103 protein-coding genes and 1 pseudogene (1 of these 104 running past the window's edge) are annotated in these 83,896 nt (G+C 57.3%); 47 read left to right on the top strand and 57 right to left on the bottom strand.

The genetic code is table 11. The features are described 5' to 3' along the window. Positions 1-170: 170 nt before the first annotated feature. Together GOV89_RS18920 and parC are read right to left on the bottom strand one after the other, a co-directional pair. Positions 171-761 carry a hypothetical protein gene (locus GOV89_RS18920; protein ID WP_171180722.1) on the bottom strand — a complete coding sequence of 197 codons (591 nt, stop codon included), beginning with the start codon at positions 759-761 and terminating at the stop codon, positions 171-173. A gap of 97 nt (positions 762-858) precedes the next feature. Beyond that, positions 859-3,207, bottom strand: a complete 2,349-nt coding sequence (gene parC / locus GOV89_RS18915; RefSeq protein WP_171238817.1) for a DNA topoisomerase IV subunit A — start codon at positions 3,205-3,207, stop codon at positions 859-861. Positions 3,208-3,413: 206 nt separating this feature from the next. Between parC and GOV89_RS18910 the strand changes: the two genes are divergently transcribed. From GOV89_RS18910 to GOV89_RS18885, 6 genes are all read left to right on the top strand, one after another. Continuing rightward, positions 3,414-4,058: an SH3 domain-containing protein gene (locus tag GOV89_RS18910; protein ID WP_245223292.1), complete on the top strand. Its 645-nt coding sequence runs from the start codon at positions 3,414-3,416 to the stop codon at positions 4,056-4,058. A gap of 69 nt (positions 4,059-4,127) precedes the next feature. Then, complete coding sequence (locus GOV89_RS18905) at positions 4,128-4,955, top strand: SDR family NAD(P)-dependent oxidoreductase (RefSeq protein WP_171180726.1); 828 nt, start codon at positions 4,128-4,130, stop codon at positions 4,953-4,955. 77 nt (positions 4,956-5,032) lie between these two features. Continuing rightward, positions 5,033-5,236 carry a twin transmembrane helix small protein gene (locus tag GOV89_RS18900; RefSeq protein WP_171180728.1) on the top strand — a complete coding sequence of 68 codons (204 nt, stop codon included), beginning with the start codon at positions 5,033-5,035 and terminating at the stop codon, positions 5,234-5,236. Further along, a complete protein-coding gene (locus GOV89_RS18895) occupies positions 5,237-5,809 on the top strand; it encodes a cob(I)yrinic acid a,c-diamide adenosyltransferase (RefSeq protein WP_171180731.1) in 573 nt (190 codons plus the stop codon). Between the two features lie 240 nt (positions 5,810-6,049). Continuing rightward, a complete protein-coding gene (locus tag GOV89_RS18890) occupies positions 6,050-6,808 on the top strand; it encodes an electron transfer flavoprotein subunit beta/FixA family protein (protein ID WP_171180733.1) in 759 nt (252 codons plus the stop codon). Continuing rightward, the gene (locus GOV89_RS18885) at positions 6,808-7,737 is read left to right on the top strand and encodes an electron transfer flavoprotein subunit alpha/FixB family protein (RefSeq protein ID WP_171238816.1); all 930 of its coding nucleotides are present in this window, start codon (positions 6,808-6,810) and stop codon (positions 7,735-7,737) included. Before GOV89_RS18890 ends, GOV89_RS18885 begins: the two co-directional genes overlap by 1 nt. A gap of 59 nt (positions 7,738-7,796) precedes the next feature. On the opposite strand, the gene GOV89_RS18880 is transcribed toward GOV89_RS18885, so the two are convergent. Further along, positions 7,797-8,600 (bottom strand): DUF6473 family protein, encoded by an 804-nt coding sequence (locus tag GOV89_RS18880; RefSeq protein ID WP_256368558.1) that lies wholly within the window; start codon positions 8,598-8,600, stop codon positions 7,797-7,799. 163 nt (positions 8,601-8,763) lie between these two features. Between GOV89_RS18880 and GOV89_RS18875 the strand changes: the two genes are divergently transcribed. After that, complete coding sequence (locus tag GOV89_RS18875; protein WP_171180737.1) at positions 8,764-9,639, top strand: 3-hydroxybutyryl-CoA dehydrogenase; 876 nt, start codon at positions 8,764-8,766, stop codon at positions 9,637-9,639. A gap of 75 nt (positions 9,640-9,714) precedes the next feature. On the opposite strand, the gene GOV89_RS18870 is transcribed toward GOV89_RS18875, so the two are convergent. The 7 genes from GOV89_RS18870 to GOV89_RS18840 are packed head-to-tail and all read right to left on the bottom strand — an operon-like array spanning position 9,715 to position 15,134. Then, positions 9,715-10,614 (bottom strand): lysophospholipid acyltransferase family protein, encoded by a 900-nt coding sequence (locus tag GOV89_RS18870; RefSeq protein ID WP_171238815.1) that lies wholly within the window; start codon positions 10,612-10,614, stop codon positions 9,715-9,717. A 38-nt stretch (positions 10,615-10,652) separates the two neighbouring features. Next, positions 10,653-10,922 carry an HPr family phosphocarrier protein gene (locus GOV89_RS18865; RefSeq protein ID WP_171096062.1) on the bottom strand — a complete coding sequence of 90 codons (270 nt, stop codon included), beginning with the start codon at positions 10,920-10,922 and terminating at the stop codon, positions 10,653-10,655. Positions 10,923-10,938: 16 nt separating this feature from the next. Next, positions 10,939-11,331: a PTS sugar transporter subunit IIA gene (locus tag GOV89_RS18860; RefSeq protein ID WP_171180741.1), complete on the bottom strand. Its 393-nt coding sequence runs from the start codon at positions 11,329-11,331 to the stop codon at positions 10,939-10,941. Further along, a complete protein-coding gene (rapZ, locus tag GOV89_RS18855) occupies positions 11,328-12,209 on the bottom strand; it encodes an RNase adapter RapZ (RefSeq protein WP_245223293.1) in 882 nt (293 codons plus the stop codon). Before rapZ ends, GOV89_RS18860 begins: the two co-directional genes overlap by 4 nt. Then, positions 12,206-12,676, bottom strand: coding sequence for an HPr kinase/phosphorylase (locus GOV89_RS18850; RefSeq protein WP_171180744.1), 471 nt, complete (start codon positions 12,674-12,676; stop codon positions 12,206-12,208). Before GOV89_RS18850 ends, rapZ begins: the two co-directional genes overlap by 4 nt. A 3-nt stretch (positions 12,677-12,679) precedes the next feature. Next, positions 12,680-14,398, bottom strand: a complete 1,719-nt coding sequence (locus GOV89_RS18845; RefSeq protein WP_171180746.1) for a sensor histidine kinase — start codon at positions 14,396-14,398, stop codon at positions 12,680-12,682. A 31-nt stretch (positions 14,399-14,429) separates the two neighbouring features. Further along, positions 14,430-15,134 carry a response regulator transcription factor gene (locus tag GOV89_RS18840; RefSeq protein WP_171180748.1) on the bottom strand — a complete coding sequence of 235 codons (705 nt, stop codon included), beginning with the start codon at positions 15,132-15,134 and terminating at the stop codon, positions 14,430-14,432. Between the two features lie 343 nt (positions 15,135-15,477). On the opposite strand from GOV89_RS18840, the gene GOV89_RS18835 reads away from it, so the two are divergent. From GOV89_RS18835 to GOV89_RS18825, 3 genes are all read left to right on the top strand, one after another. Next, the gene (locus GOV89_RS18835) at positions 15,478-17,076 is read left to right on the top strand and encodes a phosphoenolpyruvate carboxykinase (RefSeq protein ID WP_171180750.1); all 1,599 of its coding nucleotides are present in this window, start codon (positions 15,478-15,480) and stop codon (positions 17,074-17,076) included. A gap of 313 nt (positions 17,077-17,389) precedes the next feature. After that, the gene (locus tag GOV89_RS18830; protein ID WP_254451550.1) at positions 17,390-17,728 is read left to right on the top strand and encodes a hypothetical protein; all 339 of its coding nucleotides are present in this window, start codon (positions 17,390-17,392) and stop codon (positions 17,726-17,728) included. 12 nt (positions 17,729-17,740) lie between these two features. Further along, a complete protein-coding gene (locus tag GOV89_RS18825; RefSeq protein WP_245223296.1) occupies positions 17,741-18,307 on the top strand; it encodes a hypothetical protein in 567 nt (188 codons plus the stop codon). A 4-nt stretch (positions 18,308-18,311) separates the two neighbouring features. Here GOV89_RS18825 and GOV89_RS18820 read toward each other — a convergent pair. Further along, positions 18,312-19,076 (bottom strand): annotated as a pseudogene (locus GOV89_RS18820) (TSUP family transporter). A gap of 144 nt (positions 19,077-19,220) precedes the next feature. Between GOV89_RS18820 and GOV89_RS18815 the strand changes: the two are divergent. The 3 genes from GOV89_RS18815 to GOV89_RS18805 all read left to right on the top strand — a co-directional run bounded on the left by GOV89_RS18815 (position 19,221) and on the right by GOV89_RS18805 (position 22,126). Then, entirely contained in the window at positions 19,221-20,912 is a 1,692-nt protein-coding gene (locus GOV89_RS18815) for an acyl-CoA dehydrogenase family protein (RefSeq protein ID WP_171180752.1), read from the top strand. 230 nt (positions 20,913-21,142) lie between these two features. Next, on the top strand, positions 21,143-21,697 hold the full coding sequence (locus GOV89_RS18810; RefSeq protein ID WP_171236150.1) for a hypothetical protein: 555 nt from the start codon (positions 21,143-21,145) through the stop codon (positions 21,695-21,697). Between the two features lie 36 nt (positions 21,698-21,733). Beyond that, positions 21,734-22,126, top strand: coding sequence for an META domain-containing protein (locus GOV89_RS18805; protein ID WP_171180756.1), 393 nt, complete (start codon positions 21,734-21,736; stop codon positions 22,124-22,126). Here GOV89_RS18805 and recO read toward each other — a convergent pair. Further along, positions 22,110-22,835, bottom strand: coding sequence for a DNA repair protein RecO (recO, locus tag GOV89_RS18800; protein ID WP_171180758.1), 726 nt, complete (start codon positions 22,833-22,835; stop codon positions 22,110-22,112). The genes GOV89_RS18805 and recO overlap by 17 nt on opposite strands. Before the next feature lie 195 nt (positions 22,836-23,030). Between recO and GOV89_RS18795 the strand changes: the two genes are divergently transcribed. Both GOV89_RS18795 and GOV89_RS18790 read left to right on the top strand, forming a co-directional pair. Next, positions 23,031-23,282: a hypothetical protein gene (locus tag GOV89_RS18795; RefSeq protein ID WP_171180760.1), complete on the top strand. Its 252-nt coding sequence runs from the start codon at positions 23,031-23,033 to the stop codon at positions 23,280-23,282. Positions 23,283-23,544: 262 nt separating this feature from the next. Next, on the top strand, positions 23,545-23,934 hold the full coding sequence (locus tag GOV89_RS18790) for a VOC family protein (RefSeq protein WP_171180762.1): 390 nt from the start codon (positions 23,545-23,547) through the stop codon (positions 23,932-23,934). A gap of 59 nt (positions 23,935-23,993) precedes the next feature. On the opposite strand, the gene GOV89_RS18785 is transcribed toward GOV89_RS18790, so the two are convergent. The 3 genes from GOV89_RS18785 to era all read right to left on the bottom strand — a co-directional run bounded on the left by GOV89_RS18785 (position 23,994) and on the right by era (position 25,665). Further along, positions 23,994-24,317, bottom strand: coding sequence for a SemiSWEET transporter (locus GOV89_RS18785; RefSeq protein ID WP_171180764.1), 324 nt, complete (start codon positions 24,315-24,317; stop codon positions 23,994-23,996). Positions 24,318-24,430: 113 nt separating this feature from the next. After that, a complete protein-coding gene (locus tag GOV89_RS18780; RefSeq protein WP_171180765.1) occupies positions 24,431-24,760 on the bottom strand; it encodes a DUF1491 family protein in 330 nt (109 codons plus the stop codon). Continuing rightward, the gene (gene era, locus GOV89_RS18775) at positions 24,757-25,665 is read right to left on the bottom strand and encodes a GTPase Era (RefSeq protein ID WP_171238814.1); all 909 of its coding nucleotides are present in this window, start codon (positions 25,663-25,665) and stop codon (positions 24,757-24,759) included. The genes GOV89_RS18780 and era overlap by 4 nt, the downstream gene beginning before the upstream one ends. A 160-nt stretch (positions 25,666-25,825) precedes the next feature. Here era and GOV89_RS18770 point away from each other — a divergent pair, with 160 nt between their 5' ends. Then, on the top strand, positions 25,826-27,208 hold the full coding sequence (locus tag GOV89_RS18770) for a multicopper oxidase family protein (protein ID WP_171238813.1): 1,383 nt from the start codon (positions 25,826-25,828) through the stop codon (positions 27,206-27,208). Positions 27,209-27,210: 2 nt separating this feature from the next. Here the strand turns inward: GOV89_RS18770 and GOV89_RS18765 are convergent, their stop codons facing one another. From GOV89_RS18765 to folK, 10 genes are all read right to left on the bottom strand, one after another. Further along, positions 27,211-27,729, bottom strand: coding sequence for a GNAT family N-acetyltransferase (locus GOV89_RS18765; RefSeq protein WP_171238812.1), 519 nt, complete (start codon positions 27,727-27,729; stop codon positions 27,211-27,213). A gap of 4 nt (positions 27,730-27,733) precedes the next feature. Continuing rightward, on the bottom strand, positions 27,734-28,426 hold the full coding sequence (gene rnc / locus GOV89_RS18760; RefSeq protein ID WP_171238811.1) for a ribonuclease III: 693 nt from the start codon (positions 28,424-28,426) through the stop codon (positions 27,734-27,736). Continuing rightward, positions 28,423-29,262 (bottom strand): signal peptidase I, encoded by an 840-nt coding sequence (lepB, locus tag GOV89_RS18755; protein ID WP_171238810.1) that lies wholly within the window; start codon positions 29,260-29,262, stop codon positions 28,423-28,425. Before lepB ends, rnc begins: the two co-directional genes overlap by 4 nt. 60 nt (positions 29,263-29,322) lie before the next feature. Continuing rightward, entirely contained in the window at positions 29,323-29,742 is a 420-nt protein-coding gene (gene acpS / locus GOV89_RS18750; RefSeq protein WP_171236156.1) for a holo-ACP synthase, read from the bottom strand. Next, a complete protein-coding gene (locus GOV89_RS18745) occupies positions 29,739-30,362 on the bottom strand; it encodes a LysE family translocator (protein WP_171236157.1) in 624 nt (207 codons plus the stop codon). Before GOV89_RS18745 ends, acpS begins: the two co-directional genes overlap by 4 nt. Then, the gene (locus GOV89_RS18740; RefSeq protein WP_171238809.1) at positions 30,359-31,105 is read right to left on the bottom strand and encodes a pyridoxine 5'-phosphate synthase; all 747 of its coding nucleotides are present in this window, start codon (positions 31,103-31,105) and stop codon (positions 30,359-30,361) included. The genes GOV89_RS18745 and GOV89_RS18740 overlap by 4 nt, the downstream gene beginning before the upstream one ends. Next, on the bottom strand, positions 31,098-31,796 hold the full coding sequence (locus tag GOV89_RS18735) for a DUF2062 domain-containing protein (protein WP_171180784.1): 699 nt from the start codon (positions 31,794-31,796) through the stop codon (positions 31,098-31,100). The genes GOV89_RS18740 and GOV89_RS18735 overlap by 8 nt, the downstream gene beginning before the upstream one ends. 16 nt (positions 31,797-31,812) lie before the next feature. Further along, positions 31,813-33,945, bottom strand: a complete 2,133-nt coding sequence (locus GOV89_RS18730; protein WP_171238808.1) for a bifunctional (p)ppGpp synthetase/guanosine-3',5'-bis(diphosphate) 3'-pyrophosphohydrolase — start codon at positions 33,943-33,945, stop codon at positions 31,813-31,815. Between the two features lie 26 nt (positions 33,946-33,971). Continuing rightward, positions 33,972-34,325 (bottom strand): DNA-directed RNA polymerase subunit omega, encoded by a 354-nt coding sequence (rpoZ, locus tag GOV89_RS18725; RefSeq protein WP_171180788.1) that lies wholly within the window; start codon positions 34,323-34,325, stop codon positions 33,972-33,974. 94 nt (positions 34,326-34,419) lie between these two features. Next, positions 34,420-34,989: a 2-amino-4-hydroxy-6-hydroxymethyldihydropteridine diphosphokinase gene (gene folK, locus GOV89_RS18720; RefSeq protein WP_171238807.1), complete on the bottom strand. Its 570-nt coding sequence runs from the start codon at positions 34,987-34,989 to the stop codon at positions 34,420-34,422. A 138-nt stretch (positions 34,990-35,127) separates the two neighbouring features. Here folK and GOV89_RS18715 point away from each other — a divergent pair, with 138 nt between their 5' ends. From GOV89_RS18715 to GOV89_RS18685, 7 genes are all read left to right on the top strand, one after another. Further along, the gene (locus GOV89_RS18715; RefSeq protein WP_050605228.1) at positions 35,128-35,703 is read left to right on the top strand and encodes an NYN domain-containing protein; all 576 of its coding nucleotides are present in this window, start codon (positions 35,128-35,130) and stop codon (positions 35,701-35,703) included. 188 nt (positions 35,704-35,891) lie between these two features. Next, positions 35,892-36,842, top strand: a complete 951-nt coding sequence (ispH, locus tag GOV89_RS18710; protein ID WP_171238806.1) for a 4-hydroxy-3-methylbut-2-enyl diphosphate reductase — start codon at positions 35,892-35,894, stop codon at positions 36,840-36,842. Then, positions 36,839-37,291 (top strand): DUF3429 domain-containing protein, encoded by a 453-nt coding sequence (locus GOV89_RS18705; RefSeq protein WP_171238805.1) that lies wholly within the window; start codon positions 36,839-36,841, stop codon positions 37,289-37,291. Before ispH ends, GOV89_RS18705 begins: the two co-directional genes overlap by 4 nt. Next, positions 37,288-37,875 (top strand): class I SAM-dependent methyltransferase, encoded by a 588-nt coding sequence (locus GOV89_RS18700; RefSeq protein WP_171238804.1) that lies wholly within the window; start codon positions 37,288-37,290, stop codon positions 37,873-37,875. Before GOV89_RS18705 ends, GOV89_RS18700 begins: the two co-directional genes overlap by 4 nt. Further along, a complete protein-coding gene (rnhA, locus tag GOV89_RS18695; protein ID WP_171238803.1) occupies positions 37,868-38,335 on the top strand; it encodes a ribonuclease HI in 468 nt (155 codons plus the stop codon). The genes GOV89_RS18700 and rnhA overlap by 8 nt, the downstream gene beginning before the upstream one ends. Beyond that, complete coding sequence (locus tag GOV89_RS18690; protein ID WP_171180802.1) at positions 38,332-38,955, top strand: trimeric intracellular cation channel family protein; 624 nt, start codon at positions 38,332-38,334, stop codon at positions 38,953-38,955. Before rnhA ends, GOV89_RS18690 begins: the two co-directional genes overlap by 4 nt. A 65-nt stretch (positions 38,956-39,020) precedes the next feature. Further along, a complete protein-coding gene (locus GOV89_RS18685) occupies positions 39,021-39,623 on the top strand; it encodes an alpha/beta hydrolase (RefSeq protein WP_371810652.1) in 603 nt (200 codons plus the stop codon). A gap of 1 nt (position 39,624) precedes the next feature. On the opposite strand, the gene speB is transcribed toward GOV89_RS18685, so the two are convergent. The 6 genes from speB to def (GOV89_RS18655) are packed head-to-tail and all read right to left on the bottom strand — an operon-like array spanning position 39,625 to position 42,914. Then, positions 39,625-40,446: an agmatinase gene (gene speB / locus GOV89_RS18680; protein ID WP_171238802.1), complete on the bottom strand. Its 822-nt coding sequence runs from the start codon at positions 40,444-40,446 to the stop codon at positions 39,625-39,627. 60 nt (positions 40,447-40,506) lie between these two features. Beyond that, positions 40,507-40,743, bottom strand: coding sequence for a GlsB/YeaQ/YmgE family stress response membrane protein (locus tag GOV89_RS18675; RefSeq protein ID WP_171180806.1), 237 nt, complete (start codon positions 40,741-40,743; stop codon positions 40,507-40,509). Between the two features lies 1 nt (position 40,744). Continuing rightward, complete coding sequence (locus GOV89_RS18670) at positions 40,745-40,981, bottom strand: hypothetical protein (RefSeq protein WP_171180808.1); 237 nt, start codon at positions 40,979-40,981, stop codon at positions 40,745-40,747. 6 nt (positions 40,982-40,987) lie between these two features. Continuing rightward, positions 40,988-41,902 (bottom strand): methionyl-tRNA formyltransferase, encoded by a 915-nt coding sequence (gene fmt / locus GOV89_RS18665; RefSeq protein WP_171238801.1) that lies wholly within the window; start codon positions 41,900-41,902, stop codon positions 40,988-40,990. Positions 41,903-41,904: 2 nt separating this feature from the next. Then, entirely contained in the window at positions 41,905-42,399 is a 495-nt protein-coding gene (def, locus tag GOV89_RS18660; protein ID WP_171238800.1) for a peptide deformylase, read from the bottom strand. After that, the gene (def, locus tag GOV89_RS18655; protein WP_171096140.1) at positions 42,396-42,914 is read right to left on the bottom strand and encodes a peptide deformylase; all 519 of its coding nucleotides are present in this window, start codon (positions 42,912-42,914) and stop codon (positions 42,396-42,398) included. The genes def (GOV89_RS18660) and def (GOV89_RS18655) overlap by 4 nt, the downstream gene beginning before the upstream one ends. A gap of 94 nt (positions 42,915-43,008) precedes the next feature. Between def (GOV89_RS18655) and GOV89_RS18650 the strand changes: the two genes are divergently transcribed. Continuing rightward, on the top strand, positions 43,009-44,181 hold the full coding sequence (locus tag GOV89_RS18650; protein WP_171238799.1) for a MalY/PatB family protein: 1,173 nt from the start codon (positions 43,009-43,011) through the stop codon (positions 44,179-44,181). A 244-nt stretch (positions 44,182-44,425) separates the two neighbouring features. Here GOV89_RS18650 and GOV89_RS18645 read toward each other — a convergent pair whose 3' ends face one another. Further along, on the bottom strand, positions 44,426-44,779 hold the full coding sequence (locus GOV89_RS18645) for a hypothetical protein (protein WP_171236170.1): 354 nt from the start codon (positions 44,777-44,779) through the stop codon (positions 44,426-44,428). A 212-nt stretch (positions 44,780-44,991) separates the two neighbouring features. Here GOV89_RS18645 and GOV89_RS18640 point away from each other — a divergent pair, with 212 nt between their 5' ends. Then, positions 44,992-45,981, top strand: a complete 990-nt coding sequence (locus GOV89_RS18640) for a glutathione S-transferase family protein (RefSeq protein ID WP_171238798.1) — start codon at positions 44,992-44,994, stop codon at positions 45,979-45,981. On the opposite strand, the gene GOV89_RS18635 is transcribed toward GOV89_RS18640, so the two are convergent. Next, the gene (locus GOV89_RS18635; protein WP_171180820.1) at positions 45,963-46,325 is read right to left on the bottom strand and encodes a response regulator transcription factor; all 363 of its coding nucleotides are present in this window, start codon (positions 46,323-46,325) and stop codon (positions 45,963-45,965) included. The two genes, GOV89_RS18640 and GOV89_RS18635, sit on opposite strands and share 19 nt — an antisense overlap. A 185-nt stretch (positions 46,326-46,510) precedes the next feature. Here GOV89_RS18635 and GOV89_RS18630 point away from each other — a divergent pair, with 185 nt between their 5' ends. From GOV89_RS18630 to GOV89_RS18620, 3 genes are read left to right on the top strand one after another with little or no spacing between them, the layout of a single operon-like run. Beyond that, the gene (locus GOV89_RS18630) at positions 46,511-47,476 is read left to right on the top strand and encodes a threonine-phosphate decarboxylase (RefSeq protein WP_171238797.1); all 966 of its coding nucleotides are present in this window, start codon (positions 46,511-46,513) and stop codon (positions 47,474-47,476) included. Beyond that, a complete protein-coding gene (gene cbiB, locus GOV89_RS18625; RefSeq protein WP_171180822.1) occupies positions 47,473-48,393 on the top strand; it encodes an adenosylcobinamide-phosphate synthase CbiB in 921 nt (306 codons plus the stop codon). Before GOV89_RS18630 ends, cbiB begins: the two co-directional genes overlap by 4 nt. Before the next feature lie 11 nt (positions 48,394-48,404). Continuing rightward, positions 48,405-49,568 carry a lytic murein transglycosylase gene (locus GOV89_RS18620; protein WP_171180981.1) on the top strand — a complete coding sequence of 388 codons (1,164 nt, stop codon included), beginning with the start codon at positions 48,405-48,407 and terminating at the stop codon, positions 49,566-49,568. A 15-nt stretch (positions 49,569-49,583) separates the two neighbouring features. Here GOV89_RS18620 and GOV89_RS18615 read toward each other — a convergent pair whose 3' ends face one another. The 5 genes from GOV89_RS18615 to GOV89_RS18595 all read right to left on the bottom strand — a co-directional run bounded on the left by GOV89_RS18615 (position 49,584) and on the right by GOV89_RS18595 (position 55,791). Beyond that, complete coding sequence (locus GOV89_RS18615; RefSeq protein ID WP_171180982.1) at positions 49,584-49,922, bottom strand: acyl-CoA thioesterase; 339 nt, start codon at positions 49,920-49,922, stop codon at positions 49,584-49,586. 223 nt (positions 49,923-50,145) lie between these two features. After that, positions 50,146-50,388, bottom strand: coding sequence for a hypothetical protein (locus GOV89_RS18610; RefSeq protein ID WP_371810651.1), 243 nt, complete (start codon positions 50,386-50,388; stop codon positions 50,146-50,148). A 161-nt stretch (positions 50,389-50,549) separates the two neighbouring features. After that, positions 50,550-54,005 (bottom strand): chromosome segregation SMC family protein, encoded by a 3,456-nt coding sequence (locus tag GOV89_RS18605; RefSeq protein ID WP_171238796.1) that lies wholly within the window; start codon positions 54,003-54,005, stop codon positions 50,550-50,552. 140 nt (positions 54,006-54,145) lie between these two features. Then, on the bottom strand, positions 54,146-54,553 hold the full coding sequence (locus GOV89_RS18600) for a hypothetical protein (RefSeq protein WP_171180829.1): 408 nt from the start codon (positions 54,551-54,553) through the stop codon (positions 54,146-54,148). 44 nt (positions 54,554-54,597) lie between these two features. Beyond that, positions 54,598-55,791: a PLP-dependent aminotransferase family protein gene (locus tag GOV89_RS18595; protein ID WP_171180831.1), complete on the bottom strand. Its 1,194-nt coding sequence runs from the start codon at positions 55,789-55,791 to the stop codon at positions 54,598-54,600. 149 nt (positions 55,792-55,940) lie between these two features. Here GOV89_RS18595 and GOV89_RS18590 point away from each other — a divergent pair, with 149 nt between their 5' ends. Further along, entirely contained in the window at positions 55,941-56,711 is a 771-nt protein-coding gene (locus GOV89_RS18590; protein ID WP_171180832.1) for a FadR/GntR family transcriptional regulator, read from the top strand. Positions 56,712-56,751: 40 nt separating this feature from the next. Here GOV89_RS18590 and GOV89_RS18585 read toward each other — a convergent pair whose 3' ends face one another. The 6 genes from GOV89_RS18585 to GOV89_RS18560 form a co-directional block, all read right to left on the bottom strand. Next, a complete protein-coding gene (locus GOV89_RS18585) occupies positions 56,752-57,606 on the bottom strand; it encodes a hypothetical protein (RefSeq protein ID WP_171236179.1) in 855 nt (284 codons plus the stop codon). Positions 57,607-57,782: 176 nt separating this feature from the next. Then, complete coding sequence (locus GOV89_RS18580) at positions 57,783-58,343, bottom strand: F0F1 ATP synthase subunit B (protein ID WP_171238795.1); 561 nt, start codon at positions 58,341-58,343, stop codon at positions 57,783-57,785. A 5-nt stretch (positions 58,344-58,348) separates the two neighbouring features. Further along, positions 58,349-58,900: a F0F1 ATP synthase subunit B' gene (locus GOV89_RS18575; protein WP_171096175.1), complete on the bottom strand. Its 552-nt coding sequence runs from the start codon at positions 58,898-58,900 to the stop codon at positions 58,349-58,351. Positions 58,901-58,986: 86 nt separating this feature from the next. After that, positions 58,987-59,211, bottom strand: a complete 225-nt coding sequence (locus GOV89_RS18570; RefSeq protein ID WP_005981269.1) for a F0F1 ATP synthase subunit C — start codon at positions 59,209-59,211, stop codon at positions 58,987-58,989. A gap of 49 nt (positions 59,212-59,260) precedes the next feature. Beyond that, positions 59,261-60,019, bottom strand: coding sequence for a F0F1 ATP synthase subunit A (locus tag GOV89_RS18565; RefSeq protein ID WP_171180836.1), 759 nt, complete (start codon positions 60,017-60,019; stop codon positions 59,261-59,263). A 2-nt stretch (positions 60,020-60,021) separates the two neighbouring features. Further along, entirely contained in the window at positions 60,022-60,354 is a 333-nt protein-coding gene (locus GOV89_RS18560; protein ID WP_171180838.1) for an AtpZ/AtpI family protein, read from the bottom strand. Positions 60,355-60,966: 612 nt separating this feature from the next. Between GOV89_RS18560 and GOV89_RS18555 the strand changes: the two genes are divergently transcribed. After that, on the top strand, positions 60,967-61,302 hold the full coding sequence (locus GOV89_RS18555) for a metalloregulator ArsR/SmtB family transcription factor (protein ID WP_171180839.1): 336 nt from the start codon (positions 60,967-60,969) through the stop codon (positions 61,300-61,302). Here GOV89_RS18555 and GOV89_RS18550 read toward each other — a convergent pair. The 3 genes from GOV89_RS18550 to GOV89_RS18540 all read right to left on the bottom strand — a co-directional run bounded on the left by GOV89_RS18550 (position 61,299) and on the right by GOV89_RS18540 (position 63,626). Continuing rightward, a complete protein-coding gene (locus GOV89_RS18550) occupies positions 61,299-61,712 on the bottom strand; it encodes a universal stress protein (protein ID WP_171180842.1) in 414 nt (137 codons plus the stop codon). The genes GOV89_RS18555 and GOV89_RS18550 overlap by 4 nt on opposite strands. Positions 61,713-61,836: 124 nt before the next feature. After that, a complete protein-coding gene (locus tag GOV89_RS18545; RefSeq protein ID WP_171180844.1) occupies positions 61,837-62,751 on the bottom strand; it encodes a DMT family transporter in 915 nt (304 codons plus the stop codon). Next, positions 62,748-63,626 (bottom strand): LysR family transcriptional regulator, encoded by an 879-nt coding sequence (locus GOV89_RS18540; protein WP_171180846.1) that lies wholly within the window; start codon positions 63,624-63,626, stop codon positions 62,748-62,750. Before GOV89_RS18540 ends, GOV89_RS18545 begins: the two co-directional genes overlap by 4 nt. 119 nt (positions 63,627-63,745) lie before the next feature. On the opposite strand from GOV89_RS18540, the gene GOV89_RS18535 reads away from it, so the two are divergent. Both GOV89_RS18535 and GOV89_RS18530 read left to right on the top strand, forming a co-directional pair. Beyond that, positions 63,746-64,327, top strand: a complete 582-nt coding sequence (locus GOV89_RS18535) for an FMN-dependent NADH-azoreductase (RefSeq protein WP_171180848.1) — start codon at positions 63,746-63,748, stop codon at positions 64,325-64,327. Positions 64,328-64,399: 72 nt separating this feature from the next. Continuing rightward, positions 64,400-65,143, top strand: coding sequence for an aspartate/glutamate racemase family protein (locus GOV89_RS18530; protein WP_171238794.1), 744 nt, complete (start codon positions 64,400-64,402; stop codon positions 65,141-65,143). A 51-nt stretch (positions 65,144-65,194) separates the two neighbouring features. Here the strand turns inward: GOV89_RS18530 and GOV89_RS18525 are convergent, their stop codons facing one another. Next, positions 65,195-65,725: a prolyl-tRNA synthetase associated domain-containing protein gene (locus GOV89_RS18525; RefSeq protein WP_171180851.1), complete on the bottom strand. Its 531-nt coding sequence runs from the start codon at positions 65,723-65,725 to the stop codon at positions 65,195-65,197. Between the two features lie 184 nt (positions 65,726-65,909). Here GOV89_RS18525 and GOV89_RS18520 point away from each other — a divergent pair, with 184 nt between their 5' ends. Next, the gene (locus GOV89_RS18520; RefSeq protein ID WP_171180853.1) at positions 65,910-66,431 is read left to right on the top strand and encodes a hypothetical protein; all 522 of its coding nucleotides are present in this window, start codon (positions 65,910-65,912) and stop codon (positions 66,429-66,431) included. On the opposite strand, the gene GOV89_RS18515 is transcribed toward GOV89_RS18520, so the two are convergent. After that, complete coding sequence (locus tag GOV89_RS18515) at positions 66,428-67,315, bottom strand: sulfotransferase domain-containing protein (RefSeq protein ID WP_171180855.1); 888 nt, start codon at positions 67,313-67,315, stop codon at positions 66,428-66,430. The genes GOV89_RS18520 and GOV89_RS18515 overlap by 4 nt on opposite strands. 252 nt (positions 67,316-67,567) lie before the next feature. On the opposite strand from GOV89_RS18515, the gene ffh reads away from it, so the two are divergent. From ffh to GOV89_RS18465, 10 genes are all read left to right on the top strand, one after another. Further along, positions 67,568-69,076 carry a signal recognition particle protein gene (ffh, locus tag GOV89_RS18510; protein WP_171180857.1) on the top strand — a complete coding sequence of 503 codons (1,509 nt, stop codon included), beginning with the start codon at positions 67,568-67,570 and terminating at the stop codon, positions 69,074-69,076. Beyond that, positions 69,077-69,685, top strand: a complete 609-nt coding sequence (locus tag GOV89_RS18505; RefSeq protein WP_171180859.1) for a GNAT family N-acetyltransferase — start codon at positions 69,077-69,079, stop codon at positions 69,683-69,685. Beyond that, the gene (locus tag GOV89_RS18500; protein WP_171238793.1) at positions 69,682-70,221 is read left to right on the top strand and encodes a GNAT family N-acetyltransferase; all 540 of its coding nucleotides are present in this window, start codon (positions 69,682-69,684) and stop codon (positions 70,219-70,221) included. The genes GOV89_RS18505 and GOV89_RS18500 overlap by 4 nt, the downstream gene beginning before the upstream one ends. Continuing rightward, positions 70,218-70,514, top strand: coding sequence for a chorismate mutase (locus GOV89_RS18495; RefSeq protein WP_050605269.1), 297 nt, complete (start codon positions 70,218-70,220; stop codon positions 70,512-70,514). Before GOV89_RS18500 ends, GOV89_RS18495 begins: the two co-directional genes overlap by 4 nt. A gap of 67 nt (positions 70,515-70,581) precedes the next feature. After that, positions 70,582-70,971 (top strand): 30S ribosomal protein S16, encoded by a 390-nt coding sequence (gene rpsP, locus GOV89_RS18490; protein ID WP_170388164.1) that lies wholly within the window; start codon positions 70,582-70,584, stop codon positions 70,969-70,971. Positions 70,972-70,983: 12 nt separating this feature from the next. Then, a complete protein-coding gene (bluB, locus tag GOV89_RS18485) occupies positions 70,984-71,619 on the top strand; it encodes a 5,6-dimethylbenzimidazole synthase (RefSeq protein ID WP_171238792.1) in 636 nt (211 codons plus the stop codon). 148 nt (positions 71,620-71,767) lie between these two features. Beyond that, entirely contained in the window at positions 71,768-72,271 is a 504-nt protein-coding gene (gene rimM, locus GOV89_RS18480) for a ribosome maturation factor RimM (protein ID WP_171180872.1), read from the top strand. Beyond that, the gene (locus GOV89_RS18475; protein WP_171180873.1) at positions 72,271-73,086 is read left to right on the top strand and encodes a hypothetical protein; all 816 of its coding nucleotides are present in this window, start codon (positions 72,271-72,273) and stop codon (positions 73,084-73,086) included. Before rimM ends, GOV89_RS18475 begins: the two co-directional genes overlap by 1 nt. Continuing rightward, positions 73,083-73,892: a tRNA (guanosine(37)-N1)-methyltransferase TrmD gene (gene trmD / locus GOV89_RS18470; protein WP_171180875.1), complete on the top strand. Its 810-nt coding sequence runs from the start codon at positions 73,083-73,085 to the stop codon at positions 73,890-73,892. Before GOV89_RS18475 ends, trmD begins: the two co-directional genes overlap by 4 nt. Positions 73,893-74,026: 134 nt before the next feature. Next, positions 74,027-74,452 carry a hypothetical protein gene (locus GOV89_RS18465; RefSeq protein ID WP_171238791.1) on the top strand — a complete coding sequence of 142 codons (426 nt, stop codon included), beginning with the start codon at positions 74,027-74,029 and terminating at the stop codon, positions 74,450-74,452. On the opposite strand, the gene GOV89_RS18460 is transcribed toward GOV89_RS18465, so the two are convergent. After that, the gene (locus GOV89_RS18460; protein WP_171180879.1) at positions 74,449-75,249 is read right to left on the bottom strand and encodes a GH25 family lysozyme; all 801 of its coding nucleotides are present in this window, start codon (positions 75,247-75,249) and stop codon (positions 74,449-74,451) included. The two genes, GOV89_RS18465 and GOV89_RS18460, sit on opposite strands and share 4 nt — an antisense overlap. Positions 75,250-75,630: 381 nt before the next feature. Between GOV89_RS18460 and rplS the strand changes: the two genes are divergently transcribed. Together rplS and rpmE are read left to right on the top strand one after the other, a co-directional pair. Beyond that, positions 75,631-76,014, top strand: coding sequence for a 50S ribosomal protein L19 (gene rplS / locus GOV89_RS18455; RefSeq protein ID WP_170575547.1), 384 nt, complete (start codon positions 75,631-75,633; stop codon positions 76,012-76,014). 11 nt (positions 76,015-76,025) lie between these two features. Continuing rightward, positions 76,026-76,247: a 50S ribosomal protein L31 gene (gene rpmE / locus GOV89_RS18450; protein WP_050605278.1), complete on the top strand. Its 222-nt coding sequence runs from the start codon at positions 76,026-76,028 to the stop codon at positions 76,245-76,247. 72 nt (positions 76,248-76,319) lie between these two features. Here the strand turns inward: rpmE and GOV89_RS18445 are convergent, their stop codons facing one another. Both GOV89_RS18445 and GOV89_RS18440 read right to left on the bottom strand, forming a co-directional pair. Next, complete coding sequence (locus GOV89_RS18445; RefSeq protein ID WP_050605279.1) at positions 76,320-76,691, bottom strand: VOC family protein; 372 nt, start codon at positions 76,689-76,691, stop codon at positions 76,320-76,322. A gap of 93 nt (positions 76,692-76,784) precedes the next feature. Further along, positions 76,785-77,672: an AEC family transporter gene (locus GOV89_RS18440; RefSeq protein WP_171180881.1), complete on the bottom strand. Its 888-nt coding sequence runs from the start codon at positions 77,670-77,672 to the stop codon at positions 76,785-76,787. Between the two features lie 218 nt (positions 77,673-77,890). Here GOV89_RS18440 and GOV89_RS18435 point away from each other — a divergent pair, with 218 nt between their 5' ends. Further along, positions 77,891-78,700, top strand: a complete 810-nt coding sequence (locus GOV89_RS18435) for a division plane positioning ATPase MipZ (RefSeq protein WP_171236198.1) — start codon at positions 77,891-77,893, stop codon at positions 78,698-78,700. An 89-nt stretch (positions 78,701-78,789) separates the two neighbouring features. On the opposite strand, the gene GOV89_RS18430 is transcribed toward GOV89_RS18435, so the two are convergent. From GOV89_RS18430 to GOV89_RS18410, 5 genes are all read right to left on the bottom strand, one after another. Next, positions 78,790-79,116, bottom strand: a complete 327-nt coding sequence (locus GOV89_RS18430; RefSeq protein WP_171238790.1) for a potassium channel family protein — start codon at positions 79,114-79,116, stop codon at positions 78,790-78,792. A 31-nt stretch (positions 79,117-79,147) separates the two neighbouring features. After that, complete coding sequence (locus GOV89_RS18425) at positions 79,148-80,374, bottom strand: HlyD family secretion protein (RefSeq protein ID WP_171180887.1); 1,227 nt, start codon at positions 80,372-80,374, stop codon at positions 79,148-79,150. Further along, positions 80,367-80,777 carry a hypothetical protein gene (locus GOV89_RS18420; protein ID WP_171180889.1) on the bottom strand — a complete coding sequence of 137 codons (411 nt, stop codon included), beginning with the start codon at positions 80,775-80,777 and terminating at the stop codon, positions 80,367-80,369. The genes GOV89_RS18425 and GOV89_RS18420 overlap by 8 nt, the downstream gene beginning before the upstream one ends. A 136-nt stretch (positions 80,778-80,913) precedes the next feature. After that, on the bottom strand, positions 80,914-82,164 hold the full coding sequence (locus GOV89_RS18415) for an adenylate/guanylate cyclase domain-containing protein (RefSeq protein WP_171180891.1): 1,251 nt from the start codon (positions 82,162-82,164) through the stop codon (positions 80,914-80,916). 60 nt (positions 82,165-82,224) lie between these two features. Continuing rightward, a complete protein-coding gene (locus tag GOV89_RS18410; protein WP_171180893.1) occupies positions 82,225-82,677 on the bottom strand; it encodes a MarR family winged helix-turn-helix transcriptional regulator in 453 nt (150 codons plus the stop codon). Between the two features lie 56 nt (positions 82,678-82,733). On the opposite strand from GOV89_RS18410, the gene hmgA reads away from it, so the two are divergent. Next, positions 82,734-83,896, top strand: the 5' portion of a protein-coding gene (gene hmgA / locus GOV89_RS18405; protein ID WP_171180895.1) for a homogentisate 1,2-dioxygenase. It continues 193 nt past the right edge of the window; the window shows 1,163 of its 1,356 coding nt (coding positions 1-1,163); it begins with the start codon at positions 82,734-82,736; the stop codon falls past the right edge of the window.

Here is an 83,896-nt window from a genome sequence, read left to right as displayed (position 1 = left end):
CAATCGTGCCGATGTTGACGTGCGGTTTTGTACGCTCAAACTTTTCCTTTGCCATTCCTCAGGCGCCCTTTTGCGATTTGGGGGACCCTTGGTCCCGTGGTTACATCTGCGCGCGCGAGATATTTGGTTCACGGGGGAAAATCAAGCACATCCTGAGGGAAATGCGGCAATCACGCAGGATTTTGCGTGACCTCGGTGGATTCCAGCGGTTGGATCAGGCTCGGACGCTTGTCGAACCAGCCATTCTCTTCATGTTCTTCGGCCAACCATTCTTCGACTCGGTCCGCGACCTTCAGGGCTAGACCGCTCATCTGTTCTTCTTTGGTTCGGGTATTGCCAGAGCCGGTAAGGGCACTTTCACCGGTCGTGTCTTCCAGCACTTGAAACTGTTTCCCCTTGGCCAGAAACTCTTTTTTCTTAACGTCATACACGTTGACCAGCACGATCGCGGTGCTTTTGGGATTGTAAATCACAGGTATCCCAGGGGGTGCCAGCATATACCCCTCAAGGCTGATGCCGATGTCATATTCCTGCGCGCCTTCGTAACGGCCCAATCGAATATCAACCGCGTTCTGAATGGCTTTGGTCCATTCATCTGGTGTGGCGTCGCGCGACACCGGACCCTGCACGGCTTTGTCCGCAAAGGCATAGTTTACGCGCAGTTTGAATTCCCCCAACGACTCAGGCGGTTCATAAACCTGGGTCTGCGTACATGCGCCCATCAGGGCCAATCCGGTAATCAGGGTCAGAATTCGCAACATGTGTCTCTTCTCGATAGGCCTGTTTTACGGGATGTAGCGCACCAACACGGCCTGTGCAAAGTCGTATCAGCAGAAATTGATCGCAGTGGCAGCAGAGTCACGAAAACTTATAGTCCCGAGGGAAGCCGTAAGGTGGTTTTTTCCCAACGCTCGCGCGCTTGGCCAACCATTGGGACATGTCCGCCTCGTGTCGGGTCTTCTCACCGCCCATGGACCATTTCAGCCCTTCTTCCCAGTTGAAGGTGGTGATGTCCGACAACCCGCCATCCAGTTCCAGCGTGCCCTGCCGTCCACGCGCCATGTTGTACTTCTGCAGGCGCACACCCTTGCCACGGGTCATTTCAGGCAGTTCTTCTGTCGGGAAAACCAAGAACTTACCGTTCTGGGATACAACGGCCACGTGGTCGCCATCGACCGGCTTACAGATCATCGCCGTCTCGTCGCCTTTGACGTTCAGCACCTGTTTTCCGTTGCGGGTCTGGGCCAGCACGTCATCTTCGGGAACCATAAACCCATTGCCTGCATCCGAGGCCACCAGCAATTTACGCCCCGGCTTGTGGATTAGGATGTCGATGATCTGGGCCTCGTTCGGCAGGTCAACCATCAGGCGCAGCGGCTCGCCCATTCCCCGTCCACCGGGCAGATTGGCCGCACTGACAGTGTAGAATCGCCCATTCGAAGCAAACACCAGTAGGCGATCCGTAGTTTCCGCGTGGAAAATGAAACGCGGGCCGTCGCCATCTTTAAACTTCAGCTCTCGTTTCAGGTCGATATGGCCGGTCATGGCGCGAATCCAGCCCATCTGAGAGCAGACGACCGTGATCGGCTCCTTATCGATCATTGCCTCAAGCGGAACTTCTTCGACTTGTCCGGCCTCGGCGAACTGCGTGCGACGCGCGCCGCCGTCGTAGTCTTTGCCGAAGGTCTTCTTCGTCTCTTTCAACTGCTCGGCTATTTTCGCCCATTGCAGGGCCGGATCGGCCAGCAGGTCTTCGAGATTGGCGCGCTCCAGCATCAACTCGTCACGTTCGCGGACCAACTCCATCTCTTCCAGACGGCGCAAGCTGCGCAGGCGCATGTTCAGAATGGCGTCGACCTGAACCTCGGACAGTTCGCCCTCACCCGGCTTGGGCGTGACGTAATCAGACTCGTCGGTGGCACGAACGTGGTCGATGCCCCAATCCTCGCGCATCAGCGCGGCTTTGGGGTCGTCGTCATAGCGGATGATGTCGATCACACGATCAAGGTTCAGGAAGGCGACGATAAAGCCCTCCAAGACCTCCAACCGATGGTCGATCTTCGCCATACGGTGACGCGAGCGTCGGATCAGCACCTCTTGCCGGTGATCGAGGAAGGCGCGCAGCACTTCCTTCATCGAACAGACCTTGGGTGTTACCCCATCGATCAGCACGTTCATGTTCAGGCTGAACCGCACTTCAAGGTCCGAGTTGCGATAGAGCATGCCCATCAGCACCTCGGGGTCCACGTTCTTGGAGCGCGGCTCAAGGATCAGTCGGATGTCATCGGCGGATTCGTCGCGCACATCGGCGAGAATCGGGATTTTCTTGGTCTGGATCAGCTCTGCGATCTTTTCGATCAGCTTGGATTTCTGAACCTGATACGGAATTTCAGTGACAATGATCTGCCACTGGCCACGGCCCAAATCTTCGACCTCGTATTTACAACGCAGACGGAACGAACCGCGCCCAGTGCGGTAAGCTTGCGCGATATTCTCGGGCGGCTCAACAATCACGCCTCCGGTCGGGAAGTCCGGTCCAGGCACGTAATTCAGCAACGTATCGTCGCGAGCATCCGGCGTCTTGATCAGATGCAGGCAGGCATCGCACAGCTCGGCAATATTGTGCGGCGGAATGTTCGTTGCCATACCCACAGCGATACCGCTGGCACCATTGGCCAAAAGGTTGGGGAATTGCGCAGGCAACACCACCGGCTCGGTCAGCGTGCCGTCATAGTTGTCGCGGAAATCGACAGCGTCCTCGTTCAGGCCCTCAAGCAGCGCCTCGGCCACGATGGTCATCCGCGCCTCAGTGTAACGAGAGGCAGCAGGGTTATCGCCATCGATATTGCCGAAGTTCCCTTGCCCGTCGACCAACGGGTAACGGACGTTGAAGTCCTGCGCCAATCGCGCCATCGCGTCGTAAATGGCGGCGTCACCGTGCGGGTGATAGTTACCCATCACATCGCCCGAGATCTTGGCGGACTTTCGAAAACCTCCGGTTGCACTGAGTCGCAGTTCCCTCATCGCATAGAGGATTCGCCGGTGTACCGGCTTCAACCCGTCCCGCGCATCAGGCAGAGCACGGTGCATGATGGTGGACAGCGCATAGGTCAGATAGCGCTCACCTATCGCGCGGCGCAGTGGTTCAGCAACCTCGCCCCCATTGTCAGGGGCCTCCATATTGGGGTCGTCGATCGTGTCATTCATACATGATGTGATACGACGCTAGGCTGCCCGGGTAAAGCAAGCAGAGTACATTTTACTGGGGACAAGTCGCGCTTTTTGCAACACGGGGAGGCAAGTGTGTGTTTTCCCCGAATTTTCGACTCGGCCTTACATTTATGCTACCATTCCAACAATTGAATGATTGCTGCCTATTATTGTTGTTACGATTACCTTGGGGGATGTCCTCTATGCGCCTGATACTTGTTACTTTCGCCGCTCTCGGCTGGACGTTTTACGTGATGAGCGGAGGTCCCGACTTTGAACCGCGCGGTGTGCGCGACGCTAAGCCGGAACGCGTTGCTGTTGCAGCCAAACCGGCGACACCGGTCGTCGAACCCACACCAATTGTCAAACCTGAACCGGTTGAGAAACTGGTGATACGGACCTCTGCCGCGTCAGAAAAAGTGGTGCCGACGCCCGTCGAATCCGATGCTCAGCTGGGCGAAGAGGAGACCAAAGCCTTGCTTTCGCAAGTGGCTGCGGGCCTCAAGGCAAACCCGTCGCTGTTCAGCGACGAAAACGTCACTCTGACCCTGGCGTCGCTTGAGCAAGGTTTGGGGTCACTGGAACAAGTCGCAACGGATGCCGAACTGCCAACGGTTGATCTGGCTGCACCAGTTGAACCGCCCAAAGATATCCGCGAAATTTCGGGTACCCGTGTCAATATGCGCGACGGGCCCGGAACCATTTATCCAATCATCGGCAAGGCCCGCATTGGCCAACAGGTCGAAGTCTTAAGCGAATCGGGCACAGGCTGGTTGCGCCTGCGCGTGTTGCCGGGGCAACAGGTTGGATGGATTTCGGCATCACTTGTCCGGAAAACAACAAACTGACGCCGGAGCGTCATTGCCCTGCCGCAAACCCCGCCATAGCTATTGGCGGGGTTCATGTTCGGAAGGCTCATGCAGAAATCGATACTCATTACGGGATGCTCTTCGGGTATAGGCCTGGATGCAGCACACGGTATGCGTGCACGCGGCTGGCGTGTTTTTGCGTCCTGCCGCCAGCAACGCGATTGCGACCGTCTGCGCGCACAAGGCTTTGAAAGCCCCAAAATCGACTATACCGACACCAAGAGCATTACGTCGGGATTATCTTCTGTGCTCGAGGCAACGGGCGGCACTCTGGATGCCTTGTTCAACAACGGCGCCCATGGACTGCCTGGCGCGGTCGAGGACGTGCCTACGGACGGATTACGCCATATCTTTGAAACCAATGTCTTCGGATGGCATGAGCTGACACGCCAGGTGATTCCCGTTATGCGGGAACAGGGTTATGGACGAATAGTTCAGTGTTCTTCGGTTCTGGGCCTTGTCGCCTTCCCCTGGCGTGGGGCCTATGTCGCCACCAAATACGCCATCGAGGGTTTGACCGACACAATGCGGCTTGAACTGCGGGATACCGGAATTCACGTTGTTCTGATCGAACCCGGACCAATCACCTCGAAACTCAGGGAAAAAGCGATCCCGATGTTCGAAAGATTCATTGATTGGGAAAGCTCGGCGTTACGAGAAAAATATGAAGCCTCGCTGTTGAAAAGGCTTTATGAAAGCAGCGGCCCGGATCGTTTCGAACTGCCAGCTTCGGCTGTGACCGACAAACTCGCCCACGCGGCTGAAGCGCGGCGGCCGAAGGCGCGATACTATGTGACGACGCCCACATATGTGGCCGGGATATTGCGCCGAATCTTGCCCACAAAAGCGACCGATCGCATCCTGTCGGACATCTGAGGCGAAATTTCCCGTTCGCTTTTTGACGTCCCAACGCTAGATGGGTCATAATCGAAAAAACCGGACGGTGACTTGAAATGGACCTTTTAATGGTCGTTCTGCTTTTGGCCATGGCGGCAGTTGTCGTAGTGCTGACCCTTGGCATTGCGAATTTCGGCAAAAGCGGCATGGAAGCTGCAAAGAAAAGCAACAAGATGATGCGGCTTCGCATCCTCTTTCAGTTCATTGCCGTGGTGCTGATCGTGCTATTCGTTTACCTGCGCGGACAAGGGGTGCAATAAATGGTCGTTCTCAACAAGATTTACACACGCACAGGTGACGACGGCAAAACCGCTCTGGGCAATGGCGAACGCGTGGCCAAATACGCGGGGCGCGTTGCCGCGTACGGAACGGTAGATGAGTTGAACGCATTTGTCGGTGTGGCCCGAACCGAGGCCCAAGGTGAAACAGATGCAGCATTGTCGCGCATTCAGAATGACCTTTTCGACCTGGGCGCAGATTTTTGTCGCCCCGATATGGATAAGGATTCCGAGGCCGACTATCCACCCCTGCGTATCGTACCCTCTCAGATCGACCGTCTTGAAGCCGAGATTGATGCGATGAACGAAAATCTGGAACCACTGCGCAGTTTCATCCTACCCGGTGGATCACGTCTGGCAGCGCATCTGCACGTGTGTCGTACGGTGTCTCGTCGGGCAGAACGGCTGGCGGTCGAATTGACGAATATGGAGCCGGTCAACGATGTGGCTGTCAAATACCTCAACCGGCTCAGCGACTGGTTCTTTGTCGCGGCTCGCTGCGCGAACGCCAACGGCAAAGACGACGTTTTGTGGGTTCCGGGCGCGAACCGCTGAAAGCGGCGCGGTGGGAAGGCGGCTGTCAAATTTGTGCGCGCCGCAGTCCTTAAAATGCAGAGGCTTCAAACGGCAATCTTTCGCCCTTGTTTGAAAAAAACCGCAAAACGCGACGTCCCGACGCTATGACGTGACGATTTTGCTCTGTTGTGCCACTGCTGCAGGCGCTATCTAGTCCGTCGAGAGCATTGGCAGAGTCGCCTTCGCGGCTTGCCGTTTTTTTGAGGAGCGTACGCAAAAATGAAGGTACTGGTGCCTGTCAAACGCGTGATTGACTACAACGTTAAGGTTCGCGTGAAAGCGGATGGAAGCGGTGTTGATCTCGCCAATGTCAAAATGTCGATGAACCCGTTCGACGAAATTGCTGTTGAAGAGGCGATCCGTCTGAAAGAAGCTGGCAAGGCCGACGAAGTTGTCGCCGTTTCGATCGGCGTCAAGCAGGCGCAGGAAACCCTGCGGACTGCGCTGGCCATGGGCGCCGACCGCGCGATCCTTGTTGTGGCGGCAGACGACGTTCACACCGACATTGAGCCGCTGGCCGTTGCAAAGATCTTGGCCAAAGTGGTCGAGGAAGAGCAGCCTGGCATCGTTCTGGCGGGCAAACAGGCAATCGACAATGACATGAACGCCACCGGCCAAATGTTGTCGGCCCTGCTGGGCTGGTCGCAGGGTACCTTTGCCTCGGAACTGGACATCGAAGGCGACAGCGCCAAGATCACCCGTGAAGTGGACGGCGGCCTGCAGACCATCAGCGTCAAGATGCCGACCATCGTGACAGTTGACCTGCGCCTGAACGAACCGCGTTACGCGTCACTGCCCAATATCATGAAGGCGAAGAAAAAGCCGCTGGATGAGAAAACCGCCGCCGATTACGGCGTGGATGTCAGCCCGCGTCTGGAGATTGTCAAAACCGACGAGCCGCCAGCGCGCGCCGCTGGTATCGTTGTAGGCTCGGTCGACGAGCTGGTCGAGAAACTTAAAGAAGCGGGGGCTGTGTAATGGCTGTACTTCTGCTTGCCGAAGTCAACAATGGTGAACTGGCGCTGGACGCGACTGCAAAAGCCGTCAACGCTGCAAAAACTCTGGGCGATGTGACCGTTCTGGCCGCAGGTGGGTCTGCCGCTGCTGCTGGTGAGGCCGCCGCAAAGATCGACGGCGTGTCCAAGGTTCTGGTTGCCGAAGATGCCTCGCTGGGTCACCGCCTGGCGGAAACGACCGCGGCGCTGATCGTGTCGCTGGCCGACGGGTACGAGCACATCGTTGCCCCTGCAACCACCGACGCCAAAAACGTGATGCCGCGCGTTGCTGCGCTGCTGGACGTGATGGTGATCTCGGATGCGTCCGGTGTAGTTGACGGCTCGACCTTCGAGCGTCCGATCTATGCGGGCAACGCGATCCAGACCGTGAAATCGAACGACGCCAAGAAGGTTGTCACCCTGCGGACCGCCAGCTTTGATGCTGCGGGCGAAGGTGGCTCGGCCCCGGTTGAGACCATTTCTGTCGGTGAAAACCCCGGTCTGTCGGAATGGGTCGAGGACAAGGTTGCCGAGAGCGACCGTCCGGAACTGACCTCGGCAGGCGTTGTTGTCTCCGGCGGCCGTGGCGTCGGCTCGGAAGAGGACTTCAAACTGATCGAAACCCTGGCCGACAAGCTGGGCGCTGCAGTTGGCGCGTCGCGGGCCGCCGTTGACTCGGGCTATGCCCCGAACGACTGGCAGGTGGGTCAGACCGGTAAGGTTGTTGCCCCTGACCTGTATGTCGCCATTGGCATCTCGGGCGCGATCCAGCACCTGGCCGGTATGAAAGACTCCAAGGTCATCGTTGCGATCAACAAGGACGAAGAAGCCCCGATCTTCCAAGTCGCCGACTTCGGACTGGTCGCAGACCTGTTCCAGGCCGTACCAGAACTGACCGAAAAGCTCGGCTGATCAAACAGCGTAAGTTTTCGTCGAAAAACCTTACTGGGCCCGCCTTCTGGCGGGCCTTTTCAGTTTTGGTCCCGCAAAACAGGTAGCAATTTTCCGGCAATCTCACGGTGCGCAGATGGGCCTATCACATGCTCTGCCATTGGCTGTTGCAAGGTTCCAAACAACACATCTTCCAAAGATTCTGATTGCCCTGTCACGCGCACCGAACATTCAACGATACCCGTACACAAGGGCCGAAGCTGATTGATCATTTCGACATCTGGCAAAACGAGGTCGCTGTGCATCCCCTCCTGCCTCTGCACCTCTAGCCAAAGCAGAATGACCGGTGGTTTGATTTGACGTAGAACCTTGGACGTAGTGCGCACCCAAGCCTCTCGCAGTTCTTGAGCAATGACTTCAAATCGCGCGTCTTGCAGTGCGTGCAGCCGCGTTAGCAGATGCCGTACGAAATGGATTTCCGTGAAGTCGACCTCGGGAAATAGCTGTTCCAGATCGTGCGAAGGGGCCAGAAACCGATCATTGCGGCGCGGATGAACCCGGTAAAACCTGTTCGACAAGCACGGCAAGTCAGGTGTTTGCAACACGCAAATTTCGGCCCTGTTTGCCAACTCTAACAGTGCCGGATCAGCAAGTAACGCGTCAGCACCACAAAAAAGGCTACCAAAATTGACACAAGGTCGTCCCAAAAGTTTGGTAAGCTCGGCAGGAAAAGGCTGTTCCACAAAACGGCCAAAGGTTTCCTCTCCACCCAAACACGCAACGAAAGGGTCGCTCAGGTCACTCGGCGGGCCGCGAAACCAGAGTTTGGAGCCCTTGTATTGACAGACGGAGTCCCCGCCCCTGTTCATCTCATGAAAGCTCATCCCAAGCCCCCCACATTTCACCCGGTTGCCATCTTGCGGCCTCAGATGTTGAGAAATTCCTAATGCGCGCTTTTGAAGCAAAATTGACTGGTTCGATCCCCTTGCCGCATGCCCCGGTCTGCCGATACTGTCGCGGTATCCTTCAGGGCAAAGGCAGCTGTACATGGAAGTAAAATCAGTCGGAGTGATTGGCGCAGGTCAGATGGGCAATGGGATTGCCCATGTTCTGGCATTGGCGGAATACGAGGTCTTGCTGAACGATGTCAGCCAGGACGCACTGAATAACGCTGTGTCCACAATTGAAGGGAACATGGCGCGCCAAGCCTCTCGCGGGAAGATCACCGACGCAGAGATGCAGGCCGCGTTGAACCGGATCTCGACCACTTTGGAGTTGCCCCGCCTTGGACAGACCGATCTGGTGATCGAGGCTGCGACCGAACGGGAAACGATCAAGCAGGCGATTTTCGAAGACCTGCAACCACATCTTCTGCCGCATACGATTTTGACGTCCAACACATCGTCTATCTCGATCACACGTCTGGCCAGCCGCACCGACCGGCCAGAGCGTTTCATGGGGTTTCATTTCATGAACCCAGTGCCGGTCATGCAGCTGGTGGAACTGATCCGTGGCATTGCGACGGACGAAGACACATTCAGCGCCTGCAAAGCTGTTGTCGACCGCCTGGGCAAAACGGCTGCTAGTGCCGAAGATTTCCCGGCCTTCATCGTTAACCGCATCCTGATGCCGATGATCAACGAGGCCGTGTACACGCTGTATGAAGGCGTCGGCAGCGTTCAATCCATCGACCAGTCGATGAAGCTGGGCGCGAATCATCCGATGGGACCGCTGGAATTGGCGGACTTCATCGGGCTGGACACCTGTCTGGCAATCATGAATGTCTTGCACGACGGTCTGGCAGACACCAAGTACCGCCCCTGCCCGCTGTTGACTAAATATGTCGAAGCTGGCTGGCTGGGTCGCAAGACCGAGCGTGGGTTTTACGACTATCGCGGAGAGGTTCCGGTACCGACACGTTGATAGTGGGCCAGCCCCCTCACCCGGGTTTCATCCGGGCTCACCCCCGAGGTACTTTTGGCCAGATGAAGACGCGGATCAGGCTTTGTTTGATTGGCCCAAGGACATTGTGCGATTCCGTAGCCATGACATGAAGCCGCGCGGGTCGCGCTCGAGCAGTTCCATGTCTTCATCGCCGATCGGCTCGCCGATAACCGGCGACTGCGGTTTGTTGCAGGATCGTACGATCTCGTGCAGCAGCAAACCCTGACGCAGAATCGGCGACAGTTTATTGGCAATCTGGTACCAGCGCGAGTTGCTGCCCGGGAAGAAAATCGGCAGCACCTGCGCACCCGAGCGGCGGATCATCTTGGCCGTGAAAACGTTCCATTCCCGCTCGATAGCTGGACCAAACCAGTCGTCCGAAGACATCACCACGCCTGACGGGAACAGTGCAACAACGCCGCCGTTCTTTAGGTGCTCCATCGCCTTGCCACGCATCTCGAGCATTTTGGCCTGCGCCTCAGGGTCGTGCGGGAAGGGCACCGGAATCATGAAAGATGTCGCCGCCTCATCAAGTCCGGTCAGGACCGAGCGAGTCAGAATGCGGTAATCGCTGCGGACCCGTCCAATCAGCTCGGCCAGGATCATACCATCGACCATACCGTGCGGATGGTTGGCGACCACAACGACGGGACCGGTTTTGGGAATCCGGGCAATCTGTTCCTGCGGTGTGGTCAGGTCGATACCCATAGTCGTAAGGGCACCACCCCAGAACCTCTGGCCGCGATAGTATTCGTTCTTTTTCTCGAATTTGTTGACCATTCGCAAAATGGTCAGCTTGCCGGTGCACCATTCGATGGCCCGAATGGCGGTTGAGGTCCAGGCATCATCGAACGAGTTCGCATATGTCAGGGTTCTACGGTCGTAGATTTCGCCCTCATCCGCGGTCCCATCCACCACCGGGCTTGTCTTGGTCTCGTGCGTCGTTTCCGCCAATTCCTGGTCTTCCCGTTTTCATGTCGCGGCGGGGCGGATTAAAACCCCTCTCCGAACTTGTCGTTCACAAGCGCTTCCAGAGCTTCCGCCAATGCCTCAGCATCCGGCCCGGACGTCTCGACGTCAATAGTTGTTCCGCGCGAGGCTGCCAACATCAAAAGACCCATAATACTGTCACCTGAAGCAGAAAGTCCGTCTTTTGACACCTCGGCACGGGCATCGAACCCTTCCACGACCTCAACCAGCTTTGCCGAGGCGCGGGCGTGAAGGCCCTTTTCATTGATAATTTTAAGGCTTCGGTTGGTCATAGTCGTCAATCCGATTTTATTCTAATGTCACATTTTGTGCATTTATGTATTTCCGTCCAGCCTCCATCGCCTGACGCACAGCATCGCCGATGGGCAGGTGGCGGCTTTTGGCCAATTTGATCAACATAGGCAGATTGGCACCATAAAGAATCCGCCGATCCTGAGGTGCGCAGGCTCTTAAGCTGAGATTCGATGGGCTTCCGCCAAACAAATCTGTGACAACCACGACGCCATCGCCCATGTCTACGCTGTCGGCCGCCTGGCAGATCTCGGCTTGTTTCTTGTCGCGGTCGTGCTCGGCTTCGATCGCAATAGCCACCAGGCCGGGTTGCGGCCCGACCACATGCTGTGTGGCGGCCAGATATTCCTGAGCCAACCCCCCATGCGCAACGATCACAATTCCGATCAATCCGACCTCACATTCAACGTCCGGCGTTCCATCTCGCGATGCCTAATTGCCACTTGCTGACCGCCTTCGGCAAGGGCCTTTGCGACTGCTTCGGCCATTGCAACGGATCGGTGTTGCCCCCCGGTACACCCAAAGGCCACGGACAGGTGCGCTTTGCCTTCTGCCCGAAATGCGGGCAGCAGCAAAGTAAGCAGGTCCATTACTCGTTCAAAAAACGGCAAATAGGTCGTGTCCGATTGCACATAGTGCGCGACATCAGGATGTCGACCATCGGCCGCCCGCAATTCGGGACGCCAATACGGGTTGGCAAGAAACCGGCAGTCGAACACCATGTCCAACCCGCGCGGTAGCCCGCGTTTATACGAGAAAGACTCGATTGATACCGCAAGGTGCCGCCCGCCTTTAGGCGCAAACCAGGTCTCGACCTCTTCGCGCAGCTGATGGACGTTGAGAAGACTGGTGTCGATCAGGGTATCCGCAATCTCGCGGATCGGGGCCAACAGTTCTTTTTCACGCTGGATGCCCGTTTCGGGGCTGGCATTTCTGGCGACGGGGTGACGGCGGCGGGTTTCCGAAAACCGACGCAACAGAACGTCATCGCTGCAATCCAGGTACAATACCGTTAGATCGACCTGCGCCATTCGGCCCAGCTTTTCTGCAAGCTCGATAAACCTGATTGTCGAAAAGTCCCGATTGCGAGCATCAACACCCAACGCCATCGGGCGGTCGCTGTCCGCGCTATCGAGCAGGCGCATCAGCAGCCCCATGGGCAGATTGTCGATGGCTTCAAAACCAAGGTCTTCGAGAACATGAATTGCGGTAGACCGACCAGCCCCCGAAGGGCCTGTGACCAATACGATCCGCCGTTGTGAAATCATGTGTTCGGCCATTCCGGATTTACACGCCCATTTTTTAGCAGCTGCATCAACGCTGCAGCCAAATTGGGGACGCCAGCACCGCGAAGCAAGGGAACAGTTTGCCTCAGGACCTGAACAGTGAATTGTTCGGGCAGGCGTTGTGGTTCGCTCTGGTCCAGATCGACGACGTAATCGATCGGAACTGGCCCGGTTGCTTCGGCCCTGAGCAGGCCGATGTAACGCGCCTCGATCAAGTTACGGATTTGCGAAACAGCGGACGCAACGATCTGTTCATCGTGCATCTGTAGAATCACACGGTCATCTGCAACCAGGTCAGCCCCATAGGCCATCAGCTGCAACGCCAACTCAGATTTCCCAGCACCAGAAGCCCCGATGATCAACACGCCACGCTGTTCTACCGATACACAAGACGCATGAACGCACGCCCTGTCACGGTTGTTGGCCTCTGACAGTAAGAAGATTTGCATTTCTCAAACAGGCAGCCCCACGACAAATCGTGCGCCCAGCGGATCAGAGGTGATGTCTGCCTCGGTCGGGCGTATGTTTTCGGCCCAGATCACGCCGCCATGGGCTTCGATAATCTGCTTTGAGATCGCCAGCCCAAGACCTGAGTTATTGCCAAAGTGCTCTGCAGGACGCTGCGAATAGAATCGCTTGAACACTTTCGTTAGCGCTTGTTCGGGGATGCCTGGGCCCGTGTCCTCGACCACAACCAGCACTCGGTTGTCGCGCTGACGGACCCAAACACGAATAGCATCGTTTTCTTCGCAGAATGAAATCGCGTTTGTGATGAGGTTTACAAATACCTGCGCCAACCTTGCTTCGAGCCCGTTGATGACAATGGGTTCGGACGGCAGGTCAGTTATATAGTCGATACCTTTGGACCGGGCGTCCTCACCCAAGTATTGGCCAAGGTTGCCCAGCAGTTTGAGCAGATCAAATGGCTGCTCTGCTTCTTTTACCAATTCCGCGTCCAGACGCGATGCGTTCGAGATATCGCTGACCAGGCGATCCAGACGACGGACATCGTGTTCGATCACATCCAGCAGCTTGTCGCGCTGATCCTCTCTTTTAACCATACGCAATGTGCCGACAGCGGATTGCAGACTGGCCAGAGGGTTCTTGATTTCGTGGGCAACATCGGCCGCGAACTGCTCGTTTGCGTCGATCCGATTATAAAGTGCGGTCACCATGCCACGCAGGGCGCGGCTGAGCCGTCCGATTTCGTCCGGCCGAGCGCTAAGGTCCGGGATACGGATACGACCGGGATTAACCCCTGTGCCACGATCCTTGCCCATTTCAGCCGCTGCCGCCAAATCCGCCAATGGGTTGGCGATGGTTGAGGCCAGAACCAAACTTAGCCCCACAGAGACAAGCAGGGCCACCACAAACATCTGAAGGATGCGCTCTTGTTCGCGGCGGGCAAGCGCGTCAATTTCCCCTGCCGGACCTGTGATGGCAACCGCGCCCGCTGGGTTGCCTTCGTACAGGATCGGAGCAGCGGCAACAATCACTGTGTCACCCGCGCTATCCTGCACCGCCTGAACCTGTGTTTGCCCGGTAAGAGCCTGCGGAATAATTGTTTGGACTCGCTGCGCCAAGGTCGGAGATTCAGTTTCGGTCGACCAGTTGAATATGTTCGACAGCCCAATCCAAACCGCATTCAATGTGTCGCTGATGACGGTGCCGCCAGTCTGTACTTCGGTGCTTGTACGCAGAAGCACGGGCATATCGGACGCTTGTGGCACGCCGCGTGTCCACCCGATCAAGGTGCCGCTGGCGTCGTACACAAAAACCTCGCCGCCTTCGGGCAGCGTCAGCCCTGAAAGCGTGTCCTTGACGTCCAGGTTTCCGGCATTTTGCGCAGATATCTGCGCCCCCTGCCGCAGCTGGGTTTCAAAAACGTTGCTGACCAGCTGCGCATCACCCAGCAGATTGCGGGCGGTTTGCTGCACCTTTTCTTTGCGCGAATCGTCCAGATACAGCAGCCCTGTGACCAAAATCACCAAGGCGATCAGGTTGAAAGTGATAATTTTGCGCGCCAAGGGTGAACCGCGCAGAGAAAACAGGTTTCTCCGGGACCGCTTCTCTCTCAGCTCGGCGGATTCGAAATCCTGTGGGATGACCCAGTCATCCCCAAGAACGACATCACCGTCGCGCAGTTCTCTGGTTTCTTCGGTGTCGCGCACGAGAGCCCATTACCTCTTGCAGGCGTCGCGCCTATTCTTCGTTGTAACGATAACCGATACCATACAGGGTTTCGATCGCCGAGAACTCTGGGTCGGCTGCGCGCATTTTCTTACGTAGGCGTTTAATGTGGCTGTCGATTGTCCGATCGTCCACATAAACCTGATCATCATAAGCCACATCCATCAACTGATCGCGGCTTTTGACAAATCCCGGACGCTGGGCAAGCGCTTGCAACAACAAGAACTCGGTCACAGTGAGGGATACATCATTCCCCTTCCAGCTTACAGCATGGCGCAACGGATCCATCCGCAAGTCGCCGCGCTCCATAACCTTCGTGTCAGCGCTGTTGGCGGCGACTGCATCTCCGCTTGTCGCCTCTTGTCGGCGCAACAAAGCACGGATGCGTTCAACCAGCAAACGTTGCGAAAAAGGCTTTTTCACGTAGTCATCTGCGCCCATGCGCAGACCCAGAACCTCGTCGATCTCGTCATCTTTCGAGGTCAGGAAAATCACCGGCATCTGCGTTTTCTGGCGCAGCCGCTGCAGCAGATCCATGCCGTCCATACGCGGCATTTTTATATCGAGCACAGCCATATCCGGCAGCTTTTTGTTGAACGCATCCAACGCGGCCTGGCCATCATTATAAGTTTCAACCTCGAAACCTTCGGCTTCAAGTGTCATGGATACGGACGTTAGAATGTTTCTATCGTCATCCACCAGTGCAATCTTTGACATCGGGCTCACCCCTATTCCTGCTCACTCGCGCAATAATTCGCTTATTTGTAAGGCATTGTTGGCGGTTTTAAGACGCCGAATCAATCCGTAACCGCGAATCGTGCCTTTGTTGCGGCAGGTCTGCGGCAAATTTGCCTTGATGCCCGCAAAAATCTGCCCGCTTTTCGAACATTGAATTGGTGGTGGCGCTAAACTCGGACTTGGTTGCGCTAACTGCGTCAACCCGCCTGTTCATGTCCCAAACGACCGTGATAAGAGGCGCCCAGCCGCCGGTTTTTACCGGCTCACTGCCCCAATGGCGCACACGGCCAAAGCCTACGCGCCGCCACAGGAGAAGACAAACATGACATCTGGACGGGTTAACCCGCAATTCCGCCTCGAAGATCAGGGCATCGAGGGTCTGGGCAATGTCTATTACAACTTCATGGAACCAGCGTTGATCGAAGAAGCGCTGAAGCGCGGCGAAGGTACACTTGGCAATGGTGGTGCGTTTCTGGTCACCACCGGTAAGTTCACTGGTCGCTCGCCGAAGGACAAGCACGTCGTTAAAACAGATAGTGTCGCGGACACCATCTGGTGGGAAAACAACGCCGAAATGAGCCCCGAAGGCTTTGACGCGCTGTACGAAGACATGCTGGCCCATATGAAAGGTCGCGACTACTTTGTTCAGGATCTCGTTGGCGGCGCTGACCCCGCATACGCGATCAACGTGCGCATGGTCACCGAGCTGGCATGGCACAATCTGTTCATCCGCCACCTGCTGCGCCGACCGGATCGCGAGGATCTGGATGACTTCACAGCCGACTTTACCATTATCAACTGCCCGAGTTTCCAGGCCGACCCGGCCAAGCACGGCTGCCGCAGCGAGACTGTGATCGCGCTGAACTTTGATCGTAAACTGATTTTGATCGGCGGAACTGAATACGCAGGTGAGAACAAGAAGTCCGTCTTCACACTGCTGAACTACATGCTGCCGGAAAAAGGCGTGATGCCGATGCACTGCTCGGCCAACCACGCTGTTGGCAACCCGGTCGACACCGCCGTGTTCTTCGGCCTGTCGGGGACCGGCAAAACAACTCTGTCCGCTGACCCCGCCCGAGTGTTGATCGGCGACGACGAACATGGCTGGTCGGATCGCGGCACCTTCAACTTTGAAGGCGGTTGTTATGCCAAAACAATCAACCTGAACGCCGAGGCCGAGCCAGAAATCTACGCGACCACCAGCAAGTTCGGCACCGTGATTGAGAACATGGTATTCGACCCCGAAACCAAAGAGCTGGATTTCGACGACGATTCGCTGACCGCAAATATGCGCTGCGCTTACCCGCTGGAGTACATATCCAACGCCTCCAACAGCGCCTTGGGGGGCCATCCCAAGAACATCATCATGCTGACCTGCGATGCGTTTGGCGTGCTTCCTCCGATCGCGCGACTGACCCCGGCGCAAGCGATGTATCACTTCCTGTCTGGTTTCACGTCGAAAGTTGCAGGTACGGAACGCGGCGTCACCGAACCCCAGCCCACATTCTCGACCTGCTTTGGCGCGCCTTTCATGCCGCGTCGGCCGGAAGAATACGGCAACCTTCTGCGCGACAAGATAGCCCAGCATGGCGCGACCTGCTGGCTGGTGAACACCGGCTGGACCGGCGGCGCTTATGGCGTAGGCAGCCGGATGCCCATCAAGGCGACCCGCGCTCTGTTGACTGCGGCCCTGGATGGGTCACTGCGCGATGCTGAATTCCGCAAGGATGCCAATTTCGGTTTTGACGTGCCTGTCTCGGTGCCGGGAGTGGCCGAGGTTCTGCTGGACCCGCGCCGCACATGGGACGATCAGGCGGCGTTCGACAAACAGGCGGAAAAACTGGTTCAGATGTTTGCCGAGAACTTCGAGCAGTACCTGCCGTTCATCGATGACGACATCAAAGCCGTTGCAATCGGCTAGCAAGTAAAGGGGCCTACGGGCCCCTTTTTCTTGCGCGGCGTCATTCTTTGATATCAACCTTTGATTGTATGTCACAAAAAGCACATACAAGTGCGTTGTTTCAAATTGCGATCTGCGGTACCCATAGGGTTCGAAGGGACGAAAAAGCCCGGCACGTCAGCGCCGGGCATTGACTGAAAGGACTTTGTGGCAGCTCAAACGCGCACACTCACAATGCAGAATTGAGCAACCTAATCAGGTGCCTAGTCTATGTAAATGGGGATGAGTGTCAATATGGGACTACCTGGTTTGTATTGAAACCGGGGTGTCCCAAATGGTCGCAGACTGGCGATCGTTGGCACAGGAAATTGCAGGTAAGAACATGACAGAAATCTCGAAACTCACCGAACTTCGCAAACTGATGCAAAGCATGGAGCGGACGCTGGGTCTGGAAAAACTATCTCCGGTTGAGCGCGACATCTATTACGCCGCAGAAGAGCTTTCCAAGTCCGATCAGGAAGTGCGCACGTTTGGTTTGATCGAGCATACATTGGTTCAAAGCGTATCGCGCCCGACTTTTTTCCGCGCCCTGAAATCCTTGGTGGAAAAAGGCTATCTTTCACAAAGCGGCAGCGCCAACCGGGGGCGGTATATCGTTAATGCTCCCAATTGACGCCTGCAACATATGCGCGATGCGGTGATCGCAGTGCGCGCCTGGGCGATTGATACGTTTGCGGCCTCATTGGCCTATGTCGTGGCGTCATTCCTGACCTTCGCCGTTCTGATGCCGCTCCAGAACATGTATTTTCCCGAATACCCAAGCCGGGCCAGCCTGCTGTTTTTGCCACATGGCGTGCGGGTTCTTTCTGCTTGGCTACTAGGGTGGCGCGCGATTTTTGCCTTGTTGCCAGGCGTCTTCATCGTTTTTGCTTATTTGGGGGGTACGGACGTTTTCCTGTCCAGTCGCCTGCTGGCCATTGCCATTGCAGTCACCACGGTTCCAGCAGTGTTTTATCTGTTAAAGGCTGTGGGGTGGGATTTGTTCCCGCGCCCTGATCGCAAACCATGTTGGGTTTGCATCATGGGAGTGGGTGTAATCACGTCCTTTCTTGTCTCAGGGCTGACAAATCTGGCCTTTGGCAGTGAAACCGTCGAATATATTGCCTTTTTGATCGGGGATATCTCGGGCTTGTTCTTCTTAATGCTGGGGCTCTATTTCGCATTCCGCTTTGCCGATAGACGTACGGGTTGAGACATCACCCCAACAGACCGCGCCGCAGCAGGTTCAACCCAGCCACCAGCAATACAAGTAAAGTCGCTTTGCGAAAGCTGGCCTGGTCAATCCGGTCCTGCAGTTTGAAGCCGACCCACATTCCAGCCATAGCCGGTAAGATCAGTATCGCGGAAAACGAAATTGTTTCCGTCCGCAAGATGCCGGATCCTAAATGAGCGGCTACAAGTAGCAGCGCACCTAGTCCATAAATAACACCCTGAATGCGGATCTGTTCCGACTTGGGTGTATTCAAGGCCATCAGGTAAGCCACTGTTGGCGGCCCCCAAACACCAGACATACCGCCCGCAAAACCCGCTTACCCTCTCATGGCAGCCTCAATTCTAGGCGACGGTTGGTTCAGTACCAGACGGACCCCCAGAACTTGAAACAGGCAGAAAACGGAAACAAGACCGCCAATCAAAAGCAACGAAACGGAACTGGGCACCATGGTGACTAGTTGCGCGCTCAGAACCAACATGAGGCCACCGACGATCAGGAACACGCGAAAGTTCAAGACCGAGGAATAAGCGGCGACCGCGCCTCCGCGCAATGCCTGAAGTCCATTCGTCACAAGCGTTGGCAGGATAAGCCCAGCCAAGGTCAACTCCGGGGTAAGAAAAGAATTCAACCCGGACACCATGACCATGGGCATGGCGAAACCAACAATACCCTTTATCCACCCCGCGGCAAAAGCAATGGCCATGGCAAGCATCAGGTCCTGCGGGGAAAGAATGGAAAACAAGGTCATTCCCCCTAGATACCATCTGGAATTTCTTCTGCATTGCAAAAATGATCAGGTAATTTTTGAACTTTTTCGCAGCGTAATAAGTATTTTTGTTGCGCTGCACGTGCAGCATGATATGACCAGACGACCCAGGAAAGGACGCGATTCATGGCCCACGACGGACAGGATATGACCGAGATGACAACTGCTGCAGTTTTGCCCGATCTTCTGGATTTAACCCGAGCCGCTGTGCCTGCGGTGGAGGCAGTATTTGAAAAAGCCCGCGAGTCTGTGCGCGGCATGGTCACTGCGGATGGCCGCGTGTCTGGCTCCCTTATTGAAGCGAACCAGACTGCTGCGCACGGCTTGGCTTGGCTCGCCACTTACACCCAATCGCTGCAACAGATGCAACGTTGGGCAGAAGCGCTGCAAGCCGAGGGAAAATTCGGCGAGCTTGAGCAGCTGCTGCACCAGATCGCCTTTGGCGAATATCTGCATCAGGTCGCAGGTGGCATCCCGATGAATCAAGGCGAAGTCGTCCGCCTTCAGGATATGGGCCTTGGCTGGGACGCGCTGTCGGGCTTTCAGTCTAGCGAAGTTCAAACTCTGATGGCGCAGGCCAACTCTCAGGCGGCGCGCAGCCGTTTGGTCGAACTGATGCAGGATCAGGCGGGTGCCACCATGTTCGGCAACTCTGGTCTGGACGAAGAGCTTGAGATGATCCGCGACCAATTCCGACGCTACGCGCAGGAGAAGGTCGAGCCCCACGCCCATGAATGGCACCTGAAGGATGAGCTGATCCCGCTGGAAATCATCGAAGAGCTGGCGGAAATGGGCGTGTTCGGCCTGACCATCCCAGAGGAATTCGGCGGATTTGGCCTGTCCAAGGCGTCGATGTGCGTAGTTTCAGAAGAACTGTCGCGCGGCTATATCGGCGTCGGTTCGTTGGGCACCCGGTCCGAAATTGCAGCCGAGCTGATCATCGCCGGCGGCACGGACGAGCAGAAAGCCAACTGGCTGCCAAAACTGGCCAGCGCCGAAATCCTGCCCACCGCCGTGTTCACCGAGCCCAACACCGGGTCGGATCTTGGCAGCCTGCGCACGCGTGCTGTGAAGGATGAAAACGGCGACTATAAGATCACCGGCAACAAGACCTGGATTACCCACGCGGCACGCACCCATGTGATGACCTTGCTGGCGCGGACAAACCCCGACAGCACCGACCACCGAGGCCTGTCGATGTTCCTGGCCGAAAAGACCCCGGGCACAGACGAGAATCCCTTCCCAACCCCCGGCATGACTGGCGGCGAGATCGAAGTTCTGGGCTATCGCGGTATGAAAGAATACGAGCTGGGCTTTGACGGCTTCCACGTCAAAGGTGAAAACCTGCTGGGCGGCGAAGAAGGCAAGGGTTTCAAGCAGTTGATGGAAACCTTCGAATCTGCCCGCATCCAGACCGCTGCACGCGCCATCGGTGTGGCGCAAAGCGCGCTGGATATCGCAATGCAGTACGCGATCGACCGCAAACAGTTCGGCAAATCACTGATCAACTTCCCACGCGTGTCCGGCAAGCTGGCAATGATGGCGGTCGAGATCATGATTGCACGTCAGCTGACCTATTTCAGCGCGTGGGAGAAAGACCACGGCCAGCGCTGTGACCTTGAAGCCGGTATGGCCAAGTTGCTGGGCGCCCGTGTGGCTTGGGCCGCTGCCGATAACGGGCTACAGATTCACGGCGGCAACGGTTTTGCGCTGGAATACAAGATCAGCCGCGTCCTGTGTGACGCGCGCATTCTCAACATTTTCGAAGGGGCCGCTGAAATTCAGGCGCAGGTTATCGCACGCCGACTGCTTGGGTAACTGCTTTCAGCATCCCGTTTCCCCAACTGACCCGGCCTTTGCGCCGGGTCTTTTTCTTGATGCAATGGCATTGCAAGGGCAGCCACTGATGTACTTTCAGTAAACAGAGAAAATCCGGCGCACTTCCGCTGTGCAGCGCTGAACTCTGCAAACTTCCCCTTTGCATCTGTTTGGAACCCCGGTACAGCACCCAGCGAAACAGGCCCAGTCAACGGAATGGTGAGCATAAAATGATCCGACGACTCTTTGCGCTTTGGGCGATACTTGCTGCACTTGTGCTGGGCGGCTGCTCCGTCAGTCAACCGAACGCGACCCAAAGCGACATCGATGCGCTGACACAGGCCATCCGGTCGCTCGGGCCCGAGGTTGATCCCGTCGAGGCGCAACAGGCTGCCACGATCTCCTACACCTATTCTCAGCAATTGGCGCGGGAATGGAACATCACCGATCCAGCCATCATCCACAATGCCAAGATCGCTAACGGATTTCGCGAGTTTGGTCTGTGCAACGATTGGGCACAGGCCATGACCGCACGGCTACGGCAGGAAAACTTCCGCACGCTCGACTTGCATTGGGTCACGTCTCCACCAACGCAGTTTCGGATCATCCATCATTCCGCGCTGATCAGCGCCAAAGGGGATTCGATGTATGACGGTATCATTCTGGACCCGTGGCGGAATAGCGGCGCATTGTACTGGGCACCCGTGCGCGAGGACACCAAATACAACTGGAGGCCACGCCGTGAAGTGCGCCGGGACTTGCTGAGCGGCACGATCCCCTATTGAGTTTTCCCTACAGCCTAATTGGGTTAAGACCCTGAAATGACCCGCCTGATCCTGACTCTGCCCCTGCTGGGCCTGTTCCAATGTGAAAAAGACGAAACCGTCGCCGCCTATGGCGCTGCGGACCGGACATGGGTGTTGCAGGAAATCGATGGCCAACCTTACGAGGCCAGCGCCCTGCTGCGCTTTCCAGAAGAGGGTAAGATTGCAGGAAACGCCCCTTGCAACAGCTACACAGGCACTCTGAATGCGCCCTACCCCTGGTTTGAGATACAAGACCTGAGCGCAACACGAGCCGCTTGTGCGGGACTCGAGGCAGAGGGGTTCTATTTCGCCGCCCTCATGGCCATGACCCAATCCGAAGTGTCCGGCGACGTGCTGATCCTGCGCAATGAGGATGAGCACGAGATGGTGTTCACAGCCGCCGAGTAACCTGATCCACAAACCGCGCACGTGCTTCTGGCAGCGGGTTATGCCCCAAAGACGGGGCGACACGGTGTTCCAAGAAATACCCGGTCGTACGCAAGGCCTCGGCGATCTCGGTGTCCGGCGCGGTACCTTGGCCGCGCAGGCACGGCGGCAACGGCAACAGCTTGTCCGCCCATTCCCCGGCACCTTTTGCACTGACGGCGCGACCCGTTTTGGGTGACACGTAAACCAGCCCTTCCGTCACTCCGGTCACGGCGCAAGTGGTCAGGTCAAGACCAAAGCCCAGCTCATCCAGCAAAGCAAGCTCCCAACGCAAATACGCCAGCGGCCAGATTTCATCCTGACCCAGCAGATCCATCAATTGTTCGGTCCGCTTGTAAAGCGCGGGATGCGGTTCGCGTTCGGGCAGGCAGAAGGATAGCAACGCCACAACGGCATTGAGCCCGGACAATGCCAGCCGCCCCGAAAACGCGGCCGCCGCGCGGGACCTCAGCGGTTCAACCTGAAACGTGCCCAGATGCTCTTCCAGCCGCGCGCGCCACAGCACGTCCAGCTGCGCGCCTGGTTGCAAAATGGGCGCGACCTTACGGCTGGTTCCACCGCGTACAACACCGGCGTGACGCCCGTGGGCCTCGGTGAAGACCTCTATTATCGCCGCAGTCTCACCGTGGTTGCGAGAGGTCAGAAGTATGCCGTGATCACGCCAGTCCAAAACTCGACCTTGTTGCTGCTTGGGTTAAACCGCAGAAAATCCCAAGCCGAGTTAGTACGCAAGTGCAGAACCTGCCCTGCCTGTATCGTTCAAGGTTCTTTTCAGAAACAGCCATAGTTTTGTGACTTCCTGCCAGCCATCTTGCACAACCTCACAAGCTCGCCCAACTGCGCTTCAAATGGAAGGGGTCAAGCAATGATCGATGACGAACCGCAACCTGGGGCTTACTACGACGCACGAAACATCTGGACGCATGATCCAACGGCTGCTGACATGCAGGTGTATGAGAGGTTCGCTTCGACCGTTGTAGATCTGGTGCAGGTGCTGGACGACAACAAACCCATGCTATCAAGGGATGTTTACGCGCGCTTGTTCTCATCACTGCTACAGATGTCCAGAGTGTTGGGCGCGTACGAAGACGGCTGGAGTGGTCAAAACAACATGTGAGGTTTGCCCACACAGAATAGCAAGCCAAAACCCTGCCCTTTTGAACATAGGGCCGTGTAAGGCGAGTCTGTCGCAATTCCCTTCAGTCCCAGCAAAGGCAGCCTTCAACACGGATCTAGGTCACTTCCAGCGTGGTATTACATCACGGTCCGAAGTCACGGTTTCGCGGGGATCGGGCTGACCACAGTACAAGAATCGCATTGCACGAATGCAATTCCGCCATTAATGTTCCCTTTATGTTCTACTTTTAGGGATTTCAGAAATGTCACTCAACTATGTCATGATCGGTTCAAACGACGTTGTTAAGGCGCGCACATACTATGATGCGGTTGTGTCAACAATGGGCGGAAAAGTCGTCGCCGAGTACATGCCGCATGCAGTATGCTATGAGCTGCGCGGTGGCGGGTGCATATGGGTCGCGACGCCGTTCGATAAGGAAGTTGCGACAATCGGAAATGGCAACATGGTTGGCTTGCTTTGCCAAAGCGAAAAGGAAGTGAGAGATGCACACGAAACAGCGCTGGCCCATGGCGGCACAAACGAGGGCGACCCTGGTGATCGCCCACAATACGGTCCGAACTTCTTTGGCGCCTATGCCCGCGACCCGGATGGGAATAAGATGAGCTTTGTTTACTTCAGCGATGCAGGTTGAAGGCATCGTGAATGATTTTCCGGGGCGATGTTGATAGGAATTCCAAGGACGTCGGAAGATCAGAACGTCACACCGGCATGAATCAGAATACCCACGACCATCAGCAGATTCAGCACCGTTGAGATTCCGTTGCCCACATAGATGGGCAACTTGCCGACCACCAGCCCATAGGCAAACCACAGAAAAGACAGCCCCGCATAAAGCGACCAGGATAGCAGCGACTGACCTGAGGCGTGATCGGAATGGGTAAAGTAGAGCTTGACCAGTTGCGGAAGCGTGGCGAATGGGCCGACGACACCGACAAAGACCATGAAGTTCTCGAACCGCTGCATCCAGTGGCCAAGTTCCGATTTTTCCAGTTTCTCAGCAAGTGTTTCAGTCACGAGAACACCTCATCGTTTTGCATTGATCCAAGGGGCAATCAGCCCTGAACGGCCAGATGTCATTTGAAAATAGTCACTTTGATCCACGCGTCAAAGCGCGATCTGTGCAGAGGTTACTCCAAACCCTCTTCGCCAAGCAGATGTCGCCCTTGTCGGTCCTCAACTTCAATCACCCAAAGGTCAGGGTCAAAGCTGCGCTGTTTGGTGATGGCGGCGTCCACATCCATCTCAGTGCCGCTGGAAAGCTCGACCCATTTTCGCTCACCACTCATCAGGTCAAAGCTGCGTTGGAATGCGGCGGCCTTTCCGTCCAGCGTATTGAGCTTAACCAGAACCGCCCCAGCAGTGTCATCGCCATGGGCCACAACAAAGGCCGGGATTTCCTGAAACCGAAGCCGTGCCAGATAGGCATGAACCCAGAATTCGGCCGTCAGGCGGGTCATGCGTTGCCGTCTTTGAAGTCCAGCCCCATTTCCGAATACCGCTCGGATTCTTCCAACCAGTTGGGCCGGACTTTCACTTGCAGAAACAGGTGAATCTTACGGTCAAGGAACTCTTCCAATTCGGCCCGCGCCGCCTGACTGACAGCCTTGATCGTCTCGCCGCGTTTGCCCAGCACGATGCCTTTGTGACCATCGCGCATGACATAGATGACCTGATCGATTTTGGCAGAGCCATCTTTGCGCTCTTCCCAGTTTTCGGTCTCGACGGTCAGCTGATAAGGCAGTTCCTGATGCAGGCGGAGGGTCAGTTTCTCACGCGTCATTTCAGCCGCGATCATGCGTAACGGCAAATCAGAGATCTGATCTTCAGGATAAAGCCACGGGCCTTCCGGCAGTTTCGCTGCCAACCATTTGCGCAGATCGTCTACACCGTGTCCCTTTTCGGCCGAGATCATGAAAGTTTCTGCAAACGGATAGCGGGCGTTCAGGTCGCTGGTCAGCGCCAGCAACTTCTCGGACGGCACCTTGTCGATCTTGTTGATCGCCAGCGCGATGGTCCGGCCCTGCCCGATCTCTTCCAGCCCCTCAAGGATGCGTTCAACCCCTTCGGTGATCCCGCGATGCGCCTCGACCATCAGGACAACAACATCGGCATCCGCTGCCCCACCCCACGCGGCAGCGACCATGGCGCGGTCCAGGCGGCGGCGGGGCTTAAACAGGCCCGGCGTGTCAACAAAGACCAGCTGCGCGTCACCCTCCATCGCCACACCCCGAATGCGGGCGCGTGTGGTCTGCACCTTGTGCGTCACGATCGAGACCTTGGCCCCAACCATGCGGTTCAGAAGGGTGGATTTGCCTGCGTTGGGCTCTCCGATCAAGGCGATAAATCCGGCGCGTGTGGTCATATATCTGGCGTTCCTGTTTGCAATTGCGCTCTGCTATAGCAGAAAGGACCTTTGGGCCAGAGGGATTTGTCGCATTGCAGCTATGCGCGGGCCAAGGCAAGTCAGGCACAGACGCCCAGCCGTTCCCAGCCCGACGACACATCCCTACAGAGAGGTCGCAATGAAACGTCGCAAGTTTCTTCTTGGAAGCGGTGCCGCTGCTGGTGCCTTGGGTTTGGGTGGTTTGTCTTTGGCGGCAAGCGATGCCACGCAAGACCTCGTGTTGCAGCCCGCCAGCTACAGGTTGCGCAATCGGTTGACCACGGGGATGGTCAGCCTTTACCCCGACGCACCACCACCGGTTCTGTATGGACGGCAAGGCGACGTCATGCGGCTTACGGTGCGCAATACCCTTCCCGATTACACCGCAATGCACTGGCACGGGCTGCGCATCGCCAACAAGATGGACGGGGTGCCTTATCTGACCCAGATGCCAATCGGCGAGGATGACAGCTTTACCTATGAATTCACGCCACCGGACGCGGGCACATATTGGTACCACCCCCACTGCATGACAATGGATCAAATGGCCCACGGGTTGACCGGCGTCATGGTGATTGCCGAGCGGGAAGACCCCGGTTTCGACAGCGAGCAAGTGATCAATCTGCGTGATTTCCGACTTGACGAAGAAGACGCGTTTTTGCCCGCTTATACGGCGCGTGGTGCTGCGCGCGCAGGTACGTTTGGCAATGTCCAGACTGCAAACTGGTTGACAGAAGCAGTGTATGATCACGCGGCAGGCACCCTTGTGCGGCTGCGCGTCGTCAATACGGACACAACCCGCATCTACAAGCTGCATCTTGAAGGGGCTGAGGCGCAGATCATTGCGTGGGACGGGCATCCGGTTGAGATCGACCTGACCTTACCCACAACCGATGCACCGCTTTTGCTGGGCCCGGGTCAGCGGGCGGATTTTGCCGTACTGATGCCAGACGATGAAGGGCAGTCGGTGGCACTTGTCGCCAAATTTCCTGGACAGAAACACCGCGCGATGGCGCGGTTGCGCGCGACCGGACAATCCACAGCGCGCGATATGAGGGAATTGCGCCCTTTGCGCAGAAACCCTGTTCTGCGCCCTGAACTGAACCAAGCCGAGCTGCATGAGTTCGTGTTCGGCTGGACGACTGAAGGTGGCCCTCCGAATGACGGGTTCTGCGGGTCACTGGGGTATAGTTTCTGGTCGATCAACCGCACGCCGTGGCCCGGAGATGCAGCACAGGGAACCGGTCCGCTGGCCGTGCTGGAACAAGGCAAGAGCTATGTTCTGCGCCTCCGTAACGAATCTCCTAACTTGCACCCGATCCACCTGCACGGACTGGCTTTCGTGCCGCTGAAATCGAACCTGCGCGCCCTGCCGCCCTTGATGACCGACACGATGCTTTTGTTGAAAGACGAGACCATTGATATCGCGCTGGTCGCTGACAACCCCGGCGACTGGGCCTTTCATTGCCACGTGATAGAGCATCAGAAAACCGGGCTGGCAGGGTTCATTCGGGTGGTTTGACACTAGCCCAGCGTCGCTACGTCCAGCGCCAGAACATGGTTCGGATAGGCTTGGTCGCCGATCCGAAAGTCCGTAACGCCAACCTGCCTGAACCCTTTGGACAGGTAGAAATCGATAGCGGGTGCGTTTTCGGAATTTGTTGTCAGCCAGATCTCGCCCTGCCCTTTATCGCGGCAGTGGTCGGTCGCTAATTGCAGCAAGGCTGACCCAATACCCTTACCATGATGCCGCGGCTGGACATAAAATGTCACGATCTCAAGATCGGACAGCCCGTCGACAGGAGCTGCGCGACCTTCTGAAACCCGAACATAGCCATCAATGCCATCCCGGTTTTCCGAGACCACCAAAAGGTCCGAACCTTCCTCGATAAGTGCTTCAAACCGCGCCGCTGTAAACTCAGCCAGTACAAACTCGGCGAACAAAGAACTCACGCCATGACGCAGGTAGGTGCCCACCCAGACTTCAATCGACAAAGCAGCCAGGCTGGTAGCATCCGCCTTTACGGCTGGCCTGAAATTCATTTCCCTAAGAGGAACTGGGCGGGCTCAACCTCTCAAGCAGCGCCTTCGCAGCTGCCTGCTCGGCTTGCCGCTTGGATCCCGCAGTTGCCTGTGCCTCGGTTCCGTCCTGAAGGCGGGCGGCAATGGTAAAGATCGGCGCGTGATCCGGACCGCTGCGCTTGATCTCGACATACGAGGGCGGTTTTTGGCCACGGGCCTGCGCCCACTCCTGAAGCGAGGTCTTGGCATCGCGGGCGTCGGCCTCGACTTTGTGAATACGGTCCCCCCACAGGGCTAAGATGACATCGCGGGCGGCCTCAAACCCGGCATCGCGATAGATGGCTGCAATGACAGCCTCCATCGCATCACCCAGCAGCGCCTGTTTGCGGCGACCTCCGGACAACATCTCGGACCGGCCCAGCTTCAGCACCGCGCCCAGATCGATCTGACGCGCAACATCGGCACAAGCCTCTTTGCGGACCAATGCGTTGAATCGAGGGGCCAGCTGACCTTCGGAGGCTTTCTTATCGGCCTCTAGCAGCGCCGTGGCCATAACAAGGCCCAACACTCGGTCGCCCAGAAACTCCAGCCGCTGATTGTCGGGCCGGGTAGACGACGACACCGAGCCGTGGGTCAACGCGCGCACCAGCAGTTCGGGGTTGGTGAACTCGTACCCCAAACGCTGCTGGAACGCTTTTATTTCAGCCGATAGCTTCAATTGACCACCTTGAAGAACCGATCACCGCGCCAGGTCCAGAAAAACAACATCGATCGGCCCGCAGACGAGAACATGATCCGATCAGCGCGACCGATCAGGTTTTCGTACGGCACATAGCCCACCCCACCTGCAGATTGCGGCAGGCGGCTGTCGCTGGAATTGTCGCGGTTGTCGCCCATGAAGAAATAGTGGCCCTCGGGCACGGTATAGATGCCGGTATTGTCCGACCCCTGATTGCCGATGTTCAGCACGTCATAAGACACCCCATTTGGCAGGGTTTCGATCAGGCGTGATTTTTCACAAGCACCACCAATACCAACAGCTCCATTTTCACAACGGGGACGCAGACGCTGAGGCCCCTGAGGTTCAGCGACTTCGGTAAAGACGCCGTCGGGCTGCTGTGGAACCGGCGTGCCATTTAGGATGATCTGACCTTCACGGATCTGGATGCGATCCCCCGGCAAGCCGATCAGACGCTTGATATAATCGCGGCCCGTGACGGGGTGGCGGAAGACGATGACATCGCCGCGCTCAGGCTCACCGCCCCAGATGCGCGTATCACCATCGCCCTGCATCCAGCCGCAGATATCTTCGGCATCAACATTCAAACCGACGCTTGGAATGATTAGACTGGGGCAAGACGCGTATGAATACCCATAGGCCATCTTGTTAACGAAAAGGAAATCGCCGATCAGCAAGGTCTGCTTCATCGAGCCCGAGGGAATCCAGAACGGCTGAAAGAAGAGGGTGCGGAACACGCCTGCAATCAGCAGCGCATAGACGATGGTTTTGATCGTCTCCCAAACGGGATTTCCGGTTTTGGCTTCCTCGGCCATACTGCTCTCTCCAGTTCTGTGCTTGGCTTGGCTGCTACATGCGGGGGGGATGGGGGCAAGTCAAGGCTGCGTGGCGTGATCTTGAAGCGGACGCGCCTCGATCACCACAAATGCCTGGGCCCAGGGATGGTCATCCGTCAGGGTGACATGGATGATGGCCTCATATCCTTCGGGTGTCATTTCCCTGAGGCGCTCGGCGGCCCAGCCAGTGACATGCATGACAGGCTGGCCGGTTTTCAGATTGGTAACGGCCATGTCCTTCCACGCGATGCCCATGCGCAGCCCAGTGCCCAGCGCCTTAGAGCATGCCTCTTTCGCCGCCCAACGCTTGGCATAGGTGCCAGCGGTGTCGTGGCGGCGTTCGGCTTTACGCTGTTCGATGTCAGTAAAGACACGATTGCGGAACCGATCGCCAAAGCGGTCAAGCGTGCCTTGGATGCGGTCGATATTTGCGAGGTCTGTGCCGATACCGAGGATCATGACAACCGCACCGTCAGGATCTTGTAACTCGCCAAGCCAAAGAACCCGGCAAAGGCAAAATCGAACCAGCGGCGGGCGCGGCGGTAGGTTCGGACCATACGCTCGGACGAAAACAGAAACGCATAGCCGATGAAGATCATCAGCGATCCGGCATACAACATGGCGAAATAGCCCAGCAGCATCGACAGGCTGGCATTATTGGGTGCGACAATGGCATAGATCGAGCCCCAGCTGAGGATCGCTTTGGGGTTGGTCAGGTGGATCGCAGCGCCTTTGGCAAAGATCGTCGGCAGAGACCCGATGACTGGCTTGCCCAACGCAACCTCATTCGACGTCATCGCACGGCGCAGGGCCTTGAAGGCCAGCCAGCCCAGATAGGCGACACCGATGTACCGGATCACCTCGAACACCCAGACATTGGCCAGCATGATCGCCGACAAGCCCAGTGCAGCTGCTATGCCCCAAGCGGCGGACCCGGCGCAGATGCCCAGCGCAAAGACCAGACCGGCACGGCGGCCCTCGTTCATCGCGGTTCCGGCAATGCCCATCGTGGCAGGCCCCGGAGAGCCGCCAGCCATCAGCCAGGCCAGCCAGATGGCGACAAAGCCGGGCGTGATCACGTGCGCGCCTCGTCCATCAAGCGGCGCATTTCCTGAATGGCGGGGGTGAGGCCCAGAAAAATCGATTCACCAATCAGGAAATGGCCGATATTTAGCTCTTTCACCTCAGGGAAGGCCGCAACCGGCTTGACCGTGTCATAGGTCAGACCATGCCCCGCGTGCACCTCAAGCCCCAGCGAGTGGGCAAACGCAGACATCTGGCGCAGCGATTCAAGTTCTTGCGTGGCATCTCCCATGCGGCCCTCTGCGTGGGCGTCGCAATAGGCACCGGTGTGCAATTCGATCACTTCGGCGCCAATACGGTGGGCCGCCTCGATCTGGCGCTGGTCAGCGGCGATGAAGATCGACACGCGGCAGCCGACATCGCGCAGCGGCGCGATAAAATGAGCCAGCTTGTTTTCTTCACGCGCGACTTCAAGCCCGCCTTCGGTGGTACGTTCCTCGCGCTTTTCAGGCACGATGCAGACCGCGTGCGGTTTGTGCCGCAGGGCGATTTTCTGCATCTCTTCCGTGGCGGCCATTTCAAAGTTCAATGGCACCGACAGAACTTCCATCAACCCGTCGATATCAGCGTCCGATATATGGCGGCGGTCTTCGCGCAAATGCGCCGTGATGCCATCAGCACCAGCCTCTTCCGCCAGTTTGGCGGCGCGTAGCGGATCGGGATAAGCCCCGCCCCGCGCATTGCGCACAGTGGCAACGTGATCAATGTTCACACCAAGCCGCAGATGGTTCTCAGACATCCCTCGATTCCTTTTGAGTCGTTTGGCCCGAGCCTAGTGGCTCTGCCGGATAAACGGCAGTCGATTCTTCGGCCAAGCGCTTGATTTCCTCAAACTTCGCCTTGATCTTGGCGCGACGTCGCTGCTGATAGGTTAGGATCAATGGCAGGCTGAGGTAATAACAGACCACACCCGCCACAATGCCGGGGATGATGCCACCAATCATATAGGGGTAGAAGACGTCATCGTAGAACTGCGCCAACCCATGCCAATCTGCCACGCGGTCTGTAAACAAGGCCACAAAGTTATTCTTGAGATCACCGATGGCGTCAGCGAACTTTCCCATCAGCCCCTGTGTGTCACCCTCTTCATATTCGGTTCCTAACAGAAAGTGCCCGGTCTGCAGGCAGATCACACCGATCGGCACATAGGTCAGAGGGTTACCGAAAAATGTGCCACTCAGCGCGGCCAGAATGTTTCCCTTGATCAGCCTTGCGCCAACAGCCGCGACCAGAAAATGCAATCCGTAGAACGGGGTGAACGCCGCAAAAACCCCTGCCCCAATTCCACGCGCAATTCGGTCAGGCGAATCTGGAAGACGGCGAACTCGGTGTTTTACATAGTGAAAAGCGCGGGTCCACCCACCACGCGGATAGACAAACTCCGACGCGACTTGGACAGCAGAGCGTCGGTCTCGGCGCTTGAATACCACGCGTGCTCACCCTTCCTCAGCCAGCCGCAACCGCAGCTTTGGTCTGATCCCGATACCGTTCGACGGCCGCAACATCGCTTTCCGCCTCAAGCATCAGCATAAGCGAATGCAACTGTTCAAGGTCGCGCAGTTCGACATTGATCAGCAGACGGTAAAAATCCGGTTTGCGGTCAACAAATTCCAAGTTTGAGATATTGGCCTTTTTCTCGCCGATCAATGTGCAAATACGACCCAGAACTCCTGCATCGTTGCCGATGGTCAGATCCAATGTCGCACCATAGACGGCAGGGTGGGTTCCCGAATGCCAGTGCAGATCGACCCAGCGGTCGGGTTCGCCTTCAAACTCACTCAGCCGGTTGCAGTCGATGGCGTGTACCACCACGCCCTTGCCCCGGTACGTGATGCCGACAATACGTTCTCCCGGCAATGGCTGGCAGCATGGGGCGCGATCGAATTTCTGACCTGGTTCAAGGCCGATCACGGCGCGACGCAGTGGAATGGCGTCACCATCGTCCTTAGCCAGTTCAGGATAAACAGCCTCGACCACTTCATGCGCCGTCAGTTCAGCGCTGCCCAGACGGGCCAGCAATTCATGCCGATCTTTCAGGCGCAGGTGCTTGGCAGCAGTGTCCAGCGCCTTGTCTGTTGCCTTGCGTCCAACATGTTCGAAACCGGAACGCGCCAGTTCCTTGCCCAGCTTGATGAACCGCTCTCGGTCGACCTCGCGCAAGGCACGACGGATGGCGGTGCGGGCCTTGCCGGTGACGGCGATCTCAAGCCACGTGACCTGGGGCGTCTGACCGTCGGCGGTGATGATATCCACCGATTGCCCGTTCTTCAGCCGGGTCCAAAGCGGCACGCGAATGCCGTCCACCTTGGCCCCGACACAGGCATGGCCGATCCGGGTGTGGATAGCATAGGCAAAATCAATCGGCGTCGCCCCGCGCGGCAGCTTCACCACATCCCCTTTGGGCGTGAAGCAGAACACCTGGTCCGAATACATCTCGAGCTTGACGGCCTCGAGGAAGTCTTCGTGATCTTCTTCGTTGTCGAACTGCTCAGTCAGGTTCGAAATCCATTTGGCCGGGTCAACTGCAAAGGGGTTTTCGGTCCGTACACCGTCACGATAGGACCAATGCGCCGCAACGCCGGTTTCAGCCACGTCATGCATCTGGCGGGTGCGGATCTGAACCTCTACCCGTTTTCCGTCGCGCCCTGAAACAGTGGTGTGGATCGAGCGGTAACCGTTCGATTTCGGCTGACTGATGTAATCCTTGAACCGCCCCGGCACCGCGCGCCAGCGTTGGTGGATGGCACCAAGTGTGCGATAGCAGTCCTCTTCGGTCTGGGTGATGATGCGAAAGCCGTAAATGTCCGACAGGCGTGAAAAGCCCTGATCCTTTTCCTGCATCTTTCGCCAGATCGAATAGGGTTTTTTGGCGCGGCCAAACACTTCAGCCTCGATCCCCGCCTTTTCCAGCTCGTGCCGCATGTCGCCGGTGATGCGATGGATCACGTCACCGGTTTCGCGTTGCAGCGTGATAAAGCGCCGGATGATCGATTGGCGACCCTCGGGGTTCAGAACGCGGAAAGCGAGGTCTTCCAGTTCTTCGCGCATCCATTGCATACCCATCCGGCCCGCAAGCGGCGCATAGATGTCCATCGTCTCGCGCGCTTTAACCACCTGCTTTTCCGGGCGCATAGCCTTGATCGTACGCATGTTATGCAGACGGTCTGACAGCTTGACCAAAATGACCCGCAGGTCCTTGGACATGGCCATAAACAGCTTGCGGAAGTTTTCAGCCTGCTTGGTTTCGCGACTGGACAATTGCAGGTTGGTCAGCTTGGTCACGCCATCGACCAGCTTGGCGACCTCATCCCCAAACAGCTCGGCCACCTTGCCGTAATTGGCTTTGGTGTCTTCGATCGTGTCATGAAGCAGCGCCGTAATGATTGTCGCATCATCCAAACGCTGTTCGGTCAGGATGGCGGCAACGGCAACGGGATGGGTAAAATAGGGCTCGCCAGAATGGCGGAACTGCCCCTCATGCATCTGCTGACCGAATTCGTAAGCCAGAGTGATGCGTTCAGCATTCGTCTTGGGATTGTAGTTGCGGACCAGCGCAATCAGGTCGTCAGCAGAAATCATCCGGTCCGCACCTTCGTCATTAGGGCTTACCCCTGTCCCTGTGCCTCCATCAGAGCGCGCAGGAGTTTTTCTTCAGACATGTCGTCCATGGCAGGTTTGTCCGATTCGGCACCCATCAGCAGCGCCATCTGATCTTCTTCCGGCTCATCAACCTCGATCTGGGTTTGGTTGGCTTCGATCAGGCGCTCGCGCAGTTCATCCGCACTTTGGGTTTCGTCGGCGATTTCACGCAGGGACACGACAGGGTTCTTGTCGTTGTCGCGGTCAACGGTAATCGCTGCACCGGCGGAAATCTCACGCGCCCGATGGGCGGCAAGCATCACCAGCTCGAACCGGTTTGGAACCTTATCTACGCAATCTTCAACCGTCACGCGGGCCATGGGGCGCTCTCCGTTTCTGAATCCATGTCAGGAAGAGGTTTATCTAAGCGCGAATCCGCGCCTTGACAAGCAGGAAATACCCCAATTGCAAGGATCACAGTGGTGTGACCGCTGCAATATCGTCCGCAGGCAAATCGGTGACCATCTGCGATACCGTGCGATCCAGAACGGGATGACGCCAGTCGGGGGCGATATCGGCCATCGGCACCAGCACAAAAGCGCGGTCCTGCAGACGCGGATGAGGCAGGATCAGTTGATCCGGGGCCTCTTGCCGCTGCGCCTCTGGTGGCAACGTCAGCCAGCGATCGAACTGGGCGCGATCAGGCAGCACCTGTTCATCAAAACACACCAGGTCCAGATCCAGAGTTCGCATTCCCCAACGTTGTATCCGTTCGCGCCCAAACTCTTGTTCCACGGCGTGCAGCACACTTAACAACTCGGTCGCAGGTTTTTCGGTGGCGATCAAAGCCGCAGCGTTCACATAGTCCGGACCCGCCCCGGCGGGGAAGCAAGGCGTCGCGAAAAACCGGCTGACCGCGCGAATCACTACACCTTGACGCGAAATAGCGTCAAGTGCGTTCCGCAGCGTAACTTCGGGCCCTTTTCCTCTCAAGCTGAGATTTGCGCCCAGCGCAACAACGGCATTTGACAACGAATTGCTCATATAGCACCCTATATTCGACACATTGCATACTTGCGATAACCAGCAAAAGTTCTAATTATAGACCGACAGATCGCGCCAAATCATCACTCACTCACTCACCATGCGGGGCGGTCTGGATTATACCGGAAGGGACTATTTATGTTTTATAAAGACGAACGGCTAGCGCTGTTCATCGACGGCTCGAACCTTTATGCCGCGGCAAAAGCACTCGGTTTCGATATAGACTACAAACTTCTGCGGCAGGAATTCATGCGCCGTGGCAAGTTGCTTCGGGCTTTCTATTACACAGCGCTCCTGGAAAATGACGAGTATTCGCCGATCCGCCCATTGGTTGACTGGCTGCACTACAACGGCTTCACCATGGTCACGAAACCCGCCAAGGAATACACCGACAGCATGGGGCGTCGGAAAGTCAAAGGAAACATGGATATCGAACTTACCGTCGATGCCATGGAGCTTGCACCACGCGTGGATCATATCGTGCTGTTCTCGGGCGATGGGGATTTCCGCCCGTTGATTGCCAGCCTGCAACGTCAAGGCGTGCGCGTTTCGGTCGTGTCGACGATCCGCAGCCAGCCGCCGATGATCTCGGACGAACTGCGCCGCCAGGCTGACAACTTCATCGAACTGGAAGATTTGCGTGACGTAATCGGGCGCCCGCCGCGTGAAATGCCGGCTGAGCCGCGCAACGTCGCCATGGCCAGCAACAGCTGATCCGGCACTCTCTTTCTGATGGGGTAAATTTCGCGCGGTCAGGACCGAGGTCCTGGCCGCGCTTCTTTAACTATAAACAGGTGCTGAAACAAAACCTGACTAGCATCGATTCGTGTCAGTTGAATGACGATCTCCTGTCTGGACCAAGGCCGTGAAAAGACTTACCTGTGCCTTAAGGAGACAACTCAATGACAAAGCCACCACTGACACTTTACCTTGCCGCTCCCCGGGGTTTCTGCGCCGGTGTGGATCGTGCCATCAAGATCGTTGAAATGGCCCTGCAAAAATGGGGACCTCCGGTCTATGTGCGCCATGAGATCGTGCACAATAAATTTGTCGTCGACGGATTGCGAGACAAGGGCGCGGTCTTTGTCGAGGAGCTACATGAATGCCCTGATGATCGTCCGGTGATATTTTCCGCTCATGGCGTCCCGAAGTCAGTGCCCGCCGAGGCCTCAAAGCGCGAGATGATCTATGTGGACGCGACCTGCCCGTTGGTCTCGAAAGTGCATGTCGAGGCACAGCGCCATGCGGATGCGGGGTTGCAGATGATCATGATCGGCCACAAGGGCCATCCCGAGACCGTTGGCACCATGGGACAATTGCCCGAGGGCGATGTTCTGTTGGTTGAAACCGTCGAAGATGTGGTCACGGTTGATGTTCGCGATCCAAAGAAACTTGCTTTTGTCACCCAGACCACCCTGTCGGTTGATGACACCAAGGACATCATAGCTGCACTTCAGGCCCGGTTCCCGGCCATTGTCGGACCACACAAGGAAGACATTTGCTATGCCACGACGAACCGGCAAGAGGCCGTCAAGGCCGTGGCGCCTAAGGCAGACGCTCTGCTGGTTGTGGGTGCGCCGAACTCATCGAACTCGCGCCGTCTGGTCGAGGTCGCCTCGCGCGAGGGCTGCAAATACGCGCAACTGGTGCAGCGCGCCACCGAGATCGATTGGCGCGCGTTGGATGGGATCTCATCCGTGGCCGTCACCGCAGGCGCATCGGCCCCAGAGCTTTTGGTGAACGAAGTGATCGACGCCTTCCGCGCGCATTATGATGTCACCGTCGAATTGGTCGAGACAGCCGTCGAGAACGTCGAATTCAAAGTCCCCCGCGTCCTGAGGCAACCAGCGTGATTGGAGCACCAAAGGCGCCGCTTTTTCTGGGGCTCGCGGGGCTGATCCCGTTTGTTTGGGGTGCGCTGACCTACCTGAGCGGCGACCTGAACGCCTGGGGCGCACAAAACCTTGGCGCGCGTTTTGTGGGACCGTACGTGCAGTTGTTTTATGGCTCGGTCATCTTGAGTTTCATGTCAGGTGTTCTTTGGGGCTTTGCAACTAAAACCTCGGGCAGCAAGGCAGGTTTGTGCTACACTCTGTCGGTCCTGCCCGCGCTTTGGGCCTTTTTCATGACAGGCGGCGGACCGGTTCAAGCAGGTACAAACCTGATTTACGGGTTTGCCGGTTTGTTGATTCTTGATGCCCTGTTCACTTTTTGGCGGCTGACGCCGGTCTGGTGGATGCGGTTGCGCGTCCTGCTGACCGCCGTCGTTGTCGCCAGCCTTGCCGTCGGAGTTTATATGTGACCGACAAACGCACGATCAGCGCCTACACCAACCGATTGGCCGAGTATCTGAATATCCCGTTGCCGCCGGAACAGCTTGAGGCGCGCCAGGCATTTGCTGATGCAGTCGACACTGGGGGCTATGTGCTGGACCTGGGGTCCGGGCCCGGATCAGACAGCAGCTTTCTGATGCGTCAAGGGCTGACGGTACGGGCGCTGGACGTAACGCCTGCCTTTGTTGACCACGCCCGCGACAACGGCGTGGATGCGCATTTGGGCACGTTCAACGACGTCACGGAAACGTCCGTCTATGATGGTGTTTATGCCAGCTTCTCCTTGCTTCATGCGCCGCGCACAGATTTCCCCGGCCACCTTCGGGCAATTCATGAAGCCCTAAAGCCCAAAGGTCAGTTGTTTTTGGGCATGAAACTGGGCACGGGCGAACACAGGGACGCGCTTGATCGTTACTTTACCTATTATACCGAAGTCGAGATCGAAGACGCTCTGACCCAGGCTGGGTTCACGATTGACCGCACCGTCAAAGGGATGGGCAAAGGTCTGGCCGGGTCTTACGAAGGATACATGCTGGTGTTTGCTCATGCCTGACTTGTTTGCCTATACCGACGGTGCCTGTTCCGGCAATCCAGGCCCCGGAGGCTGGGGCGTGCTTTTGCGTGCAATGGACGGGGACACTGTCTTGAAAGAGCGTGAGTTAAACGGGGGCGAGGCCGAGACAACCAACAACCGGATGGAGTTGCTGGCCGCCATCTCGGCCTTGGAAACGCTTGAGCGTTCCTCGAAAATCACCATCGTGACTGACAGCGCCTATGTTAAGAACGGCGTCACCGGCTGGATCTTTGGCTGGAAGCGCAATGGCTGGAAAACCTCGAACAAGAAGCCAGTAAAGAATGTCGATCTGTGGCAACGCCTGGACCAGGCGCAAGACCGGCATGATGTGACCTGGGAATGGGTCAAGGGTCATGCGGGCCATCCGGAGAATGAAAAGGCCGACGAACTGGCCCGCGCGGGCATGGCCCCATTCAAACCTAAGAAGGCGCAGGCGTGACCGCGCTTTCGCTGCTGGATTACGCCTCGGTCCTGATATTTGCTCTGACCGGGGCTTTGGTGGCAAGCCGTGCCCAGCTGGATCTGGTTGGGTTTGCTTTCATGGCTTGCCTAACCGCAGTCGGCGGCGGCACAGTGCGTGATCTGTTGTTGGACCGACATCCGATCTTTTGGGTCGGTCAGCCGGATTACATCCTGATCGCCGTTGCCGCTTCAGTGCTGGTGTTCTTTACCGCACACCTGATGGAAAGCCGCTACAACTGGCTGATCTGGCTGGACAGTTTCGCTCTGTCGGTTGCCGTCGCTGCCGGGACAGGCGCTGCGCTGTCATTGGACCAATCCGGCGTCATCGTCGTGTTGATGGGCGTAACAACCGGGTGTCTGGGCGGGCTGATGCGCGACGTGGTCTGCAACGAGGTGCCGCTGGTGCTGAAGCAGGGCGAGCTTTATGTTTCATGCGCTTTTGCGGGGTCGTTGACGGCAGTTCTGGCCGTTCAGGCCGGAACGGAGCCCGCGCTTGCACTGGCTTTGTGCGCGTTGGTCTGCTGGGCCTTGCGGGCTGGGTCACTGGTGTTTGGCTGGCAATTGCCCGTCTACAAAAGCCGCCCACCGCGCAACTGAGCCTGTCGATGGACGTCAAAGCAATGTGCTGATACCTCTGTGAACATTGCAGCCCGGAGGCCAGCGTGATCTTTAGACTAACATCATTTGCAGCCTGTCTGACCCTGCTAGCCTCATGCGGGGAATACTACACACCAGTCAGTTTCGTTGCGCAGGGCGACCAGATCATTGCCTCCGGCACAATTGATGAAACAACGTTATCCGCTTTTGAGGAGGTCATCGCAAAAAACCCCGAAGCCCGAATTTTGGTTCTTCAATACATCGAAGGATCAGTGGACGATGATGCCAATGTCATCTTCAGCCGCGAAGTGCGCAGGGCCGGTTTCGATACGGTCGTTCCTTCAAACGGTCTGGTCGCCAGCGGCGGCACCGATCTGTTTCTGGCTGGAAACCGCCGCACCCTGCAGCCGGGGGCCTGTGTCGGCGTTCACAGCTGGGCCGGATCGGGATTGGTGGCGACAGAATTGCCCGAGGACGACCCGGAACATGACCGGTACCTGGACTATTTCAAAGACATCGGAGTGGATGAGGAGTTTTACTGGTATACCCTGTTCGCTGCCCCAGCCGACAGCATGCACTGGATGACCGCCGCTGAGGCGAACCAATACGACATGACCACGCGGGGTGCTCCGGCGCTTGGATCGGCCACGGTCTGCGGCGAGCGGTAAATCACCCCGTCAGCAAGCGCGCACCGATTTCCTTGACGAATTTTGCGGCCACCATTGCGGTCATACCGTAAGGGTCGCGATGCGGATTGAGCTCGACAATGTCTGCCCCGACTAATTGACCTTCGAACCGGTGGATCAGGTCGATGACCTCGCGCGTGCTTAAACCTCCGGGTTCGTGATGCGAGACACCGGGGGCAAAAGCAGGATCCAGCGCATCCAGATCCAGTGACAAATAGACAGGGCCATCAAAGGAAATCTGCAGGTCGGGGCTCCAGTTTCGCATGTCGATCACCTCGACCCCGAATTTATCAGCCTGTTCGCGCTGATGGGCGTTCATGGTGCGGATGCCGACCTGCACCAATCGGTTGATCGGGCAATTCTCCATCACCCGCGCAAAGGGACAGCCATGGCCCAGTGGGCCGATGTCTTGCTGGTCGTACAGATCAGGATGGCTGTCGATATGCAGGATGTTCAACCCTTGGTAACGATCCGCATGGGCTTTGATCAGCGGATAGGCGACGGAATGATCCCCGCCCAGAGACAACAGGCGCGCGCCGGTTGCGATCCGCTTGGCTGCTTCGGCTTCGATCCGGTCAATCGGTTCCTGTCCGCGCATTTCGAACACGTCAAGATCTCCGGCATCGCAAAATCGCATGCTTGCACCCAGATCAGTGCCATCCTCAGCAGTCAGGTTGGCGGCGCCGGAATGCAGCGCCTCGCGGATGCGTCCGGGGGCAAAGGCCGGGCCTTGCAGGAACGAGGAATGCAGATCCAGAGGCACCCCCATCAGGGCTACATCCCCAGGCTTCAGATCGTACTGCATCAAGATCCTCCAAATCGTTTAGACACGATCTGGCCGGGCAAAAGGCGATAGGTCAAGGGGTTAGCGGCGCAGGTAAGTCTGCCAGATCCAGATCACCAGCAACGCACCAAGGATCGCCCCGACAAAGCCAGACATCCAACCCATGACCGTCGCCAGAAACCGCAGCAGAAGCCCTCCGATCAGAGCCCCAATAATGCCGATCAACATGGTTGTCGGGATATCCGCCTCGATCCGCATCAGTCGGGTGGCCAGAAATCCGGCGGCAGCACCGATGACGATCAGGGCGACAATGGGCATCTCATTTCCTCCAGTGGGTCGGCACAATGATCAGGGCACCAACGGATGAGATCACCGCATCCAGACCCGGAGGACCAAAGCTGATGCCGAACATGATGCGCAAGAAATAGAACAAAAATGCCCCGCCTACACAGATGATGATCGATTGCAAATAGCCGTTATGGGTAAAACCGGTCTGTTCGGACAGGTAGCCCACGATCCCCGCAATCACGACGGTGCCCATCAACACCATGAACATATGGCTTTACTCCGAAGATAACCGAGTGCCAGTTGGTATTGCCCAGCCCCGCAGAAAGGTTTCCCTATCCTGCGCGCCTTTGCCTGCCCTTTGCAAGCGCAGCAGTTCAACGGCCCCCTGCCCACAAGCCACATGCAGATCCTGGTTCAGAACCTCACCCGGTGCGCCCTGCCCCTCTGCAAGGCGCGACGCCAGCAGCTTGATGCGTTCACCATCCATTTCGGTCCAAGCCCCGGGAAAAGGCGAAAGGCCCCGGATTTTCCGGTCAACCTCGACCGACGGGCGGCTCCAGTCGATGCGCGCCTCAGACTTGTCGATCTTAGCGGCATAGGTCACACCGCTCTCAGGTTGCGGTTCGGGCACCAGGTCCGGCAGCTTGGCAAGTGCGTCGACGATCAACACGGCCCCAAGGATCGAAAGCCGGTCATGCAGTTGCGCGGTGGTTTCTTCGGATTCAATTTCAGTTGCCTGCCGCAGCAAAACCGGACCAGTGTCCAGACCAGCCTCCATCTGCATGATGCAAATCCCGGTCTCGGCATCGCCGGACATGATCGCCCGATGAATCGGCGCAGCCCCGCGCCAACGCGGCAGCAGGCTGGCGTGGATGTTCAGGCACCCATGCTTGGGCGCATCCAGAACGGTTTGCGGTAGGATCAGGCCGTAAGCCACCACAACGGCCACATCCGCGTTCAGCGCGGCAAAGGCGTCTTGCTCCTCGGCTGATTTCAGCGAAACGGGATGGCGCACGAGCAAGCCCAGAGCCTCGGCCCGGGCATGAACGGGCGTTGGGCGGTCTTTCTTGCCGCGACCAGCGGGGCGCGGAGGCTGACAATAGACAGCAGCAATTTCGTGCCCGGCCTCGACCAGCGCATCCAGCACCGGAACTGAGAAATCCGGGGTTCCCATGAAGATAACGCGCATCTTTACCCCTGCTTTTTGGCTTTGCGCAGCAGTATGTCGCGTTTGACCTTGCTGAGACGGTCGAAAAACATCTTCCCGTTCAGGTGATCGATCTGATGCTGCACGCTGGTAGCGTCGATCCCGACAAAGTCACGACGGTCCACCATACCCTGTTCGTTCAGGAACTTTACGGTCACTGCACGCGGGCGTTTGATCTTGGCCGAAACGCCGAGCAAGTTCGGGCTGGCCTCTTCATGTTCGCGAAGTTCGATCGAGCTGTGCAGGATTTCCGGGTTCGCCAGACGCACGGCCTTGCCACGTTCTGCTGAACCATCAACCACGGCCAGACGCAGCATCACACCGATCTGTGGCGCGGCCAGACCAACACCGGGCATCGCTTCCATCGTGTCAATCATGTCATCCCACACGGCGCGAATTTCATCGGTGATTTCAGCCACCTCATCCGCTTTGGTGCGCAGACGTTTGTCCGGCCAGGGCAAGCAGGTGCGCACGGTCATGAGCGCGCTTTCTCGCGTTTCAGCTTTTGCATCTTGCGCGTGATCATTTGTCGTTTCAGCGGTTTGAGATAGTCGATGAAGAGCTTGCCGTTCAGATGGTCAATCTCATGCTGCACGCAGGTGGCCCAAAGCCCATCAAAGGTTTCCTGCTGCAGATTGCCGTTTTGATCCATCCAAGTGACATCCACCACCTTAGGGCGGGTCACTTCGGCGTATTGATCGGGGATCGACAGGCAACCTTCCTCATAGACATTGGTCTCATCCGATGATGCGATGACCTCGGGGTTGAACATGATCAGGGGGCGCGGGGTTTCACCTTCTTCCTTGACACAATCCAGAACAATCAACCGATCCAGCACACCGATCTGCGGCGCGGCCAGGCCGATGCCGGGCGCGTCATACATGGTTTCCAGCATGTCATCAGCCAGTTTGCGCAGCTCGTCCGTTAGGTCGCCCACGGGCGCGCAGACCTTCTTCAGGCGGGGATCGGGATGGATCAGGATATTGCGTTTCATGAGGCTGATTTAGGCCATCCCGCCTCGCGCCGCAACGCCCCCCTTGCACCTGCCTGATTTGCGGTTAGCTTTCGTCCAACAGAACGGAGCAGACATGACTTTCAACGACCTGATCGATCGCCGGGGCACCAACAGTTCCAAATGGGATAAGATGGAGATGCTCTATGGTGTCTCACCCGAGGATGGGCTGGCCATGTGGACGGCCGATTCCGACTACCAAACAGCGCCTTGCGTGATCGACGCTTTGCGTAAAGCCGCAGATCAAGGCGTTTTCGGGTATTCGTGGACGCACCCGGATTATCTCGCTTCGATCCAATGGTGGATGAAAAGCCGTCATGACTGGGAAATCGACACGGATTGGATCCTGACGACCCAAGGTCTGGGCAATGCAATCGCGCTGTCGCTGGATGTTTGGACCGAGCCGGGCGATGGCATCGTGATCTTCACCCCGGTCTACCACGAGTTTGCCCATAAAGTGAACAAATCGGGCCGCCGTGTCGTGGAATGCCCGCTGGTGCGTGATGGCGACAGCTATGGGCTTGATTTGGACGACGCGCAGTCGCGGCTGGACGGGTCCGAAACGATGCTGCTGTGGTGTTCGCCGCAAAACCCATCGGGTCGGGTCTGGACGCCAGAGGAACTGTGCGCTGTGGCCGCGTTTGCCGAACGCAACGGCTTGATCCTGGTGTCCGATGAGATCCACCACGATCTGGTTTACCCCGGCACCAAATTTGTGCCGATGGATGTGGCAGCGCCTGATGCACGGCCTTGGACCGTGACCCTGACCGCGGCGTCAAAGACCTTCAACATCGCGGGTCAGCGCACTGGCAACATGATCATCCCCAACCCAAAACTACGCACAGCTATGAAGAACCGGCTACAGGCGCTGGATTACGATCCCGGTGCATTGGGCGTGGAAATGATCACCGCCGCTTACAGCCCGGAAGGGGCCGAATGGGTGGATGCCCAGGTCGCACATCTGGAAGGCAACAAGCGTTTGTTTGATCAGACCATTGCCGGGATTCCGGGCCTGTGGTCGATGCCATTGCAGGCGACTTATCTTGCCTGGGTCGATTTCTCGGGCACCGGTATGGACCATGACGAGTTTGTCCGCCGCCTGCGTGAGGACGCAAAAATTGCAACCTCCTCAGGCCCCGGTTTCGGAACGGGGGGCGAAACGTTTGAGCGGTTCAACCTCGCCACCCAGCGCGCGCGGGTCGAAGAAGCCTGTACGCGGTTGAATCGGGCCTTCGGTGATTTGCAGTAAGTCATGATTTGGCTGGGATTGGTGTACCTGGCCCCGTTGACCGTATGTGCCAGCCAGCTTGGCTTGCACTTTTTGTGCCTAGCCCATCCGCGTCTTCAGTTACGCCCCGAACTTAACGTTTCGATCCTAACCTGATCGAGAAAACCGCCCGAAGACCGGACATAAGGCCAGATTGCATCGTCGAACGCCTGAATGGCCACCATTGGAGCCTGACTAAAACCGGTACAACGAAAGAAATCAGGCCTTAATCTTCGTGCCCCAACAAAGCAATCGGCGCGTCCGGCGCGCGATAGAAATCCAGCGGAGCCCTGTCATGCGCCGCCGTGCTGCGTTTGAATTCATACCGCATCTCACCACCCTCATCTTCGTCCGCGACGATCAGACATTGGTAGAGATGGTTGGCCCCATCATAGATATCGACCAGACCGCGCAAACGCGGCGTAGTTTCAGCCTCAACTGTGAATCCATCCTTCCACAATTTGAGGATTTTGTAGGTATTGTTGCCCATTTCCACCCTTAGACGGCTGGCTTTCTTCAGCGTGGCGATTCGGGCAGCGTCCAACTCGGCGCGTATTTCCTTTGAAACATAAGTACTCATTAATCCGTTCCCCCGTGAATGACTTCTATTGTGCGGGAAAGGTTGTAAAAATCCAGTGAAGGAGATCACGGAAATCGAAGCCGGTACAAATTGTTGCCCGGATATCCCAACCGTGACTGTGCGCTAACGCAGGGATTTTGCGCGGCCATTCGCATAGGAACGGGTCCTGCTTGGGCTTATCTTTGACGAAACGCTCTTGCGGAGGAAAAGGTATGGGCCTGCTGGTCGGCGGAACATGGCACGACACTTGGTATGACACGAAATCGACAGGCGGCGCATTCAAACGCAGCGCGGCGCAATTTCGCAATTGGCTGACAGCCGACGGCAACGCGGGGCCGTCCGGCAAGGGCGGTTTCAAGGCGGAGGCCGGGCGCTATCACCTCTATGTCAGCTATGCCTGCCCATGGGCACATCGCACGCTGATCTTTCGCGAGCTGAAAGGGTTGAGCGATCTGATTTCAGTCTCTGTTGTGCACACCGACATGTTGGGCAAGGGCTGGACTTTTGAAAAAGACGATCATGGCGCGACGGGCGATGACCTCTATGGGTTCAGCTACGCGCATCAGATCTACACCAAGGCTGACCCCTCCTATTCCGGGCGCGTGACGGTGCCGATCCTGTGGGACAAGCAGCAAGAGACCATTGTCTCGAATGAAAGCTCGGAAATTATCCGCATGTTCAATTCCGCCTTCAACGGGATCACGGGCAACACCGATGACTACTGGCCCGAGGCGATGCGGGACGAAATCGAAGAGGTCAACGCCCGCATCTATTCAGACGTGAACAACGGCGTCTACAAGTCCGGTTTCGCCACTTCACAAGAAGCATATGACACCGCTGTGGGCCCGCTGTTCGAGACACTGGACTGGCTTGAAGAGCGCCTGTCCCGCAATCGGTATTTGATGGGGGGTCGGATCACCGAGGCTGACTGGCGACTGTTCACAACACTGATCCGTTTTGATCCGGTCTATCACTTGCATTTCAAGTGCAACAAGCGCCGTCTGATCGACTACCCCAACCTTTGGGCCTATACGCGTGAGTTGTATCAGTGGCCGGGTGTCGCGCCCACGGTGAACATGAACCATATCGTGCGCCACTATCACTTTAGCCACAACAGCATCAATCCACACCGGATCATCCCGACGAACCCTGTGCTGGACTATATGGAACCGCACCGACGCGATCAGCGCCCCGCTGCGTAATGTTCAACCATCGCCGCCAGGTCCTCTGGCGGTGTTTCGCTTTGCACATAGGCACAGGCATTCGGGCTGTGGGCAAAGATCGAACCGTCCGAGAAAAAGGTGGTGTTGGTGACAAAGATCACCCGCGCCTCGGGGCGGCGATAGCTTGCGAAATCGGCCACGGCTAATGCGCTGCCGGTTTCCAGAACCAGATCCAGCACGATGATTTCGAAATCCGTGCCGTAAAGCGCCAGAATGGCGGCCTCCTGCGTCTCGACCAGCGTGACCTCGGCGCCTTGCCGTTCCAGATGCCTTTTCCAGACCCGACCAAGGTCGGGGTTACTCTCAACAATCAGAACTTTCATTTGCAACAACCTCGGCACTTGATATGGTGAGTGGTGCCGACCCCCGTGATCCGTGATCTCGTTATTTCCTTTACAAAGTGTTAACAGCGCCCCCACAGCTCCGTGATCTAGCGGATTTGCTTGTAAAAGAGGCGAAAATCCGCTTGAAACGCGCCAAAACCGGTCATTTCCCGCAGAGAGAGCAGATGAGCACATTGGATCACGGTCTGGACCCACGCGCGGTGCGCGACCACGGCGGCGGGCTGGACAGAGCGATCATCAGATATGGCGGTCAACGTGGCGACTGGATTGATCTGTCGACCGGCATCAACCCACATCCCTATGAGATTACAGGACTGACCGCAGGGGATTGGACTGAGCTGCCGGATCATGGTGCTTTTGAACGACTTAGCAATGCCGCGCGCCGGTTCTGGAACGTGCCGGATGGGGCAGCGATCCTTCCCGCACCCGGGGCATCAGCCATTATCGCCCGAATCCCAGCCCTGGCTAAATCCGGCACGGTTCAAATCACGCCACCCACCTATAACGAACACGCGGCCGCCTTTACATCTCAGGGGTGGAGTGTTCAGGCAAACACGCCCGGAGACGCCCGAGTGATCGTGCACCCGAACAATCCCGACGGGCGTATCTGGCTGGAAAGCGATGTCTCTGCCCCGCTGACCGTAATTGATGAAAGCTTTTGCGACGTCACGCCCGACGCCTCTCTGATCCATCTGGCAGACCGCCCCGGCGTGATCGTGTTGAAGAGCTTTGGCAAGTTCTGGGGATTGGCCGGAATGCGACTTGGTTTTGCGATCGGGCGGCCAGATGTGATTGGCCAGCTGAATGCTCTGACTGGCCCCTGGTCGGTGTCAGGCCCTGCCCTGCGGGTCGGAACTCAGGCCCTGTCAGACACCGGCTGGGCGGACTCTATGCGTGCGCGGCTGGCAGATGAGGCATCTCGACTGGATACGCTGCTGACAACCAAAGGTGCCGAGGTCGTTGGCGGCACAAGCCTGTTCCGTCTTTATCAGGTTGATGATGCCGAGAAATGGCGGGATCGGCTTGCTAAGACCCATATCTGGAGCCGCATCTTTCCTTATTCGACCACCTACCTGCGCCTCGGGCTGCCGCCTGCAAACGGGTGGGATCGGCTGGAGGCCGCGCTGTGAGCCTTGGCCTGATGCTGGTCTGTGCCATGTGTCTGGACGCAGCGCTGGGAGAGCCCGACTGGCTATGGTCGCGCGTCAAACACCCGGCAGTGATGATCGGAAATTTGATTGCCTGGCTGGATAATCGCTTAAACCACGGGGCATCACGACGATTGAAAGGTGCGGGCGTGCTTGCCGTACTGGTCGGCGGTGCATGTGGACTTGGATGGGCAATGTCCATGCTGGGGCCTGTGGCCGAGATCCTGCTTTGCACGATCCTGCTGGCACAGAAATCGCTGGTTGAACATGTGCGAGCAGTGGGCGACGGTCTGCTGACCTCAGTGGACGAGGGGCGGGCACAGGTGGCCATGATCGTCTCACGCGATACGCGGGACATGACCGAGGCGCAGGTGGCGCGTTCGGCCATCGAAAGCGCGGCGGAAAACCTCAGCGACGGGGTCATTGCGCCTGCTTTCTGGTTTCTTGTCGCAGGGTTGCCGGGGTTACTGATTTACAAGGCCGTGAATACCGCCGACAGCATGATCGGTTATCGCAATGAAAAGTACAGCGAGTTTGGATGGGCCTCGGCCCGGTTCGATGACCTGCTAAACCTGATCCCTGCCCGCCTGACCTGTGTGCTGATCGTGGCGCTCTCGGGGCAGCGGTCGCGCTGGCGCGAAATTGTGGGGGATGCGCGCCGCCATATCTCGCCCAATGCAGGCTGGCCCGAGGCCGCGATGGCTCGCGCGCTGAACGTCGCCCTGGCAGGGCCACGCAGCTATGATGGAAAGCTGCGGGACCTGGCCTGGGTCAATGGCGACGCGCCGCGCGAGATCGGGGCGGCGGAGGTTTTCCGCGCATGTCACATGTTGTGGAGCGTTTGGGGGCTTGCGCTTGGGCTCGTGTCGGTGTGGGTTGGGGTCAATCTGATTTTCTGACGGGTCTCTTCATGCGTTTACTCTCTGGGCTGATTGCAGCCGCGTTGTTTGCCTCTCCTGCCTTTGCCCAATGTGGGGGTGGGTTCAATTCCTTTGTCAAAGGGCTGAAGACCGAAGCGGTACAACAAGGCTTTGACAAATCCACCGTGAACGCGTTTTTCAAAGGGGTGCAGCAAGACAATGCCGTACTCAGGGCCGACAGGGCGCAAGGGGTGTTTCAGAAACCGTTCATCGAGTTTTCGCGCCGTCTGATTTCAGCCAACCGGATAGAGCGCGGGCAGGCCATGTCGCGCAAATATGATGCGGTCTTTGATCGGATCGAGCGTGAATACGGCATCTCTCGCGGCGTGCTGCTGGCATTCTGGGCGTTCGAGACCGACTATGGGTCATTCCAGGGCGACTTCAACACCCGCAACGCGCTGGTGACTTTGGCGCATGATTGTCGCCGGCCAGAACTCTTCCGCCCACAAATCTTCGCCGCCATCGAACTGTATCAGAACGGCGATTTCGACCCGGCCCGAACAACAGGCGCATGGGCCGGAGAGATTGGAATGGTCCAGATGCTGCCGCGCGACATTTTGGAAAACGGCGTCGACGGTGATGGCGACGGGCATGTCCGCCTGAAAACCTCTGCCGCTGATGCGCTGATGTCCGGGGGCAAAATGCTGTCGCATCTGGGCTGGCGCGCAGGCGAGCCTTGGCTGCAAGAGGTCACGGTGCCCGCACAGATGGACTGGTCCCTGTCCGGCCCCGGCAAACCGCGTTCGGTGGCCGACTGGCAAGCCATGGGCGTGCAGGCGCGCAGCGGGTCGTTGGCCAACTTGCCTGCCTCGCTGATCCTGCCGCAAGGGCGCAATGGTCCGGCCTTTTTGGCCTACCCGAATTTCGACGTCTATTTCGAATGGAATCAGAGCTTTGTCTACGTTCTGACCGCGGCTTATTTTGGTACACGACTGGAAGGGGCACAAATCTATGATGCGGGCAACCCGGCGCAAGGTTTGAATGGCGCGCAAATGAAGCAATTGCAAACCAAACTGCAAGCCAAAGGGTATGACGTGGGCAAGATCGACGGGATTCTTGGGGCCGGCACACGTGCCGCGGTGCAGGCTGAACAGGCCCGCTTGGGCCTGCCTGCAGATGCCTGGCCAACGGTCGACTTGCTGAACCGGCTTTGACTTGGCACGCCGCGTTTAACTGTCGTCGAACACAGGGCGCGGCGCACCGTTGTCGTCCAAAGCGACGAATACGAACTCGGCTTCCGTAACCTTTTTTCCATTCTGCGATTGCCTCGGGCGTGCCCAGACATCCACGTGAACACGAATGGATGTGCGCCCGACATGCGTCAGCGCCGCATACAGTGTCACTTCGTCCCCAACTTTGACCGGTTGCAAGAATTGCATGGCCTCAACGGAAACGGTCGCGGCGCGTCCTTGCGCCACACGCGCCGCCATATTACCCGCCGCCAGATCCATTTGTGACATCAGCCACCCGCCAAAAATATCACCAGCCGGGTTGGTATCCGCGGGCATTGCAATCGTTCGAATGACCAGAACACCTTCGTCCTGCTGACGACCATGTGAGCCGCGTTGCTTTCCTAAAGCGAGCCGGTCGTCGGTGTCTTCTGCCACAGGTTCAATCCCTTCCTAAGCCATAGACTGGCATGGTCCTCCGTTCAGTCTGGCAAGGTTTCCTACCAAAATGAAGAGAGCACCAGCTTTGCGCTCAGGTCGAGCGCCTCAATTTCGAAAAGCATTAATCAGACCGGACGGGATAGCGATCTCCTTTCTGATCAATCAGAATCAGCCGTTCACCGCTTCGTACATAAAGATCACACCGGCTGAATCCGTTTCGATAGGCGATACAAACGCTGCCGTCCTCGGAGATGGAATAGGTGCCGAAAGCCGAGTCTCCGCTGGCATAGGTATAGGAATAAGCCCCACCAGCCGAGAATTTGGCCTGACCATCATCGTAGAAGGTGATCGTTTGGCCTGCCAAAGCGTCAAGCTCTGCTGATGTCAGAGGAGTGTCCCCGGACTTTAAAGGTCAGTCTGCAGCATAAGCAAAGCTTGCTACGAACAGGGCGGGGATCAGAAATCGTGTCATGCGCCCAAGCTAGCGCGATCCGAACGCAAACGTTGTAAACTTGCAGTGAACGGTCACGCGACCATCTGTTCGGCCTTTTTCAGATCAACCGAGACCAGCTGGCTCACGCCTTGTTCCTGCATCGTGACGCCGAACAATCGGTCCATCCGTGCCATTGTAACTGCGTGGTGGGTGATGATCAGAAAGCGTGTGTCGGTTTGGCGGCACATCTCGTCCAGCAAGTCGCAAAAGCGCGTGACGTTGGCGTCGTCCAGCGGCGCGTCGACCTCGTCCAACACACAGATCGGTGCGGGATTGGCGAGGAAGACACCAAAAATCAGCGCGGTCGCAGTAAGGGTTTGTTCCCCGCCCGACAACAGGCTGAGGGTCGACAGTTTCTTGCCCGGCGGCTGGCACATGATCTCAAGCCCCGCATCGAGCGGATCGTCGCTTTCAACCATGACCAAGTTGGCCTCGCCACCCCCAAACAGGTGCTTGAAAAGCATCGCGAAGTTCGAGTTCACCTGTTCAAACGCGGTCAGCAGACGTTCGCGCCCTTCGCGGTTGAGGCTTGCGATACCGCTGCGCAGGGCCTTGATCGCCTCTTCCAAATCGGCCTTTTCGCTGCTGAGCGTGTCGAACTCTTCCTGAACTTCTTTGCTGTCTTCTTCCGCCCGCAGGTTCACCGCACCCATGGCGTCGCGTTGACGCTTGTGGCGGTTCACCTCAGATTCCAGAACATCCGCCGCAGGCATCTGGTCGGGGTTCACATCCAACTGGTTCAGCAACTGGTTCGGGGTCAGTTGTTGATCCTCAGCGATCCGTTCTGCCGCAGCGACCACACTTTCCTTTGCCGCATCACAGCGCGCCTCAGCCGCCGCGCGGCTTTCGCGCGCTTCCGACGCCAGGCGTTCCGCTTCACGTTCTGCCAGAACAACCTCACGCTGCTGGGCCTCAGCCTCGGCCAGCTTGTCCGCAGCCTCTGCCCGGCGCGCTTCGGCAGCTTCGATCAATTCGTTCAGCTCTTCCCGCGCTTCGGCGATTTCTGCCGGTGCGGCCATGGCCTCGGTCAGTTCCTCTTCCGAACTTTCCTTGCGCTCAGCCAATTCCGAAATCCGCTTTTCAGCGGTTTCCAATCGGTGCCGCCACCCGCTGAGATCCTTAGTGACCTCTTGCGAGCGGCGGGTGCGTGCGTCCCCCTCACGACGCAGCTCATCATGGGTCGAACGGTGGGTCAGCATCGTGATCCGCGCCGCCTCGACAGTTTGTTTGATGTCTTCGACCTCGGCACGTGCACTGTCGAGATCGCCCAAGCCATTCAATGCGCCCTCGGCTTCGCGCAGTTGCGCGCGGGCCGCCATAGCGTCTTCCTTGTGGCGATCTACGGCAAGGGTCAAAGTCTCCAGCTTGCCCTGCGCCAGATTACGATCCGCTTCGGCGCGGCTGAGCAAGCGCGCAGTTTCGGCCATGCGCTGATCCGCAGCACGGCGGGCTTCTCGCGCACGGCGGTCGGCCTCAGTCACATCCGCCAATTGCCGCGACAGCGCCTCATGCGCGGCGCGCGCACCTTCTGCCTGCGCCTCGGTGCGGGCAAGTTCCTGTTTCAACGCTTCCAGCTTGTTGAGCTGCTCTAACCGTAGCGCTGCCGCGCTTGGGGCATCCTCGGCCCACGCCCGGAACCCATCCCAACGCCACAGGTCGCCTGAGCGGGATACAAGCCGCTGCCCCGGTTTCAAAGACGCCTGCAAGCGTGCGCCTTGATCAGCATCTATAACACCGATCTGCGCAATCCGACGGCTGAGACGATCCGGGCCGGAGACGTGCAGCGCCAGCGGTTCAACCCCATCCGGCAAAGGCTGATCCCCGTCATAGCCCGCCACCTGCACCCAGCCAGAGGGGCCATCGCCGTCGACCAGCGGCGCGCGCAGATCATCGGCCAACGCGGCGCCCAGAGCCTTTTCAAAGCCCGGCTCGACGCGCAACAAATCCAGCACTTGACCACCTTCAGCGGTGTCGCGTTCCACCAGCTTGGCCAGCGCCGTGGTTTCGGCCCGGATCGCACCAAGCTCACCTTCGGCCTCAGAACGCTGTGCGCGCGCTTCGGCCTCGCGGGCTTGCGTTTCGTTGCGCAGCTCATCTGCAGCAGCCAGAGCCTCTTCTGCGGCTTCCGCTGCTTCTCGGGCTTCCTCTTCGCCCTCAAGGGCTGCTTCGAACGCTTCGCTGGCGCGGGTCAGGGCTGTCTTGGCCTCATCCACAGCCTGTCGTGCCTTTTCCTCTTCGCCCTCAGACCGGGCCAATGTCTTGCGACTGTCTTCTACCAATCGCTGTGCCGATTGATGCCGTGCAACAAGGCGAGCCATATCTTCGGTCTGTTGCGACAGGTGGTCTTCACGGTCCTGCAGAATCGAGGCTGCTTCGCGTGCGATTTCTGCCGCTTCGGCCACTTTCTCGTCATGACCCTCGGCTGCTTTCGCCAGCTCGCGCGCTTCCCATTCCAGGCGCTCGATCATCTGGCCCGCGTCGCGGTTCAGACCGGTTTCTCGTTCAATATCATTGCCAAGCTGCTGGATACGGTTGGTCAGTGTCTCAATGGTTTGCCGCGCGCGGGTTTCCTGATCCGCAAGCTGATCGCGCTGCACCTGCTGGCGTTGCAAGACAGCCGCAGCAATGGCCTCTTCTTCCCGCAAAGGCGGCAAAGTTTCCTCGATTTCAGCCCGTTTTGCAGCAGCGGCGCGCGCCTCAGCTTCGGCACGAGAGGCTTCGGCGATACGTTCACGCAGCTTATCTTCAGCCTGCTGGCGGGCCATATCGGCCTCTTTCCAGCGCCGATAGAGCAGCATCCCTTCGGCCTGACGCAGTTGCTCGCCAATCTCGCGGTATCGTGCAGCTTGGCGGGCCTGGCGCGCCAGTTGAGCCAATTGCCCACCAAGCTGCTCCAGAACGTCATCGACGCGGGTCAGGTTCGCCTCGGTGCCCTTCAGCTTCAATTCGGCTTCGTGACGACGCTGATACAGACCCGAGATCCCAGCAGCTTCTTCCAGAATGCGGCGGCGCGCGCGGGGTTTGGCGTTGATCAATTCGGCGATGCGGTTCTGCCCGACCAGCGCAGGCGAATGCGCCCCGGTCGAGGCATCGGCGAACAGCATCTGTACATCGCGCGCGCGCACATCCTTGCCGTTGGTTTTGTAAGCGCTGCCAACATCGCGGGTGATGCGCCGCACGATCTCCAACTGATCGCTGTCGTTGAACCCGGATGGCGCGAGGCGTTCCGAGTTGTCCATGGTCAGGACAACCTCGGCAAAATTGCGCGCGGGCCGCGTGGCTGCACCGGCAAAAATCACATCCTCCATCGCACCGCCACGCATGGATTTGGGGCGATTCTCGCCCATCACCCATCGCAAAGCTTCCAGAAGGTTGGACTTGCCGCAGCCATTTGGCCCCACCACACCTGTCAACCCGTCCGCGATGATCAGATCGGTCGGATCAACAAAGCTTTTGAAGCCGGTCAGTTTGAGCTTGCTGAAACGCAATGGCAGCGTGTCCCGTGATTCCTATGAGTTGAAAGTCTGCGCAAGGGATAGGGTCCGAGTCAACGGAGTTGCGCAGGATATGGGATATCATTTTGAGTTATCCACAATATCTTGCCGGAATACCCGAAAATACGCGTATATCAATATGGTGTGCACTCAAAGACCTGATAGCCGTAGTCATCCCCAACGTTTTCGTAGATGCCATAGTCGATGCATTCATAATTGGGCGTAGAAACAGCGGTCAGCAGCAACCGCTCGCCAGCGTCTCGATCGCAGCCCAAAACACCAACCGTTACCGCCGCATCGCCCAGCACATCCAGAATCGGACAACCCGAAACCTGAGCCATCGCAAGGGCAGCCCGGTCTCGGACCGGACCCAGCCGGGGTGCGTATTGCGCGTTGACCCGAACCGCTTCGGCCAGCTCACCGCGCACGCGCACGTCGAATACGCTGCCATTCACCGCCACGCGCGTGGCAGGCACGTCACGAAAATGAGGGGTTCCGGCCGCGCAGGCAGCCAACAGCAGAGGGGCAAGACACCGGATCATGCCGCAGAGTTGCAGGATTTTGGTTAACAGAACCTTTCCGCACCTCAGGTCCGGAGAACTTCTCCCAACCGGCGAATACCCTCGCGGATTGATGCCTCATCAGAATTTGAAAAGCTAAGTCGAATGGTATTGGCGCCGCTGCCATCCGGGTAGAATGCCTGTCCCGGCACAAAGGCCACTTTCACCGTGTCCAACGCACGCGCCAGCAATTCAGACCCACTAGCCTCAGCAGGCAGCGTGACCCAAATGAACATACCGCCCTCGGGCCGGGTCCACTCAACCCCCTCGGGCATATGCTGTTCCAACGCGTCCAGCATCACATCGCGACGGGTTTGATAAACCGCACGCACTTGGGGAATATGGCTGTCAAAACACGCTTGCGCCACGTCATGAACGGCCATTTGGTTTATGGTCGCCGAATGCAGGTCCGCCGCCTGCTTCAACAAAACCAACTGAGATATGATCGGCTTGGGCGCCACGACCCAGCCCATGCGCAGCCCCGGCGACAGGGTTTTTGAGAAACTGCCGCAATAGATTGTCCTACAGTTTTCGATAGACCCTTTCCGAGCCAGCTCCAAAGACAGGATCGGTGGGATCGGATCCCCGTCATAGCGCAACGCCTGATAGGCCCCGTCTTCGATTATGGCGCAATCCAACTCTTCTGCCAGATCCAACAAAACCTCCCTGCCTTGCAGATCCAGAGTTTCGCCGGTTGGGTTGGCAAAATCTGCCGACAGGTAAGCGAATTTCACCGCCCCATCCCCGGCTGCTGCCTTGTATTCCGCGGCCCCGCTGTTGCCGTTCAACCGATCAAACCGGGGTTCATACGCATTGAACGCAGCAAGCGCGCCCAGATAGGTGGGCCATCCAACCAGGGCCGTGTCACCGGGGGACAGAAACAACTTGCCCAGGTAGTCCAGCGCCTGCTGCGACCCTGACGTGATCAGGATGTTGTCGATGTCACACGTCACTCCAATCTCGCGCATATGCTGCCCCAGCCATTCGCGCAGCGGGACATAACCTTCGCTGACCGAATATTGCAGTGCCTGGGCTTGTGTCTCTGGTCCCAGCGCCGCTTGAAACGCCTGCGCAAACGCGTTGGCTGGGAACAACGCTGGATCCGGAATGCCGCCCGCAAACGAAATGATCCCTGGTTGGTCGAGCAGTTTCAACAGCTCTCGGATTTCTGATGCCTTCATCCGGGAAGCCCGGGTGGCAAACAATGTGTTTTGGGACATGAGGCTCCTCCGATCTCAATTCCGGGCAGCCTACGGCGGTCTATTTTAAAGTCAATAATGCTGACCTTTTATTTCAAGCGATTTGAACGGGCATCCTTGAACGCGTCATGCGCTCGTGGTCAAATGACTTGACCAAATCAGGAACTCTGATGCCCTTTCACAAAGTCGAAACCGAAAAACTCTCGCTTGCTGTTGTTCGCCAGATCGAGCTTTTGATCTTGCGTGGCATCCTGCGCCCCGGCGAGCGTTTGCCCCCGGAACGCGATCTGGCCGAGCGGATGGGCGTGTCACGCCCGTCCCTGCGCGATGCGATTTCCGAGCTTCAGGCGCAGGGATTGCTGACCGCCAAAGCCGGGTCCGGTATATATGTGGCCGATGTTCTCGGATCGGCTTTTGCTCCGGCCCTGATCCGATTGTTTGGCAGCCATGACGAAGCGGTCTTTGACTATCTGTCCTTTCGCCGCGACATGGAAGGGTTGGCAGCTGAAAGGGCCGCACGGCAAGGCTCTGACAGCGACCTGAAAGTGGTTCAGGCGGTCTTTGACAAGATGCAGGCGGCCCATGACCGGAACGCAGCGGATGATGAGGCGCGATTGGATGCCGAATTCCACATGGCCATCATCGAAGCCAGCCACAATGTCATCATGCTTCACATGATGCGTTCGATGTACGATCTGTTGGTACAAGGCGTGTTTTATAACCGTCAGACGATGTTCCAACAGCGGGCCACGCGCGAGGCGATTTTGGACCAGCACCGGGCCATAAACGAAGCGTTACAAACGCGAAATCCTTCGGCTGCTCGCACCGCGATCGAACAGCATCTGGATTTTGTGGAGCGTTGCATGGCGGATCAAAGAAAGTCCGACCAGAACGAAGCCATTGCGCAGCAGAGATTGCAACACGAGGCCGGGCGGGAGTGAACGCTACCCCTAGTAGACGGCCGAACGACAAATAGCTGAATTACGCGGCCCCGGTTGCAACGGGGATCAGATGTTGCGGTAAAGGTTTTCCGCTGCTTTCTCCCAAATGATGATCGGGGGCCAGTGTTGTCAAAGCCGGATCGATGAACAACCTGGCACCACGGTCGCGTAACTGTTTATGCAGCATCACATGTTCGCACACCTGATGACCTTTCTCGTCCCGACAAGAATACCGCAAACCTCTCAAGGCTCGGGTTTTGTACAACCCAGCACCACCAAAGGCACTGTCGACCGGGATCAGCGGCGTTTCGGCTGGAATATGGAACTGCCGGTCAAAAACCGCCGACTTCAGCAAAGCCTTGCGCCACTTTAGACGTCCAAACAGCGGTCTGCGCGTGTTTTGAATGCGTTGCCAGACGTCTTCGTCACACCAGCCGGGGCAGCGCAAGGCGTAGATGTCGTAATATGCAGGTTTGGAATTGGCAAAGACACCCTCCCACAAAGGGACAACCCTCTGCGCAGCTGTCAGAACCGCCTGAACATCAAGACAGACATTTGGACCATCCAAGTCCAGAACCAGAGTCAGATCCAGGTCGCTGTCTTTCTCTTCCAGCCTTTTGAGAACAGCATTTCTGGCCATAGTGATACGCTCAATCCGGTCAGGTTGTTTAGAAATCAAACCATCCAGTTGAAGAATTTCGACACGCTGATTCCGATCCGCGTATTCGGACAATACCCGGTCCGTATCGTCCGTGTTGTCGTTGGTCGCAATGGTGACCGAGTAGCGGTGCAGTTGAACAGACAGGCTTTCAATCCTGTTGATCGTGTCAATCAGCGCTGAGCCGCCATTTCTGACCACGCCTAAAATATTCATCGAAACTGCGTCGCCCGACACGTCCTGTCTTTCCCTGTTTTTTCACGCTTGCTGCGGAGCTTTCCTGTCGACCAGTTCCCCAACGGTCGGCAGGATTCGGAGTGTCCTTCAAAACAAGCAGAACTCACCACAAAACAAAAGACCCGAAAGCGAAACGCTCTCGGGTCAACTGTTTCATTTTTCTGTCAGGTCAACCGTCAGTGCAGTTTGGTGCCAACGTCTGCAATCGACGCATCGATCAATTTGTTGGCCTGTGCAGCAGTCATTTGCTTGGCCAGAACCGAACCCGCCGCAGCCACTGCGACCGAAACGGCTTGATCACGCACTTCTTTCACAGCAGACGCTTCAGCCGAAGCAATCTGATCCTGAGCTGCAGCCAGACGGCGTTCAATCGACTTTTCAAGGTCAACCTTCGCCTGTTCCGCTGCCAGAGCCGCGTCTTCCTTGGCCGCTGCAACGATCGCATCAGCCTGTCCCTGAACTTCACGCTGCTTGCGCTCGTAAGAAGCCAGCAAGCTAAGTGCTTCTTCATGCAGAGCGCGTGCTTCGTCCAGTTCGGACTTGATGCCTTCGGCACGGTTGTCCAGCGCCCCACCGATCATGCCGGGGACCTTGAAGTAGAACAGGACCGCAATGAAGACGATAAAGCCCAGAAGGACGACAAAGTCTGTGTTGCCAAGCGAGAAGAACGGGCCTTTGGCCGCAAAGGCCGGGCTGGCCGCACCAAATGTCAGGATAAGGGCAAGAGTGTTCCGCATGTCACTTATCCTTTCGTCTGCGCATCTACGGCACCGGCAATGGCATCCGCATCCGCTTCGCCGCCCAGCGCTGTGACCAGTTCAGCCGCCGTGTCCTTGGCAACCACTTGAATGCTTTCCAGCGCACCGGCACGGATTTCAGCAATTGCCTTTTCCGATTCAGCCGCTTTTGCAGCGATTTCCGCGTCCGCCTTTGCAATCGCGTCATCCAGACCAGCCTGAATTTCGGCGCGGGCTTCCGCTGCGATACGCTGTGCCTCAGAACGGGCATCGGCCAGCGCTTTGTTGTAGGCCTCTTCAGCCTCGACCGCCTTGGCCTTCAGATCTTCGGCCGCAGCCAGGTCGTTGGTAATGGTCCCCTGACGTTCAGCCAGGATTGCCGCGATGCGGGGCAGAGCCACGCGGGACAGGACCAGAAAGATGACGACCAGCGTAATGACCAGCCAGAAAATCTGGTTGGGGAACCAATCGAAGCAGAGCTGCGGCATGCCAATGGCAGAGCCATAGGAGTCAACGCACGAGCCAGCTACTTCTTTCGTAATGGGTTCAGTCGCCATGATGTCCTCCGTCGGAACGTTGTCTTTACAACAGGTGGGCCGCTATGGCTTGGACCCACCTGCGCGTAAGGATCAGGTTCCGCAGATCAGACGGCGAACATCAGCAGCAGCGAGACCAGGAATGCGAAGATGCCCAGCGCTTCTGCGAATGCGATACCGATGAAGAGGGTTGCGGTCTGCGAAGCAGCCGCCGAAGGGTTGCGCAGGGCGCCGGCCAGGAAGTTGCCTGCAACGTTGCCCACCCCGATTGCGGCTGCGCCGGAACCGATTGCTGCCAGGCCTGCGCCGATGTGTGCGAGATCGCCTTCCATGATGTGTCTCCTTACGAATTGGAAGTTTCGATGTTTGGGTATCGGACCTTTAGTGCGAAGGATGCAGCGCATCTTTCAGATAAACACAGGTCAGAATGGTGAATACGTAGGCCTGGATGAAGGCCACGAGGACCTCAAGACCGTACATTGCGGTGATCGCCAGAACGGACACAGGCGAGATCACGGCAACTGCGGCAAAGCCCGCAAAAACCTTGATAACCGCGTGGCCTGCCATGACGTTACCGGCAAGACGAATAGAGTGGCTGACAGGGCGCACGAAGTACGAGATCAGCTCGATGATTGCCAGGATCGGACGCAACGCCAGCGGTGCGCTGGACACCCAGAACAGACCCAGAAACGCGGCGCCGTTCTTTACGAAGCCCAGGATGGTCACAGTCAGGAACACGGCCAGCGCCAGCGGGATGGTGACGGCGAAATGAGATGTGGTGGTGAACGACGTCGGGATCAGGCCCAGGAAGTTCGCGCAGACGATGAACATGAAAAGGGTCATGACATAGGGGAAGAACTTAACGCCTTCCTTGCCGCAGATGTCTTCCAGCATCTTGTATACGAAGCCATAGGTCAGCTCTGCGACAGACTGCATCCGCGTCGGCACAATCGCGCGTTTGGACGTGGGCAGAACCAGCAATGCGACAACCGCCAGGATGGCAAAGAACAGCCACAGGGTCACGTTGGTCACAGTGAACATGCCGACCGCACCGTCGCCGAACAACGGTTTCACGATGAACTGATCCATCGGGTGGAAAACCAGGCTGCTGCCTTCTGCTGCGGTGGTCTCAGTTGCCACGTTCAGTCCCTCTCATCCTTCTCGGCAGCCGTCGCCGCCATTTGTTTCTCTTGAACCTCTTTCGCGCTGCGGAGCATAACCTTCACGCCCGCGACAAGGCCCAGCAATGTAAACAGCACCAGAAAAGTCGGGATAGTCCCGAGCAGGCTGTCCAGCCCGTATCCGATGCCAAATCCGATCCCCAGACCGGATACCATTTCGATGACCATCCTCCAGGCAAGTTCGCCACCGGATATGTCACTGTCTGCACGGGGGGCCGGTTCCTTAGCCTTTTTCGCCGCTTCGATCTTAGCCTCCAGCTGCGCCATACGCTGCTTTTGGTCGTCTTCGGTCACGGACGGTTTCCTCGCGCTGTCTTGAGGCATGGTGCTAAGGCGCGAATGGCCCAGAGTCAACGCTGTCGTGAGACCGAAATGAAGCAGGTTAAATACCTGTTAAATAACACTTTTATTAGATGCAGATCATTGTGAAAGAGTACCCTGAAACTGGAAGAAGCTTGAAATGTGCTGAATCCGCATATTCAACCAACGAGTTGATTATTCCTGCAACACAGCTTGGCCGCGCAGTTTTGCGCTTTGATCCAGCAACCACGTTCGGAACGCCTGTACCGTTCTGCCGTGCACCGTAGCTGACCCCGAAACCAGCCGGAAACTTCCCTCACGGAATCCGATGGGAAGGCACCGGATCAAACGACCCGCCTGCAGATCGGTTAGCACGCATTACTCGGGTCCAAGATAAACGCCCAACCCACTCAGTGCCGCCGTCAGCGACAGATCCGTCCCCATCCGCCAGCGCACGTAAAGCTTCCAAGCGCAGATCAACACCGGGGTTGGCCGCGTAAAAGCCCGACAGCCGGGGGATGAGCGTGCGTTTTCCCAGCGACAGCTATCAACACCCAATGCTGTAACGCCCTTTTCGCCCTTGCTCCAAACGGTTATGACAGGGCAATGACCGACACGCTCGACACTGTTTTCGCGGCCCTTGCCGACCCAACCCGCCGCGCCATCCTGGCAATGCTGCTTGAGGACGATATGGCCGTTACGGATGTGGCCGAACCCTTCGAGATGTCATTGGCCGCGATTTCAAAGCACCTGGTCATCCTGACCAAAGCCGGATTGATTTCCCAGGAAAAGCGTGGGCGGGTGAAATGGTGCAAGCTGGAACCCGACGCCCTGCGCGCCGCATCGGTTTGGATGCAGGGTTTCGGACAATTCGAACCCGTCAATCTGGACGCGTTCGAACGATTTCTGGAAGTAGAGCTTCCGACACCAGACGAAGCCTAGCGCACGACAAAGACTGACATGCTGGCGTGTTTTGCAAGATAACCGGCGTGGCTTGAGAAGATATAGTCGGTGATCCGGGGGGCATGGGTCCCCACAATGATCAGGTCGGCGCCGATCTCTTCCGCAGCACGGGTCAGGTCGCTGTCCACTTCGGCGGCAACGTCAACCGAGTGTATCTTGCGCACGGCAACCTCGGCCCCGCCCTCGGCGGCCAGTTTTTCCGTAAAAGCGGCCAGTTCCTTGTCGATCTCAGCTTCGGTTTCCGTGGATTCCCCCAAATGGGCGCCGGTAACACTGACCAAAGTGATTTTGGCCCCCTGCCATTTCGCCACCTGCGCGGCAATATCGGCAGCTTTGCGAACCTCGGGCGGTAGATGCCGATCGATCGGCAGCATGATGTGGTTGAACATAACTTCCTCCTCTCACGTGCTTTAAAGTGTATTGAAGAGGTTTTTCACGGGCTTTGATCTGGCTCAACAAATTCTACCTTTGGAATACATCAAAGAGCCGAGGCGTCTGCAAGCAAAGCTCCGGTTAATCAGCGGCCGTTCCCGCGGGCACCGCAGGCGGCGTTTCTTCCTTAAGCAGCATCAACAACGCAATGACGGTCAGCGCAACGCCACCCAAAATCAAACCGGTGGGCACAGCCTTTCCCAGCGCTATCTCCCACAAGATCACCCAACTGGGCACCAGATAGGTGTAAGCCATCACCTTGGCCGAGGGCAGTCGGAGCGATGAAAACTGCACCAGCACAAAACTGGCCGCCGTCGCGAAGAGCGAAATATAGATCAGTCCGATCCAGACGATGGCCGGAAGAGCCGCCCAGTTGGTCGTCATCAGGTCGGACCACCCGAACACGATCAGCAACAAGCACCCGGCAACTTGTGTCCAGAAAGTGAACACTACTGCGGGCTCTCCGCGATTCAGTTTGCGGATCATGGGTGTATAGATTGCGTGAGATACACAACCCCAAAAGTAGATGATCTCACCACGTCCGATTTCGAAGGCGCGGAACATTTGCCAGTCGGCTCGAAAGATTACCCAAAGCGCGCCCACCGCACCAATGGTCAAAGCCAATGCCATGCGCGGGGTGGTGATCTGACGCAATAAAACCCAACCCGCAAGGGCTGTAACAACGGGCGTCAGGGTGAACACCGCAGCGGCGCTGACCGGCGGGGCGGTTTGTAGCCCATAGAACATCAGCACGAAATAGGTCGAAAACAGCCCACCCAACACAAGGTAGCGCCAAGGCGCCTGTACAGCGCTGCGCGGCAGGCCTGTTGTGGCCAGTGCCGCAATACCAATCACTACAGCCGCAATCGCAAATCGCACCGCGTTCAAGGCGGACGGCGCAATTTCGTTGGCGATCATGGATCCCAACGAAAAACTGCCCGCAACAAGCGCCGAAAAGGTCAGCATGGCCAGATGGCCACGCGCCTGAGGGCTCATGGTTTCCAGCCTTTGGCTTCTTCTTTCAGATAACTCAGGAAGGCCTGTACCTTGGTGGTGCGGTGTAAATCCACGTGGGTCACAAGCCACAGGTTTCCGAACCATTCTGGAAGCGGATCCATCACCTCGACCAGATTGTCGTGGCGGGCCGCTTCCCAGCGCGCCATGAAACCTATGCCCGCCCCGGCCATGACAGCCTCGCGCATACAGAAATTATTGGTACAGCGGAAAGTGATGCGATCTGCCGGAACTGTTGCGCGCAGCCATCGGGTAAAAGGCGCGCGACTGCTTTCGTCGTCAGAACTGACGAAATGGTGTTTCCCGAAATCCTCTATACCCGACGGCGTGCCAAACCGTTCGATATACGCTGTGCTGGCATACAGGCCGACTTCTTCCTGTCGGAATGGCTGCACAACGTTGTCCGGCTGATCCGGGGCTGACCCTGCGCGGATCGCCACATGCGCCTCGCCGTATTCCAGACGGAAAAGCCGGTCGCCGGTCAAGTAGCGCACGATGAGATCCGGATGCATCTTTTGAAACGCGGTGAGTGTGGGCACCACCAAGGGTGCAAGTGAACCAAGCGATGTCACCACCAATTCACCTGAAACGTCGTCGCCCCGACCCTTCATGCGGCCAACTAGCTGGTTGAACTGATCCTCGGTGGCCTGTGCGACGCGCAACAGATCGTCGCCTGCCTCGGTCGGCGTGTATCCGCGTGCGTGACGCTGGAACAGTTTTACACCCAGCCGCGCCTCGATCGCATCAATGTGGCGGATCACGGTGGCGTGGTGAACCCCAAGAACCTCGGCTGCGCCGCTGACTGTCCCCATGCGCGCCACCTGATAGGCGGTTCTCACTTCGTCCCAATTATCCATGGCAATGCGTCACTGTGCAATTTCCAACAATAACTGTTGATGTATCCGAGTTTTGTTCACCAACGCAATAATCATATTGGGGACAGTACAAGATTTCCCTGACCCAAAGGACCTGAACAATGCCAAAAACAATCCTTCATATCGATTCCTCTGCACGCCGCGTTGACTCGACGACCCGCGATCTGTCCGACCGTGTGGTCAAGCAACTGGACGCGGAACGCATCATCCGTCGCGATCTGGCAACCCCTCTGCCCCTTTTGACCGAAGACTGGATCGCCGCGAACTTCACCCCTGCGGACCAGCGCGACGATGTACAGCGGGATCGGCTGGCCCTGTCCGATGAGCTGGTGGCCGAATTGCAGGACGCCGACACCATCGTAATTGGTTTGCCGATTTACAATTTTTCGGTTCCGGCCGCCTTCAAGGCATGGATTGACCTGGTTGCCCGCGCGGGCCTGACCTTTGCCTACACTGAAAACGGCCCAAAAGGCTTGTTGGAAGGAAAGCGCGCCATTCTGGCCATCGCGTCGGGTGGTGTGCCCGTCGGCTCCGAGGCGGACTTCGCCACCAACTACGCCCGCCATGTGCTGGGCTTTATCGGCATTCATGACGTGGACGTCATCGCAGCGGATCAGATGGCCGTGAATCCCGAAGCGGCGCTGGAAAGTGCGCATAAGGCAGTTTCAGACCTCGCGGCTTGATCTGCTCTGGTCAATGACCTTTTAAACCTTCAGTCTGCCAATGTGTTGGGATTGGCAGGCTGGACGAAACCCATGAAGAAAATCGGCATTCTCGGCGGGGTGGGCTGGGCCTCGACCGTTGACTACTACCGCGCCATAGCCGAAGGGGCCGGGCGTCACTTCGCGGAACGCGGCCATGGCTCACCTTTACCGATCCCCCCGATGACCATCGAATCTGTCACTCAAGCCAGAACGCGAGCCCTGCGCGGTGTCGCTGGGGATGAGGCCAGCTGGGCGGATTTTGACTCAGTGTTCCGCGAAGCCCTGCTGACCTTGGAACGCGCGGACTGCGATTTCGGCATTATTGCGTCCAACACACCCCATGCACGGCTTCACGCGATCCGTCGGGGCGTATCCATGCCGATCCTCAGTATTTTCGACGCAACCGCCGAAACCACGGCGCGGACCGGGGCACCCAAGGCTTTGGTGCTTGGAACGACTGTAACGATGCAGGCCACCAACTATGCTGAACGTTTGGCCGCCGAAGGCATCACGGCAAATAGTCGCCTGCCCGAGTCCGAAATCTTTGAAATGCAAGCCATGATCGACAGCGACTTCTATGGCGGTGCGTCTGATAACGCTCGGGCACGATTGCTTGACTTCTGTAACAAGCACGCAAGTCCTGGCACCGCGATCTTGCTGGCATGTACCGAGTTGCCATTGGCCTTTCCGGCCCATCTGGACGATCCCGTGTTCGAGGCTGACGGGCAGCTGTTCGTCAATCCATCTGCCGCGCATGTCACCGCCGCCCTCAAGGAAGCGCTAACCGGCACTTGAAGTGCTCTTCTTAGGTTCAAGCATACTTTCAGCGTCTGTAGTCGCGTGTGATCACGGCAACCAGGTTACCTCGCACCCGACGCGATCAAAGAAATCCATCAAATCGGCGCGGGACATCGCAACAGTGCGATCATTAACCAATGGGTGCATGTAAACCACATCGGTCTGCCGGGCCGCAGCGTCCATGAAGAACCGCACCTCATTCTGAACGCCGTTGATCATCGCCAACGGGCTAACCGCGCCGGGACGTATGCCAAGGTTTTGCAACAACCGGTCTGCCGAGCCGAAAGACAGGTTACCGACACCCAGCTCCGCACCCAGTGCTTTGAGGTCGATTGCCCGGTTCTGCTCGAGCGTTACCAAATAATTGCGTTTTTTCTTGTCGCGCAAATACAGGTTTTTGACCCTTAATGCGTTTTCACCGGGAACCATGAACTGATCTTCGACCGCCTTCGAGTCTTCGACCGTGCGCAACGGGACATGCGTGTGCAGACGATAGGCCAGCCCCCAGTCATTTAGCTGCGCCAGCAACGCATCAGAGCTCAAAGGTAATGTGTCCTGAAAAGCGGATGAAGCGTCCATCCCGGCCTCCTTGCGAAAGTTTCAAGGGCAGTGCCATAGAACGACCCCGCCTGCAATCAGTGGCCCAGAAGCTCAAGCTTGTCGGCATACGCAAGATCGTTTGTAAGCTGCCTATCCTTTCGACACAGGCAAAGAACGCTGCGCTTTGCTTCAACGAATTCTGAAAAGGCTGTAGTGTTCCGTCATGAAAATCAAGCGCAATACCCCTGACCAGTTGATCCTTTCAAACACGCCTTGGTTCATCGGCATCACACTGGTCCTCTTCATACTCGCCTTTGTATGTGCCGGCCTGTTCATGGCCAGTAAAGGCGGCGAGGGCATTTGGTTCGGCCTTTTCTTCGCAGTCTTCGGGGGTGGCATGGGTCTTGGTGCCTTCTGCACCTTTGTGAGGCGGGTTCAGATTGTACTGGACCGGCAAAAAGACAGTGTTCTGATCCGCCGCCAGTCGGTGTTCGGCTATAAGGCCGTGGAACACAAACTGTCCAACCTGTCTCATGCCGAAGTTGAAAGCACGACGTCCAGAAGCAACAAAAGCACTTCGCGGATGTATCGGACCGTCCTTGTACTGGATAAGGGAATGAGCGCTGGTCGCCACCCTATTGTCGAAGCCTTTGTTAGCGGGTCGGGTTCTCATCGGCTGGCTGAGGCAGTAAACAATTGGCTCCCTGCGTCCAAACAGAACAACCACAACCTAGGCGTAGGTTAACGGGCAAACCCGCTTTCCAGCCACAAACGTTCTTCAGGTGAGACCATTTCAGAGATACATGTGTCATACTTGGCCATGTCATCAGACGTCAGCTTGCCTTCCCACTTGTTGCTGGTGCCCGATGAAAAAAACTGTGCAAAGTCGTGGAACCCACTGGTGAACCCGGGCGTTTGCTCAAGGCGTTTTGCGTTGTTTTTCATCGACCCGAAACTGCCCGCCTCGGCGATGTCCTTGATCAATTGCGGCCCAATCTCGATATCCATGATGCGGGCAAGCCGTGCGACTTGCCCAGGCAGATCGCGGCTGAGTTCGGCGTAATGCAGAAAATGAATGTTGGGCAAATCGCGATAGGCCCAAAAAGACCTGAAGTGATGAACAAAAGATCTGAGGGTCAAGTCATCCGTACCTTTTGAAGAAGCGGGGCGATCCAGAAACATTGCAAAAGCTTCCGAAAGATCTTCTGGGAACAGGTAATCCAGCCAATCGTCCTTCATGTTTTCAACATGCCGGCGCAGTGAGAAATGAACGTCGACGGGATGGCGATGCACAACCAGATACTGCGCATCGGGTGAGAATTTTATTCCATCCAGCGGGGTATGTGTCTTGATGCAGCGCCGATGGGTTTGTGCGTCCAGTGTATTTGCTTGCTCAACACGGTCGCGAAAGCCGCAATCCAGCCAAGGTGAGATCTTGTTGTCGTAAACGCTAGGGTCAGCGGTTTGCGTGATCAGCATTCGCACCAGAGTCTGCGTCCACGTGGTGCCGCATTTTGGCGGAGTGCACACAAAGACATCGTCTGGCCGTATCTCGAACCCGGACCAGATATCGGTGTTTGTCACCTCGCCAACATAGTCGGTTGTCTTTTGAGGAAGATCCTCCCTCATCGCCCCCTCCCCAAGCTTGTTTTGATCAGAGTACATTACACCAGCAGGCTTCACATAGCTTATCTTGACTCACCCGGCCGCAAGGCGTAAATGACCGCCAAACATCCGGAAGCCTTTCGATCTTCCGGTCCCTTGAGTCGTTCAGGGATCGCCCCCCACCAGCGAGTTTCGCCCGTGGGGGAAATTGTGTATTTAACCGGTGTTTCCTACGTAGGAAGTGCCACAATATAACCGGCATAGGAGGCCGAAGGCATGTTTGAAAATCTATCCGAACGCCTCTCTGGCGTCTTTGACCGGCTGACCAAACAGGGCGCTCTGTCCGAAGAAGACGTCAAGACCGCCCTGCGCGAGGTCCGGGTTGCGCTGCTTGAGGCCGACGTCTCGCTGCCAGTAGCCCGCGCTTTCGTCAAAAAGGTTCAGGAACAGGCGACCGGCCAAGCCGTCACCAAATCGATCACCCCTGGCCAGCAGGTCGTGAAGATCGTGCATGACGCGCTGGTCGATACCCTGCGCGGCGAAGAAGACCCCGGCAAGCTGAAGATCGACAACCCGCCTGCCCCGATCCTGATGGTCGGTCTGCAAGGCTCGGGTAAGACGACCACCACCGGTAAGCTGGCTAAGCGCCTGAAAGAGAAAGAGGGTAAGAAGGTCCTGATGGCCTCGCTCGACGTCTATCGCCCGGCCGCGATGGACCAGTTGGCTGTTCTGGGCACTCAGGTCGGCGTCGATACTCTTCCGATTATCCCTGGTCAGAAACCGGTCGATATTGCCAAGCGCGCCAAGCAGCAGGCGACTCTGGGTGGGTACGACGTCTACATGCTCGATACTGCGGGCCGCCTGCACATTGACGAAGTCCTGATGGACGAGGTCGAGCAGGTCCGCAACGCGGTTGACCCGCGCGAGACCCTTCTGGTCGTCGACGGCCTTACCGGTCAGGTCGCCGTTGAAGTGGCCGAAGAGTTCGACGCAAAGGTCGGCATCTCGGGCGTGGTTCTGACCCGCATGGACGGTGACGGACGCGGCGGTGCGGCGCTGTCGATGCGCGCGGTCACCGGCAAGCCGATCCGCTTTGTTGGTCTTGGCGAAAAGATGGACGCGCTCGAAACCTTCGAGCCGGACCGGATCGCCGGTCGTATTCTGGGCATGGGCGACATCGTTGCCTTGGTCGAAAAGGCCCAGGAAACGATGGAGATGGAACAGACCGAGCGCATGATGAAGCGCATGGTCAAAGGTCAGTTCAACATGAACGACCTGAAAATGCAGCTGGAGCAGATGATCCAGATGGGCGGCATGCAGGGCATGATGGGCATGATGCCCGGCATGGGCAAAATGGCCAAGCAGATGGATCAGGCCGGTCTGGACGACAAGATCCTGCGCCAGCAGATCGCCATGATCCAATCCATGACCAAACGCGAACGCGCCAACCCTCAGCTATTGCAGGCGAGCCGTAAGAAACGGATCGCGGCAGGCTCGGGTATGGAGGTCAGCGACCTGAACAAGCTGCTCAAGATGCATCGGCAGATGTCGGACATGATGAAAAAGATGGGCAAGATGGGCAAAGGCAAGATGCTGAAACAAGCCATGAAAGGCATGTTCGGCAAAGGTGGCCCGTCGCCCGAGGAAATGGCCGCAGGCATGGACCCCAAGGCGCTGGAACAAGCGGCCAAGGCGATGGGTGGCAAGATGCCCGGCGGCCTACCCGGATTGGGTGGCGGTATGGGTCTGCCGCAGGGCCTCAGCGGGTTCGGCAAGAAAAAGTAAATGACGGCCCCATCGGCATATCCCTGGGAGGCTCCGGCCACCGGTCCTGCAGCCGCGCTGTCTGCGCGGTTGGGTGCTTTGGTGCCGCGTATCGAGACCACTCGTCTGCTGCTGCGCGCGCCTGAGTTGCGGGATTTCGGGGATTATGCCGAAATTCTGATGTCTGATCGTGCACGCTTTATGGATGGCCCATTTGATCGCAATGGCGCGTGGCAGGATTTCACCCAATACGTGGCAGGATGGATTTTGCGCGGCGCGGGTGTGTGGACAGTTGAGGATAAGGCGACCGGAACTGTCACGGGATTTGTCTCGGTCGCTATGGAGTTCGGCGATCAGGAACACGAACTGGGTTACATGCTGACCGCTGAAGCCGAAGGCCAAGGCATCGCAACCGAAGCAGTGGCTGCCGTGCGTAGCTTTGCGCTCGATACACACGACCTGCCTTCGCTGGTCAGTTATGTCGATCCCGACAACGCGAAATCCGCAGATGTCGCACGGCGCGTGGGTGCAACTCGGGACGCGCAAGCCGAAAGCGTATTCAACGAGCCCGTTCACGTTTACCGTTATGTCTCATCGGACAATGATGGCGGAATGGAGGCATACGCATGACCTCGTTCACTATCCCCACCATCGAGACCGAGCGCCTGATCCTGCGCGCGCCACATCTGGACGATCTGCCTGCGATGACCGCGTTCTTTGCGACTAAGCGCAGCCATATGGTCGGCGGACCCAAGGATGAGCTTGGCAGCTGGGACTCCCTCGTGAAACGCCTTGGACATTGGGCTCTTAAGGGCTTTGGCCTGTGGCACCTGACCGAAAAGTCCAGCGGCGCATTTGTTGGATGGGCCGGTATGATCGATGCCCCCGGCTGGGCCGAGCCCGAGCTGGGCTGGACCCTTATGGCCGAGGCCGAAGGCAAAGGGCTGGGATTTGAGGCGGCGCAGGCGGCACGCGACTATGCAGCGCGGCAACAGGGGCTGAACGGCGTGATCTCGTACATCGCCCATGCCAACGACCGCTCGCGCGCTTTGGCAGAACGCCTTGGAGCCACGCTGGAGCTTGAAAATGCCGAGCTACTGGGCAAACGCGCCCAGATCTGGCGTCACCCGCAGATTGACCTGACCACCGAAAGGACCGGCCAATGACCAACCCCGTGACACAGGCTGCCACGCTGTTGAAAGAGCATCGCGAAAGCATCGATCGACTGGATGCGATCCTTGTCTATACGCTGGGCGAGCGGTTCAAACACACGCAGGCCGTTGGCAAGCTCAAGGCCGAACACGACCTTCCCCCGTCCGATCCTTCGCGTGAAGCGGCACAGATCGCACGGCTAGAAGACCTGGCGAAAGAGGCCGATCTGGACCCCGACTTCGCCAAGGCTTTCCTGAATTTCATCATTCAGGAAGTCATCCGACACCATAAGAAACATCAGAACTAACCGGCGCCTACGCCGGCTCAACAAAAGACACGCCTCCGGCGTGATGCCATTCAAAGGAGATACCACCATGGCAATGAAAATTCGTCTCGCCCGCGGCGGCTCGAAAAAGCGTCCCTTCTATCGCATCGTGGCTGCTGACAGCCGCATGCCCCGCGACGGCCGTTTCATCGAAAAGCTGGGCACCTACAACCCGCTGCTGCCGAAAGACAGCGAAGAGCGCGTGAAAATGAACATGGAGCGCATCCAGTACTGGCTGGATCAGGGCGCTCAGCCCACCGACCGTATTGCACGTATGCTGGAAGCTGCCGGTACCCGTGAAAAAGCCGAGCGTAACAACCCCAACAAGGGCACCCCGGGCAAGAAAGCTCAGGAACGCGCGGAAGAGAAAGCTGCAAAGGCTGCTGAAGCTGCTGAAGCGGCGGCTGCACCGGCTGAAGAAGCGGCTGCAGAAGAATAAGCAGGCAAGCGCGTGCGGGATCAGACTTTCACCGACGATTTTCGCACGCAGTTTGACCTGTTGTTGCGGCTCCGGCGTGATGTGCGCCGGTTCCGCACCGATCACGTGGACGAGGCAGTGCTGTTGCGCTGCCTCGACGCATTTCAACTGGCCCCTTCGGTGGGGCTCAGCGAACCCTGGCGCGTGATCCGCGTAGAAAGCGAAGCGGCGCGATCCGCCGCGCTGAAGAATTTTCAAACCGCCAACGATGATGCGCTGGCGGGGTATTCCGGCGACAAGGCGCAGCTTTACAGCCGCCTGAAACTGTCCGGAATGCAAGAAGCCCCGGTGCAACTGGCCGTCTTTTGCGATGACAGTACCGACAAGGGCCTGGGGCTGGGTGCGGGCACGATGCCCGAGATGCGGCGCTATTCGGTCGTTTCTGCCATAACGCTATTCTGGCTTGCGTTGCGGGCCGAAGGATTGGGGCTGGGTTGGGTATCGATCTTGAACCCTGACCAAATGACTCGTGATCTGAACGTTCCCGCAGACTGGCGCCTGATCGGATATTTCTGTGTTGGCTGGCCGGAACGAGCCTCGGACACGCCAGAACTGGAGCGGGTTGGTTGGGAAAACCGGGCTGACGGCCTGACAATCGAAACACGGTAAGGCCTTATGTTCGCATTGATTCGACTTCCCATTTTGCTGCTGATCGCCTTTATTGTCGGCGTGTTCTTTGAACGCAGCAATCAACGCGAGGCCTGCGAAGGCCTTGGCGAATGGAGAAACGGGATTTGTTTGACAACAGGCGCGTCCAATGAGTGATCTGATCTGCGTCGGCAGCGTTGCGGGGTCTTACGGCGTACGCGGCGAAGTGCGCCTGAAAAGCTTTTGCGCCGTGCCCGAAGATATCGAACACTACTCTCCGTTGACAGATGAGACCGGCGAACAGCGTTATCCGGTTGTTTTGACGCGCACCATCAAAAACGGGTTTGCGGCACGTCTGGGCGGGGTCGAAACCAAGGAAGAAGCCGATGCGCTGAACGGTCTGCGCCTGTTTGCGCGGCGCGATCAGTTGCCTTCGTTGCCCGATGATGAGTTTTATCACACCGACCTGATCGGGCTTGAGGTCTATGACACCGGCGGTACGCTGCTGGGCAAGGTAAAATCCGTGCAGAACCACGGCGCCGCGGATTTGCTGGAACTGCATGGGCTAGGCTTGAAATCAACGGTCCTGCTGCCCTTTACGCTGCAAGTGGTGCCGACTGTGGATCTGGAGCAAGGCCGCATCGTGGCTGACCCGCCCGAAGGTCTGATCTGATGCGACGCATTTTGCTGCATCTGGGCCTGCACAAGACAGGCATGGCCGCAGCACAATCGTTTCTGCACGAAAACCGCAGATTGATCTGGCCCCGATTTGCCCTGATTCTGCCCTACAAGACCCGCAAGGCCGGGCTGAACGAGGCCGCCACCCGCCATTCTATCTATAGGCTGGACGCAACGCTGGCCGGATTTGGCGGTCAGGTTCAAGCCTTTCTGAATGAACTGGATTTTGGTGAGCGCCGGGGGCTGATCCTGAGCGAGGAGAACTTTCTGGGCCTGCGCCCCAGCAGGAACCGCGACGAGGGGTATGCTGCTGCTCCGGAACTGGCCGAAACGCTGGTCAGCGTGCTGCACCGACGATTTCTGGGCGACGAAGTCGATATCACCATCTACCTGTCACTGCGCCAGCGCGATGCATGGCTGTACAGCCTTTGGGCACACGACCTGCAGCAATCGCGGTTGGTGCAGGACCTGGATAGCTTCCGTGCTGACCTCGCGCACCTGCCTGCATTGCAGGAAACCGCAGACCGGATCAAAGACCGGCTGCCTTCCGTCACCATTCAAACCGAATGGATGGAGCAATTTCAGGATCATCGCTTTGGCGCAGGTGCATCATTTGTTAGTTTCCTCGACCTGCCACCCGATAAAACATCGCAACTCGTGGGCCCCACACATTCAACCCCCAGCTTTTCTGCCGAGGTGTTGCAAGAAATGCTGGCGCTGAACCGTTCGACACTGGACGAAGCTGCTCTGATCACCCAGAAGAGGGCTCTGATTCAAACCGCCCAGACCGAGCTGGCCCGCCAGATATGACAGACACACCCCAAAAATCCCATGGTCGAAAGGCGATCCGACCGACCTTGAAACCGCGCGAGCTGATGACCTCGACCCCGGATTTGCACGGCGTCTGGAAAGCCAAGATCATCACGCTGTTTCCCACCGCCTTTCCCGGAGTGCTGGGCGAAAGCCTGACCGGCAAGGCATTGCAGGAAGGGTTATGGCAGCTGGAAACCGTGGACTTACGGCAGTTCGGCGTCGGCAAGCACCGCAATGTCGATGACACACCCGCTGGCGGCGGTGCCGGGATGGTGCTGCGTGCAGATGTTCTTGGTGAAGCTATTGAACATACGATGGCGGGTGTACACGGCAATTGGCCGCTTATCTACCTTAGTCCGCGCGGGCGGCGCATGGATCAGCGCATGATGCAGAACCTTGCCCGATGTGACGGCATGACCCTCCTGTGCGGTCGTTTTGAAGGCGTGGACGAGCGCGTATTGGAACATTACGGCGTTCAAGAAGTGTCTCTGGGCGATTTCGTGATGACCGGAGGTGAAATTGCAGCGCAAGCCCTGATCGACGCAACGGTTCGTCTGATCCCCGGCGTTTTAGGCAATCAGGCATCGACCGAGGAGGAGAGTTTTTCCTCGGGTCTGTTGGAGCACCCTCAATATACACGTCCGGCAGACTGGAAAGGTCGCCCGATCCCCGAGGTACTGATGTCTGGCCATCATGGCCGCATTGCGGAATGGCGCCATAAAATGTCAGAAGACATCACGCGTGAAAGACGCCCCGATATCTGGACAGAGTATCTGAAAACCACCTCGGAAACCGGAGACTAAGGGCACACAATGTGGCGAGGATGCCGCAGCTTCAATGTTTGTCGACTTGCCATTTGAAGTTGAACGCACCTCAAAATATTCACCTTTAAGGCCCATAAGAATCGTGGGTTGCTTAAAGTGAGTCTGTCGACATTATGAAAAAGTTATTGCTTGGCGTTGTGCTGGCTGTTTCAGCCTGCACCACAAAGCCGCTTGGGATGTCTGTTCCTACACAAGCTGGCCATAATCTGCACTCGGCGCGGGTGGCGGTCGATTCCTGTTCTCAGGAAGCGGATGAAGGTGGAAACAGCGCCGTCATTGGCGGTTATACGACCAATATCCTTCTTTGGGGGATCATTATCGGGCCTGCGGTTACGGCCCCGTTTCAAGACGAGTTGCGCGTGCAGGGTGAAATTGATCAGGTCGACCGTTGCCTGCGTGAACGCGGCTTTGAACGCCGCGAGCTCAACGCGGGTGAATCCTTCTGGCTGCGCAATGCCTATGGTGAAGAACGTGAGCGGCGGCTGGACCACCTGGTCAGCGGCGGTACGATTGAAACCTACCGGACACCGAACACCTAAGACTTGGCCTTCCATCTGGCCCAGTTTTCCGGTGTGCCGTTAAAGGTGTTGATGTCGACCCTGCCTTGAACACCTGGCACCAGCCCGGTGCCAGTGTACTGCCAGAACCGCCAAACGGTGCGCGGATAGACCTCGCGCGGGTGGCCGGCGACCGACCTCAGCCAGAATTCGGTTTTGGGCAGGCGGCCTATGTCGGTGTCTTCGAAGAAATCAACAGTGGTATAGACAATCGGGCGACGGCCATAGTGCCGTTCCAGAATATCCAGAAACCGCTGCGCTTCGGCCCGGACGGTTCTGCCATCTGGCCGCAGCGTGCAGGTTTTCGAATGGGGCGTCCACTCCATGTCCAGCACGTGTGGAAGGTCAGCCCCTTTGGGAACGTTCTTGATAAACCAGCGCGCCTGCTCGCGCGCTGAACGACAGAAATAATAGTAGTGATAGGCTCCCCAGGGCACTCCGGCGGCCTGCGCGCCGCGTCGATGCTCATCGAACATCGGATCGGCTACATCTCCGCCCTCGGTTGCTTTCATGAAAACAAAACTCACACCCGATGCTTTGGCCGTGCGCCAGTCTATAGGTCCCTGCCAGCGCGACACGTCCAGACCGTGGACAGGGTATAATCCGGGGTGCCGTCCCTCCCAGTCATGGGGGTCGGCGTCGCCAAAATCGGGATAGATTATAGAAGGGGCCGTCCGGTCCACGACCTGCGTGGGTTCTACCGTCTGCGGTTGCGGGCCACTGCGCCCGCAAGATACCAGCATTGCGGCCGCCACCGCCATAAGCAAAGCCAATCGCATCCTTGAAGTCCTGTTCAAAATTCTGCTCTTTCAATTTGCCTCAGAATGCCCGATCTGCGGGCTAAGGCAACGCTGCAATTTGTGACTGGCGGATTCCCACCTGTGCCACGCTGGAAATCTGTGCGATTAGCTCTTGATCCCTGCGCGCAATCCCCTTAAACGACCGCAATCCGGTGCCGCATCATGCGACTCCGGTGTTTTGGTTTGCATCACGGCGTGACGCTCAGCTTTCTTCGGCCGGGACGTGTCAGATCAGACCAGATCCAAGGAACAGTCGATCTGATCTCTGGCGGGCTGCGTGCAGGACCCGGTGAAGACCAAGAGCTCTCAGGCCGTGCCCAAACTTCGTGGACCAACCACGAGCAGATAGGAGTACCTGCGATGGACCTGATCGCACAGCTTGAGGCGGAACAGATTGCCGCCTTGGGGAAAGACATCCCCGATTTCAAAGCCGGTGACACCATCCGTGTCGGCTATAAGGTGACCGAAGGGTCGCGCACCCGTGTGCAGAACTACGAAGGCGTCTGCATCGCGCGCAAGAACGGCGAAGGCATCGCCGGTTCGTTCACCGTTCGCAAAATCTCGTTTGGCGAAGGTGTGGAGCGTGTGTTCCCGCTGTATTCGACCAACATCGACAGCATCACCGTTGTCCGCCGTGGCCGCGTTCGTCGCGCCAAACTGTACTATCTGCGCACCCGTCGCGGTAAATCCGCACGTATCGCAGAAGTCACCAACTACAAGCCCAAGGCTGGCGCCGAAGCGTAAGGAACGGAAAGATGAAAAAAGACATCCATCCCGATTATCACGTCATCGACGTCAAAATGACCGATGGCACAGTGGTTCAAATGAAATCCACCTGGGGCGCAGAAGGCGACCAGCTGGCTCTGGAAATCGACCCTTCCGTGCATCCGGCATGGACCGGTGGCTCGTCGCGCCTGATGGACGCCGGCGGCCGCGTGTCGAAGTTCAAGAAGAAATACGAAGGTCTGGGCTTCTAAGCTTGACTGGATTGAATTGCAAAGGGCCGCACCATTGGGCGGCCTTTTTTCTTGCCTGCGATGTGTCCGAATTCATCCGAAGACGTAGAAGCAAAGCTTGTTGCCGTCTGGGTCCCGCACATAAGCACCGTAGAACCGATCCGGTACGCGCTGCCCGGGCTCGCCTTCATCCGTCGCACCAAGGCTGATGGCCTTGTCATACATTGTGGTAACGGCCTCTTTTGTGTCGGCAGCGAAAGACACCATATTGCCATTCCCTGATGCGCAATCATTGCCATCATACGGCTCGCAAACGGCCAGCATCGGTGCCGCCGGATTATTGCCGATAAATGCAATGCGACCAGCGTCGATCAGAACTTGCGCGCCTTTGTCCTCGAACAGCGAAGTGTAGAATGTCTTGGCGGCGTCCATGTTGGAAACACCAATGGTTACATATCCGATCATATGCGGAACCCCTTCGAATACTGGATGGTTTCCGGGGCATAGTCCGCCAGCCACCGGACGGTTACAAGTCACGAAACCGGCATCGGTCAGATGTCAAATCCAATACGACAGCGCCACCGGCAGAACCAGTATTGTCGCCAGCGTCGAGACCAGAATATAGCCTGCCACATCGGGCCCGTACTCCGGGACATGCTGATCGATGAAAAGATAGGTCGCCACCGAAGATGGCATCAGGCAGCACAGGATCACGGCACCTCGTTCCGGCCCTGTAAATCCGAAAAACCAGATTAATGCACCGGCAATGACAACTGCCATCGCCAAATGTAGCAGCGTCAAAAGGATCGACCGCCCCAGGGTTTTAACCCGCAACGTCGCCAGGGTATGGCCCAGCGTCAGCAGCATCAGCGGGATCGACAGCCCGCCCAGAATATCAAACGACTTCAAAATCGGCTGAGGCAGGCTGGTATCTGTCGCCATAAGGATCAGCGAAAGCGCCACGGCATAGATGATCGGGGACGTGGCCAGCTTCTTGGGCGAAAACTCCCCGGCAGGAATCCACATGCCCAAGGTGAAGATGCTGATCAGCACGACCACCACAAACGCCATGGTATAAGCCATGCCCGCATCACCCAATGCCAGCAGAGTAATCGGCAAACCGATATTGCCGACATTTCCGTGCATCAAAGGCGTCAGAAACGCCCTGACCGGCAGGCGCAGGGCCTTCAGGGCAACAAAACCCAACACGCCAAACCCCGCCACTGCCAAAGCGGCTGCGGTCATCACGTCCAGAAAGGTGCCCACCGCCAGTTTAGTGGTCGACAAGTGCGAGATGATCAGTGTTGGGTAGCCGACTTTTGAAACGATCCCACCGATCACCTTGCTGTCAAAGGGGGCATGAATCAGTGCAAGCCCAAAACCGATCCCGGCACAGATCAAAACCGGCAAAACCACGTTCAAGACGTTCAGGAACAGGTGTTCCAAGCCAAATTCTCCCTGCCAGACCTGCATGTGGACTGTGAATCAGAGCTGTTGCATTGACAAGTGCCCGCCTGTAACCCGCGCAGCACGCAGGGTTTTCCAAAATAGGGTCTGATATTGCCCGAAACCGCCGCTTGAGGTTCTTTTCTTCCCAACCCACACAACATATAGTGGGTGTCAACAACGTGTAGTGAAGCACGGCGGGACTTGGGAATACAAGCATGGCACATATCATTGTGGTCGGGAACGAAAAGGGTGGCGCAGGCAAATCGACCGTGTCGATGCATGTGGCCACCGCGCTGGCCCGATTGGGACACAAGGTCAGCACACTTGATCTGGACCTGCGTCAGCGCAGCCTGGGACGTTATTTTGAGAACCGCAACAACTTCCTCAAAAGCTCGGACCTGACCCTGCCCAGCCCGCGCCATCACGACCTGCCCGAGATCGACGCTGCCACGCTGAAACCTGGTGAGAATATCTATGACCACCGCCTGTCCGCCGCCGTATCACAACTGGAAAGCGACAGCGATTTCATCCTGATCGATTGCCCGGGCTCTCACACCCGGCTCAGTCAGGTGGCACATTCGCTCGCTGATACGCTTGTCACGCCCTTGAACGACAGTTTCATTGATTTCGACCTGCTGGCGCGGATCGATTCGAAGGGTGAGAAAATCCTAGGACCATCGGTTTATTCCGAAATGGTCTGGAACGCGCGGCAGTTGCGGGCGCAGGCCGGGCTGAAGCCGATCGACTGGGTTGTGGTCCGCAACCGGGTCGGCACGCAGCGGATGGTCAACAAGGAAAAGATGCAGCGCGCAATCGAGATGCTGTCGCAGCGCATCGGCTTTCGCGTCGCCTCGGGCTTTTCCGAACGGGTCATCTTCCGCGAGTTGTTCCCACGCGGCCTGACCCTGCTGGACCTCAAGGACATCGGCGTCAAGCAGTTGAACATCTCAAACATCGCCGCCCGCCAGGAACTGCGCGATATGATGAAAGAGCTGAACCTGCCGGGTGTGGAGATTGATTTCTAAGCGGCTACCGTTTTGATTGGTTTGCGCAACCAACCGGCTTTTGGCAGTTGCAATGTTCGTACCAGATCTGGAGTTAGGAAGCCCCTAATTCAGAACACGACGCTCATCGCCGACTCCACGGCGTAAACACCTATTCCGACGACAATTCCTACGAAGATCAGTCCGACAATCGCGTTGATAACGGATAAAATCCGGCTGGCAGATTTCATCGGCTTAAAGTCACCGTAGCCAACCGTGGTTGCGTTTATGAACGCATGATAAAGGCTCACTCCGGTGGACCAGCCTTCGATCCTGCCAATCCATTGCCCCAGCGCACATATAGATACCAACAAAAACAGCAAAATCGGCGACAGATATATCAGGTCCTGAAAGAAGACTGACAAGAAGGTGCATATATAGCTGACGTCACAACCCATGGCGAAGCTCTCCTTCTCCGTGTCGCGCGGCCTAGTTGAACACCAGCGTCTTAACAGGAAGCAAAATGGCCTGTGCGCGCAAGACTATGGCGTTCGCTATGCCCATCCCGTCCACAATCCGTGCAACAAAAGCCGAAAACCCGGTGATTTTCCCCGCGTCTATTTCTTTTGCGCGGCTCGTGTAGGCAACGCCAACGCACGCACTTCCTGGCGGGATGTCTTCCAGATGTTTAGGGAAAATTGGCGCAAGGAAAGCTGTAACCGTTCCGGGCCGCGCACGATCCTGTTGGTCAAGCAGAGCATCACCGGGTCGAAACTGCCCCGCAGCAATCGCATTTTGCACGTCGTCCACCACCATTGGGATTATGGTCAGGGGTTTGGACGCACAGGTAATTTCCACTAACATTCCCGGCTTGAGCACACTGACCGAAATCTGACCAAAAGCCGCAATAAGGCGACCCTGCCCTGAGACTTCGGGAACCAGAATTCCTGCAGGGCGCAGAATTGGATTCACGATGTCACCTGGCTTCAACAAAAACTGTGTGACGGTCCCGTCTACTTCGGCAAAAACAGTGGATTTAGAGATTTCGTTTTCGGCCTCAGCCAAAACAGCACGCGCACTTTCAAGCTGCGCAGGAAGCAGAGTAGATTGGCGCAGTTTAGCGCCGTCAAGGGCTGCAACTGCAGCTGCGCGCTGACTTTCGGCACTGGACACAGCGGTTTGCAAACGCTCCAATTCCTGCTCACTTACAACTGTGTCGTTGCGCTCCGCGAGTTCAAGGCGGCGATCCAAATCGCTGGTCGCCTGAGCAAGATTCGCTTCCGCCGAACCAACCCGTGCCTCAGCACCCGCGATCTCGGTTGCTGTCAGTCCCTGCGCTGCCTCGATTTCTTCTATGCGTCGCTGTGCAGTTTCTGCCGCAGCTTCCTGCCGCGTCGTGTCCAACCGGAAGATTGCCTCACCCGCTTTTATCGTATCATTGTTCGCGACATAGACCTCCGAAACCCGGCCCCCGCGATCAGAAAGAATAGTTACCGTGCGAAATGCTGCGGAGACGTTCCGCGTGGACGGATGAAAATAGAAAATCACGGTGATCAAAGTGATTGCCAGGATTGCACAGGCCGTCAAACCCCAACGCAATTCATACCAGACATTGAACAGCGTGATTTCATGGCCCCATCGCTTACCCTGCTTGTAACGCCTGTATAGGTAATCCGGGACGATCGTGATCAGGGCAGAAAAGACCAGCTCAAGCATCCTGGCTCTCCGAGAGATCCACGTCACTCTTGAGCGGGAGTATTTCGTGCAAAGGTACGGCAGCGATTAGAATTGCCGCGATCCAAAACGCATTGTTAAGTGTAAACAGAGAAATCAACCCCAGCACACCAACCAATTGCATTTGAACTTTATGAGCACCTGCTGCCATGCGGTCGGGAATGGCCTGCACGGTAAAGTAGAGTGCGCCGAAACCAAGCAGCACAACAACGAGCAGAATTCCCACCACGATCAGAAAGCCATCCGTCTCGCCCGGTGGTGTCACCCAGAAGGGGAGTCTGGCCATCGCCTCATCAGAAATAGAGCTGCCCAAAAGAACCTCCTGTTTCTCAATGATCTGATGCAAGGATAAACGATTGAAATCAAAAAGATCAATCTTGCCCAAGCCTGTGAAGAACCCTCAACACTTTTTAGCCGCCAGTCTCCATTGCGTAAGAGACGGACGCCAAGCTTCTTCTACCGGTTCAAACAATGAAAAGAGAGAGGGATAAGAATGGCCGCTTCGGGCTTAAAACGAAGTTTCAATCGGCGTGGGATGAACCAACTGGTGAATACACCGTGAACAACTCTTTCGGCTCATTCACGCCGCGCAGCATGTAGCGACCGACCGAGACAAGTTCTTGCTCACAGGGTTGCGCGGCGCGGGCGACGTCGTCCGAGATCAGGATCCTCTGACCCAAAGATCGGTGCATTCCGGCAATACGGGAGGCCTGGTTGACGGCAGCACCGATCACGGTGAAATCCAGCCGTGTCTCGGACCCGATATTGCCGTAGAGAATTTCACCCGAATGCAAGGCCAGCGTATAGTTTGCCACTGGCAGACCCTGCGCCTGACGTCTGGAGTTCAACTCATTCATGCGCGATTGCAACAACGGCACAGCGCTCAGCGCGGCACGGGCATCTTCGTCGATCTCGCCGACATCAAACATGGCCATCACGCCGTCACCCATGAATTTCAGGATATTCCCGCCGTTGTCATGCACCACTCCTACCGCCACGGCCAGATAGTCGTTCAGCATATCGATGATCTCGTTCCCCGGCAGATCCTCGGACAGGGTGGTGAAGCCCTCTAGGTCGAAATTCCAGATTACCGCATCTATTTGTTGCAGCGACCCTCGCCGGATTTCGCCCGACAGAACCCGGCGACCGGCATCTCGGCCCAGATACACTCGCAACAGATCCTTGGTCAGGTTCTGGTTCTTGGCGGATTTAAGCGCCAACCCCAGATGCGGCAGGACGGTATGAATTTGCCTCAAGTCGCTGTCGTCGAACCCGGTTGGTGCGTCGCTGGTCCAAGACATCAGAACGCCATCACTGACCTTTTTTGCGCCGTTGGGGCGGATTTGCTTAACCCCTTCAAAAGACAGGCCCGTAGCATAGTAATCCGTCGCCCCAATTTCCCGCAGATCATTGAGCAAGGGAAAGCGACTAGGCTCGTTATGATCAACCAGCTTGACCCGGATTTCATCCAGATCCTCGTGCAACAGGGCATACAATGGGCTTCGCTGCCAGACTTCACTGGGCGTATCTGTATTCTCGAACCTCTCGGATTCACCACCCGCGCCGTTGTACCAGCTATAGCCGGTGCCGCCGTAAACCGGATGCAGGGTAGATTGCGCCGCGTGAAACCGCATCAAAGGTATGCCCATATCGACAAGCCGGGTGCAAAACCCTTCCAGCAATTCTTCTTGCCCGGCGCCTTCAAGCCCCTTGGCGACCAGCCAATCGATCAGGTCGTGTGCGGGAATCGAAGAAGAGTCCTGAGAAGTCATTTAAATATCCGTATCAAGCATGACCCCCATCTGGGGGCGACACGCATCAATTGCCAGTGGTCAGTCCAAACCAGCCAGTCTTTGCAGCATTTTACGCAGCAGAGCAGCTTCTTCCGCATCGAATAGGCCCGACAGTTTTGCATCATAGGCGGCGGCGACGCCATGCAGATCACGATACACGGTTTGCCCCGTCGGTGTTAGAGTCAGCCATTCCGCCCGCCGATCTCCTTCGTCGCGTGTGCGTTTCAGATACCTTCTCTGTTCCAGCTTGGCGACCGCGCGGCTGATTTTGGTTTTGTGCATTCTGGCGCGCTCGCAAATCTCTTTAGCCGTCATCTCACCGAATAGCCCAAGGTGAAACAGCACCCGCCATTCGGTTCTGAGCATCCCGTAACGGCCTTTATAGACGCTCTGAAACTCCAACGAGGCATGCTCGGCCGCCTGGTTCAGAAGGAAAGGCAGAAAATTCTGCAGATCAAACTCATCATTTTTTTTGGATTCTTCGTGTGTCATGCTTGTTAGTTACAAAATCAACTATTACCCGACAAGCAGCAACGGAGGAAAACACCATGAATCGTCCGAGTGATCCACATATGCTGACGCAGGCTGCAACGCCGGTCGGCACACATGCCGGCTATATGCCCGGCTTTGGAAACGACTTTGAGACCGAGGCCCTGCCCGACGCGCTGCCACAAGGGATGAACAGCCCACAACGGTGCAACTATGGCCTTTACGGAGAGCAGCTGAGCGGCACCGCCTTCACTGCGAACCCGCCCGAACGCACTTGGTGTTATCGCATTCGCCCGTCGGTGAAGCATTCACATCGTTACGAAAAAATCGACCTCCCCTATTGGAAATCGGCACCGTGCATCGACCCCGATGTGATCAGTCTGGGTCAGTATCGCTGGGATCCCGTCCCACATTCTGATGAAGGTCTGAACTGGATGACCGGGATGCGCACGATGACCACGGCGGGGGACGTGAACACGCAAGTGGGCATGGCCTGTCACATCTATCTGGTCACCGAATCCATGGTGGATGACTACTTCTTCTCAGCCGATTCCGAGCTGTTGGTTGTTCCGCAGGAGGGACGCCTGCGTTTTGCGACCGAGCTGGGCATCATCGATCTGGAACCCAAAGAGATCGCGATCATTCCGCGTGGTCTGCTTTACCGGGTCGAGGTTCTGGAAGGCCCCGCGCGCGGTTTTGTCTGCGAAAACTACGGGCAAAAGTTCGAGCTGCCGGGCCGTGGCCCGATTGGCGCAAACTGCATGGCCAACCCGCGCGACTTCAAAGCGCCCGTAGCTGCGTTTGAAGATCGCGAAACCCCGTCGACCGTGACGATCAAATGGTGCGGCCAGTTCCACACCACCAAGATCGGACACAGCCCGCTGGATGTGGTTGCATGGCACGGCAACTATGCGCCCTACAAATATGACTTGCGCAATTATTGCCCGGTTGGCGCGATCCTGTTCGACCATCCCGACCCGTCGATCTTTACGGTTCTGACGGCACCCTCTGGCCAGCCTGGCACGGCCAATATCGACTTTGTTCTGTTCCGCGAACGCTGGATGGTGATGGAGGACACGTTCCGCCCGCCGTGGTACCACAAAAACATCATGTCGGAATTGATGGGCAACATTTACGGTCAGTATGATGCAAAACCACAGGGCTTTGTGCCCGGTGGCACAAGCCTGCACAACATGATGATCCCGCACGGCCCCGACAGGGA

Origin of the sequence: Ruegeria sp. HKCCA5763, assembly GCF_013034545.1 — a bacterium.
Taxonomy (GTDB): domain Bacteria; phylum Pseudomonadota; class Alphaproteobacteria; order Rhodobacterales; family Rhodobacteraceae; genus Ruegeria.
Note: the sequence above shows the minus strand (reverse complement) of the source record. Positions and strands in the feature narration are given on the sequence as shown.

Bases quoted from the DNA above. Each gene is read 5' to 3' on its own strand.
- acpS (WP_171236156.1), bottom strand. From the start codon at position 29,742: ATGATCCTCGGTATCGGCACAGACCTCGCAAATATCGACCGCATCCAA.
- GOV89_RS18880 (WP_256368558.1), bottom strand. From the start codon at position 8,600: ATGAGCTTTCATGAGATGAACAGGGGCGGGGACTCCGTCTGTCAATAC.
- GOV89_RS18425 (WP_171180887.1), bottom strand. From the start codon at position 80,374: ATGCTTGAGCTGGTCTTTTCTGCCCTGATCACGATCGTCCCGGATTAC.
- GOV89_RS18580 (WP_171238795.1), bottom strand. From the start codon at position 58,343: ATGCGGAACACTCTTGCCCTTATCCTGACATTTGGTGCGGCCAGCCCG.
- GOV89_RS18630 (WP_171238797.1), top strand. From the start codon at position 46,511: ATGAGCACATTGGATCACGGTCTGGACCCACGCGCGGTGCGCGACCAC.
- GOV89_RS18900 (WP_171180728.1), top strand. From the start codon at position 5,033: ATGGACCTTTTAATGGTCGTTCTGCTTTTGGCCATGGCGGCAGTTGTC.
- GOV89_RS18520 (WP_171180853.1), top strand. From the start codon at position 65,910: ATGAAAATCAAGCGCAATACCCCTGACCAGTTGATCCTTTCAAACACG.
- GOV89_RS18865 (WP_171096062.1), bottom strand. From the start codon at position 10,922: ATGACCAACCGAAGCCTTAAAATTATCAATGAAAAGGGCCTTCACGCC.
- GOV89_RS18445 (WP_050605279.1), bottom strand. From the start codon at position 76,691: ATGATCGGATATGTAACCATTGGTGTTTCCAACATGGACGCCGCCAAG.
- folK (WP_171238807.1), bottom strand. From the start codon at position 34,989: ATGAGCAATTCGTTGTCAAATGCCGTTGTTGCGCTGGGCGCAAATCTC.
- GOV89_RS18525 (WP_171180851.1), bottom strand. From the start codon at position 65,725: ATGGACGCTTCATCCGCTTTTCAGGACACATTACCTTTGAGCTCTGAT.
- GOV89_RS18645 (WP_171236170.1), bottom strand. From the start codon at position 44,779: ATGAGTACTTATGTTTCAAAGGAAATACGCGCCGAGTTGGACGCTGCC.
- GOV89_RS18770 (WP_171238813.1), top strand. From the start codon at position 25,826: ATGAAACGTCGCAAGTTTCTTCTTGGAAGCGGTGCCGCTGCTGGTGCC.
- GOV89_RS18780 (WP_171180765.1), bottom strand. From the start codon at position 24,760: ATGACCCGCCTGACGGCCGAATTCTGGGTTCATGCCTATCTGGCACGG.
- GOV89_RS18515 (WP_171180855.1), bottom strand. From the start codon at position 67,315: ATGAGGGAGGATCTTCCTCAAAAGACAACCGACTATGTTGGCGAGGTG.
- def (WP_171096140.1), bottom strand. From the start codon at position 42,914: ATGAAACGCAATATCCTGATCCATCCCGATCCCCGCCTGAAGAAGGTC.
- GOV89_RS18875 (WP_171180737.1), top strand. From the start codon at position 8,764: ATGGAAGTAAAATCAGTCGGAGTGATTGGCGCAGGTCAGATGGGCAAT.
- rnhA (WP_171238803.1), top strand. From the start codon at position 37,868: ATGCCTGACTTGTTTGCCTATACCGACGGTGCCTGTTCCGGCAATCCA.
- GOV89_RS18635 (WP_171180820.1), bottom strand. From the start codon at position 46,325: ATGAAAGTTCTGATTGTTGAGAGTAACCCCGACCTTGGTCGGGTCTGG.
- GOV89_RS18435 (WP_171236198.1), top strand. From the start codon at position 77,891: ATGGCACATATCATTGTGGTCGGGAACGAAAAGGGTGGCGCAGGCAAA.
- GOV89_RS18530 (WP_171238794.1), top strand. From the start codon at position 64,400: ATGAAGAAAATCGGCATTCTCGGCGGGGTGGGCTGGGCCTCGACCGTT.
- GOV89_RS18620 (WP_171180981.1), top strand. From the start codon at position 48,405: ATGCGTTTACTCTCTGGGCTGATTGCAGCCGCGTTGTTTGCCTCTCCT.
- rpoZ (WP_171180788.1), bottom strand. From the start codon at position 34,325: ATGGCCCGCGTGACGGTTGAAGATTGCGTAGATAAGGTTCCAAACCGG.
- GOV89_RS18835 (WP_171180750.1), top strand. From the start codon at position 15,478: ATGACATCTGGACGGGTTAACCCGCAATTCCGCCTCGAAGATCAGGGC.
- rplS (WP_170575547.1), top strand. From the start codon at position 75,631: ATGGACCTGATCGCACAGCTTGAGGCGGAACAGATTGCCGCCTTGGGG.
- GOV89_RS18650 (WP_171238799.1), top strand. From the start codon at position 43,009: ATGACTTTCAACGACCTGATCGATCGCCGGGGCACCAACAGTTCCAAA.
- GOV89_RS18815 (WP_171180752.1), top strand. From the start codon at position 19,221: ATGGCCCACGACGGACAGGATATGACCGAGATGACAACTGCTGCAGTT.
- GOV89_RS18670 (WP_171180808.1), bottom strand. From the start codon at position 40,981: ATGTTCATGGTGTTGATGGGCACCGTCGTGATTGCGGGGATCGTGGGC.
- def (WP_171238800.1), bottom strand. From the start codon at position 42,399: ATGACCGTGCGCACCTGCTTGCCCTGGCCGGACAAACGTCTGCGCACC.
- GOV89_RS18890 (WP_171180733.1), top strand. From the start codon at position 6,050: ATGAAGGTACTGGTGCCTGTCAAACGCGTGATTGACTACAACGTTAAG.
- GOV89_RS18640 (WP_171238798.1), top strand. From the start codon at position 44,992: ATGGGCCTGCTGGTCGGCGGAACATGGCACGACACTTGGTATGACACG.
- GOV89_RS18840 (WP_171180748.1), bottom strand. From the start codon at position 15,134: ATGTCAAAGATTGCACTGGTGGATGACGATAGAAACATTCTAACGTCC.
- ffh (WP_171180857.1), top strand. From the start codon at position 67,568: ATGTTTGAAAATCTATCCGAACGCCTCTCTGGCGTCTTTGACCGGCTG.
- lepB (WP_171238810.1), bottom strand. From the start codon at position 29,262: ATGGCCGAGGAAGCCAAAACCGGAAATCCCGTTTGGGAGACGATCAAA.
- rpmE (WP_050605278.1), top strand. From the start codon at position 76,026: ATGAAAAAAGACATCCATCCCGATTATCACGTCATCGACGTCAAAATG.
- GOV89_RS18535 (WP_171180848.1), top strand. From the start codon at position 63,746: ATGCCAAAAACAATCCTTCATATCGATTCCTCTGCACGCCGCGTTGAC.
- GOV89_RS18495 (WP_050605269.1), top strand. From the start codon at position 70,218: ATGACCAACCCCGTGACACAGGCTGCCACGCTGTTGAAAGAGCATCGC.
- GOV89_RS18885 (WP_171238816.1), top strand. From the start codon at position 6,808: ATGGCTGTACTTCTGCTTGCCGAAGTCAACAATGGTGAACTGGCGCTG.
- GOV89_RS18905 (WP_171180726.1), top strand. From the start codon at position 4,128: ATGCAGAAATCGATACTCATTACGGGATGCTCTTCGGGTATAGGCCTG.
- GOV89_RS18545 (WP_171180844.1), bottom strand. From the start codon at position 62,751: ATGAGCCCTCAGGCGCGTGGCCATCTGGCCATGCTGACCTTTTCGGCG.
- GOV89_RS18595 (WP_171180831.1), bottom strand. From the start codon at position 55,791: ATGTCCCAAAACACATTGTTTGCCACCCGGGCTTCCCGGATGAAGGCA.
- GOV89_RS18810 (WP_171236150.1), top strand. From the start codon at position 21,143: ATGATCCGACGACTCTTTGCGCTTTGGGCGATACTTGCTGCACTTGTG.
- GOV89_RS18505 (WP_171180859.1), top strand. From the start codon at position 69,077: ATGACGGCCCCATCGGCATATCCCTGGGAGGCTCCGGCCACCGGTCCT.
- GOV89_RS18795 (WP_171180760.1), top strand. From the start codon at position 23,031: ATGATCGATGACGAACCGCAACCTGGGGCTTACTACGACGCACGAAAC.
- GOV89_RS18615 (WP_171180982.1), bottom strand. From the start codon at position 49,922: ATGCCCGCGGATACCAACCCGGCTGGTGATATTTTTGGCGGGTGGCTG.
- GOV89_RS18415 (WP_171180891.1), bottom strand. From the start codon at position 82,164: ATGACTTCTCAGGACTCTTCTTCGATTCCCGCACACGACCTGATCGAT.
- GOV89_RS18920 (WP_171180722.1), bottom strand. From the start codon at position 761: ATGTTGCGAATTCTGACCCTGATTACCGGATTGGCCCTGATGGGCGCA.
- GOV89_RS18675 (WP_171180806.1), bottom strand. From the start codon at position 40,743: ATGCCCATTGTCGCCCTGATCGTCATCGGTGCTGCCGCCGGATTTCTG.
- rapZ (WP_245223293.1), bottom strand. From the start codon at position 12,209: ATGATTTCACAACGGCGGATCGTATTGGTCACAGGCCCTTCGGGGGCT.
- GOV89_RS18550 (WP_171180842.1), bottom strand. From the start codon at position 61,712: ATGTTCAACCACATCATGCTGCCGATCGATCGGCATCTACCGCCCGAG.
- GOV89_RS18825 (WP_245223296.1), top strand. From the start codon at position 17,741: ATGCGCGATGCGGTGATCGCAGTGCGCGCCTGGGCGATTGATACGTTT.
- GOV89_RS18730 (WP_171238808.1), bottom strand. From the start codon at position 33,945: ATGATTTCTGCTGACGACCTGATTGCGCTGGTCCGCAACTACAATCCC.
- GOV89_RS18570 (WP_005981269.1), bottom strand. From the start codon at position 59,211: ATGGAAGGCGATCTCGCACACATCGGCGCAGGCCTGGCAGCAATCGGT.
- GOV89_RS18410 (WP_171180893.1), bottom strand. From the start codon at position 82,677: ATGACACACGAAGAATCCAAAAAAAATGATGAGTTTGATCTGCAGAAT.
- GOV89_RS18460 (WP_171180879.1), bottom strand. From the start codon at position 75,249: ATGCGATTGGCTTTGCTTATGGCGGTGGCGGCCGCAATGCTGGTATCT.
- speB (WP_171238802.1), bottom strand. From the start codon at position 40,446: ATGCAGTACGATCTGAAGCCTGGGGATGTAGCCCTGATGGGGGTGCCT.
- ispH (WP_171238806.1), top strand. From the start codon at position 35,892: ATGACAAAGCCACCACTGACACTTTACCTTGCCGCTCCCCGGGGTTTC.
- GOV89_RS18575 (WP_171096175.1), bottom strand. From the start codon at position 58,900: ATGGCGACTGAACCCATTACGAAAGAAGTAGCTGGCTCGTGCGTTGAC.
- trmD (WP_171180875.1), top strand. From the start codon at position 73,083: ATGACAGACACACCCCAAAAATCCCATGGTCGAAAGGCGATCCGACCG.
- GOV89_RS18590 (WP_171180832.1), top strand. From the start codon at position 55,941: ATGCCCTTTCACAAAGTCGAAACCGAAAAACTCTCGCTTGCTGTTGTT.
- GOV89_RS18465 (WP_171238791.1), top strand. From the start codon at position 74,027: ATGAAAAAGTTATTGCTTGGCGTTGTGCTGGCTGTTTCAGCCTGCACC.
- GOV89_RS18765 (WP_171238812.1), bottom strand. From the start codon at position 27,729: ATGAATTTCAGGCCAGCCGTAAAGGCGGATGCTACCAGCCTGGCTGCT.
- GOV89_RS18475 (WP_171180873.1), top strand. From the start codon at position 72,271: ATGCGACGCATTTTGCTGCATCTGGGCCTGCACAAGACAGGCATGGCC.
- GOV89_RS18715 (WP_050605228.1), top strand. From the start codon at position 35,128: ATGTTTTATAAAGACGAACGGCTAGCGCTGTTCATCGACGGCTCGAAC.
- GOV89_RS18740 (WP_171238809.1), bottom strand. From the start codon at position 31,105: ATGTCTGAGAACCATCTGCGGCTTGGTGTGAACATTGATCACGTTGCC.
- GOV89_RS18555 (WP_171180839.1), top strand. From the start codon at position 60,967: ATGACCGACACGCTCGACACTGTTTTCGCGGCCCTTGCCGACCCAACC.
- parC (WP_171238817.1), bottom strand. From the start codon at position 3,207: ATGAATGACACGATCGACGACCCCAATATGGAGGCCCCTGACAATGGG.
- era (WP_171238814.1), bottom strand. From the start codon at position 25,665: ATGACCACACGCGCCGGATTTATCGCCTTGATCGGAGAGCCCAACGCA.
- GOV89_RS18910 (WP_245223292.1), top strand. From the start codon at position 3,414: ATGCGCCTGATACTTGTTACTTTCGCCGCTCTCGGCTGGACGTTTTAC.
- rpsP (WP_170388164.1), top strand. From the start codon at position 70,582: ATGGCAATGAAAATTCGTCTCGCCCGCGGCGGCTCGAAAAAGCGTCCC.
- GOV89_RS18790 (WP_171180762.1), top strand. From the start codon at position 23,545: ATGTCACTCAACTATGTCATGATCGGTTCAAACGACGTTGTTAAGGCG.
- rimM (WP_171180872.1), top strand. From the start codon at position 71,768: ATGAGTGATCTGATCTGCGTCGGCAGCGTTGCGGGGTCTTACGGCGTA.
- GOV89_RS18430 (WP_171238790.1), bottom strand. From the start codon at position 79,116: ATGGGTTGTGACGTCAGCTATATATGCACCTTCTTGTCAGTCTTCTTT.
- GOV89_RS18540 (WP_171180846.1), bottom strand. From the start codon at position 63,626: ATGGATAATTGGGACGAAGTGAGAACCGCCTATCAGGTGGCGCGCATG.
- GOV89_RS18600 (WP_171180829.1), bottom strand. From the start codon at position 54,553: ATGATCCGGTGTCTTGCCCCTCTGCTGTTGGCTGCCTGCGCGGCCGGA.
- GOV89_RS18805 (WP_171180756.1), top strand. From the start codon at position 21,734: ATGACCCGCCTGATCCTGACTCTGCCCCTGCTGGGCCTGTTCCAATGT.
- GOV89_RS18850 (WP_171180744.1), bottom strand. From the start codon at position 12,676: ATGCAAATCTTCTTACTGTCAGAGGCCAACAACCGTGACAGGGCGTGC.
- GOV89_RS18895 (WP_171180731.1), top strand. From the start codon at position 5,237: ATGGTCGTTCTCAACAAGATTTACACACGCACAGGTGACGACGGCAAA.
- GOV89_RS18500 (WP_171238793.1), top strand. From the start codon at position 69,682: ATGACCTCGTTCACTATCCCCACCATCGAGACCGAGCGCCTGATCCTG.
- fmt (WP_171238801.1), bottom strand. From the start codon at position 41,902: ATGCGCGTTATCTTCATGGGAACCCCGGATTTCTCAGTTCCGGTGCTG.
- GOV89_RS18830 (WP_254451550.1), top strand. From the start codon at position 17,390: ATGGTCGCAGACTGGCGATCGTTGGCACAGGAAATTGCAGGTAAGAAC.